A 115,343-nucleotide genomic window follows, 5' to 3' on the forward strand; every position below is an offset into this window, starting at 1 on the left:
GGCGACAACGTCAGCATCACCGTGAAGCTGATCAACCCGATCGCGATGGAAGAAGGCCTGCGCTTCGCCATCCGTGAGGGCGGCCGCACCGTGGGTTCGGGCGTCGTGGCAAAGATCCTCGACATCTAAGCCGAGCGTAAAGAGTACCGGAGGGGTATAGCTCAATTGGCAGAGCGTCGGTCTCCAAAACCGAAGGTTGTAGGTTCGATTCCTACTGCCCCTGCCACCTAGGTGGCACCCCGAAAAAAGCCCATCGCAACCCGATGGGCTTCGGCGTCTCAAGAAGACGCATTGAATTGAAGGCCGGAAGGCCGCAGGAAATCAGCCAAACATGGCCACTTCTCAAATCGAAACCGTGAGCACGGGCGCCGACAAGGCCAAATTGGCTGTGTCGGTGCTGCTGGCAGTGGGCGCCATCGTGGCGTTCTATCTGCTCGCGCGCCAGGGCTCGCTGGTGCAATGGGCTGCGCTGCTGGTCGGCCTGGCCGCGGCTGTGGGCGCGTTCGGCAGTTCGGAGAATGGCCGCCAGTTGTGGGCTTTTGGCCGCGACTCGTGGCGCGAGGTCAAGAAGGTCGTCTGGCCGGCCCGCAAAGAAGCAATGCAAATGACGGCTTACGTGTTTGCCTTCGTGGCAGTCATGTCCGTCTTCCTCTGGCTCACCGACAAGACGCTCGAATGGGTGTTTTTCGACCTCATTCTGGGCTGGAGAAAATAAATGACTGACGACGCTGTTGAAACCACGCCGAGCAGCCCGGAAGAGGAAAACACCTCCGTGCTGGCTCCCGCCGCCAACCCTGATTTGCGTTGGTACGTGGTGCATGCCTATTCGGGCATGGAAAAGGCCGTCGAACGCAACATCACCGAGCGCATCAACCGCGCCGGCATGCAGGACAAGTTCGGCCGTATCCTGGTTCCGACCGAAGAAGTGGTCGAAATCAAGAACGGCCAGAAGCGCACCACCGAGCGCCGCTTCTTCCCGGGCTATGTGCTGGTCGAAATGATCATGGACGACGAGAGCTGGCACCTGGTGAAGCACACCAACAAGGTGACGGGTTTTGTCGGCGGCGCCAAGAACCGCCCGGCCCCGATCTCGCAGAAAGAGGTCGAGGACATCGTCAGCCAGATGCAGCAGGGCACCGAGAAGCCGCGCCACAAGGTCGAGTTCACCGTGGGTGAGTTCGTGCGCGTCAAGGAAGGCCCGTTCACCGACTTCAACGGCACCGTTGAAGACGTGAACTACGAAAAGAGCAAGGTCAGCGTGTCGGTCATGATTTTCGGCCGCGCGACGCCTGTGGAGCTCGAATTCGGCCAGGTCGAAAAGACCTGAGTCCCCGGTCTTCGGACTGGAACCATTTCCGGCTGCGCGTTGTCCGACTCGGCGCGCGGCCTTGATCGAAGAGTCGTTTAACCCCGGGGAGCCGAGGCGAGAGCCAAGGCGATATCACCCGCAAGGAGCAAAACATGGCGAAAAAAATCGTCGGCTTCGTCAAGCTGCAAGTGCCAGCTGGTAAGGCCAACCCATCACCACCCATCGGTCCCGCACTGGGCCAGCGTGGTTTGAACATCATGGAGTTCTGCAAGGCGTTCAATGCGCAAACGCAGAGCTACGAGCCGGGTCTGGCGCTGCCGGTGGTCATCACCGCGTTCGCCGACAAGAGCTTCACCTTCATCATCAAGTCGCCCCCGGCTGGCGTGCTGATCAAGAAGGCGATCAAGCTGGACAAGGGCTCGGCCCGTCCGCACACCGACAAGGTCGGCAAGATCACGCGCGCTCAGCTCGAAGAAATCGCCAAGACCAAGATGAAGGACCTGACGGCCGCCGATATGGACGCCGCGGTTCGCACCATCGCCGGTACTGCCCGCTCGATGGGCGTGAATGTGGAGGGCGTGTAAATGTCCAAGATCACCAAGAAGCAAAAAGCGCTCGCAGGCAAGGTCGACAGCAACAAGCTGTACCCGCTGGCTGACGCCATCGGCCTCGTGAAGGAGGCCGCCACCGCCAAGTTCGACGAATCGATCGACGTGGCCGTGCAGCTCGGCATCGACGCGAAGAAGTCTGACCAGGTCGTGCGTGGCGCCGTCGTGCTGCCCAATGGCACCGGCAAGACCAAGCGCGTGGCTGTGTTCGCCCAAGGCGCCAAGGCTGACGAAGCCAAGGCCGCCGGCGCCGACATCGTCGGCATGGACGACCTCGCTGCAATGGTCAAGGCTGGCGACATGCCTTTCGACGTCGTGATTGCCGCCCCTGACGCGATGCGCGTGGTCGGTACGCTCGGCCAGATCCTCGGCCCGCGCGGCCTGATGCCCAACCCCAAGGTTGGCACCGTGACGCCGGACGTCGCCACGGCCGTGAAGAACGCCAAGGCTGGCCAGGTTCAGTTCCGCGTCGACAAGGCCGGTATCGTGCACGGCACGATCGGCCGCCGTTCGTTCGACACCGACAAGCTGCAGGGCAACCTCACCGCGCTGATCGACGCTCTGGTCAAGGCCAAGCCGGCGACCAGCAAGGGCGTGTACCTGCGCAAGGTGGCTGTTTCGTCGACCATGGGGCTGGGTGTCCGCGTGGACACGCAAACCATCTCGGCGAGCTAAAGAGATTTGCCCGATCCCGCAAGGGGGAGGGCAGATGTGGTGGGTCGCGGCAGCTCCGGTTGCCGCGGGCCATCCAAGACCGCTGGTGTGCAGGGCGCTGCACTTAATCGCCGGATCGATCCTTCCGGTATCCAGCGCAGATGGCGACCCCACTGCAAGGAATTTGATTTTTGTTCCGAAACAGTTGGTCGCTGCATGAAGCGCGATCCGAGGCCCCGGCCGAAGGTCGCATTAAAAGGAGTAGACCTTGAGTCTGAATCGCAGTGAGAAAGAAGCGGTCATCAGTGATGTGACCAGCCTCGCCGCTAAAGCTCAAACGCTCGTGATGGCGGAATACCGTGGCATCACGGTTGCCGATATGACCAAACTGCGCACCGAAGCTCGCAGCAAGGGTGTGACTCTCAGCGTGTTGAAGAACACGCTGGCACGCCGTGCTGTTGCAGGTAGCGCATTCGAAGTCGTCGGTGACCAGATGACCGGTCCGCTGATCTACGGCTTTTCCGAAGACGCAGTGGCCGCCGCCAAGGTGGTGGCCGACTTCGCGAAGACCAACGACAAGTTGGTGATTCGCGGCGGCGCGTTTGGCGGCAAGGTCCTGGACGTCGAGGGCGTGAAGCAACTGGCCAACATCCCTTCCAAGGAAGTGCTGTTGTCGCAATTGCTGGGCTTGATGCAATCCCCGATCTCTCGTACCGCCCGCGTGCTCGCGGCGCTGGCCGAGAAGCGCGGTGGTGGCGAAGCTGCACCCGCCGATGCACCGGCAGAAGCGCAGGCCGCTTGAGCCTTGCGTTTGAAATATTCAACCCAATTGTTAGGAAACAAAAATGGCATTCGATAAAGACGCATTTCTGACCGCGCTCGACAGCATGACGGTCCTGGAACTCAACGACCTGGTGAAAGCCATCGAAGAGAAGTTCGGCGTGAGCGCCGCTGCAATGGCTGCCCCCGCCGGCGCTGGTGGTGGTGCTACCGCCGCTGCTGCCGAAGAGCAGACCGAGTTCAACGTCATGCTGATGGATGCAGGCGCGAACAAGGTTTCGGCCATCAAGGCCGTGCGCGAAATCACCGGCCTGGGCCTCAAGGAAGCCAAGGACCTGGTGGAAGCCGCTCCCAAGGCCGTCAAGGAAGGCCTGTCGAAGGCTGACGCTGAAGCCGCCAAGAAGAAGCTGGAAGAAGCTGGCGCCAAGGTGGAACTGAAGTAATTCAGACCCCCTAGAGGGCTGGAGGTGCCTGAAAAGGCCCTCCAGCCTTTGCCGCTTTCAGAGCGCACCCAAAAGACGCCGTCTCCATGCGTTTTTTGAGTGTCTTCTGACCCCGACTGCAGAAGACCCCTTGGTTCGGGCGATGTGCAACGCATCGCTGTCCGCCAACGGCTGGTAGTGGCCAGCCGCCAAGCAGTAGTGCCTCGGCATTGCTGACAAGTCGCTGAAGATCTCAAGCTCCGGAGCTCTCATGGCCCAATCGTCCGCGTACAGTTACACCGAACGCAAGCGCATCCGAAAAAGTTTCGGTAATCGCGACAGCGTCGTCGAAATCCCCTACCTGCTGCAGATGCAGAAAGACGCGTACACCGCGTTCCTGCAAGCCGGCATTCCGCCCAAACAACGCACCGTCGAAGGCCTGCAGGCCGCGTTCGACGCAGCCTTCCCGATCGTCTCGCACAACGGTTTTGTCGAGATGAAGTTCCTCGAGTACAACCTCGCGAAGCCGGCTTTCGACGTGCGCGAATGCCAGACCCGCGGTCTGACCTTCGCCTCGGCCGTGCGCGCCAAGGTTCAGCTCATCATCTATGACCGCGAGTCGTCGACGTCGCAGTCGAAGGTGGTCAAGGAAGTGAAGGAACAAGAGGTCTACATGGGCGAAGTGCCGCTCATGACCGAAAAGGGCTCGTTCATCATCAACGGCACCGAGCGCGTGATCGTCTCGCAGCTGCACCGTTCGCCCGGCGTGTTCTTCGAACACGACAAGGGCAAGACGCACAGCTCGGGCAAGCTGCTGTTCTCGGCCCGCGTGATTCCCTACCGCGGCTCGTGGCTCGACTTCGAGTTCGACCCGAAGGACATGCTGTACTTCCGCGTCGACCGTCGCCGCAAGATGCCCGTGACGATCCTGCTGAAGGCCATCGGCCTGAACCCGGAATCGATCCTCGCGAACTTCTTCGTGAACGACAACTTCCGCCTGATGGACAGCGGCGCGCAAATGGAATTCGTTCCCGAGCGCCTGCGCGGCGAAGTCGCGCGCTTCGACATCACCGACAAGTCGGGCAAGGTCGTGGTCGCCAAGGACAAGCGCGTGACCGCGCGCCACACGCGTGAACTCGAGCAGTCGGGCACCACGCACATCAGCGTGCCGGAAGACTTCCTGGTCGGCCGCGTCATCGCGCGCAACATCGTCGACGCCGATTCCGGCGAAATCCTGGCCAAGGCCAACGACGAGCTGACCGAAGCGCTGCTGAAGAAGCTGCGCACGGCCGGCGTGCAAGACATCCAGGTGATCTACACCAACGAACTCGACCAGGGCGCGTACATCTCGCAAACCCTGCGCATCGACGAAACGGTGGACGAGTTTGCAGCGCGCGTGGCCATCTACCGCATGATGCGCCCCGGCGAGCCGCCGACGGAAGACGCCGTGCAGGCCCTGTTCCAGCGCCTGTTCTACAACCCGGACACGTACGACCTGTCGCGCGTCGGCCGCATGAAGTTCAACGCCAAGGTCGGCCGCGACGAATCGACCGGCCCGATGGTGCTGACCAACGAAGACATCCTGGCCGTGGTCAAGATCCTCGTTGACCTGCGCAACGGCAACGGCGAAGTCGACGACATCGACCACCTGGGCAACCGCCGCGTGCGTTGCGTCGGCGAGCTGGCCGAAAACCAGTACCGCACCGGCCTCGCCCGTATCGAGAAGGCCGTGAAGGAACGTCTGGGCCAGGCCGAGCAAGAGCCGCTGATGCCGCACGACCTGATCAACAGCAAGCCGATCTCGGCCGCGCTGAAGGAATTCTTCGGTGCCTCGCAGCTGTCGCAGTTCATGGACCAGACGAACCCGCTGTCCGAAATCACCCACAAGCGCCGCGTGTCGGCCCTTGGCCCGGGTGGTCTGACGCGTGAACGTGCAGGCTTCGAAGTGCGCGACGTGCACGTGACCCATTACGGCCGCGTGTGCCCGATCGAAACGCCTGAAGGCCCGAACATCGGCCTGATCAACTCGCTGGCCCTGTACGCCCGCCTGAACGAATACGGCTTCATCGAGACGCCGTATCGCCGCGTGGTGGATGGCAAGGTCACGATGGATATCGACTACCTGTCGGCCATCGAAGAAGGCAAGTACGTCATTGCCCAGGCCAATGCGGTGCTGGACAAGGACGGCAAGCTGATCGGCGACCTGGTCTCCGCGCGTGAAGCCGGCGAATCGATCCTGGTGGGCGCAGAGCGCGTCCAGTACATGGACGTGTCGCCCGCCCAGATCGTGTCGGTGGCCGCCTCGCTCGTGCCGTTCCTCGAGCACGACGACGCGAACCGCGCGCTGATGGGCGCCAACATGCAGCGCCAAGCCGTGCCTGTGCTGCGCCCTGAAAAGCCGATCGTCGGTACCGGTATCGAGCGCGTTTCCGCGGTCGACTCGGGCACCGTGGTCACGGCCACCCGTGGCGGTATCGTCGATTACGTCGATGCGACCCGCATCGTGGTGCGCGTGAACGACGCCGAAGCGGCTGCCGGTGAAGTCGGTGTGGACATCTACAACCTGATCAAGTATCAGCGTTCGAACCAGAACACCAACATCCACCAGCGTCCGATCGTCAAGCGCGGCGACAAGATCGCCAAGGGCGACGTGGTGGCCGACGGCGCATCGACCGACCTCGGCGAACTGGCTCTCGGCCAGAACATGCTGATCGCGTTCATGCCCTGGAACGGCTACAACTTCGAAGACTCGATCCTGATCTCGGAACGCGTCGTCGCGGAAGACCGCTACACCTCGATCCACATCGAGGAACTGGTGGTGATGGCTCGCGACACCAAGCTGGGTGCCGAAGAAATCACGCGCGACATTCCGAACCTGGCCGAGCAGCAACTCAACCGCCTCGACGAATCCGGCATCATCTATGTCGGCGCCGAAGTGCAGCCGGGCGACACGCTGGTGGGCAAGGTCACGCCGAAGGGCGAGACCACGCTCACGCCTGAAGAGAAGCTGCTTCGCGCCATCTTCGGCGAGAAGGCTTCCGACGTGAAGGACACCTCGCTGCGTGTGGACCAGGGCTCGCAAGGCACCGTGATCGACGTGCAGGTGTTCACCCGCGAAGGCATCACGCGCGACAAGCGCGCCCAGCAGATCATCGACGACGAGCTCAAGCGCTTCCGCCTCGACCTGAACGACCAGCTTCGCATCGTCGAAGCCGACGCGTTCGACCGTATCGAGAAGCTGCTGACCGGCAAGGTCGCCAACGGCGGCCCGAACAAGCTGGCCAAGGGCACCAAGCTCGACAAGGCTTACCTGTCCTCGGTCGAGAAGTTCCACTGGTTCGACATCCGCCCGGCGGACGACGAAGTGGCAACGCAGCTCGAGTCGATCAAGAACTCGCTGGAGCAGACGCGCCACAGCTTCGACCTCGCGTTCGAAGAAAAGCGCAAGAAGCTCACGCAGGGCGACGAGCTGCCCGCGGGCGTGCTCAAGATGGTCAAGGTCTACCTGGCCGTCAAGCGCCGCCTGCAGCCCGGCGACAAGATGGCCGGCCGCCACGGCAACAAGGGTGTGGTGTCGAAGATCGTTCCGGTCGAAGACATGCCTCACATGGCCGACGGCACGCCGTGCGACATCTGCCTGAATCCGCTGGGCGTGCCTTCGCGGATGAACGTGGGCCAGGTGCTCGAAGTGCACCTGGGCTGGGCCGGCAAGGGCATCGGCCAGCGCATCGGCGACCTGCTGCAGCAAGAGGCCAAGGTGGCCGAGCTGCGCAAGTTCATGGAGCAGCTGTACAACGGCTCGGGCCGCAAGGAAGACCTCAGCAAGCTGAGCGACACCGACGTGCTCGAAATGGCAGCCAACCTGCAGAGCGGCGCGACCTTCGCCACGCCGGTGTTCGACGGCGCCTCGGAAGAAGAAATCCGCGGCATGCTGAAGCTCGCCTACCCGGACGACATCGCCAAGCTCAAGGGCCTGACCGACACCCGTACCCAGGCGTACCTGTTCGACGGCCGCACCGGCGACCAGTTCGAGCGTCCCGTCACCGTTGGCTACATGCACTTCCTGAAGCTGCATCACCTGGTGGACGACAAGATGCACGCCCGTTCGACCGGCCCGTACTCGCTCGTCACGCAGCAACCGCTGGGCGGCAAGGCGCAATTCGGCGGCCAGCGTTTCGGTGAGATGGAAGTGTGGGCGCTGGAAGCTTATGGCGCCGCCTACGTCCTGCAGGAAATGCTGACCGTGAAGTCCGACGACGTGCAAGGCCGTACCAAGGTGTACGAAAGCATCGTCAAGGGCGAGCACACGATCGAAGCCGGCATGCCGGAATCGTTCAACGTGCTGGTCAAGGAAATCCGTTCGCTGGGTCTCGACATCGAGCTCGAGCGTTCGTAATCAGAAGAGGAAAGAGTCACATGAAATCGCTACTCGACCTGTTCAAGCAGTTCACACCCGATGAGCATTTCGATGCCATCAAGATCGGCATGGCTTCGCCCGAGAAGATCCGTTCGTGGTCTTTCGGCGAGGTGAAGAAGCCTGAGACGATCAACTACCGCACGTTCAAGCCCGAGCGCGACGGTCTCTTCTGCGCAAAGATCTTCGGCCCCATCAAGGACTACGAGTGCCTGTGCGGCAAGTACAAGCGCCTGAAGCACCGCGGCGTGATCTGCGAGAAGTGCGGCGTTGAAGTCACGCAGACCAAGGTGCGCCGCGAGCGCATGGGCCACATCGACCTGGCCGCGCCCTGCGCGCACATCTGGTTCCTGAAGTCGCTGCCGTCGCGTCTGGGCCTCGTGCTCGACATGACCCTGCGCGACATCGAACGCGTGCTGTACTTCGAAGCCTACGTGATCACCGACCCCGGCATGACCCCGCTGAAGAAGTTCGGCATCATGTCCGAGGACGACTATGACGCGAAGCGCAAGGAATACGGCGACGAGTTCGTCGCCAAGATGGGCGCCGAAGGCATCAAGGACCTGCTCGAGGGCATCGAACTCGACAGCGAGATCGAACGCCTGCGCGGCGACCTGACCGGCTCCGAAGTCAAGGTCAAGAAGAACTCCAAGCGCCTGAAGGTGCTCGAGGCCTTCCGCAAATCGGGCATCAAGCCCGAGTGGATGGTGCTCGACGTGCTGCCCGTGCTGCCGCCGGACCTGCGTCCGCTGGTGCCGCTGGACGGCGGCCGTTTTGCGACCTCCGACCTGAACGACCTGTACCGCCGCGTCATCAATCGCAATTCGCGCCTGCGCCGCCTGCTGGAGCTCAAGGCTCCGGAAATCATCGCGCGCAACGAAAAGCGGATGCTGCAAGAAGCGGTCGATTCGCTGCTGGACAACGGCCGCCGCGGCAAGGCCATGACGGGCGCCAACAAGCGCGCGCTCAAGTCGCTGGCCGACATGATCAAGGGCAAGAGCGGCCGCTTCCGCCAGAATCTGCTGGGCAAGCGCGTCGACTACTCGGGCCGTTCGGTCATCGTGGTGGGCCCGACGCTCAAGCTGCACCAGTGCGGCCTGCCCAAGCTGATGGCGCTCGAGCTGTTCAAGCCTTTCATCTTCTCGCGCCTCGAAGCCATGGGCATCGCGACCACGATCAAGGCTGCCAAGAAGGAAGTCGAATCCGGCACTCCGGTGGTCTGGGACATCCTGGAAGAAGTGATCAAGGAACACCCGGTCATGCTGAACCGTGCGCCTACGCTGCACCGTTTGGGCATCCAGGCGTTCGAGCCGATCCTGATCGAAGGCAAGGCCATCCAGCTGCATCCGCTGGTTTGCGCGGCGTTCAACGCCGACTTCGACGGCGACCAGATGGCCGTTCACGTGCCGCTGTCGGTGGAAGCGCAAATGGAAGCCCGCACGCTGATGCTGGCCTCCAACAACGTGCTGTTCCCGGCTTCGGGCGAACCGTCGATCGTTCCTTCGCAAGACGTGGTGCTGGGTCTGTACTACACGACCCGCGACCGCATCAACGGCAAGGGCGAGGGCCTGATCTTCTCCGACATCGGTGAAGTGCAGCGCGCGCTCGACGCCAACGAAGTCGAACTGACCGCCAAGGTTGCCGTGCGCATCACGGAGTACACCAAGGACAAGGAAACGGGTGAATTCACGCCGTCCACGTCGCTGGTGGACACCACCGTGGGCCGCGCGCTGCTGTCCGAGATCCTGCCGAAGGGCCTGCCGTTCTCGAACATCAACAAGGCGCTGAAGAAGAAGGAAATCTCCAAGCTCATCAACGTCTCGTTCCGCAAGTGCGGCCTGAAAGAGACCGTCGTGTTCGCCGACAAGCTGCTGCAAAACGGCTTCCGCCTGGCAACCAAGGCCGGTATCTCGATCGCGATCGACGACATGCTGGTGCCTGCTGAAAAGCACGGCATCATCGAGCGTTCCGCCAAGGAAGTGAAAGAGATCGAGCAGCAGTACGTCTCGGGTCTGGTGACCTCCGGCGAGCGCTACAACAAGGTGGTGGACATCTGGGGCAAGGCCGGCGACGAAGTGTCGAAGGTCATGATGTCCAAGCTGTCCAAGCAGAAGGTCATCGACCGCCACGGCAAGGAAGTGGAGCAGGAGTCCTTCAACTCCATCTACATGATGGCCGACTCCGGCGCCCGCGGTTCCGCAGCGCAGATTCGCCAGGTGGCCGGTATGCGTGGCCTGATGGCCAAGCCGGACGGCTCGATCATCGAGACGCCCATTACCGCGAACTTCCGCGAAGGCCTGAACGTGCTGGAGTACTTCATCTCCACCCACGGTGCCCGTAAGGGTCTGGCCGACACGGCACTGAAGACCGCGAACTCGGGTTACCTGACCCGTCGTCTGGTCGACGTGACGCAAGACCTGGTGGTGACCGAGCAGGACTGCGGCACGCACGGCGGCTACCTGATGCGCGCCATCGTCGAAGGCGGTGAAGTCATCGAATCGCTGCGCGACCGTATCCTCGGCCGCTCGGCTGCGGACGACGTTCTGCACCCCGAAAACCGTTCGGTGCTGCTCAAGGCCGGCGAGATGTTCGACGAAGACAACATCGAACTCCTCGAAGCCGAGGGGGTCGACGAAGTCAAGGTCCGCACCGCGCTGACCTGCGAAACCCGCTTCGGCATCTGCGCGACCTGCTACGGCCGCGACCTGGGCCGCGGCGGCCTGATCAACATCGGCGAAGCCGTCGGTGTGATCGCGGCGCAGTCGATCGGCGAACCCGGCACGCAGCTCACGATGCGTACGTTCCACATCGGTGGCGCGGCGTCGCGTGCGGCAGTGGCCTCGAGCGTCGAAGCCAAGTCCAACGGCACGATCGGCTTCAACGCCACGATGCGCTACGTGACCAACAGCAAGAACGAGCTGGTGGTGATTGCACGTTCGGGCGAGATCGTCATTCATGACGAACACGGCCGCGAGCGCGAGCGCCACAAGGTGCCGTACGGCGCGACCCTGGCCGTCAAGGCCGACCAGCAGATCAAGGCCGGCCACGTGCTTGCCAACTGGGACCCGCTGACGCGCCCGATCATCACCGAGTTCGCCGGCAAGACGCAGTTCGAAAACGTCGAGGAAGGCCTCACGGTTGCGAAGCAGGTGGACGAAGTGACCGGTCTCTCGACCCTGGTCGTGATCGACCCGAAGCGCCGCGGCGCTGCCAAGGTCGTTCGCCCGCAGGTGAAGCTCATCGACGCCTCCGGCGCCGAAGTGAAGATCCCGGGTACCGACCACTCGGTGACGATCGGCTTCCCGATCGGCGCCCTGGTGCAGGTGCGTGACGGCCAGGACGTGGGCCCCGGCGAAGTGCTGGCGCGCATTCCGGTCGAAGGCCAGAAGACGCGCGACATTACCGGCGGTCTGCCGCGTGTTGCCGAGCTCTTCGAAGCCCGTTCGCCGAAGGACAAGGGCATGCTGGCCGAAATGACCGGTACCGTGTCGTTCGGCAAGGAGACCAAGGGCAAGATTCGCCTGCAGATCACCGATCCGGAAGGCACGGTCTGGGAAGACCTCGTGCCGAAGGAAAAGAACATCCTGGTGCACGAAGGCCAGGTGGTGAACAAGGGCGAAAGCGTGGTCGACGGTCCGGCGGACCCGCAGGACATCCTGCGCCTGCTGGGTTCGGAAGAACTCGCGCGCTACATCGTGGACGAAGTGCAGGACGTGTACCGCTTGCAGGGTGTGAAGATCAACGACAAGCACATCGAGGTGATCGTTCGCCAGATGCTGCGCCGCGTCGTGGTCGACAACATCGGCGACACGAGCTACATCTCCGGCGAACAGGTCGAACGCAGCGAAATGCTCAACACCAACGACGCCCTGCGCGCCGAAGGCAAGATCCCCGCGACGTTCACCAACCTGCTGCTGGGTATCACGAAGGCATCGCTCTCGACCGACTCGTTCATCTCTGCCGCTTCGTTCCAGGAAACGACGCGCGTGCTGACCGAAGCCGCGATCATGGGCAAGCGCGACGAACTGCGCGGCTTGAAGGAAAACGTCATCGTCGGCCGCCTGATTCCCGCAGGCACCGGCATGGCTTACCACCAGGCCCGCAAGGTCAAGGACCAGATGGACGAGGCCGAGCGCCGCGCCATCGCCGAATCGGAAGCTGCAGAGCTGGCCGGTTCGACCAGCGATGTCGACAGCACGGCCGACGCCAGCGAAGGCGCCGCGTCCGAATAAACGGCTAGCATCACCGGTCATGACCGGTATCCGACGCCCCCCGACCGCTTCCGGTTGGGGGGCGTTTTTCTTTGAGCTTTCCATGAGACGTTTTTGTCGATGAGCGTATTGCCCGACTCGCTGGCCGGCTGGATCGCCACCGCGGTGCTGTTGTTCTGGTTCGTGGGCGCCTACAACCGGCTGGTGCGCCTGCGCGCGGCCGTGCTCCAGGCCTATGCCACGCTCGACGCGGCGCTGCGAAAGCAGCTCGACTTCGTTCAGGCCAGCATCACGGCCACGGCGCATAAGGACGCGCCGCCGGACAGCCTGTCTTCCTCCGTGGCGCCGCTGCAGGCCGCCACCACCCAGCTTGCGTCCGTGCTCGGCGCAACCCGGCTGCGTCCGCTCGACCCGGGTGCCATGGCCGCGTTGGCCACGGCGCTGCAGGTGCTGATCAACGCATGGCAGCGCCAGCATCCGGACGCGGCGGTCACCGTGTTCGATGCGGACGGCACGCTCTCGCGGCCCGCGCCGCTGCTGTCGGCCGGAATCGGCGCCGGCACAGAGGTCGCACTGCCCAGTGCGGTCGAGCCCATGGCATGGCCCGAGCCTTCGGCCTCGGCGGAAATTGCGCGCAGCCAGTTCAACGTGGCGGTAGGCCAGTACAACGCCGCAATCGTCCAGTTCCCGGCCTTGCTGGTGGCATGGTTGGTGCGTTTGCGTCCTGCCGCGCCTCTGCTCTGAGGCCGGCTGCGCGAAGTCGTATTTTTTTCTTAAAGCCTGTGCGGCGCTGTGCGTCACGCGGGCCCGTTACCATCGCCCCAACTTGCCAGAACTATCTTCCGATCATCCAGGCGGCAGCGCCCCGCTGCTGCAACCGCCGTTGTGGCGCCAACTGCAATTGACTGCGGTAGCGCTCGCGTCGATTCGCGCCGGCAGCTCCGGCACCGTCGCTTTCGAATCCGTGGAGCCCGCCATGCGCCCCGGCGTGCAGGCGCTCGGCTTTCAGGTGCTGCGCTGGCTCGGCCGCGCCGAAGCGCTGCGCCGCCACCTTGCCAAGCGCACGCCGCCGCCGCTGCCCGACGCCTTGCTGTGCACCGCGCTGGCGCTGGCCTGGGACGCGCAGCATGCGCCGTACGAACCGTTCACCCTGGTCGACCAAGCCGTGGAGGCCGCCAAGCGCAACCCGGCCACGCGCGCGCAGGCGAGCTTCATCAACGCCTGCCTGCGCCGCTTCCTGCGGGAGCGCGACGAGCTCGTGGCCGCGACCGACCATGAGCCGGTGGCGCAGTGGAACCATCCGCGCTGGTGGATCGAGCGCCTCAAGCGCGACCATCCGCGCGACTGGCAACGTGTGCTCACCGCTGACAACGCACATGCGCCGATGACCCTGCGCGTGAATGTGCAGAAGACCACTGTTCCGGCCTATCAGCTGGCGCTCGAAGCGATCGGCCTGGAGTCTGTTCGCGTGGGTGCCTCCGGCCTGCAGCTGGCGCGTGCCCGGCCGGTGCAACAGTTGCCCGGGTTTGCCGACGGCGATTGCTCGGTGCAGGATGCCGCTGCGCAAATGGCGGCACCGCTGTTGCTCGAAGGCCTGCTGCCCACCGACGGCACCGCATCGCTGCGAGTGCTCGATGCCTGCGCCGCTCCGGGCGGCAAGACGGCCCACCTGCTCGAGGTGGGTGGCCCCGGCGCCATCGAGGTCACGGCTCTTGAGGTGGACCCTGTTCGCAGCCGCCGCATCGACGAGACCTTGAGTCGGCTTGGACTGACCGCTAAAGTAGTAGTGGCCGATGCCGCGCGCCCTTCCGCGTGGTGGGACGGCACGCCCTTCGACGCCATCCTGCTCGATGCGCCGTGCACGGCCTCGGGCATTGTCCGGCGCCACCCCGACGTGCGCTGGCTGCGCCGCGAGAGCGACACGGGCCAGCTCGCGGTGCAGCAGGCCGCGCTGTTGGCGGCGCTCTGGCCCCTGGTTCGGCCCGGCGGCCGGCTGCTCTATTGCACTTGCTCGGTGTTCCGCGAAGAGGGTTCGCAACAAATCGATGCGTTTCTTGCGCACAACACCAACGCCCGATTGAAGGCATCGCCAGGCCATTTGCTCCCCCAAAGCGGGGCGAATGCCCGCGCCGTCCCGGACAATCCCTCAGGTGATCACGACGGCTTCTTCTACGCCCTGCTTGAAAAACGTCCCGGTTAAAACTTGGGGTCGGCGCGGCTTGGCGCGGATGGCGGCGCTGCTGCTGGCGGTGGTGATGGTCACGCTGCTGGGCTGGCTGCCCCTGACCGCCGCGGCGCAAGGGCGCAGCGGCCCTTCGGTCACCCAGATGCGCCTCGAGCAAGCGGACGACGGCGTCTACCTCACGGCGGCTGTGCAGTTCGAGCTGCCCTCGCTGGTCGAAGAAGTGCTCGACAAGGGCATTGCGATCTACTTCGTCGCCGAGGCCGAGGTCTTCCAGGAGCGCTGGTACTGGACCGACCGCAAGGTCGCCCAGGTCACGCGCCACATGCGGCTTGCCTACCAGCCGCTCACGCGCCGCTGGCGGCTCAATGTGTCGCCGGTGCCGATCACGGGCACCGCCGGGTTCGGCGTTTCGCTGAACCAGAACTTCGACAGCCTTTCCGACGCCATGGACGCCGTCAAGCGCGTCGGCCGGCTGCGGCTGGGCGACCTGTCCGACATCGGCGACGAGGCGCAGCACCAAGTCGTGTTCCGTTTCCGGCTCGACACCTCGCAGCTGCCGCGCCCGTTCCAGATCGGCGTGGTGGGGCAGGCGGACTGGAACATCGTCGCCGAGCGCAGCGCCAAGCTGCCGCTGGAGAAGCAGCGGTGAGCACCAAACCGCGCAGCGGCGCAGCGGCCACACCCGCCGCTCGCCGCTCGCGCGCGGTCCGCTGGGCCGTGGGCGTGGGCGCCGCGCTGGTCACCGCCATTGGCCTGGTGCTGATGTTTCTGCTGGCCCAGGCCACCAACAACCGCGCGCTGTATGAACGCTATTACGTGCGGCTCTTCGGCATCAACGTGGTGGTCGCGGTGCTGCTGGTGCTTGTCATCGGCTGGGTCGCTTTTCGCCTGCTGCGGCGGCTGCGCCAAGGCAAGTTCGGCAGCCGGCTGCTCATCAAGCTGGCCGCCATCTTCGCGCTGGTGGGCGTGGTGCCGGGTGCGCTGGTCTATGTGGTGTCTTACCAGTTCGTCGCGCGCTCGATCGAAAGCTGGTTCGACGTCAAGGTCGAGGGCGCGCTCGACGCCGGCCTCAATCTTGGCCGAGCCACGCTCGATTCGCTCTCCGACGACCTGGCCGCCAAGACCCGTGCGGCCAGTGCCCAGCTTGCGCAAGTGCCCGATGCGAGCGCGGGCCTCGCGCTCGAGCGCATTCGCGATCAGTTGCAGGCCAGCGATGTGGTGCTCTGGACGGGCACCGGGCAACTCATTGCAGGGGCAGGCACCTCGCGCTTTCAGCTGAACCCCGAGCGGCCGACCATCCAGCAATTGCGGCAAGTGCGCGCGGACCGCGCCATCGCCCACATCGAAGGTCTCGACGAAACCGCGGCGCCGGGTGCCAGCCTGCCGCCCGCCACGGTGCGCGCCATTGCCATGGTGCAACGCCCCGGTTTCGACTTCGACACTGCGCCGCGCTTTCTCCAGGTGACGCAGCCGCTGCCGCCGGCAGTGGTGGCCAATGCGCTTGCCGTGCAAGAGGCCAACCGTGAATACCAGGAGCGCGCGCTGGCCCGCGAGGGCTTGCGGCGCATGTACATCGGCACGCTCACGCTGAGCCTGTTCCTGGCCGTGTTCGGCGCCGTGTTGCTGGCGGTGCTGTTCGGCAACCAGCTGGCGCGGCCGCTGCTTGTGCTGGCGGAAGGCGTTCGCCAGGTGGCCGCCGGCGACTTGCGGCCGACCGCCGTGCTGCAAGGCAAGGACGAGCTTGGCGGCCTGACCCGCTCCTTCGCCGTCATGACGCAGCAGCTGGCCGATGCCCGCGGCGCGGTCGAAAAGACCATGGGCCAGCTCGACGCCGCCCGTGCCAACCTGCAGACCATTCTGGACAACCTGACTTCGGGCGTGATCGTGCTCGACGCCAAGGGCACCATCCTTTCGACCAACCCCGGTGCCACCCGCGTGCTGCGCGCGCCCTTGGCCGCCTACGAAGGACAGCCCCTCGCGCAGGTGCCCGGGCTGGTCGACTTTGGCAACAGCGTGCAACAGCAGTTCGACGAATTCCAGGTCGAGCGCCTGCAGCACGGCCTCGACCACTGGCAGCATGCCTTCGAGCTGCACGCCACCGGCACCGACCTGCCGCAGCAGGGCAGTGCCATCAACATCGTCGCCCGCGGCGCCGAGCTGCCCGGCGCCGCGCGGCTGCTGGTGTTCGACGACATCTCCGAAATCGTCTCGGCCCAGCGCGCACAAGCATGGGGCGAGGTCGCGCGCCGCCTGGCCCACGAAATCAAGAACCCGCTCACGCCCATCCAACTCTCCGCCGAACGGCTGGAGATGAAGCTATCGGGCAAGGTCGCGCCGCCCGAGCAGGCCGTGCTCGTCAAGTCGGTCAAGACCATCGTCGACCAGGTCGATGCCATGAAGCGGCTGGTCAATGAATTTCGCGACTACGCCCGCCTGCCCGCGGCCGACCTCAAGCCCGTCGACCTGAACGCGCTGCTGGCCGACGTGCTCCAGCTGTACAGCGCCGAGAACGCGCCCATTGCGCTGCGCTCCGAGCTGGACGAGCGCTGCCCGCCCATTCGCGGCGATGCGCAGCAGATCCGCCAGGTCATTCACAATCTGCTGCAAAACGCGCAAGACGCCGCCGAGGCCGCCGCCAGCACCACCGGCAGGGCAGGCGAGGTCGTCATTCGCACCCGCCTGGGCGATTCGGGCCAGCGTGTGCGCCTGACCGTGCAGGACAGCGGTCCCGGTTTTGCCGAGAACATTCTCAAGCGCGCCTTCGAGCCCTACGTCACCACGAAAACAAAAGGTACTGGTTTGGGGCTGGCCGTGGTCAAGAAGATCGCGGACGAGCACGGCGCCCGCATCGAGCTTTCCAACCGCGTTGTCGATGGGGCTGTAGCGGGGGCGCAAGTCTCGCTATCATTCGCGCTGGCAGGCGAGTCGCAAACAGCGGTCGCTCACACCGAAGATTCGAAGTCTTCCGCCGCCTGAGCGCGAAAGAAATCCATTGCGCTCAGTCGATGGATCGGCTGGCGGACCATACACACCATTGCAGACACCGGCGCATACAACAAGCAGCACTCATGGCAAACATTCTCGTGGTCGATGACGAGCTGGGCATTAGGGACCTGCTCTTCGAAATTCTCAATGACGAAGGCCACAACGTGGAGCTCGCGGAAAACGCCGCCGAAGCACGCGCAGCCCGGCAGCGCGCACGGCCCGACCTTGTGCTGCTCGACATCTGGATGCCCGACACCGACGGCGTCACGCTGCTCAAGGAATGGTCCACGGCCGGCCTGCTGAGCATGCCCGTCATCATGATGAGCGGCCACGCCACCATCGACACCGCCGTGGACGCCACCCGCATCGGCGCCTTCGCGTTCCTCGAAAAGCCCATCACCCTGCAAAAGCTGCTCAAGGCAGTGGAGCAGGGCCTCGCCCGCGAAAGCGCCCGGCGCGCCGCCGCCGGCGTTGTGCCGCCGGCCACGGGCGTCAACCCGGCGGCGGCCATCACCACCACCGGCGACAGCCTGCTGCTCGCCTCGCTGGCTTCAGTGCCCGTGCCCGACGCCGGCCCGCAGTCGACCCAGAGCTTCGACCTGGACCGCCCGTTGCGCGATGCACGCGACGGTTTCGAGAAGGCCTATTTCGAATTCCATCTGGCCATGGAGAACGGCTCCATGACCCGCGTCGCCGAGAAGACCGGCCTGGAACGCACCCATCTTTATCGCAAGCTCAAACAACTTGGCGTCGATCTTTCGAGAGGCCGCAGAAGCGCTGTATAATTTAAGGCTGCACACCAAGGCCCGGTAGCTCAGTTGGTAGAGCAGCGGATTGAAAATCCGCGTGTCGGTGGTTCGATTCCGCCCCAGGCCACCAATATTCAGCGCCCAACTGTTCTCAGTTGGGCGTTTTCGCTTCAGATCCCGCAGGACACGCGGGTTCGCACGCGTTCTGCCTGTACCAAGGGCTAAGTTGGCGCCCCCCCCGGGACTTCACGAGCGCGCTGCGGGCATGCAACGGACTCTCGTACTTCGGCTTCCCTTTGTTCGCGGCCCTCACCTTGAACAGGTTGATCGGCTTGTGTCGCTCTCCTGACCTGCGCACTTCATGATCCGATCGCCATCCGTCTCAGTGCCGTGAACGACCAGAGTGCGCTGAAGAAGGCTGCCTGACCACCCGTGCATTTGATCGGCCCTTGGGGGCAGTCGTCCCTGATCTTGCTGTGTCACAAATGACATAATTCGATCTTCTCGATTTCGTGTCGGAGGATCGATGAATGCAGCCGAGCGTTTTGAATCGCTACCTTGATCACCTGAGCGAAGGAAGCGTACTGCTGCGCCAAGTGAGCAGTTCACTGATGGTTATAGCCCGGCTTGCTCCCGAGGCGACTGCCATATACCTGCGCAGGGTGCAGTAATCGACTCTGCCCAGGTAAAACAAACCGGCGGTCAGGTCGCCAACTTACTGCAACCGGTGGGAATCTACCATTTTGCAGCTATCGGTAATTTTTGGCCGATTTCCCCGAAATTTATTTCGCTATCCATCTAAAGTCGACCTCGGGGGCATGGTCACAGAGTCACCTCTGCCAGCGGGATTAGTTGAAAAAATACTGCTGCAAGGCGCAAATTGCATATTGATGCCAACATGTTTAATTTCAGTTCAATAAAATCGATCGAGTCTTTTGAGTTTGTAGGTCTTGATGTAAGCAAGGCTCGTCGTGCAGATCGGAGGCGTATCAAATGAACATTGATGGCGTCGAGCTCGCCGCATTGTTGCGCGGATCTTCCTCGCGGGGCGAGTTGTGGAAGAGATTCCTCTGCGCCCAGCGGACTCGAGTGATGGCCGAAGTTGGGGTCTGGAAAGGTGATTTTGCGGCAGATGTATTGAGTGCTGCATCGCACGTCGAGACTTACTACATGATCGACCCGTGGGCAAACCTGCCGGATTGGAATAAGCCCTTCAATGTCAGGCCGGAGATTTTCGATGCAATCTACCGAGAGATGGATGCAAAGACGGCCTTTGCGGCTGACAAGCGGCGAATTTTGAGAGGGCGCACCAAGGAAGTCGTTGGTGAGATACCGGATGAGTCTCTCGATTTTGCATATATCGACGGGGACCACACCCTTCGTGGAATTACGATCGACCTGATCAAGATGTGGCCCAAAATAAGGCCTGGAGGTTTTATCGGTGGCGACGATTTTACGACCACGCCCTGGCAGCATGATGTGAGCTTTGAGCCGACGATGGTTTGTCCGTTCAGCGTCTACTTCGCCGAGGCGATGAACATGCCGATCACCGCGTTGGAGCATGGGCAATTTCTCATCCACAAGGATGAAGGTGCCGGCTTCTCTTTTAGTGACTCAACAGGGCTATATGGCGACCTGTCACTGAATAAATTCCCGCCTTCGGCAGCTATCAAAAATCTGTAAGTAGGATAATTCGGTGAATATTGATGATTGGTCTGATCAAGACAAGAGGAATGTTGGCAATTACTTGCAGTGGAACAGCTACCGCTCCGAGCGCCATAAACTTCTATATGTTGCAACGCCCAAGGTGGCGTGTACCACGCTCAAATGGTGGTTTGCCGCCTTGGAGGGTTATGCTGAAGAATTACGAAAGATAACCGATAGCAGCGAGACCGATCGCGATCTCATCGTTCATGATTCCCACAGAGTTGCACCACACGTAACGGGTTTAAGGCTGCAAGATCTTCGTGACGCACTTGAGTCAGACTCGTTTTTCCAGTTTGCCTTAGTACGCAACCCCTACAAACGAATATTCTCGGCCTGGCAGTCCAAGCTCTTGCTGCGTGAGCCATTGCAGGCAAGGCCGTACATCGGCACCGATTTCTTTCATCACCCGATTGCCACTCCGACAGATGTTGCGAAGGCATTTGAAGGATTTTTAGAGCACCTTGCTGAGAACGAGGCGCCGTCCTATTGGGATCATCATTGGATGCCGCAAGCTGATTTGCTGCGCCCCGACTTGATTGAGTATTCGTGTCTAATAAAGATTGAGGAAAGTGAAGGGCTCACTGAGAGGCTTCGTGAATGGATGGGTACCTATATTCCCAGTCCATTTCAGGGGCGTCGCTCTAACGAGAGTTTGATTCCCTATGCGCCAGAGTTGATCACGCCGCGTAGCGCCGAATTAATTTGCTCACTGTACCACCGCGACTTTGATGTATTTGGTTATGAAAAGCAGATTCCCTCAAGCAAAGAAGAATTTTCGGCAGAGCAATTCGATGTCGCTATCAAGGCAGTCAAGATCATTCGTGCGCGGCATCAGCGCCTCGGCGAGCGCAATGAGCAAATCGGAGAACTTAGCCAAGCGTTAGCTGAGCGTAATGGACAAATTGCGGGCCCCAACCACGGGCTGAACGAGCGAGACGGACAGATTGCTGCACTCAACCTTGCGCTAGCTGAGCGTGATGGACAGATTGCTGGACTTAACCAAGCGCTAGCTGAGCGTGATGGAAAAATCGCTGGGCTCAACCATGGGCTGGCTGAGCGAGACGGACAGATTGCTGGATGCAACCATGCACTAGCTGAGCGCGATGGAAAAATTGCCGAGTTCAAACATGCGCTTGCAGAGCGTCACGGACAGATTGCTCGTCTCCACAATACGCTCGCTGAGCGTGATGGACAAATTGCCGGGCTCAAGCATGCACTTGCAGAGCGTGACGCACAGATTTCCGGGCTCAACCATGCACTTGCAGAGCGTAATGCACAGATTTCCGGGCTCAACTACGCGCTAGCTGAGCGTGATGGACAGATCAATTTTCAAAATGACAGGATTCACGGGCTATTGCAGTCTCACTCGTGGAGGTTTACCAAGCCATTGAGACTCATTTCGAGCCAGGTAAGTGCTGGCATCAGGCCGCTGCGCACGGCCTTCAACCGCATTTCTGCGCGGACTCCGCTGATACGACAAACCAAGATACGCCGCATCCGCCTTAGCCCGCTGTTCGACCCGGACTTCTATGCTGAGAGAAATCCCGACGTTGTCGCTGCGGGGGTCGACCTCGCAAAACACTACAGTCTTTCAGGATGGAAAGAACGCAGAGACCCCTCGGCAAAATTTAGCACTGGCCACTATTTAGAAATCCATTCCGATGTCGCCGCAGCTGGCATCAATCCATTGCTGCATTACATCGAACATGGAAAAGCGGAGGGACGTCAGATCCGGGGCGCGGAAATTAATTCTTGGGCGCAGCCTGAGCAGGGTGACACTCTTCCCGCTGCGAATGGTGCCCTAGATGATCTGCCTCAAAGTGGCTTACGCGAAGCCGTTGAGGGAGCGGTGGCGCCGCCGCCTGCCAGTGAGCCAAGTCCCGATCAAGAACGCACCAACGCAGAGATTGAAGCGATTCGAAATTCCGGGCTCTTTGATGCTGCCTATTACCTTGCGATGTACCCGGATATCCAGCCGCCACCAGCGGATCCGATTCGCCATTATTGCGAGCGCGGCTGGTTTGAAGGACGCAACCCCTCGGACGATTTTGATACGCGTGGCTACCTAGACGCCTATAGCGACATCAAGAATGCACGCCTGAATCCATTTTGGCACTATGTGATGCATGGTCGATCTGAATCAAGACAGGCCACCCCCGACTCCAATAGTCGTTATGAAGATGACATTTATTTCGGCAAACTGACCTGCGACATCCGGCTGATCGCGTACTACGCCACTCCAGACTGGAGCGCTGTACAGCACGCCCGAAATGCTGTCAAAGGATCCGGGCAAGCGCTCCTACCCCACGAAGACCTGCGCTCGTATGCGGTGTCCGAGCCCGGCACGCTTGCCAAACAAGCATTGATGGCTCGGCGCCATGGCGTATCTGCTTGGTGTTTCACCTCGGATGCGGCACAAAGCCCAGCGCCCGGAGATCCGCTGCGCGAGTTTCTGTCGAATCATGAAATCGATATCGGATTCATTCTGGATATCGATCTGCGCTCACCGCTGGTTGATGAGCGGATTCACATTCTCTTGGAGAGTGCGCTAGCCGATGAGCGTTACCTGCGAATAGATGGGCGCCCAGTCTTGGTGATGACTCTACCTGACGACGACCATCATTGCGATGAGGTGCTGAATGCGTTCGATGCCCTTCTCCACCATGTACCCACCGCATACCGAATAGCCAGATTCAGTGGGCTGCGGGGGCAAGCGTTCGGTGCTGCTATCCGGTTCAAGCTTGATGCAGTCCTAGATTTTCCGGTTTCTCCAATCCCAGGGGAGACCGGAGGTTTCCCGCCAATGCATAAGAATGGCGTCGATTTCGTTCCATATAGCGTCGTCGTATCCCAAGGCATCGCGCGTATGGGGATAAACGATGACCACGCAGTTCCGTGCTATCGGGCGGTAACACTCGGCCGCGACGACTCTCCGCTTAAACCTAACGCGTCTCTGCGGTACACCCGATACCACCCGAAGGAGTACCGCCGCTGGCTTGACGCCGCTATTGTCGATGCGAGGGTCAAGCATGCAAGCGATAAGCGATTGCTGTTTATCAACGCTTGGAACGATTGGAATCGAGGCGCTGTACTCGAGCCGGATAGGTTTGCCGGCTACAGCAAACTGAATGAGACCAGCAGGGCGCTGCTCGGCCTGCCTTTGGGCTTGGCCATGCCCAAGGTGTCCGTGATTGTCCCGAATTACAACCACGCGACGTATCTACAGCGACGCCTCGAGAGCATCTATCGTCAGACCTACGCAAATATCGAGGTGCTGCTGCTGGATGACTGCTCAACCGATCAAAGCCGTGACGTGCTCTCAGAATACGCGGACCGCTATCCGGACATCACGACACGATTGTTCAATCCAAAAAACTCCGGAGGCGTATTCCGTCAATGGGCGAAAGGCATCAAAGCCGCGACCGGGGATCTGATCTGGATTGCCGAAAGCGATGACTATTGCGACCAAGATTTTCTCGAAAAACTGGTCCGCTGCTTCGATGACGAAGCTGTGATGCTTGCATACTCGAAGAACGAATTCGTCCGCGCCGACGAGACAGTCATGCCTGATGAATTCAGGCGCCACGTCCGGGATCTGGATTGCCGAGACAAGTGGGAGCACTCGTATGTGAATACGGCGCACCAAGAGGTTTCCGAAGCGCTTGGAATCATCAATACCATTCCGAATGCAAGTGGTGCCGTTTTTCGACGCCCGGTAGATATGCCTCTGCTGGAAGACGAGAAATGGCTTTCGATGCGAGTCGTCGGCGACTGGGTCTTCTATTTGCACCAGCTACGCGGCGGGAAGATCGCCTACTCAGCCGAAACAACCAACTACTTTCGAAGATACGAAGGTAGCACGGCGGCAAGTACATACAAGAAAGAGACTTTTTATCGAGAGCTAAGTGTTGCTGCGCAGGCCGTGCAGTCTTTGTATGACACACCCAGCTCTGTAGTGGAGAAGTTCTGCAGCAAAGTTAAAGAATATTACGACTTTCATGGTGGTAATAGTGACGAGGAGTTTAGACGCTGGTGCAGCGAGAAAGAAATTTTGGAGGCGCGCCATTCTCGAACTCCAAATATTGCGGTCTCCACGATGGGGTTTTATCCAGGTGGGGCTGAAATACTTCCCATACGGATGGCTAATGAATTTAAACGACAGGGCTATTCAGTCGTTCTGCTAAGCGCTGACCATGGTCAGCGCGAGGATGGAATACGCAGGCTGCTGCGAAAGGATGTCCCCGTAATCGAAACAGCGGATGTCGAATTCACTAGACATCTTATCCATGATTTCGGAATCGAGGTCCTCAACTCTCATCAGTGGCATGTCCAGAAATACCCAGTACAGGTTCCTGATGTATTCGGGGAACTCAAGGCCCATGTCGCTTCGCTGCACGGAATGATCGAATATGGCGACGCATTCGGCGTGACTATGGAGCAACTCCGAATCGCAAATGAGAACGTAACTACTTGGATATATACGGCCGATAAAAATTTGGGCCCATTCATCGAATATGGGCTTTATCAGAGCAATTTATCCCGGTTCGCTAAGCTCCCGAATGGCATGGAGCCCCCAGTGGTCAAACCGGTAAGTCGAGCGGAAATAGGAATCCCTGAGCATGCTTTTGTATTGTGCTGCGTAAGCAGAGCCATCCCTGACAAGGGATGGGCCGAGGCGATCGAAGCAGTCGCGCAGGCACGGAAAATCACCGGAAAGGACATTCATCTGATCCTCGTCGGCAACGGGCCGGTTTACGATGGTTACATTCAGTCGGGGGTTCCATCGTTTGTTTACCTCGCCGGCTTCAGTGAGAACTCAGTGGGCTTTTACGCGGCGGCTGACATGGGGATCATGTTGACGAAGTTCAGATCTGAAAGTTTTCCTTTGACGATCGTCGACTGCCTGTTCGCAGACAGGCCATACATCGCCACGGCAGTCGGTGAGATCAGAAACATGCTTACCACCGACCGCGGCCTCGCCGGGGACGTGATCGACTTGGACAACTGGGAGATTCCTGTTGACCTTGCGGCTCAGGTCATCGCCACTTACGCGACTGACACCGATGCCCTCAGATCGGCCAAAGAGGTTGTGCCTGAAGCTGCGAACAGATACAGGATTGATGTAGTCGTCAAACAATACGCATCGATATTTGAGCGCAATATTCAGGCTCACGGTAGCGATGCAGCGACGGCTCCTTGAACTCTCGGCGGACGCGCCGCGCTATCCCAGGCGGTTGCTTGCTAGCAGGGCTCGCCGAGCTTCTCCGGCGATGCAACGTAACTGCCGCGTTCGGCGCCGACCTTGTGTTCGCAATTGACAAAAAATCTTACCGGCTTCCCCCACTCGCTCCGGCGTTTAAAAAACCTTAAGACTCAAAACGCTTGAGCCTCGATGTTGATTGCTCCAGTGGAGCGTGATTCTCTGGACGCTCGAAATCTAAACAGGACACTCTTTAGCCATGGACTCGAAATTATCTCCGCCAGCGGGACACCTTACTCATTTTGGCGCAAGCCAAAATTCATCGTTGAAATCGGTTTCTACTGGTGAGTTGTTTTCGGAGCTGATAAGCAGAACATCTTCCGATGTGAAGGCCACAACCGAAGAGGAAGGCTATCTCGCTCATCAGCTTTGCGGCAATCTCCGCAGGTTTTCAGACGTTCATCTGAACCGGCATTCCATCACTAACCTCAAGAATGTCTGCTCTGCATTCCTTCGCCCGAACATCAATCACAGACTTCCGATAAAAGATTCAACATGGGTTGAACTAGGATGCGGTTCGGTTAACCCTTGGTCGTTTTCGTTTCTTTTATTGGCGCTGGGGGCAAAGCGGGCAATCCCGATTGACCTTGACCCAGTCGGCGATCCGGGGCAGGCATGCCGTACCTTGGCTGAGATGGTGAAGACTCTTTTGGTGGATCCAGCTCTAATAATTGGAGCTGATTTGACAGGAGTATCGCAACAGGATATTTTGAATAACCTCCATGGGTTTGGGTTGAAAGAATTGAGCGATGGTTCAATGTCCGGGATAGTGGAATCACGCCTCGACTATCGTATAGAGTCCGTATATGCATTGACGGTGCCGCGCGAATCGGCCGACGTAGTAGTATCAAACGCTTTTTTTGAGCACGTTCCCGACGTGAATAGGGCAGTTGAATCTATTGCCAGAATCACCAAGCCAGGTGGATACGGGGTGCACATCATCGATACTATCGACCACTGGTTTTATGGGGATCCAGATTCAGGCCCGCTCGATTTCTTGAAGGTTGATCCGGCAGAACCGCTTGTTAATGGATGCAATCGAGTGCGCCCGAAGGAGTTTCCCGCGATTTTTGAAAAACACGGATTTGAAGTCCTCCATGCCTCCTATGGCAATGTGGTGCCGCTTACCGAGGACGAGCGAAGGACATTCGCTCCACGTTGGTCATCGATGCCGCTGGAGGACTTGGCCTCTACGCTAATCAATATCGTAGTTCGATTGAAATGACGTGCGAAATCAACTTCACTGGCAAGCATTACGCCTAGTCAACATGTCGCAACGCTTCGTATTAATCTTCAGGATGAGGGCATGCTAGAACTTCAATTCCCTGTCGGGGGAGGCAGGCGTTGTCTGGTCCTAGGCGGGCGCGGTTTTATCGGGTCGCACTTGATTGCAGCCCTGCTAAGTCGCGGCTTTCGCGTCCGTTGCTTTGAAAGACCTCATGTCAAGCCAATAGGGGAAAGCTTCCTCGACAATCCTAATTTCGAGTTATATGAAGGTGACTTCACCAGTGAAACAGATGTGGCGGAGGCGCTGAGCGAATGCGATTTTTGTTACCACCTAGTATCGACCACGCTACCGAAGTCATCTAATTCCGATCCAATTTTTGATGTGGAGAGCAACGTGGTGGGCACGATTCGTCTGCTGAACCATGCGAAGAACCATCTCCAAAAGATAGTTTTCGTCTCTTCTGGTGGAACCGTTTATGGTCCTCCCGTTGAGGTTCCTATCCCCGAAACTCATCCCACGAATCCTGTATGTTCTTACGGAATTACTAAGTTGATGATCGAGAAGTATTTAGGGCTTTTTTACGATTTATATAATTTGGACTATACAGTTCTGCGTCTCGCCAATCCGTTTGGAGAGGGGCAGCGAACATTGGCGAGCCAAGGAGCGGTTGCTGTTTTCCTCGGCAAGGTGCTTCGCGGCGAACCCATCGAGATATGGGGTGATGGATCTGTAGTTCGCGACTACATCCACGTATCAGACGTGGTTGATGCGCTCTTGCTATCAATTGCTCCTTCGAACGGAGGCCATGTTTTCAACATCGGATCCGGTTGTGGACATAGTTTGAATGAGGTGCTTGCTACCATTGAGGAAGTAACCCAATGCAGAGCTGCCAGGCAGTATTCGGAAGCAAGAGTATTCGACGTCCCCGTAAATGTCTTGAATATCAGCGAAGCTCAGTATTCGCTTGGGTGGTCTCCCCAAGTAAGCTTTTTTGCGGGCATCGACCGCTTTGCAAGGTGGTTGGGGGAGAACAATGAGTTTCTTAAATCGTAGTCACTTCGGCGGGCGCCTCGCCGCTCCGATCAGTGATCCAACATGATGCTCAATAATTGTTCAGCATTCGATTGCTCTGGGGTGATCACGAGTGCCGGATGTTCTGGCCGCTCATACGGGCTGCTGATGCCCGTCATGTTGGGTAGTTGCCCGCTGCGTGCTTTCTTGTAAAGGCCCTTGGGGTCGCGTCTCTCGCACTCTTCGAGGGGCGTATCCACAAACACCTCGATGAAGTTGTTCGTGCCGATTAGTTGCCGGGCCATCTCGCGCTCAGCCCGGAACGGGCTGATAAACGCCGTGATCACGATAAGGCCTGCATCCAGCATCAGCTTGGCGACTTCGGCCACACGGCGGATGTTCTCCACACGGTCGGCATCGGTGAACCCCAAGTCTTTATTCAGGCCTTGCCGGACGTTGTCGCCATCGAGGATGTAGGTGCGCCTGCCCTGGGCATGGAGTTCTTTTTCCAGTGCGTTGGCGATGGTTGATTTTCCGGAGCCCGACAGCCCCGTGAACCAGACGACCTTGCCCTTGTGGCCGTTCAGTCGTTCTCGATCTTCGCGGGTGATGCTGAGCGCCTGTCTGTGCACATTCTGAGCTCGGCGCAGGTTGTGACGGATCAGGCCGGCGGCCACCGTGGCCTGGGTGAATTTGTCTACCAGGATGAAGCCGCCTAGCGTGGTGGACTGGGCGTAAGGTTCGAACACCAGCGGCTTGCTCAGCGCCAGGTTGGCCACTGCGATGTCATTCAGGGCCAATTGCTTGCACGACTCATGCGCCTGAGAGTTCACATTTACTCGATATTTCAGGCTGGTGATGCTGGCACTGGCCCACTGATTGGCCAGTTTTAACTCGTAAGACCGGCCCATGTGTCCGGGTTCCTCGTGTATCCACACCAACGTGGCTTCAAACTGGTCGGTCGTCCCCAGGGGTTGAGCGGCGAGTGCAATGACATCGCCGCGCGAGGCATCCACCTCCCGGTCCGGCACCAGCGTCACGGCGTCCCCGGCCTGGGCCATATTCAGGTCCCCATCGGCGGTGACGATTCGCGCCAGGGTGGCGGTCTGGCCGGATGAGGTGATCCGCAGCGTATCGCCGACGACCAGTCGACCCGAGGCGAGAGTGCCGCTGAACCCGCGAAAGCTCGCGTTCGGGCGGTTGACCCACTGCACGGGGAACACCGCTTTGCTGTTGCTTGGACTGTCGACGCTGAGGGTCTCCAGGCACCCGATCAGGGTCGGGCCCTGGTACCACGGCGTGTGCTCGGTGCGGCCGGTGATGTTGTCGCCCTTCAGCGCCGACAGTGGAATGGGCGTGACGCTCTCGAACCCGAGCGGTTTGGCCAGAGTGTCGAAAGCGGCCACGACGGCCTCGAACACCGCTTGGTCATAGCCCACCAAGTCCATCTTGTTGACGGCCAGCACCACCTGCTTGATTCCCAATAGCGACACCAGATAGGCGTGCCGCCGGGTTTGCGTCAGCACACCCTGGCGGGCATCGATCAATAGCACCGCCACATCGGCCGTGGAAGCACCGGTGACCATGTTGCGGGTGTGCTGCTCGTGCCCCGGTGTGTCGGCCACGATGAACTTGCGTCGAGGCGTGGCAAAGAAACGGTACGCCACGTCGATGGTGATGCCTTGCTCCCGCTCGGCAGCGAGGCCGTCGACCAGCAGAGCGAAGTCGATGTCCTGCCCCTGAGTGCCGTGCCGCTTGGAGTCGGCCCGCAATGCAGTGAGTTGGTCGTCAAACACCTGCTGTGATTCCCACAGCAGGCGGCCAATGAGCGTGCTCTTGCCGTCGTCCACGCTGCCACAGGTGATGAAGCGCAGTAAATCCTTCTGGGCTTGCCGGGCCATCCACTCCTGAACGGTTGCGGCTTTGCCAACGGTGTCATCGGGCTTTTGCGGGCGGCTGGTGGCTTTTTTAGGTTGGCGCATGGTTGTGTGGCCGGGGTGTTCATGCCGAGGTTTCGGCGACGGTATGGCCCTGATGGCTGAGGAGATGGCGTGTGAGCCGCTGGGCGTGCAAGCGCAGTTCAGGTACGGCAGTGGCTTCCCACATCAGCCCTTTGAGCAGAGGGCCGACGTACCACAGACCCTCGACGCGTTGTTGGTGGGCATTCTGTAGCTGAAGGTCTGGCATCACCATCAGACCCAGGCCATGGGCATCAGGCCGGATCAGCCCGTCCGCCAGCAACTGGGTCAGAAGCGGGTTGGCGTGGCGCTGGATGTCGGCGTTGGGCCCAACGCAGTTGATGACCGCACTGGCACTCAGGTGCGCGATATGACGATCGCCCCGGGTCCGATAGGCCACTTCGATGCCATCGGATTGTTTGCGTATCGTGGTGATCCGTCCTGCGATGACTTGGGCCCGACCCTCGGCCAACAGACGATCCAGCCGCTGGGCGGCCATGTGGGCCAACCGATGCCGGTGGACATCCCATTGGGCTTGCAGATGACGCAGAAACCGCCGCTGCTCGGCCACCGGCCACGATTGCCAGAGTTGAGGCGTGTGCGGGCGCAATTCGTTCAGGGCATCGCGCCAGTCGCCCCCCTGTTCGGCCAACGCCTTCAGGTTCTGGCGCAAGGCCCGGGTGCAGGCACGAACCGTGGGTGGCACGTTGCGCAGGTACTCCGGGAACGCCTGTGGTGGCTTGGGGGGCATGGTCGATAGCCGGTGTCGGTGCGGCAGCAGGCCGTGGCGAGACAGCAGGTAGATAGGCCGCCCGGGCCGTGACTGGGCCAGGCAGAACAAGGCATCCACTGCCGTGTGCCCTGTGCCCACGATCACCACCGCCTGGTCACTGGGCAAACGGTGCATGGCTGCAAAATCCCAGGGCTCGATCACGCACGCCCGTGCTTCTGGCTCCAGCGGGATCGGGAGCCTGGGCGCCTGGTGGCCGACGGCGAGCACTACCTGGTCAGCGCTCAGCTGTTGACCGCTGGCCAGCGTGATGTCCCATCCTGACCCGTTTGCCGCCCTCTTCAAGTTCACCGCTTTGTCGACCTGCTTTCGAAGCATTCCAGGGTGTGCTGCTTCCGTCTCGGTCCAGAGGTCTTCCAGGTACTGTCCGTACAGACGGCGTGAAACGAAGGAGCCCGAGGAGAGGGATGGGTCGATGCGCTGGCAGTAGGCCACGAAGTGGCCGGGCTCGTCGGCCAACGCGCTCATGTTCCCGGCGGGAACGTTGAGCAGCAGGTTGTCGTCGTCGAACCGATAAGCCAAGCCCCGACCCACGTCCGGGGTGGGGTTGACCAGAGTAATCCGAAGCGCGTGGGGTCTGCTGCCCCGCGCCAGATGAATGGCGGTCACCGCGCCACTGAAGCCACCACCGAGGATGACAACTTGCACAGGTTGGCCCATCAGAAGTAGCCCTCCTGCTTTTTCTTTTCCATGGAGCCGGCGCTGTCGCTGTCGATCCTGCGGCCCTGGCGTTCTGACTTGCGGGCGTGAATGATCTCCAGCAGGATGTCTTCCAGCGTTTCTGCCTCGGACTCCATTGCGCCCGTGAGCGGATAGCAGCCGAGGGTGCGGAAGCGCACCTTTTTGATTTGAACTTCCTCGCCCGGCAGCAGGCGGCAGCGCTCGTCGTCCACCATCATGATCATCTCGGGACGAACCACCACCGGCCGTGGCTTGGAGAAGTACAGCGGCACCATGGGGATGTTCTCCTGGTAGATGTAATGCCAGATGTCGAGTTCGGTCCAGTTCGACAGCGGAAACACGCGAATGCTCTCGCCGGGGCCTTTTCGCGTGTTGTAGAGGTTCCAGAGCTCCGGGCGCTGATTCTTCGGGTCCCAGCGGTGGGTGGCGGTACGGAACGAGAACACCCTCTCCTTGGCGCGGGACTTCTCTTCGTCGCGTCGTGCACCGCCAAAGACGAAGTCGAACTTATAGTGATCCAGCGCCTGTTTCAGGCCCTCGGTCTTGGTGATATCGGTGTGCAGCGCCGATCCGTGGTCGAAGGGGTTGATATTTTTTTCGATTGCCTCGGGGTTGGTATGCACCAGCAGTTCCATGCCACTTTCGCGTGCCATGAAGTCCCGAAACAGGTACATCTCCTGAAACTTCCAGCGCGTGTCGATGTGCAGCAGCGGAAACGGCGGCGGTGAGGGGTAGAAGGCCTTGCGCGCCAGGTGCAGCATGACTCCGCTGTCCTTGCCGATGGAGTACATCATCACCGGGTTCTGCGCTTCGGCCACGGCTTCGCGCAGGATGTGGAGGCTCTCGGCTTCCAGGCGCTTGAGGTGCGGGGAGGGTGCCAGATCGGGTTTGATGTTGCCGCTCAAACTCAACCCCGTGGGCAAGACGGGGCGGTAGGCATGAGAACAAAATTGGATGTCTGCGGTGCTTGGGGTGTGGCGTAAGTACCCCACCAGCGGGCCGTGCGGAAACACGGCGATAGGCTTGCCGACGTGGTGTTGCAGCTCGGCCAGGGCTTGCTGAATGGCTGCATCGTTCAGGTTGGCCATGGGCACCCAGAAACGGGCTCCGCGAGCGTCGTTGGCGTGCAGGCAGGGCTGGCCACCAGGCAGGGGGTGCAACTGTGCAAACAGTACCCGCTCGCGCCCTTTGCGCGCGTGCTCGATGGCCCTGTCAAGCACCAGCCGATTGGGCGAGCGCTCGCGCTCGTCGAGCAGCAACTCGGGTGTCAATTCCTGCGGCAGCATGCCGAGTGCGTTCAGGCGCCGCTCGGCCGTGCGTTTCGTGTCCGCTTCACCCAGTGCTTGCAGGTGGGCGAAGGCGAGTTCGGTGTTCCAGACTTGGGAGCGATCCAGGCCCATGAGATCTTCTGAGGGGTCTGTCGCAGATTGTGGTTTGTTCATTCAATTTCCGCGTTTTACTGGAATGATACGATCCTTCGCGGTATAAAAGAGAAAATAATACGTAATGCGACAAATCAATCGTCAGGCTCTGGTCGAGCAGCTTCTTCCAATGGCCCGAGCCGCTGGAAGCGCCATCATGTCGGTCTACGATGGAAGTGGGGCAAACGTCCAGCACAAGGATGATGCGAGCCCAGTCACAGAGGCGGATCTGGCGGCGCATCGGGTACTGGGAACGCAGTTGACCCCCCTGTTGCCTGATTGCCCAGTGGTTTCGGAAGAGGACTCGGCATCGCAGGTCTACCGCCGAAACACAGGGCGATTCTGGTTGGTCGACCCTCTCGATGGCACCAAGGAGTTCATTGCCGGTAACGGCGAGTTCACCGTCAACATCGCGCTGATTGAGGACGGACACAGCGTGCTCGGCGTGGTGTACGCACCCGCCATCGATGCGCTGTACTACGGTGGCGCTGGGTTGGGTGCATTTCGGTGTATCGGCGGTCAAACGACCGCCATCAAGGTGGCCGCTGCCCAGACAGGTCGCGCATGCCGGGTTGTAGCGAGCAAAAGTCATCTGAACGACGCAACGCGTTCGTTGATCGATTGCCTGGGTGAAGTGAGCCTGGTCCAGGCCGGCAGCTCGCTCAAGTTCTGTCGGGTCGCAGAGGGCGAGGCCGACATATACCCACGGCTGGCACCCACTTGCGAATGGGACACGGCGGCAGCACAGGCGGTACTGGAGGGGGCAGGTGGCGCAGTAGTGAATCTTCACGGGCTGCCCTTGCGGTACGGCAAAGCCGAAGTGCTCAATCCTTCCTTCATCGCCACCCGCAATACAGCACTCATGCCGGCATGATCGAAATGAGCCCCCGGGTTTACGCCTAGACCCCGCACCCTCAAGTTCCGCCGCAGCACTGCCGATATACCGGGCAACCTGGCCTCCGCACCGGCGGCCGTCACGGAAAAGCACATGCGCAATTGGAAGATCGGTGCCCAGCTGGGCATGGCATTCGGGATCGTGTTGCTGTTGATGGCGACGGGGCTTGCCGTTGGCATTGCATGTCTGCACGACATTGCGGCCGGCGGCGGCATCGCCCCGGAGCTCGCACGCCGTATCGAGTCGACTCGGAGCTTCATGCTGGGCTTCGGGTTCGCCGCGGTGGTGGTCGGCGTCTGCGGCAGCATCTGGCTTTCGCGCAGCATCATGCAACCGTTGGGTGAAGCGATCTTCATCGCCGAGACGGTGGCCTCGGGTGACCTCAGCAAAGAGTTCGAAACCGAGCGCGGCGGCGATTTCGGTCGGTTGCTGCGCGGCATGGGCGAAATGGAAGACACGCTGACCGACGTGGTGACGCGCATCAAGGCATCGACCGACTCGATTGTGGTGGCATCGGGGCAAATCACCGCGGGCAACCATGACCTGTCATCGCGCACCGAGCAGCAGGCGAGCTCACTCGAAGAGACGGCCGCATCGATGGAGGAGCTCACCTCTACCGTCAAGCAGAACGCCGACAACGCAAAGCAGGCCAACCAACTCGCGCTCTCGGCGTCGGAGGTTGCGGTCAAGGGCGGTGGCGTGGTCAACCAGGTGGTCGACACCATGGCGTCGATCAATGCCTCGTCGAAGAAGATCGTCGACATCATCGGCGTGATCGACGGCATCGCGTTCCAGACCAACATCCTCGCGCTCAATGCGGCCGTGGAAGCCGCGCGTGCCGGCGAGCAGGGCAGGGGCTTTGCGGTGGTCGCTTCCGAGGTGCGCAACCTTGCGCAGCGTTCGTCAGCGGCGGCCAGGGAGATCAAGGGCCTCATCGAAGACTCGGTGAGCAAGGTCGACGTGGGCAGCGCGCTGGTGGGCGAAGCCGGCAAGACGATGGAAGAGATCGTGGGCAGCGTGAAGCGCGTGACGGACATCGTCGGCGAGATCACGGCGGCGAGCCACGAGCAGGCTCAGGGCATCGAGCAGGTCAATCAGGCCGTTGCGCAGATGGACCAGGTGACTCAGCAGAACGCCGCATTGATCCAAGAGGCCGCGGCTGCCGCGCAATCGCTGCAGGAGCAGGCGGGCAACCTGTCGCAGGTGGTGGCCACCTTCAAGCTCGACGACGAGGACGACAAACCCGCCGTGGCGCCACCTGTGCTGGTGCGGCCTCTTGCCCAGCCGGTGCGGCTGGTCCAGCTGGCCCGGCGCACAGCCGTTTGACGCGCCGCGCGCCACTGTTTTCTTTCAAGATGCAACGCTGCAGTGCGCCTACGCGAATGTGGGCATCACCCTACAGAAGAATTCAGGCAAAAAAATAAGGTGACCGGTTGCAGGGCTGACGACGTCGAGCCCTCGCACAAAGGAAACCGAATGACTGTCGAGATGTTCCGAATGCCTGCGGCTGCCGGCGCGCCTGGAACACGCCCTTCAAAAATCGCTTTCGCAGGGGCGTAGCCTTGGACTCCGCATCCAGCCTCGTGGAGCGGCGCGCGCTCCGTGTTCCGCTGCGTTTTTCTTCTTCCGCCTCCATCACGTTGGAGGCGGACCTGAGCCTGCCCGCCGCATGCAGCGGCATCGTGCTGTTTGCGCACGGCAGCGGCAGCAGCCGCTTCAGCCCGCGCAATCGCCAGGTGGCTGAAAGCCTCAATGCGGCAAAGTTGGCCACGCTGCTCGTCGATCTGCTCACGCCCGACGAAGAAGCCGAGGACGAACGCACGCGCGAGCTGCGTTTCGACATCGCCATGCTGGCGGATCGGCTGGTCGGCCTGACCGATTGGCTGCGCAGCCATGAGCAGACCGCCCGCTTGCGAATTGGCTACTTCGGTGCGAGCACCGGGGCCGGTGCCGCGCTGGTGGCAGCAGCGCAGCGGCCCGATTCGGTCGATGCAGTGGTGTCCCGCGGCGGCCGGCCGGACCTGGCCGGCGCGTCATTGGAGCGCGTGCGCGCACCCACGCTGCTGATCGTCGGCGGCAACGACGGGCCGGTGATCGATATGAACTGGCAGGCCGCTGCGGCGCTGCGCTGCGAGAAGCGGCTGTCCATCGTCCCGGGCGCGACGCATCTGTTCGAGGAGCCCGACGCGCTCGGCGCCGTTTCCACATTGGCTCGCGACTGGTTCAAGAGCCATCTCAACCAACCCAGGAATAACGCGAAGGAGTAACGCGAAATGAGCGGCAAGTCACCAGGGCATCAGAAGTGGCCCGATCACAAGGTACGCGAAGAGCCGGTTGAACAATCGATGGAGGTCGAAGTCGAAGGAGCCATCGTCGCCAGCTCGAAAAACGTCATCAAGGTTGTCGAAGACAAGTCGCCGGTGCGCTACTACTTTCCGCGCGCCGACGTCCGCATGGAGAAGCTGACGCGCTCGCAGACCACCACCGAATGCCCCTTCAAGGGCCATGCGAGCTACTACAGCTTGAACCTAGGCGAGCGGCAACTCGACGATGCCGTGTGGGCGTACGAGGATCCGTACGACGAACACCAGGCGCTGAAAGAGCGCGTGGCGTTCTACGACGACAAGTATCCGGAGATTCATGTCCGCCCGAAGAGCTGAGCCGATGGGACAACGCTCCCGCTGTAGTTCAACGGACAGAATGCGGCCCTCCGAAGGCCGAGATCCAGGTTCGATTCCTGGCGGCGGGGCCACGCGCGTGCGGCAAGATTTGCTGCACGACCCGCAGCCGCGTCGGGCCAGACGCGGCAATGCGCGCGGCTTTGTACTAGCGGTGGTTGTCCAGCACCACCAGCTTCGAAAGGCCGAACAGGTTGACCGGCTCCACGCTCAGCACCTGCCAGTCATGAGAAAGTATCTGCTCGTCGTATTTGAAGTCGGAGCGAAACCCCACGTGCTCGGCCGCGGAGCGAACCGCGCGCTCCAGAAGCCACCACAGCTTGCTGCCGCTGAAGTGATTGAGCACCACGATGGTTCCGCCAGGCTTGCACACGCGGCGAATCTCGCGCACCAGTTCGGCCGGGCGCGGGGTCACGGAGAGCACGTAAGGCACGGTCACGCAGTCGAAAGTGCCATCGGCAAAACGCATGCGCTCGGCATTCATGTGTTCGATGCCGATGTGGTGCTGCGGCAGCCGGGCCGCGCGCTCGCGCGCACGCTCGAGCATGTCGTGCGAAAGGTCGATGCCCACGATGTTGCATTCGGCGGGATACCCTGCCAGCGCCAGTCCCGTGCCCACACCCACTTCGAGCAGCGACCCCGGCTGCAGCATGCGAACGACCTCGGCCATGCGCTTGCGCCCGGGCTCCAGTACCTGGCCGAACAAGGTGTCGTACAGCGGCGCAAGCCGGTCGTAGGTGCGGGCAACGCCGGCCTCCGACACCGGTGCTTGCGGTTGCGAGCGATCGTCGTCACGCGTCGCGCCATGGTCACCGGGTCGTGCTCTGCTTTCCGTCATCTTTTTTCAGTTCCTGGGTCGGGCGGAGGGACCGCCGGGTTGGGCATCCGAGGCACGGGGCAAGCCGGGTGCCTGGCCGAAAGAGAAGGCGTCGCAAGAAGGACCAGGAGAGTCCGATTGCACGACGAGGTTTTCTCGACGACCCAGAATATCAACAAACCCCCGCCGCCTTCCTCATCTCCCCAATCCCGCAAGGGACGCATGGGCAGTGGATGCAAACGCACGCGACCGATATTCGCGAGCACGCTCGAACATGAGCTTTCAAGGAACGACATGACTTCTTCCCCTCTTGCAACCGACATGGCGAAGGCCTTCCGCGGATGAACGAGAAGCTCGACGCTCTTACCGACGCGACCCTGCTGGGGTTGCCCGTGCCCGACCTGGCGCTGGCCGTTGCAGCCGCCCTGGCGGCTTATCTTGCAATGCGGCTGGTGCTGCGCTATGTGATCGGCCGTACGCGGCAACTCGCGCAGCGCACGAGCAATCATGTCGACGACATGGTGGTCGAGGTGCTCGGCAGTACCAACCGCGTGTTCCTGCTGCTTGCGGCGGTGCTCGTCGGCGTGGGCATGCTCGACCTGACCGAGCGCTGGAACCAGCGCGTCGGTCAGCTGTGGTTCATTGCACTGGCGCTGCAAACCGGGCTGTGGTTCACCAAGGCCATCAGCCTGGGGCTGCGCCGCTACGAGGCGCGCCATAGTTCGTCGGGCATGACGCAGGTCAGCGCGTCCGCGGTGCTCCTTTCATGGTCGCTGCGCACGCTGCTGTGGGCCGTGGTGCTGTTGGCGATGCTCTCGAACCTGGGCGTCAACATCACCGCGTTCGTGGCCAGCCTCGGCGTCGGCGGCATTGCGATCGCGCTGGCGGTGCAGAACATTCTTGGCGACCTGTTCGCATCGCTTTCGATTGCGGTCGACAAGCCGTTCGAGGTGGGCGACGCCATCGGCATTGGCGACCTCTCGGGCACGGTGCAGCACATCGGCCTCAAGACTACGCGCCTGCGCAGCCTGACGGGCGAGCAGATCGTCATCAGCAACACCGACCTGCTGAAGCAGATCGTGAAGAACTATCGCCGCATGGAAGAGCGCCGCATTGCGTTCAAGTTCGGCATGAGCTACCGCAGCGACCCGGAAAAGCTGGAGGCCATTCCCGGCATCGTGAAGCGGCTGATCGAATCGCGGCCCAAGCTGCGGTTGGACCGCGTGCACTTCCAGGCCTTCGGTGAAAGCTCGCTCGACTTCGAAGTGGTCTATTTCGTGACCACGCCGGACTACGGGCTCTACATGGACGAACAGCAGCGCCTCAATCTGCAGATGATGCGTGAGTTCGACGCGCTGGGCGTCGAGTTCGCCATTCCGACGCGCGGCGTGTATGTGATGTCGGACGGCGGTAATCCTGCCGAAGCCGCAGAGCGGTCTGCCCGCATCGACGAAGCTCCCCGGGCGCAGCGCTCCGCAAAGCAGCACTAGCCGCCCGGGGCCTCCAGGCTTGGGGCGACGGATGCCAGCAGATCGGCCGGATGCAGCATGGCCGCGCGCGCCTTTCGCGCGGTGTCGTATTGATGCAGCGCGGAACGCAGCCGCGGCTCTGTCGTGAGCGCATTCCATACCGGTTCGAGAAAAGCGGGCGACGGCAGTTCGCCTGCAAGGAGCTGGTGTGCGAACGCGAGGCTCGCGGGCTCTCCAAGCAGAACGGCCTTGCTTGCCGCGCTCAGCACCGGCGGATGCGCTTCGGTCGGTGCCGAGCAGCAATAGATCACGTGCGGCGGCAACGAGTCGCCGTCGGGCTGCAGCCTTCGCAGCGACGCGCCATGGATGCGCGCAATGCCATCGGCAGATGCAAAGGCGTAGGTCGTTTCGGGGCGTGCCTCCGCCAGGCGCCGCAAGCCGCGCAGCAGGCGCGAGAAATCGGCTGTGGCAGAAACAGGAGAGGCCTTGATCTCTGCAAGAAGAACGAGTTCGTCGCCGTCACCCGCGCTGCTGCGCACAATCGCGGCGTCCCATTCTTCCTTGGCCTTGTTCGCCTCGCCCGGAAAAGCAGCAGGGTTCCGAAGGCTTTGCACGACGCGATAGCTCGCAACACCTTTTTCACGCTGATTCAGCGCATCTGCGATCTGGCGGAACGCCTGCACGCCGGTTTCCTCGGCAGCCTCACCGCGACGGGCCGACGCGCGCCCCTTGGCGAGGGCGGCGTGGCTGCCGGCCATCGGCCCCTGGCGTTCGCAAAGCGCCTGGTAGCGCTGCACGGCCTCCAGGTGCAGCAAGCGGCTGCCGCGCACCAGCCGTTCTAGCGCAGGGTTGGAACGAATGGCCTCCAACGCGGGTTGCAAGTTTTGCTGTGCGGAGAGATTCCGGCCGAGCAAATGCTCGATGGCGCGCGCAAGCTCTTCCCACGAGTCTGCCGCCGCCAAACCGTGCAACCGCGCCAGTGCGTCGCGCACTTCATCGGCCGGCATCTGCCGCAACTTGCCCGGATGCGCGATGGCATTCGTGGCGGCCCTGATGGCGCGCTGGTCGGCCTCGCGCTGCCTGGACAGCTGCGCATGTTCACGAACCTCTGCATCCTGCGCCTGCATCACCAGTGCCTGGAAAGCCGGGTCCCCGCCTTCAGGCGCCAGCGCTTTGCGGATCAGCTGTGCCAGCGCCTTGGTAAAAAGCGGCCGGACGGAAGCCGGCGGCGGCACCTCAAGCTCCTCCTGCCCGATGCGAACGGCCTCGATCGCAAAGGCCAAGGCCGCATCCGTGCCGGTTGCCGCGGCTGAGACTGCATCCGCCGGCAAGGGCGGCATGCGGTACCTGCGCGGCGCGGCGCGCAGGGCGGCCAGAAGAAGGGTGTCGGAGTGCTGCAATTCGATTCAGGCTTTTTGCCGCAAGTTCGGGTGGAGCATCGCATGCCTGCAGAAGCCACGCCGCGGGCATGCGGTTTGCCGGTGAATCCGGCATGACGAAGAACACCGAACAGTGGCACCGCAAGCTCGACGAGCGAGCGGCAGAGCTCGAGTCCGAATTGAGGACCGCCAAGGCCGATGAAGCCGAGGCGCCCACCCGAACCCCGCATGTGCAAGTGCCGGACACGGTCGATGCAGCAGAGGAGCGCCTCCGCGGCGCGCTGCGAAGCGCTGAAATGGACCGCGACGTTGCCGAGCTCCGCGACATCGAGGCCGCCAGGGAGCGGCTGCGCAATGGTGAGTTCGGTACCTGCGTGGATTGCGGCGTGCAGATTCCGGCCGAAAGACTCAACGCCATGCCGGCCTCCGCCCGCTGCGTCGAATGCCAGGAGCGCTACGAGCGCACGCACCCGATCGAAATCCGCCTGCCGCCGGCGCTTTGAATCAAGGCGAGCGCGGGGGCAGGGCAAGACAAAGCAAAAGAAGCGGCGCCCCGCAAGGGACGCCGCTTCGCGCTTCAGCTAAAGGCGTGCAACCGGCTCAATAGTCCATGCCGCCCGCCGGCATGGCCGGAGCCTTCTCGGCGGGCTTGGGCAGTTCCGCCACGGTCGCGTCCGTTGTGAGGATCAAGCCCGCGATCGACGCCGCGTTCTGCAGCGCGGTGCGGGTGACCTTGGTCGGGTCGACCACGCCGATCTGCACCAGGTCGCCGTACTCGCCGGTCGCTGCGTCGTAGCCATAGTTGCCCTTGCCCTCGAGCACCTTGGAAACGACCACCGAAGGCTCCACGCCCGCATTGGCGACTATGGCCCGCAGCGGTGCCTCGAGCGCGCGCAGCGCAATGCGAATGCCCGCGTCCTGGTCGGCATTGGCACCTTTCAGCTCGGTGGTGGCCGCACGCGCGCGCAGCAGCGCCACGCCGCCGCCGGGCACGATGCCTTCCTCGACAGCCGCGCGCGTGGCGTGCAGCGCATCGTCGACGCGGTCCTTCTTTTCCTTCATTTCCACTTCGGTGGCGGCACCGACGCGGATCACCGCCACGCCGCCCGCGAGCTTGGCCACGCGCTCCTGCAGCTTCTCGCGGTCGTAGTCGCTGGTGGCCTGCTCGATCTGCGCCTGGATCGACTTCACGCGCGCATCGATGAGCGCCTGGTCGCCCGCGCCGTCGATGATGATGGTGTTCTCCTTTTGCACCTCGACGCGCTTGGCGCGGCCCAGGTCTTCGAGCGTCGCCTTGTCGAGCTGCTTGCCGGTTTCTTCGGAGATCACCGTCGCGCCCGTGAGTACCGCAATGTCCTCGAGCATTGCCTTGCGGCGGTCGCCGAAGCCCGGCGCCTTGACAGCCGCCACCTTCAGCACGCCGCGCATGGAGTTGACCACCAGCGTGGCAAGCGCTTCGCCCTCGACCTCTTCGGCCACGATCAGGAGCGGCTTGCCGGCCTTTGCGGCGGCTTCGAGCACCGGCAGCAGTTCGCGGATGTTCGAGATCTTCTTGTCGTGCAGCAGCACCAGCGGATCGTCGAGGTGCGCCACCTGCTTCTCGGGGTCGTTGATGAAGTAGGGGCTCAGGTAGCCGCGGTCGAACTGCATGCCCTCGACCACGTCGAGCTCGTTATCGAGCGACTTGCCGTCTTCCACCGTGATCACGCCTTCCTTGCCGACCTTCTCCATTGCGTCGGCAATGATCTTGCCGATGGCTTCGTCGGAGTTGGCCGAAAGCGCGGCCACCTGCGCGATCTCCTTTCCGGTAGAGATGGGCTTGGAGAGCTTGCGCAGCTCTTCGAGCACCGCGGCGGTGGCCTTGTCGATGCCGCGCTTCAGGTCCATCGGGTTCATGCCCGAGGCCACGTGCTTCATGCCCTCTTGCACGATGGCCTGCGCGAGCACGGTGGCGGTGGTGGTGCCGTCGCCCGCCACGTCGGCCGTCTTGGAGGCGACCTGCTTCACGATCTGCGCGCCCATGTTCTCGAACTTGTCGGCAAGCTCGATCTCCTTGGCCACCGACACGCCGTCCTTGGTGATGGTGGGTGCGCCGAAGCTGCGTTCGAGCAGCACGTTGCGGCCCTTGGGACCGAGCGTGACCTTCACCGCATCGGCAAGGATGTTGACGCCCGCGACGATGCGCTGGCGGGCGTTGTCATGGAACCTGACGTCCTTGGCAGTCATTTTTTCATCACTCCTTTCACAACGGGTTTCTGGACATCATCAGGCGACGCGCTTCAGGCCGCCGCGTTCGCTGGTGTCGACAACCGCGAGCACGTCGTCCTCGCGCATCACCAGCAGTTCCTCGTCTTCGACCTTGACCGTCTGCCCCGCGTACTTGGCAAAGAGCACCTGGTCGCCCGCCTTCAGGTGCAAGGGGCGCAGGGTGCCGTCCGCAAGCAGCTTCCCTTGGCCCACCGAGAGCACCTCGCCCTGTTCGGGCTTCTCCGCGGCCGAGTCGGGAATCACGATGCCGGAAGCCGTCTTGCGCTGCTGTTCGATTCGCTTGACGATCACCCGGTCGTACAGAGGATGAAGTTTCATGTTCAATCTCCTAAGCGATACAGGTCATCAAAAAAGTTGAACCGGCACCGAGAAATGCCGGCGCGCGAGAGCTATGGGCTGGCCGCCGCCGCTTCAAGAGGGTGCGCCGCAGATTTTTTTGTGACGATTTTTTTCAGCCGCCACCAAGCAGGATGCGGTCCGCACGGCCCAGCCGGTAGACGGTGCGGCGCGCCGCATCGTCGCCATGCAGCGGCTGGGGCATCACGGGGCAGGGCAGCGGGCGCCCGCCGCTCTCGTCGAGCGTGTCGTCGCCATCGTCTTGCACTTCGGCCCAGATGCCGCGCTTGCGCGGGCGGAACAGCCAGCGCAGGTAGCCGCGGTGCGCGGCAAGCCGCATCAGCTCTTCGCGGTCGGGCGCATCGGCCATGACGTGGCCGTTGTCGCTGTCGTCGTCTTCGTAGTAGCCAAAGGCGCGTCGGCCGTCGCTCACTTCGGTTGCAGGCGCGCCAAGCCGCCACCATGCCGGCCGCTCGAGCCGCTCGACGTCCCAGGCGCCGAGCTGCCACGCCGCCTCGAGCAGCGATTGCTCGAGTGCGTCGAACGCATCGAGCACGCCCTGGGGCATGTCGAACTGCGCCATCGACTGCGGCACCGGCCGTGCGGGCAGTTCGAGGCCCGGCAAATGCAGGGGCGTCTGCCGGAAGAAGCCGTGCCAGTGCAGGGACAGCAACGCAGGCGCTTCTTCGCGGGCCACGGCGGTCACGGTCACCGCATACAGCGGCAGCCGCATCGCGTCGGACTGGTCGGCAACGGTTTCGAGAATGTTCATCAAGAGACCTCCAATGCAACGCGAAAAAATCTAGAACAAGCCGGCGCCGGCTGCAAGCGGCGAATGCCGCAGGGGCGCTTTTTGAATGCTCTTGAAATTAAAAACAGCCGCATCAAAATTACAGCTTGGAAGCCTCGCGCCTCCGTTTCTTCGCCCTCATTCCTTGTTCATTCATTTCCTCCCGAGGAGACTGTCTTGACGATGAAGATCGCGCAGATCGCACCCCTCTACGAAGCCGTTCCGCCGCGGCTCTACGGCGGCACCGAACGGGTCGTCGCCCACCTGGCCAACGCGCTGGTCGACCAGGGACACGAAGTCACGCTGTTCGCTTCGGCGGACACCCAGACCCGGGCCCAGCTGGCCCCCATGCGCGCGCAGGCCCTGCGCCTGGACCCGGCGCCGCTGAAGTCCGACCTGGCCAGCCACCTGAGCATGCTTCACGAAGTGCGGCGACGAGCGCACCAGTTCGACGTGCTGCACTTCCACGTCGACCTGATGCACTTTCCGTTCTTCGAGGACATGGCGGGCCGAACGCTCACCACGCTTCATGGCCGGCTCGACATTGCCGATCTGCCCGGCGCCTACATGCGCTGGAGCCGCTATCCGCTGGTCTCCATCTCGCGCCACCAGCGAAAGCCGCTGCCTTTTGCCAACTGGTTCGCGACCATTCCCCACGGGCTGGACGAAACGCCCTATGCCTTCCAGCCCAAGCCTGATGGATACCTGGCTTTCCTGGGGCGCATCTCGCCCGAGAAGCGGCCCGACCGCGCCATCGAGATCGCGAAGAAAGCGGGGCTCCCGCTCAAGATCGCGGCCAAGGTCGATGCAGCCGATGCAAGCTACTTTGCGCAAAAGATCAAGCCGATGCTCGACCACCCACTGGTCGAATTCATCGGCGAGATCGGCGATGCCGACAAGGCGAAATTTCTTGGCGGCGCTCGCGCGCTGCTCTTTCCCATCGACTGGCCGGAGCCCTTTGGCCTGGTGATGATCGAGGCCATGGCTTGCGGCACGCCGGTGATCGGGTGGCGCTGCGGCTCGGTGCCCGAAGTGATCGAGCACGGCGTGAGCGGGCTCATCGTCGAAGACGAAGTGCAGGCGGTGGAGGCGGTGCGCGCCATCGGCAAGCTCGACCGCCGCCGCGTGCGCGAGGCGTTCGAAAGCAGGTTCTCCGCGCATGCGATGGCAAGTGCCTACGTCGAGCAATACCAGCGGCTGATCGGTGGCGGGGTGCTGCCGCCGCAAGACCACGTCTACCACGAGGCGGCCTGAGCGATGAGCGTTGAAGTGCCTGCTGTCGATCAGGCCGAGCCGGCCACCGAACGCGCGGTGCAGCACGCGTTCGTGCTCAAGGAGGGCGACACCTATTTTGTGATGGACGGCCACGGCGACGTGGGCGGCGGTGTGGACGGGCTCTTTCACGACGACACGCGCATGCTGTCGACATTCGTGCTGCGGCTCGACGGCGCGCGTCCGTCGCTGTTGTCCAGCGGGGTGAGCCAGGACAACGTCTTCTTCACCGCCAATCTCACCAACCGCCCGCTGCCGGTGCTCGGATCGACATCGATGCCGCAGGGCGTGATCCATCTGGAGCGCAAGCGCTTTCTGTGGGGCGCGCGGCTGTTCGAGCGCATCCGGCTCGTCAACTACAGCGACCAGCCCGCGCAGGCGCCGCTCACGCTGCAATTCGGCGCCGACTTTCGCGACATGTTCGAAGTGCGCGGCCAGCAGCGCGCACGGCGCGGCGAGATCGGCGCGCCAGAGGTGGGAACGCACGGCGTGGTGCTGCGCTACCAGGGGCTGGACACGGTCACGCGCCTGGCTTGCATCGACTTTTCACAAGTTCCGCAGCGTCTCGATGCAGGCACCGCCGCATTCACCGTGCCGCTCGCGGCGCACGGCGAGTGGACGCTCCACATCGAGGTGGGCACGGAGCCCGGCCAGCCCAGCGCGGCACGGTTCCGCGAGGCCGGCGTGCTCGCGCGGTGGCGCATGCGCGCACGCCAGCGCCGCGGCTCGCGCCTGCAGGCTTCGGGTCGCTTGTTCCAGGCCTGGCTCGATCGCTCGCGCGCCGACCTTGCGCTGCTCACGACCGACCTGCCCACGGGGCCGTATCCCTACGCGGGCATTCCATGGTTCTCGACACCGTTCGGGCGCGACGCCATCGTCACCGCTTTCCAGACGCTGTGGATCGACCCGAGGCTGGCGCAGGGCGTGCTCGAATTTCTTGCGGCGCGGCAGGCGCACCAGACCTCGAGCTTTCGCGATGCCGAGCCCGGAAAAATCATGCACGAGACCCGCAAGGGCGAGATGGCCGCGGTCGACGAACTGCCCTTCGGCCAGTACTACGGTGGGGTCGACACCACGCCGCTTTTCGTGGCCTTGGCAGGTGCCTATGCGCGGCGCACGGCCGACCGCGCCACCATCGCGCACATCTGGCCCGCGCTGTGCGCCGCTTGTGAATGGATGGAGCGCAACATGGCGCGCCACCCCGATGGCCTGCTCGCCTACCAGCGCGGTGAAGCGAGCGGCCTTGCCAACCAGGGGTGGAAGGACAGCCACGACTCGATCTTCCACGCCGACGGCCGCACGCCCGAAGGGCCGATTGCTCTCGTCGAGGTGCAAGGCTATGTCTATGCGGCCTTTCTTGCGATGTCGTCCATGGCCGAGTGGCAGGGCGACTCCGGCGCGGCCCGTTGGCGCCAGCGTGCGGAGGCCATGCGCGAAGCGGTCGAAAGCCGCTTCTGGCTCGACGACCTGAAGTTCTACGCGCTCGCCATCGACGGTGCCAACCAGCCCTGCCGCGTGCGTGCCTCGAATGCGGGGCATCTGCTCTTCACGGGTCTGCCGGGCGAAGAGAGGGCCCTGTCCGTCGGCCACCAACTGCTGTCGTCGGCCTTCGCATCGGGCTGGGGCATTCGCACCTTGCCGACGGAGGCGGTGCGCTTCAACCCGATGTCGTATCACAACGGATCGGTGTGGCCGCACGATGTTGCGCTGTGTGCGGCCGGGCTTGCCCACTACGGCGAGCGAGACGGCGTGGTGCGCATCCTGGACAACCTGTTCGAGACGGCCTCGCACTTCGGCATGCGCTTGCCCGAACTGTTCTGCGGCTTCGACCGCCAGCCCGGCCAGTCCCCCGTTGCCTACCCTGTGGCCTGCCTGCCGCAGGCATGGGCGGCGGGCTCGGTGTTCATGCTGCTGCAAGCCTGCCTGGGCCTGCAGGTGGACGGCGTCCGGCGCGAGGTGAAGATCGTGCAGCCGCAGTTGCCCGCGGACATCGACCAGCTGCACGTGCAAGGGCTGCAGGTGGGGAGTGCGCGGGTCGACCTGCACTTTCAGCGGCTCGAAGAACGCATCGTCGTGGTCGCGCAATCGGCGCCCGGCACGCCCAAGGTCGACGTCAACCTGCAGCTTTAGCGGTGCGGCGCAAAGCGTGACATTTATGAGCGCACCGCGCGGCGCGCGTGACACTGATTGTCATGTGCAGAGGGTTTTGCGGGCCCTGAGGCTTTTTTGCGCAGCGATCCGCAAGCGAGGCGAATAGAAAAGGGCTCATCTGCGAATTGGGCATGCATGTTGCGGTAGCAAGGTTTAACAAAACCTCAATACAACATGCATCAACCGGCCAGCGAAGACAACAACCTCCCCGACAACACCCTCGACAACTCCCTGGACCGCCGCATGTTCTGCATGGGCGCGATGAGTCTCGCCGCCCTTGGAACCGCCGCTTGTGGCGGAGGAGGAGGCGGCAGCGGAGCGGGCAGCATCGGCCTGCTTGGCGGTGCGACGCAGGGCACCGCTGGTGCGGCACCCGGTCCCGCAACGGGTTCCGGCTCCGAAGACGTGCCGGCGCCAGCGCCCTCGCCCGCGCGAACGAAGCCGTTCGTTCACCCCGGCCTGCTGCACACCGAGGCCGACTTCGAGCGCATGCGCCTCAAGGTCGCGGCCAACGCACAGCCCTGGCTCGCCGGATGGAATGCGCTCACATCCAATGGCCGCTCGCAGCTCGGCGCCACGCCGAGGCCGCTGGCCACGGTGATTCGGGGGGACGTCCCGGGCCAGAACTTCGCGCAGTTCTACATCGACGTTGCGCGTGCCTACCAGTTGGCGCTGCGCTGGAAGGTTTCGCAGGACACGCGCTATGCCGACCTGGCGATCAGGTTCCTCAACGAGTGGTCGTCCGCGTTGACGGCGATCGAGGGCAACGCCGACCGCTTTCTTGCGGCTGGCATCTACGGCCAGCAGTTCGCGAACGCGGCCGAGATCATGCGCACCTATCCGGGCTGGGCGGCCAGCGACTTCGCGCGCTTCCAGAACATGATGCTGACGGTGTTCTATCCGCTCAACCACAGCTTTCTCGTCAACCACAACGGCTCCGAGATCACCAACTACTGGGCCAACTGGGACCAGTGCACGATTGGTGCCATCCTGGCCATCGGCGTGCTGTGCGACCGGCGCGACATCTACGACGAGGCCCTGAACTACTACAGGAGCGGCGCGGGCAACGGCGCCGGCTTGCAGGCGGTCTATCACATGCATCCCGGCTATCTGGGCCAGTGGCAGGAGAGCGGCCGCGACCAGGGCCACTGCACCCTGGGCATCGGCCTCGCAGGCGCGTTCTGCGAAATGGCGTGGAACCAGGGCGACGACATCTACGGCTATGAGAACAACCGCTTTCTGGCCGGTGCCGAGTACGTCGCCAAGTCCAATCTTCGCGACGGCGCGGGCGACTTCTACACTGTGCCTTTCGTCACCAACGTGAACCGGCAGGGAACGCAGTCCGTGCTGGCGGCGGGTGGGCAGGGCCATCGGCGCGGAATCTGGGAGAGCGTGCACAACCACTATGCAAACCGCCTCGGCATTGCCACGCCCTACACCGCGCTGCAGGCCGAGCAGATGCGCCCGGAAACGGACGGCAACAACGGCGACCAGCTCGGCTTCGGAACCCTGACCTTCACGCGCGATCCGCTCACGGCGCTCGTGCGGCCGAGCGGGCTCACCGCGCGGGTGCGCGCCTCGCAAGTGGAGTTGTCGTGGTGGGGCAGCACCGGCGCGCTGAGCTACTCGGTCAGGCGCGCCTCCACCGCGGGCGGGCCCTACAGCACCACCGTGGCTTCAGGCATCACCGACACGCTGGCTTTCACCGACACCACCGGCGTCGCGGGAGAGGTGTATTACTACGTCGTGGTTGCCGTGAACGCAGGGGGAGAGAGCGAGCCATCCGCCGAAGCGCGGGCCGCCCTCAAACCCGAGCTGCTGATGCACCTCAGGTTCGACGAAGCGCAAGGGAACTCCGCCGCCGATGCGACAGGCCGGTTAGCCGCCAGCGAACTTGCCGGTGGCGCGGCTTGGACTGCGGGCCGCAACTCAGCAGGGGCTGTCGCCCTGGGCGGCACGGGCGCCTACATCAACCTGCCCACGGGCTTGGTGAAGGACGCGGCCGACTTCACGATCGCATGCTGGGTGTACGTGGACAGCCTCTCGACGTGGTCGCGCGTCTTCGACTTCGGCTCCGGCACGCGCCGCTACATGATGCTCACGCCGCGCAGCAATGCCGGCACCGTGCGCTACGCGATCTCCAGGGTTCACGGCTACAACGAGCAGGTGATCGAAGGCGCGTCGCCGCTGCCGACCGGGCGCTGGGTGCACGTGGCCGTGACCCTGGCCGGCACGCTCGGCACGCTGTATGTCGATGGCGTGGCGGTCGGCAGCAACGCGCAGATGACGCTGGCGCCCTTCGAGCTGGGAGAGACCACGCAGAACTTTCTCGGACGCTCGCAGTATCCGAACGATCCGGCGCTGCGCGCGCAACTGGACGACTTCCGGGTCTACCAGGGCGCGCTGGGGGCTGCGGAAATCGCGGCGCTGCTCTAGCTCTCGGCTTCGAAGCCGGGCGCCTGGCTCATCTCCGAAGGCTTGTAGATCTTGTGCTGCGCGGTGGGCCCGCCGGCATCGGCCACCACCAGCAGGCGCCAGAGCGGCTCGCGCGTGGAGCACGCGTTTTCTTCGGGGGTGAGGCGGAAGTTCGGCGTTGCCGTGGAGGTGCCCTTCACGGTGACCCTGAGAAGCGTTGCGCCTTTCGCGTTCGACACCTCGATGTCGTAGCCCAGCTTCTGGCTGGTCACGTCCTCGGCGTTGTAGCCGTAGCCCTTGAAGTGGCCCATGACATACGCCATGGCGGCAGCCTGGACCTCTTCCGCCGAAGCCGGCTTGGCCGCCTCGGGCTCCGCTTCTACAGCCGCCGGAACGCCGCCTCGCGCCTTGGCGGCCTGCATGTCGGCGTCATCGGGAACCCAGCCGCGCGGGCCGCGCACCAGCACCGCCAGCAGCTGCTCGGGCTCCCAGCTTGCGACGTGCCATTCGGAGTCGTCGCGCACGCGGGTGGACACCTTCGCGCTCTTGTTGCTTTCGAGTTCTGCAATCGCAACCCGGTTGGTCTGCACGACCGCGCGGAAGGCCTGGCCTGCGTCGAAGGTGCGCTTGAGCAATGCAAGGCGGTCCTTGGCGCGCTGGACCTGGTTGGGCGTTCGCGTGCCGCCGCCCGGGCGGTGCTGCGTGTCGAGCGATTCGAGATAGAACCAGCGCCCGTTCGCACCCACGTGCACATACTCCGCCCAGATGGTGGCAATGACGTTGTCGCCCGTGGCCATCCAGGCGTACTCGAAGGGCTTGTCGCGCGCGTCGAACACGCCCATCTTGGCGACGATTTCAACCGGACTGAGCCGCGGTCCTGACAGGCGCATCTCATCGATGACGGCGAGTACGCGGGGGTCGACTTCCTTGTCCATTCAGCGGGCTTCTGGCGAGTTTGGGGGGTGGGAGTATGCCGCATCATCACCGCCGAACAAGTCAGCCGGTGTTACCGCGTGCGGCTGCCGGCGGACAGGCGCTGGGCCAGCTTCTGCTCGCGGAACGCCGCGGTGACGAAATCGACAAAGGCGCGCGTCTTGCCCGGCAGCAGCTTCTGGCTCGCGAAGTACAGCGAGAGCGGGCCGAGGTCGCAGTGCCAGTCGGGCAGCAGCCGCTCCAACGCGCCGCTCTGCAGGTGTGGCGCGGCGTGCGGCACGGCGACGAGGCCGATTCCCAGGCCCAGCAGCGTTGCACGGCAGAGCGCATCGGGGTCGTTGACCACCATCACCGGCTTCTGCGTGGCGGCCATTTCGCGTCCGGCGCCGTTGCGCATGACCGGCGTGCGAACGCGGCTGTGCAGCGGCGAGCGCAGGGCCACGCCTGCAAGGTCGGCAAGGCCGCCCGGGTCCTTCGGCCGGCGCTTGCCGCGCAGGAAGCCGGGCGATGCCACCGCAATCAGGTGGATGCGCCCCAGCTCGCGCGCCACCATGCCGGGCGGCAGATCGAACCCGCCGCCCACGGCTGCGTCGAAGCCGCCGGCAATCAGGTCCAGCGGACGGTTGTCGAAGAACCAGTCCGGAACGACCGCCGGATACTTTTCGAGAAAGCCGGGCATCAGCGGCAACAGGTAGTCCATGCCGAAGCCCGGCGCCGCGCTCAGCCTGAGCACCCCAGCCGGCTGCCCGGCATTCACGGTGATGTCCGCAATGGCGCCCTGGATGCTGTCGAGCCCGCCCTGCACCGATTGCAAGAACCGTTCGCCCGCCTCGCTGAGCGTAAGGCCGCGCGTGCTGCGCTGGAACAGGCGCACGCCCAGGTTGCGCTCCAGCTGGGCGACGTTGCGGCTGACTGCTGCGGGTGTGAGCGCGAGCCGGCGTGCCGCCGACGAAAAGCTGCCCGTCTCCGCGCTGCGCACGAAGGATTCAAGGTTGGCGAGGGTTTCCATTGCAGCGGATTTCAACAAATGCTTGAAAGTAATTCAAGCCAGTCACGACTATTGCTATGGGGGGCGAATACCTAGAGTTGAACCCGGCAAGACGATCTTGCGCACTTCACTTCAAGGAAAACCAAATGAAAATCGCCATCATCGGCGCCGGCGAAATCGGCTCCGCCATCGCTCGCCAACTCGCACGCAACGGCATCGAAGCCGCCATTGCCAACAGCCGCGGCCCGCAAACGCTGCAGCCATTGGTCGACGAACTGGGTCCCCGCATCAAGGCCGTCGAGCTCAAGGAAGCGGCCCAGGCCGACCTGGTGTTTGTCGCGGTCAACTGGAACCGCCTGCACTCCGCGCTGAAAGACCTGGGGCCGTGGAATGGCCGCATCCTCGTCGATGCCAACAATGCCGTCGAAGCGCCGTCGCTGAAGCCGATCGACGTGGGCGGCCGCGCTTCCAACGAAGTGGTGGCCGAACTGGCGCCGGGCGCTCGCGTGGTCAAGGCCTTCAACCACCTGGCGGCTGCCGCGCTGGAAGCCGACCCGAAGGTCGCAGGCGGCCGCCGCGTGCTGTTCCTTTCGGGCAAGGACGCCGATGCCAAGAAGACCGTGAGCGAACTGATCGCCCGCCTGGGCTTCACCCCCATCGACCTGGGCGGCGTGAACGAAGGCCGCCTCGTGCAGTTTCCGGGCGGCCCGATGGCGATCCTGAACCTGGTGAACCTCGACGAGCCGGCGGCCTGAGCAACGCGGTGCCCGCGCGGGCTCCCTTGCGAGCCGCGCGGGGCTACACTCCGCTCACACATGGTCCCCAGCCGCTTTATCCACCGCCAGTTGGCCGCGTTCTTCGTGGTCCTTTCGCTGCTGTTCTCGCAGCTGGCGCTGGCAAGCTATGTCTGCCCCGGCGCGGCAGATGCCGCGGCAATGGCCGAAATGATGGCCGCAACGGGCGAACCCTGCGAAGGCATGGACACCGCTCAGCCCGTGCTGTGCCACCAGCATGCCGCGGACATGTCGCTGTCGTTCGAGCCCGTGAAGGCCGCGACGCCTTCGCTGCCTGCCATCGTGCAGGTACTGGCCCTGCCCGTGGTGCTGGCTTCGCAGGGACATGCGCTTCCGCCGCAGGCCCGGCCCGAGCGGCAGCATCCGCCGCCCGATCCCGTTTTTCTAGCGACCCGCAGACTCCGCGTCTGAAATTCTCCGTCGACTGACCGGTGCCGGCGCGGCTCGTCCGCTTGCCGGCCATTGCCTCGTTCGTCCGCGGAGTTGCCATGGCCCCTCTTTCCTTGCGCGCAGCCTTATTGGTCGTAGCGCTGCTGCCGTACCTTGCTGCGGCCGCCCCCTTGTCCCTTCAGAACGCGCTTCAGCTTGCGGCCCAGCGCTCCGAGACCACGCGCGCCGCACGCGCCGGTTTGTCGAGCGCCAAGGAAGCGGCGCATGCGGCGGCGCAGCTTCCCGATCCCACGCTGCGCGTCGGCATCGACAACCTGCCTGCGACCGGGCCGGACCGCTTTCACACCGCGCGCGAACCGATGACGATGAAGCGCATCGGCATCAGCCAGGAGTGGCTGTCCGCCGACAAGCGCGCGGCGCGCCAGGCGGCCGCGGATGCGTCGGTCGGCCGCGAAACGGTGCAGGCGCAGGCGGCCTTGGCCGAGACCCGTCTGCAGACCGCGCTCGCCTACGTCGAAGCCTTCTATGCCGGCGAGGCGCTGAAGCTGGCCACGCTCATGGAGCGCCACGCCCACGAAGAACTGGAGGCCTCGCGCGCGCGCCTGTCGTCGGCTGCCGGGAGCAGCCAAGACGTGCTCGCGCTGACCGGGGCAAGAGGCGTCTCGGAAGACGACGCGGCGGAAATCCGGCAGCAGCAGAACGCTGCGCGCGTTGCGCTGCAGCGCTGGACCGGCGTGCAGCCCGATGAACTGGTGCCGCCGGCGGGCACCGTTGCGCTCCCTTCGGAAGAGGCCTACGTTGCCGCGCATCCGGCCGTCGCCGCCATGCAGCGCGATGTGGAAGTGGCCGCGCAAGCCGCGGCGGTGACCGCATCCAATCGCAAGCCCAACTGGACCTGGGAGCTCGCCTACGGCCAGCGCACCGGCTACGCTGACATGGTGTCGGTGGGTGTGAGCATTCCGCTGCCGGTGGCGCCTGGCGACCGCCAGGACCGCGACACCGCCGCCAAGCTCGCGCTGGCCGGCAAGGCCGAGGCCGAACTGGCCGAAGCGATGCGCGCCGCCACCGCCGAATACAAATCGCTGATCGGCGATGCGCAGCGCCTGCAGCAACGCATCGACCGCTATCGCGCCGGCGTGGTCGTTACCGCCGGCCAAAGGGCCGCGGCCGCAACGGCGGCCTACCGGTCCAACCAGGGCGATCTGGCTGCCTTGTTCCAGGCGCGGCATGCCGAAGTCGAGGCGCAGCGCAAGCTGCTGGCGCTGCAGCGCGATCTCGCCAAGACCCAAGTTCAACTGGCCTTCCGGCCGATCAACGCCGAGGTGGCGCAATGAACCGAAAACTCACTGCCGGCATGTTGCTGCTGGCCGCCTTGCTGCTCGCTGGCGGTGCCTTCTACCTGGGCCGCAAGACGGGCCAACATGCGGACGCTGCCATGAGCTCGGCCCCCGGGGCCGAGGGCCGCAAGGTGCTCTACTGGCACGATCCGATGGTGCCGGGCCCGCGTTTCGACCAACCCGGCAAGTCGCCGTTCATGGACATGCAACTGGTGCCGATGTATGCCGACAGCGCTACCGGCACAGGAAGCGAAGGGGGCGTGAAGATCAGCCCCGCCGTGCAGCAGAACCTCGGCATCCGGTATGCCGGCGTGCGGCGGGTGGAAACATCTTCGTCGTTCGATGCCATTGGAGCCGTGCAGTTCGACGAGCGGCTCAACGCCGCGGTGCAGACCCGCGTTGCGGGATATGTCGAGGGCCTCTCGGTCCGCGCGCCGATGGAGCGCGTGCGCAAAGGCCAAGCCCTGGCGACTGTCTTCGCGCCCGATTGGCTCGGTCCGCAGAACGAGTGGCTCGCGCTCAGGCGCTCGGGCGCTTCGCCCGATCTCGTCGCGGCAGCCCGCGAGCGCATGCGGGCCATGTCCATTCCCGCCGAACTCATCCGGCGCAGCGAGGAAGCCGGCACCGCGCAAGCGCGCTACGTGCTCACCGCGCCGGTCGACGGCGTGGTCGCCGAGCTGGGCGTGCGCGAAGGCGTTGCGGTCACGCCCGGTATGACGCTCTTTCGCATTGCCGGCCTGCAGAAAGTGTGGGCGGTGGCCGAGATTCCGGAAGCACAGGCGGTGCGCCTGGGGCGCGGCCAGAAGGCTCGGGCCGTGCTCCAGGCCGACGCGTCCGAGTCGTTCGACGGCGCGCTCGACGAAATCCTGCCCGAGATCAACACCGCCACGCGCACCTTGAAGGCTCGCTTCGAGGTCGACAACAGGGCCGGAAAACTCACGCCCGGCATGTTGCTGCGCCTGCAGGTGGCCGGGCCTGCGGCCAGCCGGCTGGTCGTGCCGTCGGAGGCCGTGATTCGCACCGGCAAGCGCGCGGTGGTGATCGTGCGCAGGGCCGACGGCGCTTTCGAGCCGCGCGACGTGTCGCTGGGCGCCGACGCGGGGGACGACACCGAAGTGGTCTCGGGGCTCGCCGAGGGCGAGCAGGTGGTGGCGAGCGGCCAGTTCCTGATCGATTCGGAGGCGCGGCTGCGCTCGGTGCTCGGCAGCATGGCGGCACCTGCATCCGCATCGCAGGCTGCATCGCCGGCCGTCGTGCTGCACAAGGCAGAGGGCAGGGTGGAGAGCGTGGCGGCCGACGGCATCACCATCTCGCACGGTCCGGTCGCCACGCTCCTGTGGCCTTCCATGACGATGGGCTTTTCCAAGGCGTCGCGGAGCGCCTTCGCCGACATCAAGCCGGGCGACAGCGTGCGCTTCGAGTTCAAGGAGGGCGGGCCCATGGGCTATGAGCTGGTCTCCGTGCAGCGCGTGCAACCGGCCCGCAAGCCATGATCGCCGCGCTCATCCGCTGGTCCATCGGCAACCGTTTCCTGGTGCTGATCGCGACGCTGTTCCTGGTGGCTGCGGGCGTGTGGTCGGTCGCGCGCACGCCGCTCGACGCATTGCCCGATCTGTCGGACACGCAGGTCATCATCCGCACGCCCTTTCCGGGCAAGGCGCCCCAGGTGGTCGAGGACCTTGTGACCTACCCGCTGACCACCACCATGCTCAGCGTGCCCGGCGCCAAGACCGTGCGGGGCTATTCGTTCTTCGGCGACTCGTTCGTCTATGTGCTGTTCGACGACAAGACCGATCCGTATTGGGCGCGCTCCCGCGTCGTGGAATATCTCAACCAGGTGCAAAGCCGGTTGCCCGCGGGCGCCAACGCCTCGCTGGGCCCGGACGCCACCGGCGTGGGATGGATCTATGAATACGCGCTGGTCGACCGCACGGGCACGCGCGACATCGGGCAGCTGCGCGCGCTCAACGACTGGTTCCTCAAGTTCGAACTCAAGACGGTGCCCGACGTGGCCGAGGTGGCGAGCATCGGCGGCATGGTGCGCCAGTACCAGGTGGTGCTCGATCCCGACCGAATGCGCGCGCTGGGCATCGCGCAGTCGATGGTCGTGGAGGCCTTGCAGAAGGCCAACCAGGCTTCGGGCGGCTCGGTGGTGGAGTTTGCCGAGGCGGAGTACATGGTGCGATCGCGCGGCTACCTGCGTTCGCTGGACGATTTCCGGAGCATCCCGCTCGCGGTGGCGGGCGCAACGCCGGTGCTGCTGCGCGACGTGGCCACCGTGCAGATCGGTCCCGAGATGCGCCGCGGCATCGCCGAGCTCGACGGCGAAGGCGAAGTGGCCGGCGGCGTGGTCGTCATGCGCTCGGGCAAGAACGCCCGTTCGACCATCGAGGCCGTCAAGGCCAGGCTCGAGGCGCTCAAGCCAAGCCTGCCGCCGGGGGTGGAGATCGTGCCCACCTACGACCGCTGGCTGCTGATCGACCGCGCAGTGGAGAACCTGCGCGGCAAGCTCATCGAGGAGTTCATCGTGGTGGCGCTGGTCTGCGCGGTGTTCCTGTTCCACCTGCGCTCTGCGCTGGTCGCGGTGGTGGCGCTGCCCGTCGGCGTGCTGGCTGCGTTCATCGTCATGCACTGGCAGGGGGTCAACGCCAACATCATGTCGCTCGGCGGCATCGCAATTGCCATCGGTGCCATGGTGGACGGCGCGATCGTCATGGTCGAAAACGTGCATAAGCACATCGAGGCTTTCGAAGCCGCCGAGGGCAGGCAACCCGATGTGGCCGAGCGGTGGCAACTTGTGGCGGATGCATCGGTCGAGGTGGGGCCCGCGCTGTTCTTCTCGCTGCTGGTGATCACGCTGTCCTTCGTGCCCGTGTTCTCGCTCGAGGCGCAAGAGGGGCGGCTGTTCTCTCCGCTCGCCTTTACCAAGACCTACGCCATGGCGGCCGCGGCGGGCCTGTCGGTCACGCTGATTCCGGTGCTCATGGGCTATCTCATCCGTGGGCGCATTCCGCACGAGGGCGCCAATCCGGTAAACCGCCTGCTGATGGCGGCGTACCGGCCCGCACTGGAGCTGGTGCTGCGCTTTCCCAAGGGAACACTGGCCATTGCCGCGGTGCTGCTGGCACTCACGGCGGTGCCGCTGATGCGGCTCGGCGGCGAGTTCATGCCGCCGCTGGACGAGGGCGACCTGCTCTACATGCCTTCCGCGCTGCCCGGGCTTTCGGTGTCGAAGGCCTCCGAACTGCTGCAGCAGACCGACCGGATGATCAAGGCCGTGCCCGAAGTCGAGCGCGTGTTCGGCAAGGCCGGCCGGGCAGACACCGCGACCGATCCGGCACCGCTCGAGATGTTCGAGACCACCATCCAGTTCAAGCCCAGGGCGCAATGGCGCGCGGACATGACGCCCGACAGGCTCATCGAGGAACTGGACCGCGCGGTCAAGGTGCCGGGCCTCACCAACGTGTGGGTGCCGCCCATCCGCAACCGCATCGACATGCTGGCCACGGGCATCAAGAGCCCCGTCGGTATCAAGGTGGCCGGCGCGGACCTGGCCACCATCGATGCGCTCGCCACGCAGATCGAGGCCGCGGTCAAGAATGTGCCCGGTGTCTCATCGGCGCTGGCCGAGCGGCTCACCGGCGGGCGCTACATCGATGTCGACGTCGACCGGCTGGCGGCGGCACGCCACGGGCTTTCGGTGGCCGAGGTGCAGGCCGTGGTGTCCACGGCCATCGGCGGCGACAACGTGGGCGAAGTCATCCAGGGCCGCGAGCGCTATCCCATCAACGTGCGTTATCCGCGCGAGATCCGCGATTCGCTGGAGCGCCTGCGGCAACTGCCTTTCGTCACGGCCAGGGGCGCGCAGCTGCTGCTGGGCGATGTCGCGAAGATCAGCATCGAGGACGGTCCGCCGATGCTGCGCAGCGAGAACGCACGGCTGTCGGGGTGGGTCTATGTCGACGTGCGCGGCCGGGACTTGCGCTCAGCCGTTACCGAGATGCAGGCAGCCGTCGGCCGGGCTGTGCAGATGCCGGCGGGCTATGCGGTGTCGTGGTCGGGCCAGTTCGAATACCTGGAGCGTGCGACCGAGCGCCTGAAGCTGGTCGTTCCAGCGACGCTGGCGGTCATCTTCGTGCTGCTCTACGTGCTGTTCAGGTCGTTCGGCGACGCGGCGTTGGTGATGGCGGCCGTGCCGTTCTCCCTCATCGGCGGCTTCTGGCTCATCTGGGCGATGGGCCATTCGATTTCCGTCGCCACGGCAGTGGGCTTCATCGCGCTCGCCGGCGTTGCGGCCGAGTTCGGCGTGGTGATGCTGGTCTACCTGAAGAACGCGCTCGCGCGGCGCCTCGACGCCGGGGAACCGATGAACGAAGAGACCCTGCTGGCCGCCATCCGCGAAGGCGCTGTGCTGCGGGTGCGGCCCAAGGCGATGACGGTTGCCGTGGTGATGGCCGGGCTGCTGCCCATTTTGTGGGGCAGCGGTACCGGCTCGGAGGTGATGACCCGCATCGCAGCGCCCATGGTGGGCGGCATGGTCACCGCGCCATTGCTGAGCATGCTGGTCGTCCCCGCGGCCTGGTACCTGATGCGGCGGCGCGCGCTTTCCCGCGGAAACTAGACTGCGCCGTGCGCTTCCACGTAGAGCGCGTAGAGCGAATGACTGCTCGTCATGTAGAGGCGGTTGCGCTTCGGTCCGCCGAACTCGAGATTGGCGCACCGCTCCGGAAGGCGAATGAAGCCGATCGGCTTGCCTTCAGGGTTGAAGATCTTCACGCCGTCCATCTCTTCGGACTTGCCGAGCGGCAAGTGTGCCTTCATCCCGCCGCCCACCTCGGTGGGCTCCGGCGAGAAGGCGCCGCTGAAGCCCCAGCCGCACCAGAGGTTGCCGTCCCGGTCGACCCGAAAGCCGTCGAGCGCGCCCGGGCCGTCGGCGTCCACCAGCTTCGTCTTATTCGACACGCTGGTGCCGTCGGCTGAAACGTCGTAGCTCCAGATGCTGCGGTTGGGCGTGCCCTTCCACTCGACCACGTAGAGTTTTTTCTCGTCCGGCGAGAACGCGAGTCCGTTCGGGTTCACCAGGTCGGTAATGACGGCGGTGAGCTTGCCGTCCTTGGCAATGCGGTAGACGTTGGTGGTCGCCTGTTCGGGCGTTGCCCTGGAACCTTCCCACTCGCCGTTGATGCCGAAGAGGGGATCGGTGAACCACACCGTGTCGTCCGACCTGACGACCACGTCGTTGGGCGCGTTGAGCTTCTTGCCTTCGTAGCTGTCGGCCAGCACCGTCATGCGGCCGTCTTTCTCGGTGCGCACCACGCGGCGGGTGACGGAGTGTTCGCAGGTAATCAGTCGGCCCTGGCGGTCGCGCGTGTTGCCGTTGGCAAAGTTGGCGTTCTGCTTGTGCACCGTGAACTTGCCGGTCTTCTCGTCGTACTTCATGAGCCGGTTGTTCGGAATGTCGCTGCACAGCAGGTAGCCGCCTTCAGGAAAGTACACCGGCCCTTCGGCCCACCGCATGCCGGTGCCAAGCTGCTCGACCGTGCTGCTGTAGATGCGGTACCTGGCAAAGCTCGGGTCCAGTATCAGCACGGAGGGATCGGGGTAGCGCTGGTTGGGTTTGAAGTCGAAAGACTGCGCGCCGGCCAGGCCGGCCAAGGCGGCGAGTCCCGACCCCGCGGCGGTCTTGATGAAGCGGCGGCGCGGCTGAAGGGGTTCGTTCTGCATCTGCAAATCTCCTTTTGTCGTTGTGAATCCGGCAAGCCCGCAGGTGCGCCAACGGTGGCGACAGGCTGCATGGGCAGTGGCCGGCGCTCATCTTACGGAGGCGCCTGTTGCGGCGATCTGCTTGTGACGTTAAGGTCGGCCGCATGGACGCCCTCCTGCTCGCCCGAATCCAGTTCGGCTTCACGATTTCGTTCCACATCATCTTTCCGGCGCTCACCATCGGGCTGGCGAGCTACCTGGCCGTGCTCGAAGGCCTGTGGCTGCGCACCGGCCGCAAGGTGTACCTCGACCTGTACCAGTTCTGGATCAAGGTGTTCGCCGTGGCCTTCGGCATGGGCGTGGTGTCGGGCCTGGTCATGGCCTACCAGTTCGGCACCAACTGGAGCAACTTCTCCCGCTTCGCCGGCGGCGTGACCGGGCCGCTGCTGGCCTACGAGGTGCTGACCGCGTTCTTCCTTGAAGCAGGTTTTCTCGGCGTGATGCTGTTCGGGCGCGAACGCGTGGGGCCCGCGCTGCACTTCGTTTCGACGATTGCGGTGGCCGTCGGAACGCTGATCTCCGCCACCTGGATTCTTGCGTCCAACAGCTGGATGCAAACGCCGCAAGGCCACGAGATCATCGACGGGCGCGTGGTGCCGGTCGACTGGCTCATGGTGATCTTCAATCCGTCGTTCCCCTACCGGCTCGCGCACACCGTCACCGCCGCCTACCTGGCCACCGCGCTGATGGTCGGCGGTGCGGGAGCCTGGCATCTGCTGCGCGGCCACGACAACACGCGCGTGCGCACCATGCTGTCGATGGCGCTGTGGATGCTGCTGGCCGCCGCGCCGCTGCAGGCGGTCATCGGCGACCAGCACGGGCTGAACACGCTCGAGCACCAGCCGGCCAAGCTAGCGGCCATCGAAGGCCACTGGGAGCGCACGCCCGAGGGCGAAGGCGTTCCGCTGAAGCTCTTCGGCTGGCCCGACATGAAGGCCGAGGTCACGCGCTACGCGGTGGAGATTCCGCGCGCCGGCAGCCTGCTGCTGGCCCACAGCTGGAGCGGGCAGATTCCCGCGCTGAAGGATTTCGCGCCCGAAGACAGGCCCAACTCGACCATTGTGTTCTGGACCTTCCGTGCCATGGTGGGCCTGGGCGTGCTGATGATTGCGCTGGCCTTCTGGGGCTTGTGGTTGCGGCGGGGAGGGCGCCTCTACGCGAGGAAGAGCTTTCTGCGCTTTGCGGTGGCGATGTCTCCGGCCGGGCTGGTGGCCATCCTGGCTGGCTGGTACACCACCGAGATCGGCCGCCAGCCGTGGATCGTCTACGGTCTCATGCGCACGGCCGATGCCGCGTCGCCGCAGCATTCGACAGGGCAGGTCGGGTTCACGCTGGGCCTGTTCGTCATCGTGTACCTGGTCGTGTTCGGCGCGGGCACGGCCTATGGGCTGCGCCTGATCGCCAAGGGGCCGGCCGGAGACGAGGCCGAACGTCCCGCGTGGGGCGGGCCCGGTGAAACGCGAACGCCGATGCGCCCGCTCTCCGCCGCGCCCGAAGACGACCAGGTCGATGACGCCGGCAGCCGCACCGAAAGAGCCAAGGAGGGCGACCGTGATGGGCATTGATCTTCCCCTCATCTGGGCCGTCATCATCCTGTTCGGTATCATGATGTACGTGGTGATGGACGGCTTCGACCTGGGCATCGGCATCCTGTTTCCGTTCGTGCCGGCCAAGGAAGACCGCGATGTGCTGATGAACACCGTGGCACCCGTGTGGGATGGCAACGAGACCTGGCTCGTACTCGGCGGCGCCGGACTGCTGGCGGCGTTTCCGCTGGCCTATGCGGTCATCCTCAGCGCGTTCTACCTGCCCTTGATCCTGATGCTCGTGGGGCTGGTGTTCCGCGGCGTGGCCTTCGAGTTCCGCTTCAAGGCGCGTGCGGGCAAGCGCCGCTGGTGGGACCATGCGTTCATCGGCGGCTCGGTCACCGCAGCCTTCTTCCAGGGTGTGACGCTCGGCGCCTTTCTCAACGGCATGCCGGTGGCCGATGGCAACTACGCGGGCGGGCCGTTCGACTGGATCTCGCCGTTCTCGCTCTTCACCGGCGTGGCGCTGGTGGCGGCCTATGCGCTGCTGGGCGCCACCTGGCTCGTGATGAAGACCGAAGGCCGCCTGCAGATGCGCATGCGCAGTCTGGCAAGGCCGCTGGCCTGGCTCATGCTGGCCGTGATCATCGCCATCAGCATCTGGACGCCGCTCGCGCACGAGGCCATTGCCAGGCGCTGGTTCAGCTTTCCCAACCTGCTGTGGTTTGCACCGGTGCCCACGCTGGTGACCCTGGTCACATGGCGCCTGCTGCGCGACCTGGGCGGCGACGGACATGCGTCGCCCTTCGTGCTCACGCTGGTGCTGCTGTTCCTGGGCTACACCGGGCTGGGCATCAGCCTGTGGCCCAACGTCATTCCGCCGGACATCAGCATCTGGCAGGCGGCGGGTCCGCCGCAGAGCCTGGGCTTTGCGCTGGTCGGTGCCTTGCTGATCATCCCCGTCATCCTGATGTACACCGCATGGAGCTACTGGGTGTTCCGCGGCAAGGTGCGCCATGGCGATGGGTACCACTGACCCCGGCCCCGGCGGCCGCGGCAAATGGTTGCGCCGTTTCGGATGGCTGCTCGCCATCTGGCTGACCAGCGTCGGCACCCTTTTTGTGGTGGCGCTGGTCTTTCGCTGGCTGATGCGAGCGGTGGGCCTCACTGCGCCGTGAGGCCTGCCGCAGGCTAGTGGTGCTGCGCGTGGGCTGCAGGTGCGGCTCGCCGGCGAATTTCGCTCTGCAGTGCACGCTGCCCCGCCGCCAGCGCGGCTTCGTAGGTGTCCGCCGGATCGAAGGCGTCGCGAAGCACCTTGGGGTTCGCTCCGTCCGTATCCGTTTCAAGCAGGCGCCAGACATAGGAGCCGAGGGCTGGCTCCTCGATGATGAGTTCGATGGGTTGTGTCATTGCTTCAACTTGCACAAACCGGGGGCGAATGTCTGTAGGCCGAATTCGAATGCTGCGGGCCCTGCATCCGATTTGAACTCTTCAAGCGGACTTCCTGCCGTCGCTCGCCGCCCGAAGCCTCAACGCATTGCTAATGACCGACGCCGAGCTCAGGCTCATCGCCAGCGCCGCGATCATCGGCGACAGCAGCCAGCCCGTGAACGGAAACAGCACGCCGGCGGCCAGAGGGACGCCGAGCGCGTTGTAGATGAACGCGAAGCCCAGGTTCTGCTTCATGTTGGCAATGGTCTTCTCGGAGACGATGCGCGCCTCTGCAATCCCCCGCAGGTCGCCTTTCACCAGCGTGACCTGCGCGCTGTTCATTGCAACGTCGGTGCCGGTGCCCATCGCCACGCCCACGTCGGCCTTGGCGAGCGCGGGCGCATCGTTGATGCCGTCTCCCGCCATGGCGACGATGCGGCCTTCGCGCTGCAGCTTTTCGACCAGCGCCAGCTTGTCGGCGGGCTTGACTTCGCCGTGCACCTCGTCGATGCCCAGCCTGGCTGCAACGGCGCGCGCGGTGGTCAGCCCGTCTCCGGTGGCCATGATCACGCGCATGCCCGATGCCTTGAGCGCCGCCAGCGCCTCCATGGTCGTGGCCTTGACGGGATCGGACACGGCGAGCAGGCCCATCGGCTGGCCGTCGGCGGCAAGGAACATGACGCTCGCACCTTCGGCGCGCAGGGCTTCGGCCTGCGGCTTGAGTGCGTCGACCGGCACGCGCAACTGGTCCATCAGCGCGGTGTTGCCCAGCGCCAGCTTGCGGCCGCTGACGATGCCGCTCACGCCGATGCCACTGCTGGACTCGAACTCGTCTGCGGCGGCCAACGCCAGGCCGCGTTCGCGAGCCGCCTCGACGATGGCGTGCGCCAGCGGATGCTCGCTCCCCTGGTCCAGGCTGGCGGCAAGGCGCAGCACGTCGTCTTCCGTGAAGCCGGGCAAGGCCACCGCGCGTTCGAAGCGCGGCTTGCCTTCGGTCAGCGTGCCCGTCTTGTCGACGATGAGCGTGTCGACCTTGCGGAAGTTCTCGATGGCCGCCGCGTCGCGGAACAGCACACCCTGGGTGGCGGCCTTGCCGGTGGCCACCATGATCGACATCGGCGTGGCCAGGCCGAGCGCACAAGGGCAGGCAATGATGAGCACCGCCACCGCGTTGATGAGGCCGTGGGTCCAGCTTGGCGCTGGGCCGAAGAATCCCCACGCAAGAAAGGTCAGCAGCGCAATGCCGATGACGACCATGACGAAGTAGCCCGCCACCTGGTCGGCCATGCGCTGCATCGGCGCCCTGGAGCGCTGGGCCTGCGCCACCATCTGCACGATGCTCGCGAGCACGGTTTGCGAGCCGACTTTTTCCGACTGCATCACCAGCGCGCCGTTGGTGTTGAGCGTGGCGCCGATGAGCTTGTCGCCGACGCGCTTGGTCACCGGCAGCGGCTCGCCCGTGAGCATGGACTCGTCGACCGCGCTTGCGCCCTCGACCACCACGCCGTCTACCGGCACCTTTTCGCCGGGCCGCACGCGCAGCTTGTCGCCGACATGCACATGCGCAATGGGAACATCTTCTTCAGTGCCGTCGGCACCGATGCGCCGTGCCGTCTTGGGCGCAAGGCCCAGCAGCGACTTGATGGCCGCGGAAGTTTGCGACCGCGCCTTCAGCTCGAGAATCTGGCCCAGCAGCGTGAGTGAAATGATCACCGCCGCCGCTTCGAAGTACACCGCCACGCGGCCCATCGACATGAACGAATCGGGAAAAGCGCGGGGCGCCACGGTGGCCACCACGCTGTAGACGAAGGCGGCAGCGGTGCCCAGGCCGATGAGCGTCCACATGTTCGGACTGCGGTTGACCACCGATTGCACCGCGCGCTCGAAGAAGGGCCATCCCGCCCACAGCACGATCGGCACGGAAAGCACCAGCTCGATCCAGCTCTGCGTGGCCATCTCAAACCACTGCAGTCTGTGGCCCGCCATGGCGAGCACGGTGACTGCAATGGTGAGCGGCAGCGTCCAGAAAAACCGCCGCTTGAAGTCGCGGAGTTCGGGATCTTCCTTCTCGTCTGCGTCGAGGCTCGGCATTTCCGGCTCCAGCGTCATGCCGCACTTGGGGCAATTGCCGGGGTGGTCCTGCCGTATTTCCGGGTGCATCGGGCAGGTGTAGATCGTGGGCGATCCGCCCGCCGCGCCGGGCTCGACGGCATTCACCGGCGCAGGGTGGCCGCCGTGATGGTGGTGCTGATGATGGTGGTCGTGTCCTGGGTTGGAACGCATGTCGTTCATTCGAATTCTCCAGCGGGAACCATGGGGCCGCAGCGCCGAGGGGACGGCGCAGGCAGGCGAGGTTTGAGGGTCAGCCTCCGGTCAGGTAGGCGTCCAGACAATCGCGCCGGCCTCCGGCGGCTTCGGCGGATGGCCTGCTTGCGTAGTGGCCGCAGGTCATCGACTGGATCTCGAACTCATGCATGGCAACTCCTTGGTTGTTGAATAAGCGGAGTTCAGTTTCAGGGTTGACATGGTGGCAAGGTCAAGCCGGTTCTGCGTGCCTTTCGCTGGAGGGGCTGCGGCTCCTCTTACAACTTTCTTCCTCTGGAATCCTTGTCCATGTTCCCAGTTTCTCGCTGTCTCCTGAGCCTTGCGCTGCTCGCGGCTTCAACGGTCCACGCCCAGGCGCTGGACTACGACCATCAGGAAAACTGGAAGGCGGTTCACGACAGCGCCCAGTCGCCGATCGATATTCCCACCGGCGAAGCCAAGGCCGGCGATGCGCTCGAGCCGCAAGACATTCGCCTGAGCAACGCTCGCGCGGCGCTCGACGTCGTCGACAACGGCCATGCGGTGGAGGTCGAGGCGAAGGGGCCCGACGCCATGATTCGCGGCCGGCACTTCAAACTGTTGCAGTTCCACTTCCACGCCGAGAGCGAACACACGGTGGACGGCAAGCACTTCCCGCTCGAAGGGCATTTCGTCTTCCGCGCCGCGGACGGGCGGCTGGCTGTGGTGGGTGTCATGTACCGCGAAGGCCCGGCCAATCCGCTGGCAGCCAAGGTGCTGGCGGCACTCGAGAAGGAAGGCCATGGCGAGCTGTCCAAGGCCGATATTTCCGTTCTGCTGCCCAAGGACAAGGCCTACTACCACTACCTGGGTTCGCTGACCACGCCGCCGCTGACCGAAAACGTCGAGTGGTATGTGCTGCAGGCGCCGGTGTCGCTGTCTCCGGCGCAGATTGCGCAGTTCCGCGCGCGCTATGCCCACAACAACCGGAAGCTGCAGGAGCTCAACGGGCGTCCGCTGATCCGCTTTCCGTCGGTGTCGCTGACCGCCAATCGCGCAGCCCCTGCCAGCCGCTGAACGCCAAGCCAAAAACAAGCCCCCGGTTCTTCGCAGAGCCGGGGGCTTTTCAGTTTGCGCGGTCTCCTTAAACGGCGGAAACCGCTGGCCGCGCCGCAGCCGCAGGAGCGCCGCCATGCGGTCCCGGCGGTGCGGTGACGATGGATGTGAGCGCAGGTTCGGCCGTGCGCAAAGCCGAAAGATCGGGGCGCGGGCGGCGCAGTTGCGCATCGGCTGCGAATGCCATTTCCATGGCGTGCGCGGCGCCCAGCACTTGGTGGTCGGCGCGAAAGCCACCCACGATCTGCAGCCCGAACGGCATGCCCGCGTGATCGACGCCGCAGGGCAGCGAAAGTGCGGGATGCGTCGTCAGCGTGACGACATACGTCAACGCCAGCCAGCGGTAGTAGTTGGCCTGCTTCTCGCCGTTGATGGTGTCCGCATACAACTGCGTCCACGGGAACGGCGACACCGGCGTGGTGGGCGAGAGGATCAGGTCGTAGTCGGCAAAGGTCGCCTGAAAGCGCTTGATGAGCCGCGTCTGCTCGGCCTGCGCCCAGGCGCTGTCGAGCAGGCTCATCTGCGCGCCCATCTCGTAGTTGGCGCGGGAGTTGGGGCCCAGGCTGGCCGGGTCGCGCTGGTAGGCCGCGTGCATGCCGGCCACGAAGGCTTCGGCGCGCAGCACGTCGAAGCAGCGGTGCGCCTCGCCCAAGTCGAGCGTTACCTGGTCGCACGACTTGAACAGGTGCCGCATGGCGCCGATCTTCCGCCGCATGGTGGCGCGGATGTTGTCGTCCACCGCGCAAACGCCGAAGTCCTCGGTCCATGCCACGCGCAGCCTGCTCAGGTCGACGTCCATGGGCTTCTGAAAAGACAGCGGATCGAGCGGGTAGCTCAACGGGTCGCCCGCATGCATGCCGGCGGAGGCGGCCATCTGCAGGCAGGCGTCCGCCACCGTGCGGCCCATCGGCCCGACGACGGAAATCGGCGTCCAGCCCAGCAGCTTTCGCACGCTCGGCACGATGCCCGGCGATGGCCTGAAGCCCACCACGCCGCACTTGGCGGCCGGAATCCGCAGCGAGCCGCCGGTGTCGGAGCCGGTGCACACGGGCAGCATGTCGCACGCCAGCGCCGCCGCCGAGCCGCCGGAGGAGCCTCCGGCATTCAGGTTGGGGTTGAATGGGTTGCCGGTGGCACCCCACACCTCGTTGCGCGAATTGGCGCCGGCGCCCATTTCGGGAACGTTTGTCTTGCCCGCAACGATGGCACCCGCCTTTCGAAGGCGGGCCACCAGCTCGATGTCTTCCTCGGGCACGTGGTCGCGGAAGATCGCGGAGCCCCAGGTGGTGAGCAGGCCCTCGGTGGGCTCCAGGTCTTTCACGCCCAGCGGCAGGCCATGCAGCAGGCCGAGCGCATCGCCGCGCATCACGGCGGCTTCAGCGGCCCTGGCCTCGGCCCTCGCGCGGTCGAAGCTGGTGGCGGTCACGGCATTGACGAACGGGTTCACCCGCTCGATCTGCGCAATGCAAGCCTCTAGAAGCTCGACCGGCGAGACTGCCTTGCTGCCGATGAGCCGTCGCAGTTCGACGGCGGATTGTTCGATCAATTGGGTGTCCATCAGTCGGCGGTGATGTTGGCGCGGGCGGCAACGGCGCGCATCAGCGGCAGTTCCTTGTTGATCAGCTCGCTCACGGCGGCGCCGTTGCTGAAGGCCGGCTCCAGGCCCTGCGCGGTCAGCTTGGCGCGGGTGTCGGCGTCGGCAACGGTGGCGGCAAGCGCCTTTTCGAGTTTGGCTTTCACATCGCCGGGCAGGCCCTTGGGGGCCGACACGACCAGCCACGAGTCCATGTTGATGTCGGGGTAGCCGCTCTCGGCCATGGTGGGCACATCGGGCAACAGCGTGGAGCGCTTGGCGGTGGTCACCGCAATCGCCTTGATCTTGCCGTTCTTGAGCTGGGGAATGGCGGCACTCACGGTGTCGACGCTGAACGGAACCTGGCCGCCCATCAGGTCGGTCATGGCCGGCGCGCTGCCCTTGTAAGGCACGTGCGTCATCTTCAGTCCGGCGGCGTTGAGGATGGTTTCTCCCGCGAACTGCGAGGTGGTGCCGGTGCCGTACGAGGCGTACGAATATTTGCCGGGCGATGCCTTCACGTAGTCCACGAACTGCTTCACGGTCTTCACCGGCACCTCGCTGTTCGCAAGCAGGATGAGGCCGACGCGTCCGATCAGGCCAATCTGGTCGAAGCCCTTGACCGGGTCGTAGGGAAGATTCGAGCGGATGGCGGGGTTGACCGTGAACGTGGTGCCCGAGCTGACCAGCAGCGTGTAGCCGTCGGGCGTCGCCTTGGAAACGTAGCTTGCCCCGATCACGGTTCCGGCTCCGGCGCGGTTCTCGATGACCACCGATTGGCCGAGCTCCTTGGCCAGGCGCGCGGCAATCACGCGTGCGTTCACGTCGGTGGCGCCGCCCGGGGGAAAAGGAACCACGAGCGTGACCGGGCGCGACGGAAACCCGGTTTCCGCGGCAGCGGCCCCCAGCGATGCAAGGCCGAGGCAGGACATCAGCAGCAGGCTGGCCAATGCAGGGAGGCGTTTCATGAAGTACTCCTGAGGACGAGGTTGGGGGGACGGCGGATGCAATTCCATCCTAGGAGTCGGAACCCGCTGCCACAAGCGCAATGTTTAGAATTGTGGATTGCCGTTTCGGCAATCGACACCGCTCTCTGCCCATCTCTGAACCGGAGAATTCCATGGCTCTCAACGCGTTGCAGGAGACCGCCGTGCGGTACTTTCTCGAGGTGGTGCGAACCGGCTCGGTGAAGGAGGCGGCGCTCAAGCTCAACGTGGCACCGTCGGCCGTGAGCCGGCAGGTGGCCCGCCTGGAGCGCGAACTCGACACCCTGCTGTTCGACCGCCACGCGCGCGGCATGGTGCCCAATGCCGCCGGCGAGTTGCTGGCGGCGCATGCCAAGCGCATGCAGCAGGACATCGAGCGGGTTGCCAGCGACATCCAGGGCTTGCGCGGCCTGCGCAGCGGCCGCGTGCGCGTGGTGAGCACGGAGGGCTTTGCCTTCGACTTTCTTCCGACGCTGATTGCCCGCTTTCGAAGCAAGCACGAGGGCATCCGCTTTCACCTGGAGGTGTGCCCGCCGCACGACATACCCGGACGCATCCGCGATGGCGAGGCCGACATTGGAATCACCTTGAGCACGGTGCCCGAGCCCGGCATCAAGATCGAGCTGCGCCATCCCAGCCCCATCCTCGCCGTGATGGCCAACGACCATCCGCTGGCGGCGCAGCGGCAGTTGTCCTTGCGCCAGGTGGTGGCCTATCCGCTGGGGCTGCCGCCGCAGGACAGCTCGATCAGGCAACTGCTCGACACCAGCTGCAGCCGGCAGGGGCTCCACTACGTGCAGGCCATGTCGAGCAACCATGCGAATGCGCTGGTGAGTTTTGCGGCCGCGGGGGGCGGCAGCATTGCGTTCTATGGGGAGTTGTCGATCCGCACGCAGCTGAAGTCGAAGGCGCTGGTTGCCATTGCGCTGAAGGACCGCGAAATGAACGAGCGTCACCTCGAAGTAGAGACCCTGGCGGGCCGATCGCTGCCCGACGCGGGCAAGGCATTCGTGCAATTCCTCACCGATGCCATCAAGGCAAGCGCCTGAACGCAAAGAAACCGGTTCCCGTGTGCGCTACACTCCGCGCCGCTTGCAGTGGCCTCAGCCGCTGCGCCGTCATTGGCAACATGACGAGAACAATCCAAAGGAAATTTTCAAGTGAACCGTATCGAACTGGTCGAAAAGATCGCCGCCGCCCACAACGTCAGCAAGGCAGAAGCCGCCCGTATCCTGGAAACCGTCACGGGTTCCATCGTCGCCGCAGTGAAGAAGGGCGACCCCGTCCAGCTCATCGGCTTCGGAACCTTCAAGCAAGTGGCTCGCGCCGCACGCACCGGCTTCAACCCGCAAGCCGGCGCCAAGATCAAGATCGCCGCACAGAAGGTGCCGAAGTTCGTGCCGGGCGCAGCATTCAAGGCCGCCATCGACCCCAAGGCTGCAAAGCGCAAGGCCGACAAGGCAGCCGCCAAGCCCGTCGCCAAGAAGGCAGCACCGGCCAAGAAGGCCGCCGCTCCCGCCAAGAAGGCCGCAAAGAAGTAAGACTTCAGCGAGCCATGGTTTGCGGCCGCAAGGCTGCTTCCATAAAAAAAGACGGCCCTTCGGGGCCGTTTTTTTTGCCCGCGGAGCACACGGGCCTCAGGCCAGCGTGCCGAGCCTCGCAAGAATGAGGTCGTACAGCGTCTGGGCGGCCACCGAGAGGCTTCCTTCGCGGCGCTGCACCAGGTAGATCGTCCGCGTGAGGCCGGGCAGCGGCAGGGGCCGCGTCACCAGCGTGTCGCGCCGGAAGTGGAACAAGGTGAGCTCCGGCACCACGCTGATGCCGATGCCGGCCTCGACCAGGCCCGTGACGGTGGCCAGGTGCTCGACCTCGAACACCGCGTTGAGCCGCAGCGGATGCAGCGCCGCGTCGAGCGACTGGCGCACGCTGCTGTTGCGCGCCATCTGGATGAAGGGCCAGGGCGCGAGCTGCCTGGCCGTGAGCTTGGCGACGCCGGCCAGCGGGTGGTCCTTGCGGCAGACCAGGTGAAAGCGGTCTTCGCAGAGCTTGCGGCCGCGCAGGTCGCTGGCCGCCGCCGCATCGGCGCCGGTGGCCGCCAGCGCGAAGTCGGCCTGATGGCCGCGCAGCTGGGCAATGCAGGCATCGGAAAGCGCATCGTGCAGCTCCACCGTGATGCCGGGCCACGTCTGCATGAACTCGGCGAGGATGGCCGGCAACCAGCCGGCCGCGAGCGAGGGCAGCGCCGCCACGCTCACGCGGCCCTTGCGCCGTTCGGAGTGGTCGGCAAGGTCGCCGATCGCATCCTGCATGTCGTCGAGCAGGCGGCGGGCCGACGGCTCGAACAGCCGCCCCTCCGGCGTGAGTTGCACGCTGCGCGTGTCCCGGTCGAAAAGGCGGGCGCCCAGCGTGTCTTCGAGCGTGCGGATCAGCGCGCTGAACGCGGGCTGCGACAAATGACAGGTCTGGGCGGCGCGCGTAAAGTTGCGCTGCTCGGCCAGTGCCATGAACGCGCGCAACTGGCGGCTGGAAAGGTCGGGCGCGGTCATCGATCTGGAATTTGAATAAGCGACCCGAAATCAGGGGTCTGCGGATGGTATCTCTGTGCCTTGCGCGCAACGAGTCGTCCCAACTTTCCTGTTCGCGGGTGACCGGAAAGCGGCGATTCTGTAAAAAACTTCTTACAGGAAGCACAATCGGCATCATGATCCGGGGCATGAAGACCGGCGAAGCAGCATCCGCTTGGCGACCTGCCCTCTGGGTTCGTGTCGCCGCTCTTGCTTTGGCTTTCGCGGCAATGAACAGCGCAGCGCAGCAATCCGCGCCCACGCGGCTGCGCGTGGTGGGCGGATTGGCCGGCCTGAACCAGTACGCCCTCCACGAAGAGCGCTTCTGGGGCAAGGACCTGGCCCGCCTGAGCGGCGGCAAGTACACCGCGAGCATCGTTCCGTTCAACCAGGCCGGCGTGCCCGGGCAGGAAATGCTCAATCTCATGAGGTTGGGCGTCATCCCGTTCGGCACCGCCTTGCTCAGCCAGATCAGCAACGAGTACCCGGAAATCGGCACGCCAGACATTGCCGGACTGAACCCCGACATGCCTTCCATGCGGCGGGTGATCGGCGCGTTCCGGCCTTATCTCGAAAAGACGCTGCGCGAGCGCCATGGCGTCGAGTTGCTGGCCGTGTATGTGTATCCGGCCCAGGTGATCTTCTGCAAGCAGCCCATGAAGCAGCTGTCCGACCTTTCGGGCCGGCGCGTGCGTGTTTCGGGCACCACCCAGGCCGACTTCGTGCGCGCCCTCGGCGGCGTGCCGGTGTCCACCGAGTTCGCCGAGCTCATGGCCAACATGAGCTCGTCCAATACCGAATGCGCCATCACCGGCGCGATGTCCGGCAACACGCTGGGCCTGCACAAGGTCACCAGTTCGCTCTACACGATGCCCATCAACTGGGGCGTCGCGGTATTCGGCGCCAACACGGACGCATGGAACGCCCTTCCAGCGGATTTGAAGACCTTGCTGAAATCCGAGCTGCCCAAGCTCGAGGCCGCAGTCTGGGAAGAATCGGAGCGCGACACCGGCAACGGCATTGCATGCAATACGGGCGCCGCCACCTGCGTGAAAGGTACCAAGGGCGCCATGGTCGAGGCACGTCCTTCCGCCACTGACGAACGCCGCCGGCGCGAAATATTCGCATCGAGCGTGCTGACTCGCTGGGTGCAGCGATGCGGAACCGTGTGCGCGGAGGTCTGGGACCAGACTGTCGGCCCGGTGGTGGGCATCAAGGCTCCCGTCGGGCAGTGAACAAGCTGCTGCCCCGCCGCATCACCGCCTTTATCTACGGCGTAGCGGCGCTGTTCCTGGCGGCCGTTCTCGCCATTGCCGCGTTCACGATGTGGCAGACCTACCAGAAGGCGATCTCCAACAACGAGAGCCAGGCCACGCGTTTCGTCGTCACCTCGGAAGCCGCGCTGAACCGGAGCCTGCTGGCCGTCGACATGCTGCTGGCGGGCATGGGCCAGTTCCTGCGGAACTCGAGCGAAGACACCGTGGCGGCCGACATCACGGCGCCCGAAACCGCGCAGTTGATCGAGACCATCGTTCGCCAGAGCCTTTTGGTCCGGTACGTGGCGATTCTCAATCCCGAGGGCGCGGTGGTCGCATCTTCCGACCGCCGCGGAGCGAAGCTCGCGCTGCAGCTGCCCCCGGGCTTCCTGAAGGAAATCCTGGGCCGGCCGGGGTCCATGCTCTCGGTCAGCGCGCCCACCGTGAGCCAGGCGACTTCGCAGCAGGTGCTGTATTTCGGGCGCGTGCTGCGGCTTGCGGACGGCGGCAAGATCGTGGCGGTTGCCGAAGTGCAGGTCTCCATGCTCACCACCATTCTTGCGCAGGGAGCGAACATCAGGGGGCTCGAGGTCACGCTGGAGCGCGAGTCGGGGGCCTTGCTGGCCAGCATGCCGCCGCGCGACGACCTCGCCGGCCGCAGCATCAGGCCGGCCATGACGGACCAAACCAGCGATGGCCGCCCACACCGGATGGTCGCGCGGCTCAGCGGCCTGCCGGCCATCGTCGTCGCGCGGCCCACGCTGCACAGAAACCTGCTGATCGTCGCCGGCATTCCGCTCCAGCTCGCACTCGAGGATTGGCGCAGGGAGCGCAATTCCATCCTGATCGTCGCGCTGGCTTTCACGCTGATGATTCTTGCGGTCGCCTATTTCGCCCGCGCGCAGCTGTTGCGGCAGTGGCGTGCCCGCGCCGACCTGGTCCGCTCCAAGGCCACGCTGGACCAGGCGCTCGAATCCATGGCGGACGGCTTCGTGCTGCTCGATCCCGAAGGCCGCGTGATCACCTGGAACCGCCGCTTCGTCGATTACTTTCCCTGGGCGGAAAAGCTGCTTGCGCCGCAGGCGCCGTTCCAGCCCATCGACGAACAGAATTCCCGCGGCCTGCACGCGCACAGCGAGCAGGAGCTCGTCCTGCCGGGCGGGCAGGTGATCGTTGCCGTCAAGAGCCCGACGCCGGACGGCGGCCTGGTGTGCATCTACCGCGACATCACCGAAAAGAAGCGCCACGTTTCGGACATTCTCGAAGGCAAGGCGCAGCTGCAGGCCACGCTCGATGCACTGCCGGACGTGCTGCTGGAGGCGGGCATCGACGGCCGTTGCTACCGTTTTCATTCACCGCGCCGGCCCAAGTCTTCGATCAAGGTGCGCGAGCCGGTCGGCAAGATGATGTCCGACCTGTTGCCGGCGAACGCCGCGGCCGAGGTGATGGTCGCGCTGCGCGATGCCTTCGAGTTCGGGTTTTCTTCGGGAAGGCAGTTCGAGACCCGGGTTCCCAAGGGCGTGGTGTGGTTCGAGATTTCGGTCTCGCGCAAGCTGGTGGGCGAAGGTGCGGACGCGCGGTTCATCGTCATCCTGCGGGACATCACCGAGAGCAAACTCGCCGCCCGCGAGATCGAGCACTTGGCCTTCTACGACAACCTGACCGGCCTTCCCAATCGGCAGCTGTTGCTGCACCGGCTGCAGGCCGCGGTCGACTCGAACGTGCGCCGCTCGCGGCACGGTTCACTGCTGTTCCTTGACCTGGACGATTTCAAGACGCTCAACGACGCGCTCGGCCACGCCACGGGCGACGCGTTGCTCAAGCAGGTTGCACTCCGGCTTCAGGCCAGCCTGAGCGAAGGCGGCACGGTCGCGCGGCTGGGTGGCGACGAATTCGTGGTGCTGATCGAAAACCTCAGCGAAGACCCTTCGGTTGCCGCAATGCAGACCAACGCGACCGGCGAAGCCATTCTGAGCGCGCTGGGCGAATCGTTCCAGCTCGAAGACCACGAGTACCACAGCACGTGCAGCATCGGCGCCGTGGTCTTCAGCACCGCCAACCAGTCGCTGGAAGACTTGCTCAAGCATGCGGGCATTGCCATGTACTACGCCAAGTCGGCGGGCGGCAATGCATTGCGTTTCTTCGAGACCGCAATGCAGACAGCCATCACGGCCCGCGCGACCTTGGAGAGCGAACTGCATGCGGCGCTGGCGGGCAATCAGTTCATCCTGCACTACCAGAGCCAAGTCACGTCCGAAGGCCATATCGCAGGCGCGGAGGTGCTCATTCGCTGGCACCATCCGGAGCGCGGAATGGTGCCGCCCGGAGGCTTCATCGAGTTGGCCGAGGAAACCGGGCTGATCGTGCCCATCGGCTTGTGGGTGCTCGAGACGGCCTGCGTGCAGCTCGAACGCTGGAGCCACGACCCGAGGCGCCGGCACCTGCAGCTGGCGGTCAACGTCAGCGCGCGCCAGTTCCGCACCGCCGATTTCGCGGATCGCGTTCGCGATGTGCTGCGCAGGACCGGCGCAGACCCGACAAGACTGAAGCTCGAGCTCACCGAGAGCCTGCTGCAGGACAAGATGACGGAAACGGTCAGCAAGATGCAGCTGCTCGCGTCGATGGGCGTCCGTTTCTCGATGGACGACTTCGGCACCGGCTACTCGTCGCTGTCGTACATGACGCAGCTGCCGCTGGACCAGATCAAGGTCGACAAGTTCTTTGTGCAGAGCATCGGCACCGATCCGAAGGTCGAACTGATCATCCAGGCCATCATCGGCATGGCGCGCAACCTCGAGCTTGAAATCGTGGCGGAGGGCGTCGAAACGCAACAGCAGTTCGAGTTTCTGCAGATGCACGGAAAGATGCTTTGCCAGGGGTACCTGTTCAGCAAGCCAGTGCCGCTTGAAGAGTTCGAAGCGCAGCTGGACGTTGCCATGGCGGACTGAGCGCACACCGCGCCCCATCGGAGTCCACATACGATGCGTCTTCCGATTCCCGACCTGACGCGTTTCAGCTTGCGTTCCCGTCTCTCGGCGGGCGTGGTGGCCATCGTGTTCCTGACCACCATAGGCATTTCCGCCGCCGCGCTCTATTTCATGAAGCGCAACATGCAGGCGACCATCGCCGAGGAACACTTCGAGCGGATCTCGGCCATTGCCGACGCGGTGGACCAGAAATTCCTGAGCCGCCGCACCTTGCTCAAGACCTTCGGCGACAGCGTCGAGAGCCACAACTTCACCGGTGCCGAAAGGCTGCAGGACCTCGTCATGCAGCACAAGTCGCTCAAGGAGGCCTTCGACAACGTGGCCTTCATCGATGCGCAGGGCGAGATCGTGGCCAACATGAACGGCGCGCAGCAGATCGGCAAGATCAACGTCAAGGACCGCGACTACTTCCAGAAGACGGTCGCGGGCAAGGCGGGCATGATCTCCCAGCCCTTCAAGAACCGCATCAGCGGGCTGGCGCAAGTTGCCATGACCGAACCCGTGCTGGACCGCGAGGGCAAGATCGCCTACCTCATCGTCGCCTTCATCACGCTCAGCGAGCACAACTTCCTGGGCGAGCTTGCCAACGTGAAATTCGGCAAGAGCGGGTACATGTTCATCGTCAACACCAGCGGCATCATCGTCGACCATCCCGACAGGTCCCGGCTGCTCCAGCACATCGACGCGGACGGCATACGCAACGCCGCCGCCGACCGCGCCATTGCCGGATTCGAGGGCGCAGCCGAAGGGGTGAACCGCAGGGGCGTGCATGCCCTTTATGCGTTCAAGCACATCCGCCAGACCAACTGGGTGCTGGGCGCGATGTATCCGCGCCAGGAAGCCTTTGCCAAGGCGGAGCAGATCGAGCGCTTCGCCTGGGCGGGGGCACTCCTGCTGACGCTGCTGGCCGGGGGGCTCACCTTCATGAACGTGCGCTCGCAGCTCGCGCCGTTGTCGCGCCTGCGCGAACACATGCAGGTCTCGCGCGCGAACTCCGCCTACACGCCGCTGGAGGACGAGCCCGCCCGCGACGAAGTGGGCGATCTTTCGCAGACCTTCGACACGCTCATGCGGGAACGCCGGGCGGCCCAGGAGCGCGTCAAGTCGAGTGAAAGATTCCTGCGCGATGTGACCGACAACCTGCCGGCCGTGGTCGCTTATTTCGACAGCAACCAGCGCTGCCTTTTCGCGAACAAGGCGGGGCTGCGGATGCAAGGCAGAACCCAGGCGGACATCGGCCGCATGACCATGCGGGAGTCGCTGCCGGACGCGGTCTACCGGCAACTGGCACCGCAGGTTGCCAAGGCGCTCCAGGGAACGCCCACGCGCACCGAAGGAACCTATGACCGCAAGGGCAAGGAAGGCTTCTTCGAATGCCACCTGCTGCCAGACGTTCGCGACGACGGCGTGGTGGGCTACTACGTGATGACCTTCGACATCACCGAGCGCAAGCACGCCGAGATGCGAAGCGCCGACAGCGAACGGCGCCTGCGCGGGCTCACCGACAACGTGCCGGCGCTGCTGACCGAACTCGATCTCGACGAGCGCGTGGTCTTCTGCAACGGCAGATACCTGGCGTGGCTCGGCATCGAGCCGGCATCGATGATGAACCGGCACATCCGCGAGACCCTGGGCGAGGCCCACTACGAGGTGCGTAAGCCGCTTCTGGCGCGTGCCTTCGCGGGCGAGGTGGTGTCGTTCGAACAGACGGCCCAACTGCTGATCGGCGAGCGGACCCTGCAGACGACCTACTTGCCGCACCGGGACGCCGAGGGTTCAGTCGTCGGGTTGTATGTGCTTTCGCACGACGTCACCGACCTGAAGCAGAAGCAGAGGCAGCTCGATGTCCTTGCGCGGGAGGATGCGCTCACGGGCTTGCCCAACCGCCGTTCGTTCGAAGAACATGCACGCGAGGCCATGGCCAGGTCGCGGCGCTCGGGAAAGCCGGTGTGCCTGCTGTTCCTGGACATCGACTACTTCAAGTCGATCAACGATTCGCTGGGCCACGCGGCCGGCGACGCGGTGCTCAGGGAGTTCGGCCGCCGGCTCAAGGAAAGCGTGCGCGAAACCGACATGCCGGCGCGCTACGCCGGCGACGAGTTCGTGATTCTTCTCGAGGGAGTCAATGGACTTGCAGAGGCTGGGATCGTCGCGGAGAAGGTGCTTGCCGCAATGCGGCCGGCGTTCCACCTCTCCAGCCGCACCCTGCAGGCGACCGCCAGCATCGGCGTCGCAATCGCGGAGGAAGACGAGGATCTGCCGTCCTTGTTCATGCGCGCCGACGCGGCCCTTTACGCGGCCAAGAAAGAGGGAAAGAACCGTTTCATGATGGCGGAGCCGCGGACCAGGGCTTCGGACAGCGCGCCATGGTCCCGCCAGGAACCTTCCAGCGCCTGACGCCGCCGCGGCTGGCCCGGCCGGGCGCAATCTGGTCCTTGTCCTACGCGAAAAGTACCTGTTGCTGCCCTAAATTGGCGGCACCTGCCGCATTGGCAGCCACGAGGTTCGGGCGCTGCAACCCGGGAGTTCGGCATCAGCCGCAAGAAAAGCGGGAGCCCGCATGCCGTTGCACCGATGCACGGCCACTGGAGGAAGAAGAGCAATGGCAGATCACGGCGGTGGGAGTGCACCTCTGAATCAACGCACTCTGGCCGACGCCGATTTCCGGCTGATGGTCGAGTCGGTCTCGGACTATTCCATCATCGTGCTGGACCCCGGGGGCATCGTCATCAGCTGGAACGATGGCGCGCGAAAGCTCAAGGGGTATGACGCCGCGGAAGCGATCGGGCGGCATTTCTCGCTTTTCTATCCGAGCGAACTGCTCGAGCAGAACCAGCCCGACCGCGCGCTGGCAACGGTGCGCGAGGCAGGCCGCATGGAAGAAGAAGGCTGGCGCCTGCGCAAGGACGGCACGCGCTTCTGGGCCAGTGTGGTCATCACGCAAATCATCGGCGCCAATGGGGAAATCCGCGGCTTCTCGATGATCACCAGAGACCTCAGCGAGCGCCGCCGCCAGGACGAGATGCTGCGCATGAGCGAGGAGCGCTTCCGGCTGCTGGTCGAGGGCGTGAAGGACTATGCGATCTTCATGCTCGACCCCGGCGGCCACATCGTGAGCTGGAACCTGGGCGCGCAAAAGAACAAGGGCTACGAGGCGTCGGAGATCATCGGCCAACACTTCTCGGTGTTCTATCCGCCCGAGGTTGCCGCAATCGGCTGGCCCGAGCAGGAGCTGCGAAACGCGCTGCGCGACGGGCGCTTCGAGGACGAAGGCTGGCGCATCCGCAAGGACGGCAGCCGCTTCTGGGCCAGCGTGGTCATTACCGCGCTGCACGACGCCACCGGGCGGCACCGGGGCTTTGCCAAGGTCACGCGCGACCTGACCGAGCGGCGCCGCGTGACCGCGCTCGAAGACGAAGGGCGCCGCGTTACCAACTTCCTGGCGATGCTCGGGCACGAACTGCGCAATCCGCTGGCGCCGATTTCGAATGCGCTCGAGCTGCTCAAGAGAGAGAAAACGGAATCGGCGGTCATCGCCCACACCCGCGACATCATCGGCCGGCAGCTCAGGCAGATGACGCGGCTGGTGGACGACCTGCTCGACGTGGGCCGCATCACGAGCGGCAAGATCCACCTGGAGAGCAAGCCGGTTCGCTTGCGCGACGCCATCGCCGAGGCCGCCGAGGCGGTGCGGCCGCTGATCGAGAGCAAGTCGCAGACGCTGCACCTGCAATACCAGGAGGCCGATCCCTGGATATCGGGAGACCGTGCGCGGCTCATCCAGATCGTCAGCAACCTGATTCACAACGCCGCGAAGTTCACCCACAACAGCGGCAACGTCCATGTCTCTCTCTCGCAGGTTGGCGAGGATGCCGACATCAGCGTGCGCGACGACGGCCCCGGCATACCGCCCAAGGACCTGCAGCGGATCTTCGACCTGTTCGTTCAGGGCGAGCAGAACATGGCAAGGTCGCAGGGCGGCCTGGGCCTGGGGCTCAGCCTCGTGCAGCAGTTGACGACGCTGCACGGCGGCCGGGTGAGTGCGTTCAGCACCGGCCGGCCGGGCGAAGGCAGCGAGTTCGTGGTGCAGTTCCAGACGACCCAGCCGCCGATTGCCACGCTGGAAGCCGAGCCGCGGCCCGTGGGCGAGCAGCGCGTGCTGGTGGTGGACGACAACGTGGACGCGGCCGAAACCATGGCGCTGCTGCTGGAGGCGCTGGGCTACAAGTCCAGCGTTGCGCATGGCGGCCTGCCAGCCATCGAGGCGGTGAAGGCGCAAGACCCCGACGTGGTGCTGCTGGACATCGGCCTGCCCGACCTGAACGGACATGAAGTCGCCAGGCGCCTGCGGGCCGAGATGATCAACCCGCCGCCGCTGATTGCCATTACCGGCTACGGCCAGGCCAGCGACCGGGACACCAGCCTCGAGGCGGGCTTTCGCGCGCACCTGACGAAGCCCGTGGACGTCGACAAGCTGACCGCGCTGCTCGAGCAACTGCTCGAGTCGCCCCGCGCCTAGGCCGGGAGCGGCGGCTCCACGGGCAGCGCCCGCTTGTGGGCGCTCTTGCGGTGCGTTGAAAGAATGATCTCGCGTGCCGCCGCGGACACCGGCTTGCCCTCGAGGAAATCGTCGATCTGCTCGTAGCTCACGCCGAACGCATCTTCGTCGGGCTTTTGCGGCACCAGAGATTCGAGGTCGGCGGTCGGCACCTTGAACACCAGCGCGTCGGGCGCGCCGAGCTGCTGCGCGAGCGCGCGCACGCGCCGCTTGTTTAGGCCGGTGAGCGGCGTCACGTCGGCTGCGCCGTCGCCGAACTTGGTGAAGAAGCCCATCAACGCCTCGGCCGCGTGGTCGGTGCCGATGACGATGCCGTCGTGCGCGCCGGCCACCGCGAACTGCGCAATCATGCGCTGGCGTGCCTTGATGTTGCCGAGCACGAAGTCTTCATGCGCCGCATCGCGGAACGCCAGATCGCCGGCCTTCAGCGCGGCGAGCATGCCGTCCGCCGCGGGTCGGATGTCGACGGTGAGGGTGCGGTCGGGCCTGATCACCTCGAGCGAGCGCTGCGCCTCGGCCTCGTCCTTCTGCACGCCGTAGGGCAGCCGCATGGCAATGAAGGTGGCGTCCCGGCCTTCGGCGCGCAGCCGTTCCACCGCGCGTTGCGCAAGGCATCCGGCCACCAGCGAATCGACGCCGCCGCTGATGCCCAGCACCAGCGCCTTCAAACCCGTGCCGCGCAGGTAGCCGGCCAGGAAGCCGATGCGCCGCTCGACTTCGTGTGCGGCGTCGAATACCGGCGCCACGTGCAGCGCGGCAATGATCTCGCGCTGCAAAGCGTCCACGGGGGCAAGTTCATCTGCATTCATGACACGAACCTTTCTGTGCATTCATCGGGGCGAATTAAAAGTCCACCAGGCTGAGGCCAATGCTCAGCACGGTGCGCTTCCGGTTGTAGTCCACCAGCGTGTCGCCGTAGCCATGGAACAGCTGCGTGTGGAAACGCAGGTTGCTGGTGGTCGGGTCGCCGATGGCCTTCAGCCACTCGAGTCGCACCGAGCCGCGCCCGCTGTCGCGCAGGTTGTTGCGCACGGTGAGGGCCAGCGTGTTGTCGCGGTTGAAGTTCCAGCGGCCCGTGACCTCGGCGCGGCCGATGTAGCTGGAGATGTCGGGGTTGTCGTCCCTTGCCACGCTCTCCGACAGCCGTTGCCAGACGCGCCCGGTGATGCTGAAGCGGTCGTCGAGCTCGGCGCCGCCCATCAGGTAGACGCGGTTCCAGCTGCGCGACAGCGGCAGGCTCTGGCCGTTCGACTGGTGCACCAGGCCCACGCCCGCATAGCGCCAGCGCCAGCCACCGGGCAGCCTGAAGTCGAGCGGGTAGACATACATCATCTCGGGCTCGTGGTCGGTGGTGCGGAAAGGCCGGGAGATCGAGCCGTTGAACAGCTGCCACGTCGACTGCTGCGAATACGCAAACCAGAGGGAGTCTTTCTTGATCGGGTCGTTCTGCGTGAGCAGGCCCTGCGCAATCTTGGTACGCACCGACAGGCCGATGCGCATTTCATTGGCCTGGTAGTCCACCGGCGAGGCGGTGTGGCCTTCGGAGGGCGACGTGGGCGTGTCGGGCTTGCTGGTGGCGGCCGAGGCCGACACGTTCAGCGGCCGGTAGCCGCGGAACACGAAGGTGCCGCAGTCGCTGCCGTTCTCCAGCTCCCAGAAGCGCGACAGCGCCGAATACTGCCTGTCGCGGCAGCCCTCGCTGGTGGCAACCGACACCACGCGGGTGGCCGGCATGGAGCCGTCCACCGGCGGCGCCGGCTGGGTACTCGCCAACACCGGCGGCGCCACGGGCACCGACACCGAAGGCAGCGTCTGCTGCTGCGCCCAGCGGTCGAAGCAGGCCAGCCGGGCTTCGTTGCTGTTGCCCAGTGCAGCGCACTGCTGCCAGGTCAGTTGGGCATCGGCCAGCGGGCTGGAAGGTTTTTCCACCGCTTGTGCGCTGGCCAGAGACGACGCAAAGAGACCGGGCGCCAGAAGGCTCGCGGCAAGGGTGGTGCGTAGATGGAGTGGATTCATTTCTCTGCGGTCCTTTCCGTCTTTTTCAGAGTGAAGGGATGTGTGGTTTCGTCGGCGGCGTTGCGCCAGGTGCCCCTGAACTCGCGCCCGCAGGAGTCCGGCTGCAGCGTGCCCGACCACACGCCGCTGATGCTGCGCCCGTCGAGCGATTCGTCGATGGCGAGCTGCCCCTCGTCGTCGACATCGCCCGCCAGCTGCGCGACCGATGCGTTGCCCGAAGGAGCACCTGCCGCACGTGTGATGGTGCCGCGCACGCCCACGTATTCGGGGTGCTTGCCAAGCACGACCGTGGCCGCGCCCGGAAGGCCGTCGAAGCGCGCCTGCCAGTTGCCGTACAGCGCTTCCACCGGCAGGTCGCGCGCGGTGGCGGGGCATCCGGGCGGTGCCGCGTTCTGAGCCCCGGGGCCGGCGCATGCGGTGCACAGGGCGGCCAGCGACAGCAGCAGGATTCGCGCCTTCATGACGCGGAGGCGGCCGCCGCCGCAGCCGCAGCACTGTCCTGGGCCTTGCGCGCGAACTCGGCACGCAGGGCCTTGAGCTTCTCGCGCGGGTCTTCGCGCGTGGTGGCCTTGTCCAGGCCCATCTCGGCGATGAAGCGGCTCGGCACGCAGGGCACCATCTCTCGGCCCTGCTTGCGCTTCTTGGTCCAGCTCACGGCCAGGCTGCGCTGCGCGCGCGTGATGCCCACGTACATGAGGCGGCGCTCTTCCTGCAGCCGCTGCAGCGTTTCGTCGCTTACCTTCAGCTGGCGGCCGTTGTCGTCCTCGAGCTTGAAGGGCAGCAGCCCCTCGGTCACGCCGATCAGCATCACGTGCGGCCACTCGAGGCCCTTGGAGGCATGCAGCGTAGAGAGCGTGACCACGTTCTGGTCCTGCTCGCGCTCGCTGATGGTCGAGAGCAGCGAGATGGTCTGCGCCACTTCGAGCAGGCTCTTGCGTTCGCTCTCGACGTTGTTGTCGGCGCCCGAGGCATCGTCGATCACGCCGCCGGCGCGCTGCGACATCCAGTCGACGAACTCCAGCACATTGGTCCAGCGCGCGGCCGCGGCCTGTTCACTGTCCTCGCCGTCGTACAGGTGCTTCTCGTAGTCGATCTCCTTCAGCCAGTCGAGCATGAAGGTGCGCGAATCTTCCGCGCCCATGGTGCGGCGCGCGCGGTATTCCAGGTCGTTGATGTAGCGGCCGAACTCGTGGATGCCCTCCAGCGTGCGCTTGGGCATCACGCTCGGCAGCGACGGGCTGAAGAGCGCTTCGAACAGGCTCAGCTTGTACTGGCTGGCAAAGGTGCCGAGGCTCGCGAGCGTGGTGTGGCCGATGCCGCGCTTGGGCGTGGTGATCGCGCGCAGGAACGCGGGGTCGTCGTCGTTGTTGACCCAGAGGCGGAACCAGCCGCACAGGTCCTTGATTTCGGCGCGGTCGAAGAAGCTCTGCCCGCCCGAGACCTTGTACGGAATCTGCGCCTTGCGCAGCGCCTGCTCGAACACGCGCGCCTGGTGGTTGGCGCGGTAAAGAATGGCGAAGTCGCGAAACTCCTTGTACTGCTTGCCCTGCGCCGTGGCGTCGCCCGCGCGCAGGCTGATGATGCGCGCCACCGCGCGCTCGGCCTCGTGCGCCTCGGAGTCGGCATCGACAATGCGCACCGGCTCGCCTTCGCCCAGCTCGGAGAACAGCGTCTTCGGAAACAGCTTCGGGTTGGGGCCGATCACGTTGTTGGCCGCCCGCAGGATTGCGCTGGTGGAGCGGTAGTTCTGCTCCAGCTTGATGACCTTCAGGTCCGGATAGTCGACCGGCAGCTTGCGCAGGTTGTCCAGCGTGGCGCCGCGCCAGCCGTAGATCGACTGGTCGTCGTCGCCCACCGCGGTGAAGCGACCGCGTGCGCCGGCCAGCGCCTTCAGCACCTCATATTGGGTCGCGTTGGTGTCCTGGTATTCGTCCACGAGGATATGGCCCAGCGTGTTTTGCCACTTGGTGCGCACCTCTTCGTAGTCGCGCAGCAGCTTGAGCGGCATGCCGATGAGGTCGTCGAAATCGACGCTCTGGTAGGCCGTGAGCCGCTCTTCGTAGCGCGCCATGATGCGCGCGGTGATGCGCTCGTTGTCGTCCACCGCGGCGGCCTCGGCCTGCGCGGCGTTCAGTCCCATGTTCTTCCACTTGCTGATGGTCCACTGCCAGATGCGCGCGGTGGCGGTGTCGGTGGTGCCGCCGGCGTCCTTCAATATCTTGGTGACGTCGTCGCTGTCCAGAATGCTGAAGGCCGGCTTCAGGCCCAGCACGGCGCCGTCTTCGCGCATCATGCGCACGCCCAGCGCGTGAAAGGTGCAGATCACCACGTGCTTCGCGTCACGGCCGATCAACCCCTTGGCGCGCTCGCGCATTTCGCTCGCGGCCTTGTTGGTGAAGGTGATGGCCGCAATGCGCTTGGGCTCCAGGCCGGCCTGGATCAGCCGGCCGATCTTGTGCGTGATGACGCGCGTCTTGCCCGAGCCCGCGCCTGCGAGCACGAGGCAGGGGCCATGCAGGTAATTGACAGCTTCTTGTTGCGCGAGATTGAGACCGGAAGACATGAGGAGTGGGAACGGAAGGCCGCGAGGGAACGGGCAGGCGCAAAGCGGGCAATGATACGGGGCGCAGCTCTCGCGCAACCCCGCCGAAGTTCACCATGCGGGATGCAACGACAATCAGCCGGTGCTGCCTGTATTTCTCGTTACCTTTCCTTTCTTCGCGTTGATTGCCGCCGGCTATGGCGCGGCACGCGCGCGCGTCCTGCCGTTGGACGCGATTCCCGGCCTCAACACCTTCGTGCTGTATTTCGCGCTGCCTTGCATGCTGTTGCGCTTTGGCGCCGGCACGCCGATCGGGCAACTGCTCGACGGCAGCGTTGCCCTAGTCTGGGGCGTGAGCGCGCTGGCCGTGGTGGCGGGCACGGTCGTCTTCACCCGCAATGCGCGCATCGGCTGGAACGACGGCGCCTTCGGCGCGCTGGTGGCGGCGTTTCCGAACACCGGCTTCATGGGCGTGCCGCTCCTGGTGGCGCTACTGGGTGCGCAGGCGGCGGGGCCGATGATCATCACCATTGCGTTCGATTTGGTCGTGACCTCGTCGCTGTGCATTGCCCTCTCGCGGCTCGATGGCGCCGGCAGCGCGGGCGGTGGTGCGGGGCATCACGGCCCCCGGCAGGCGGCGCGCCAGGCGCTGCGCGGCGTGCTGGTCAATCCGATGCCGTGGTCCATTCTGCTGGGCGTGCTGCTCTCGGCCGCGCGCTGGCGCCTGCCGGGGCCCGTGGAGCGCACTGTGGCCATGCTGGCCGATGCGGCATCGCCAGTGGCGCTCTTCACCATTGGCGCCGTGCTGGCGCGGTCGGCGCTGCTCGCCCGCGAGCACGCGGCCAGCGCGGAAGTGGCCGCGGCCATGGGGGTGAAGTCGGCGCTTGCACGCAAGGCGCCGCTGGCCGACGTGCTGCCGGTGGTGGGCGTCAAGCTGCTCGTGCATCCGCTGCTGGTGTGGGCGCTGGGGCAGGGCGCCATTGCGCTCGGGCTGCCGCTCTCTGCTTCAGCGCTGGTGGTGATCGTGCTGGTGGCGGCGCTGCCGAGCGCCAGCAACGTGGCCATGCTGGCCGAGCGCTTCGGCGCCGACAACGGCCGCATCGCACGCATCATCCTGTGGACGACGGTCGCAACCTTCTTCAGTTTTCCGTTGGCCGTGGGCCTGCTGCGCTGAGCCGGGGCGCTGCAAGGCGCTGCTGTCGAATCAGGGTGTCAGCACGCCGAGCTTGAACGGATCGGCGTCCGAAAGGCGCTCGCACTTGGTGAAGTCGCGGCCCTGGGTGCCGTCGCAATAGAACGCGTTGTAGATGTAGCCGAACAGCGTGGGGCTGGCCGTGAAGAGCACGCCGTGATCGGGCTGCCAGTTGTCCTTGACCGGCTCGGAGCCGAGTTCCGCAGCGCTGCCAGAGCCGGCGGCAACGGCGGAGGCGGGCGAGAACTCGGCCAGTGTCTTGTGCACTTCGCCGCCGCGCCACCGCATGGCCAGTTCGGAGGCAGTGGGCCTGGCGGCCACCGGCAGCAGCACGCCGTTCACTTGGAAGCCGTCACCGAAGCGATGCGTCTTGCCGGCAAGAAAGGCGTAGGCGCAGGCGGCCAGGCACTGGCCGCGGATTTCGGTTTCCACCCCGCTCGAGCGAATGGCCTCGGCATAGGCGCCGGCTGCTTCGGCGGTGCCGCCGAACGAGTCCTCGAACACCACGGTGCGCACCGTGCCTTTGCCCAGGTGCTCGGTAAAGGCCTTGATAGCCGTGCCGTCGAGCATGCCCGACACCACCAGCCGGCTGCCCTGCAGTTCGAGTTCGGCCGCGGAGCATGCGAAGCATGCAAAAAGAAGAGCCCAACCGAGAGATGAAGGCAGTTTCACGGCAACCCCTGGCGACCAGCATTCTTGCTTGACGCGCGAGGCCGGAACGGGCCCGCGCTGTAACAGCTTGAATAGCGGGTGGGCATGCAGTCAACCGCTTTTTCAGATTATTTCCGATTCGCGTGTAGGCCATAAGCCATAGCTATCGTTACCACTACAGATGAGTGCTTGTGTTTTCAAAACACTGCTAAAGTGTTTGCAAATCAAAGTATGTATGGGGGCACTATGGCAATACTTGTTCGTATTCTGCTGTGGCTGGCCTGGGTCGCCAGCGTGGGCTGGTTGTGGCATGCCGACACCCTCGGCACCGCCACCTCGCTCGCGTTGGGCGCCTTGAGCCTGGTGGTGTTCGCATGGCCCGGAAGCATCGCTCGGCGGCGCAGCAGCGAGCTGCGCTACGTCGACATGGGCAAGGAGCCCGCGGGCCTGCACCACTGACAAAGGCCGGCCTCGGTAAAAGGCCGCTGCCTCAAATGCTGTGCGGGTCGACGTCGACCAGCCAGCGGATCACGCCCTTGCCCTCGGGCGTGCGCCGCAACGCGTGCAGCAGCGGCTGCCAGGCTGCCAGCAGGCGCTGCAGCGCGGCGCGCGACGGGCTTTCGATCAGCATCTGCGCCCGTTCCACATTGGCCACGCGCTGAATGGCCAGCGGCACTGCGGGGTAGCGCAGCACGCGGTCGGCGCCTTCGAGTGCATCGGCCGCGGTGCTCGCCGCATTCAAGAAGGCCTGCGCGGCTTCCTGCGAGCGCGCATCGGCGCGCAGCAATGCCTGGAATGCAAACGGCGGCATGCCGGCCGCGGCGCGCTCTTCGAGCTGCTGCCGCGCGAAAGCGGCGTAGTCGTGCCTTCGCAGCGCGGCAAAGAGCGGATGCTGCGCATGGTGCGTCTGGATCCACATCTCGGCCGTGGCGCCTTGCGCTGCCAGGTACGCGGCATCGCGCCCCGCGCGTCCGGCCGATTGCATCAGCAGGCTGAACAGCCGCTCGGGCGCGCGAAAGTCGCTGGAGAACAGCGCGCCGTCGGGGTTCACGGCGGCCACCAGCGTGATGCGCCGGAAGTCGTGCCCCTTGGCAATCATCTGCGTGCCGACCAGCACGTCGACCTCGCCCGAGTGCACCGACGCGAGCTGCGATTCGAGTGCGCCCTGCTTCTTGGTGCTGTCGGCATCGATGCGCGCAATGCGCACCGCGTTGCCGTCGGGCCGCTTCACGCTGGCGAACAGCTCGGCCAGGTGCTCTTCGAGCCGCTCGGTGCCGCGGCCCACCGGCGCGATGTCGGGGTTGCCGCACGCCGGGCAGGCGCGCGGCACGCGCTCGGTAAAGCCGCAGTGGTGGCAGCGCAGCGTGCGATCGATCTTGTGGAACACGCGGTAGGCGCTGCAGTGCGGGCATTCGCTCTTCCAGCCGCAATCGGCGCAGGCCAGCACCGGCGCATAACCGCGGCGGTTCAGGAACACCATGCTCTGTTCGCCGCGCGCAATGCGCTGGCCGATGGCGTCGAGCAGCGCGGCCGAGAGCACGGTCTTGGGCGGCTGCAGGTTCATGTCGACCAGCCGCACGCCAGGCAGTTCGCCGGCGCCGATGCGCGAGGGCATGGCCAGCCGCACATAGCGCCCGCCCGGGTCTTCGCCCTCGGCGGGGCGGCTCTGGTGCCAGCTCTCGAGCGACGGCGTGGCCGAGCCGAGGATGACCTTCGCACGTTCGCGCTGGCCGCGCCACACGGCGAGGTCGCGCGCCGAATACCGTGCGCCTTCCTGCTGCTTGTAGCTGGGGTCGTGCTCTTCATCGACCACGATGAGCTTGAGCCCCGGCATCGACGCGAACACCGCCATGCGCGTGCCCAGCACGATGCGCGCGGCCCCGCTGTGCGCCGCAAGCCAGCTTGCGAGCCGCTGCGGGTTGGTCATGCCGCTGTGCAGCGACACCACCGCGTCGTCCCCGAAGCGTGCCTTGAAGCGCGCTTCGAGCTGCGGCGTGAGGTTGATCTCGGGCACCATCACCAGCGCCTGCGCGCCGGCGTCGCGCGCGAGCAGGTCGGCCACGCAGCGCAGGTACACCTCGGTCTTGCCGCTGCCGGTGCTGCCAACCAGCAGGAAGGTGCCTGTCTCGGCCTCGATGCGCGCGAGGGCTGCGGTTTGCTCCGGGCTGAGCGCGATCAGGTTGGCGGCTTCGGCAGTCTCGGCCACCGGCCCGGTGGTGGTCTTGCGCTTGAGGCGGCGTGCCAGTTGCGTGCCGGTCAGGTCGCGCAACTGCGGCGGCAGGGCCGCGAGCGCGATCTCGCCGATCGAGCGCTGGTAGTACCGCGCGGCAAAGGCGACGAGATCGCGCCAGGCTTCGCCGAGCGGCGCGAGCGCATCGAGCGCCGCACCCACGGGCTTGAGCGCCATGTCGGGCTCGGCGCCCTCCAGCGAGCTGGGGTCGTTCCAGACCACGCCCAGCACTTCGCGCCGGCCCAGCGGCACCCGTACCAGCGTGCCGGGGGCGAGCGGCGCCGCGCTGGCGTAGCTCAGCAGGTCGCCAAGCGCGGCATGCGCTGGCGTTTGAACGGCGATGTCGAGCCGCCAAGCCATCGCGGCGGGCGTGTTCGCCGGCGCTGCCGGGGTTTCCGGGGCAGGGCTGCTGGCGGTGGAAATGGGCGTCTCTGTTGGCAAGGTTTGTTAATGCGACTTTGAGCAAAATCACTTAAGTCGTTGATTTTCCTGTGCTTTGAAGCTCATCCAGAGATTCTGTGGATAACTTTGTTGACAACAGGGCTCGACACGCCGCGGAGCCTTGAAAATCAAGCGTCTGACTGGATTGCCCTCAAAAAAAGCAAAGTTCAAATCCTATATAAATCAACCACTTACGCACGCTACTTGTTTAGGAGCAAAGAGGGGCCCGCCTCAGATAATCTTGCGCAGTGCAGCACGTGTTTTGTGCATAAGTCGGGCCTCCTACACCGTTTTTACGCTTGACAAACGGCTGCGAACTGCTTTTCAGGGAAAACCAGTTCGCCGACGCGCGCAGGCCCGCCGGGTAACAGTTTCAACCGCGCAGCGCGCGGGATTGTGCGTGCACCGCCTGCACCAGCGCCGCCACGTGGTCGGGCGGCGTAAATTGGCTGATGCCGTGGCCCAGGTTGAAGATGTGGGTCGGCCCCTTGGCCGAGCCGGCGTGCGGCTTGCCGAAAGCCTGCAGCACCTTGGCCACCTCGGCCTCGATCTGCGCCGGGGGCGCGAACAGCACGTTGGGGTCGATGTTGCCCTGCAGGGCCTTGGCCTTGTCGTCATTGCCTTCGCCGACCAGGCGGCGCGCGGACGCGAGGTTCACGGTCCAGTCGACGCCGAGCACTTCGCAGTCGAGTTCGCGCATGGCTTCGAGCCACAGGCCGCCGCCCTTGGTGAACACGATGCGCGGCACGGGCTGGCCGTCGGCACCGTTGCGCTTCAGGCCGGCCAGCACGCGTGCGGTGTAGGCAAGGCTGAATTCCTGAAATGCGCCGTCGGCGAGCACGCCGCCCCAGCTGTCGAACACCATCACGGCCTGCGCGCCGGCGTCGATCTGCGCATTGAGGTAGGTGGCCACGGAGTCGGCGTTGACCGCGAGCAGGCGGTGCATGAGGTCGGGGCGGCTGTAGAGCATGCTCTTCACGAGCCGGTAGTCGCTCGAGCCGGCGCCTTCCACCATGTAGCAGGCGAGCGTCCAGGGGCTGCCCGAAAAGCCGATGAGGGGTACGCGGCCGTCGAGCGCTTTGCGGATCGACGCCACGGCGTCGAACACGTAGCGCAGCTTGGCCATGTCGGGCACTTCAAGCGCGGCAACGGCGGCCTCGTCGCGCACAGGCCGTGCAAAGCGCGGGCCTTCGCCGGCCTCGAACGAAAGGCCAAGGCCCATGGCGTCGGGCACGGTGAGGATGTCGGAGAAAAGAATGGCGGCATCGAGCGGATAGCGCTCGAGCGGCTGCAGGGTGACTTCGGTCGCGTAGTCTGTGTTGGTCGCGAGCCCCATGAAGCTGCCGGCTTTGGCACGGGTGGCCACGTACTCGGGCAGGTAGCGACCGGCCTGGCGCATGAGCCAGACGGGGGTGTGGTCCGTGGCCTGGCGCCAGCAGGCCCGCAGGAAAGTGTCGTTTTGCAATGGGGCGAAAGGCATGTCCTGATTGTCGCAGGGGGCTGTGCTTTCTTTTCGAGTGCTGCTGTTCTGGGGGTTGTTGTTCTGGGCGCTGTTGTTCAGGGCGCCGCTGTTCAGGGCGCGTGCACAGGCCACCGGGTACTCCCCTCCGCGAATGTCCCCCGCCTTCGGCTCCTCCTTTATTTCGCTGCGGGGAGCACCCGATGCCCTGTGCACACCGGGCGCTGCGATTGTTCCGCTCGATCAACCACCGCTCTGTGCAACGCTCACGTCGATGGGGTGCCTTGCGCAGCGAAATAAAGGAGGAGGCCGCAGGCCGGGGGACATTCGCGGAGCAAGGTACCCCGTCGGCGGGTGCGCGCCCCGAATGAACCCAAGAGCACCGAACACGAACACAAAGCATCCTCAACCCCCCGCCTTTTCCGCAGCCTTAAGCGCCCGCTTCAGGTCGTCGATCAGGTCCGCCGGATCTTCAAGACCGATCGAAAGCCGGATCGTCCCTTGCGAAATGCCCGCACCCGCCAGCGCCTCGTCGGTCATGCGGAAGTGCGTGGTGCTGGCCGGGTGGATCACCAGGCTGCGGCAATCGCCCACATTCGCAAGGTGGCTGAAGAGTTTGAGCGCTTCGATGAATGCCTTGCCCTGCGCGCGGCTGCCCTTTATGTCGAAGCTGAACACCGCGCCCGCACCGCGTGCGCCGTGGCGCAACAGCTTTTGCGCCAGCGCGTGGCTCGGGTGCGATTCGATCAGCGGATGGCCCACGCGCGACACGAAGGGGTGGCTGGCGAGAAATTCGACCACCTTTTGCGTGTTGTCGATGTGGCGCTCCATGCGCAGCGGCAGGGTTTCGATGCCCTGCAAGATCAGCCAGGCGGTGTGCGGGCTCATCGAGGCGCCGAAATCGCGCAGGCCTTCGCGCCGCGCGCGCAGCAGGAATGCACCGACCGTGCTCTCCTCGCTGAAGACCATGTTGTGAAAGCCGTCGTAGGCCTGGGTCAGCTCCGCGAATTTGCCGGATTTTTCCCAGTCGAAACTGCCGCCGTCGACCACCACGCCGCCAATCACGGTGCCGTGGCCCGAGAGAAACTTGGTCGCCGAGTGGTAGACGAGGTCGGCGCCCCAGTCGAAGGGCTTGATCAGGTAGGGCGAGGTGAGCGTCGAATCGACCAGCAGCGGCACACCGGCTTCGTGGGCAATGTCGCTCACCGCCGGAATGTCGAGCACGTCGAGCCCGGGGTTGCCTACGGTTTCGCCGAAGAAGAGCTTGGTTTCGGGGCGCACCGCGGCGCGCCAGCCGTCCAGGTCCCCGGGCTTCACGAAGGTGGTTTCGATGCCGAAGCGCCGAATCGTGTAGTGCAGCAGGTTCTGCGAGCCGCCGTAGAGCGCGGTGCTGGCCACGATGTGGGAGCCCGTGCCCATGAGCGTGGCGATCGAGAGGTGCAGCGCCGCTTGGCCGCTGGCGGTGGCAATGGCGCCGATGCCGCCTTCGAGCGCCGAAACGCGCTGCTCGAGCACCGCATTGGTGGGGTTGCTGATGCGCGAGTAGACATGGCCCGCGCGCTCCAGGTTGAAGAGCGCGGCCGCATGGTCGCTCGATTCGAAGACGAAAGAAGTGGTGAGATGGATCGGCACCGCCCGCGCGCCGGTGGCGGGGTCGGGTGCGGCGCCGGCGTGCAGCGCCAAAGTATCGAATCCGGGGTCGGAATAGCCGGGCATGAGCACCTTTCTGGGTTCGTTCGCAATGCCCCGTTACGTCTGCTAATCATGCGCGCGCATCATGGGCGTGGGAGTCGGCGCCGATTGTGGGCTATATTCAATTCGGCACCGCCGCCGAGAACGATTTCCGAGAGGAGCACACGATGAAAGTCAGCGACATCCTTCGCGTCAAGGGCAACACGCTCTTCACCATCACGCCTGACGACCTGCTGGCCGAAGCGGTCAAGACCATGGCGGAAAAGGACATCGGCTCCCTGGTGGTCATGGAACACGGCGACCTGGTCGGCATGCTCACCTTCAGGGAAGTGATCGTGGCCCTGGTCGACAACGGCGGCCAGGTGGGCGGCACGCTCGTGCGCAAGGCCATGGACGACGCGCCCGTCACGTGCACGCTCGAAACCGAACTCGACGAAATCCGTCGCATCATGCTGGAGCGCCACGCGCGCTACATGCCCGTGATGGACAAGCGCATGCTGATGGGCGTGATCAGCTTCTACGACGTGGCCAAGGCCGTGGTGGACAGCCAGAATTTCGAAAACAAGATGTTGAAGGCCTACATCCGCGACTGGCCCGAAGAGCAGTAACCAGCCGCACTCCGGCTCTGGCCGGCGAGCTTATTCCTTGATATTGGCCGTCTGCACGATCTTCTGATTGCGGGCGTACTCGGCCTGCACAAACTGCCCGAACTGCTCCGGCGTGCCGCTGCCGGGCAGGGCGCCTTGCTCGTTGAACTTGGCACGCACCTGCTCCTCGGCCAGCACCGCGTTCAACTCCTGGTTGAGGCGCACCACCACGGCGGGCGGGGTCTTGGCGGGCGCGAAGATGCCGGTCCAGCTCACCATGTCGTAGCCCTTGAGACCGGGCATCTCGTTGAAGGTGGGCACGTTGGGCAGTGCCGCCAGGCGCTGGCTGCCGGTAATGCCCAGCGCCTTCAGGCGGTTGCCGTTCACATGCGGGATGGCGCTGGTGCTGACCAGCATCGCCAGGTCGACCTGGTTGCCGATCACGTCGGTGGCAATCTGCGCGCCGCCGCGGTAGGGCACGTGGGTCACGAAGATGCCGCTGCGCTGCTTCAAAAGCTCCATGGCCAGCTGCAGCACCGTGCCGACGCCCGAAGTGGCGTAGTTGTAGGCACCGGGCTTGGCTTTGGCGAGCTTCACGAAGTCGGCATAGGTCTGGGCCTCGAGGCCGGGGCGAGCCACCAGCACCATCGGCGCGGTGTTGAGCATGCCGACCGGGGCCAGATCCTTGAGCGGATCGAACTTGAACGCCGAAGGGTTGACCAGCCGCCCAATGGCAATGGCGCTATCGGGCCCGACCACCAGCGTATAGCCGTCGGGCGCCGCATTCACAGCCTTGGCCACGCCGATGGCGCCGCCTGCGCCGCTCACGTTTTCGATGACGACCGACTGCTTCAGCCGCTCGGCCAGCCGCGTGGCAACGAGGCGGGCGTTGACGTCCACGCTGCCGCCGGCCGTGTAGGGAACGATCAGCGTGATCGGCTTGGCGGCGGGCCAGGCGGCCTGTGCGAGTGCGGCGGCGGGCAGCATCGCGCAGAGAGTGGCGGCAAGAAGAGTGCGGCGGGGCAGGCTGGGAGGGTTGGTCATGGCTTGGCTCATTGCGGGTGGGCGGATTGCGGTTCTTGTGCAAGGCGGGCGCGCAGCGCGTCGAACTCCTGGCTCCATTGCGTGCGCCATGCGCGGCGCTGGGTGTCGTCGATCCATGCGCCGTCGAGCCCGTTGTGCATGAAGCCGCGCAGGTCGTCCAGGCCAAAGCCGAAGTCGCGCACCATCATCAGCCAGGCCTGCGTGGGCGTGACCTTATGCAGCGTCGGGTCGTCGGTGTTGGGATGGATGCGCAAGCCCAGGCCGGGCATGCGCCGAATGGGGTGGTCAAGTGCCCAGCGCTCCGGCGGCAGGGTGCGCAAGTAATAGGAGTTGGTGGGCACCACGGTAAAGATCACGCCGCGCTCGGCGCACTGGCGCGCGAAGTCGGGCTGATCGACCACCGTGTAGCCGTGGTCGATGCGGTCGACCTGCAGCATGTCGAGCGCGGTGCGCACATTCGTCCAGGGCATGCCGAACTCGCCCGCGTGCGCGGTGGCCTTGAGCCCAGCGCGCCGGGCTTCGGCGTACGCCTGGGCAAAAAGCTCTGGCGGCCTGTCGACCTCTCTGTAGTCGATGCCGATGCCGATCACCTCATCGCAGCGGTGCGCCTTGACCCACCCGACCATTTCGACGGCAGCCTCCGGGCTGGCCTCCCGGTCGATCGCTGCGATGAGGCGGCCGGTAATACCGAACTCCTGCTGCGCGTCCTGGATGGCGCGCACGATCGCGCACTGCGCCATCGGATACGGAATGCCGGAGCCGTGCACGGTGCCTGTCGGGTTCCAGAAGAACTCGGCGTAGCGCACGTTGTGGGCCGCGGCGTCCTCCAGGTATTCGAGTGTCAGCTGGTACAAGTCGCCGGGGCTGCGTACCAGCTGCGCGTCGAGTGCGCGCAGCACGCGCAGCACGCCGACGGGCTTTTCGCCGCGCGTGTAGAAGCCTTCGATTTCGTCGGCCGCCAGGGGCGAACCGGCGCGATGGTTGAGTTGCTTGAAGGTTTCGTGGCGCACCGTGCCGAACAGGTGGCAATGCAGCTCCACCTTGGGCATCGCATGCAGCATGGATTCCAGCGTGGGGGGCGGCAGATCGGGGCGGTTCATGCCGGGCAGTCTAGGGAGCGGCGCCCCATAAGCAAAATTTTGAATTTCTATAATTTGATTCACTGAATCAATCGCCGACCCAACTCCATGGCCTCTTCGCCGCTTCGGGCGCTCACGCTGCGCCAGCTTCAGTTCTTCTCGGTGCTGGTGGAAGAAGGGCACTTCGGCCGCGCCGCGCGCCGGTTGGCTATTACCCAGCCGGCGCTGAGCAATGCCATCAAGCAGATGGAAAAGCTGCTGGGCGCGGAGTTGCTGACCCGTTCCACCCACCGGCTGGAGCTCACGTCGGTGGGCGCCGAGGTGCTGGCGCGCACCGACTTTTTGGTCAATGCGTTCGACGTGGCGCTGCGCGATATCGAGAGCACGGTGCAGCGCGGGCGGGCTTTCGTGCGCGTGGGGGTAATTCCTTCGGCGAGCGGGCGCGTCACGGCCGCGGCGAGTGAATTTCTCGAAACCGGACGGCGCGAGGTCGAAATTGCCTGGCGAGACGCACCGTCGACGGTCTTGCTGGCCGAACTCCGCAGCGGCCAGCTCGACATGGCGGTTGCCGCCATCACGGAGCCACCAGGCGGCCTGACCTGCGTCGACCTGTTCCGCGACCCGCTGGTGCTGGTGGTGCGGCGCGACCACGCATTGGCCGCGGCCGATGACGCGAGCTGGGAGGCCATCGGCAAGGAACGGGTGGTGCTGTTCGAGAGCGGCAGCATGCCGGCGCTCGGCAACCCTGCCCGCGCGCAATTCGAGCAGGGGCCCGAGCCCTACCGCGTCAGCTATTCCGAAACGCTGTATGCGCTGGTGCGAAGCGGCCAGGCGCTGGGGCTGATGCCGCGGCTCTATACCTCGTCGCTGCGCGACCCGGAGCTGGTGGTGATTCCGCTGTCGAAGCCGCGCATCGAGCGGCGCGTGGTGCTGGCCTACCTGCCGGGGCCGATGCGCAACGTGGCGGCGCAAGAGCTGATTGCGTTTTTGCGCGATCGGCTTCCGCAGGCCGGCGAAGCCGCGGTGCGGCGCGTGGCGGCGAAGGGCGCGCGGAGTCGGCGCTGAACGCTGATTGATCTAGTGCAGCTCAGCCGCGGCGTGAATGGTTTCGCGCACGCGCGGATAAATCTGCGCATTCCACTTGCTGCCGCTGAAAACGCCGTAGTGGCCCACGCCGGCCTGTAGGTGGTGCACCTTCAGGTAGGGCCGGATGCCGGTGCACAGGTCTTGCGCCGCCACCGTCTGACCGACCGCGCAGATGTCGTCGCGCTCGCCTTCGACCGTGAGCAGCGCGGTGCGGCGGATGGCGGCCGGGTTCACCGTGCGGTCGCCCACGGTGAGCACGCCGCGCGGCAGGTCGTAGGTCTGGAACACGCGTTCCACCGTCTCCAGGTAGAACTCGGCCGGCAGGTCGTTTACCGCCAGGTATTCCTCGTAGAAGGCGGCAATGGTGTGCGCCTTCTCGATCTCGCCCTCGACCAGGTGCTTGGCCATGTCTTCGAACTGCTTCTTGTGCCGCTCCGGGTTCATGCTCATGAAGGCCGAAAGCTGCAGAAAGCCAGGGTACACGCGCCGCATCACGCCGGCATGCGGCCACGGCACGTGGCTGATGAGGTTGCGGCGGAACCACTCGATGGGCTTGCTGGTGGCGAGCTTGTTCACCCCAGTCGGGTTGATGCGGCAATCGACCGGCCCCGCCATGAGCGTGAGGCTGCGCGGCGTGGCGGGGTTGTCGTCTTCGGCCATGAGCGCTGTGGCGGCCAGTGCGGCCACGCAGGGCTGGCACACGGCCACCATGTGCACGCCCGGGCCGACCGCTTCCAGAAACTGGATGAGCTGCAGCGTGTAGTCGTCCAGGCTGAAGCCGCCGTGCCATAGCGGCACGTCGCGCGCGTTGTGCCAGTCGGTCAGGTACACGTCGTGGTCGCGCAGCAGGGTGCGCACGGTTTCGCGCAGCAGCGTGGCAAAGTGGCCCGACAGTGGTGCAACCAGCAGCACGGGCGGGTGCACGGCCTTTGTGTCCTTGCGGAAGTGCAGCAGCGTGCCGAAGGGCGAAACCAGTGTTTTCTCTTCGTGCACGGCGGTTTCCACGCCGTCCACCACAACGCTGTGAATGGCGTAGTCGGGCCGCGAATGGGTGAGCCGCATGCGCGAAAACACCTCGAACTGGGCGGCCATGCGCCGCACCATGGTGCGCTCGGTGCCGTCCTTCCAGAGTGCCTGGCCGAGGTACTGGGCTGCGAGCCGGGAGGGCGAGAGCAGGTCGGCTTGGTTCTGGTAGGCCCGGTACAACATATAAGTAATACAGGCAAGTTGCGGGCCAAGCGGTGGCACAGGCCTTGCACGGCCATGGGAGCCAACCCGGCAGCTAGGCAGACCCGCCAAGGAGACCCACGATGGCCAAACCCGTTCTCACCATCAGCAGCAAGAACTACGGCGCCTGGGCGCTGCGGGGCTGGCTGATGTGCAGGCTGGCCGGGCTGGACTTCAGCGAAAAGATCATCCCGCCTGACGATCCGGCCATGAAGGCCGAGATGCTGCTGCTCTCGTCGTCGATGCTGGTGCCCTCGCTGCAGCACGGCAGCGTGAAGGTGTGGGACACGCTGGCCATTGGCGAGTACCTGAGCGAGATCAAACCCAAGGCCGGGCTGCTGCCCGCCGACATCCAGGCCCGCGCGCATTGCCGCGCGATCTGCGGCGAAATGCATTCGGGCTTTGCCTCGATGCGCGGCGCCTTGCCGATGAACATCAAGGCCCGGTTTCCGGGTTTCAAGATCTGGTCGCGCGCGCAGGCCGACATCGACCGCATCGTCGCCATTTGGCGCGAATGCCTGAAGACCTACGGCGGCCCCTTCCTCTTCGGCAAGCAGCCCGGCATGGCCGACGCCATGTACGCCCCGGTGGTCACGCGCTTTCTGAGCTACGACGTGCCGCTCGACACCGTCTGCGCTTCTTATTGCAAACGCGTGATGGACTTGCCCGCCATGCAGGAGTGGGTGACGGCCGCGAAGCAGGAACCCGAAGAGATCGACGAACTGGACGCGGAGTTCTGAGAGCGGCCGGCCACTAGTGCCGGAACATCCGCAAGTCGAGCGCGCTTTCTTCGCCGAGCCACATGGCATGCGCCGTGTGGTCGGCCAGGTCGTCGCCCGTGACGCCGTGCACAAAAATGTCGAGGCCGTTGCGGTTGGCTTCCAACCATTCGATCACCTGGTCGAACTCGGCCGCGTCGAATGCGAGTTGGCAGCTCCAGTGCGGATGCGGCCCGACCAGGCGCTCATGCACCCGGCCGACCACCACCATCAGCTCGCGGCCCGCGCGCTCGCACAGCTGCCTTGCCTGTGCGACCGTGTCGGGGCCGAAGTAGACGTGGGCGTGGTATTGCGGATAGAGGTTTTCAGGGCGGCGCGGCATAGCGGCTCATTGTGGCCCTAACCTGAAGCGCCCGCTGTAGCGGAATACGTCGCCGAACCAGCGGTGGCGCAGCACCATCTTCATGGTGAAGCCGTCGGCATCGGCCGGATCGGGCCGCTCCTCGACGTAGGCCGTGCCCAGCAGCAGGCCCAGCGGCAGCGGCAAGCGCAACTTGCCAAGGCGCCAGATGTAGCCTTTGTCGCGAAACACCAGCGCGCCTTCTTCCGCGCTCACGGCCAGGCGCATGCCGATGCCGAAGCGCACGTATTCGATGACCTCGCTGCTGCGCTCTGCCACATGGGCCATGTGCGAACGAAAGTGGAACGGCGCGCGGCCTTCGAAGCGGAAGACACGGTCCCAATACAAGAGGGCGTCGTCCGGCCGGCAGCGGTAGTGCACTTCGATCGGCACGCCGGTGCCGGTGTAGGGAACGAGTGCCCCGAACAGGCGGCCGAAGGGCATGAGCAACCGTGCCCAGGGTGCGTGGTGCACTTCGTCCATGGTGCCGCGCACGCACACGTGGGCATTCGAAAACGGCGCCATGGTGTAGTGGCGGCGGATCACGTCGCCCAGCCGCTCCCAGGCGGGGCCGAGCACTTGCTGGAAGACGGGCCGGCTGTCGTTCATGCGGCCGCCGCGACTGCTTCGCTGCGCACCTTGTAGAAGCGCAGGATGTGCTCGGAAAAATCGCCGAGGAGAAAGTGTGCCACGCGGTCGGCATACCAGTTGAAGCGCGTGCTCACGCGCCATGAAACGTCGATGCGAAGCTCCGTACCGCCGTCGCGCGGCGTGAGCGTGTAGGCCGAGTCGCGCAGGTCGAAATAGTGGCCGCCGATGAGTACGTGGTCGTCCAGCGCACCAGCCGGAAAAGAGTCGGGCGAGAAGCGATAGCGCCATTCCACGCGCTTCAGCGGCTGCCAGTCGGTAACGACCTCGTCGAAGTGCACGTTCTTCTGCCATTGCACTTTGCGCACGCGGCCTTCGGGCGTTTGCTCGGTGACAGCCGCCACGGGCATGGGCACGCCGATGCGGTACGCCCACGCATCGCCCACTTCGGTGGGGCGAATGTCGCGCACATCGTTGAGCTCATGCCACACGCGTTCGGCGGGCGCGGCGATGAAGACCGTGCGCGACGTTTTCGAGATCAGCTCCGGGTTGGGCAACTGCGGCTCGATGGCGCCGAGCAGCAGCGGCAGCACCGCAAAGCTATAGAGCGCGGGCTTGGGCCAGTTGGTAACGCGGCACACCAGCCCCATGGCCAGCCCGCCAAGGCTGCCCATGAAGGCGAACATCGGCACGATCACGATGGCGCAGATCATTCCCTCGATGTAGACCAGCAGCGTGCCGACCACGAACAGCGCGGTGGCAACCCAGGGCGCCCAGATGTAGTAGCCCCAGCCGCGCCGCTCGATTCGCTCGGCCATGTAGACCGTGACGGCACCGCACACCGCGGGCGCAAGGTAAATGAAGGAGCCCAGCATGGCCGAGAAGCGCTGGCCCGGCAATCCGCTGAAGGCGATGCGCAGCACGAAGGCGGCCGCGGCGCCCACCAGCAGTGGCCAGAACCATGCGAAGGGCATGCGGCGTATTGGCGGCTCCTGCATTTCTGCGGCGCTGGTCGTGGTGGGCGGCAACTCGCGCGGTGTGGCTTCTTCGGGTTCGGTGCTCATGAAGGTTTCTTCTCCTCGTTGTGTTTGCTGGCTTGTTGTTTCGGTGGCGCTTGTTGTCAGCCGCTGCGCCTGGCGGTCACCATGCAGTAGTCGAAGTCGCGCCAGAAAACGCCCAGCACCAGGGCGCAGTAGCTCGCGACGATGTGCTTGCGGCGCCAGGGGCTGAGCTTGCCGCGCGCCTTCCAGAGCTCGGCCAGCGCAAAGCGCGTGGCCAGCGCCGGAATGTGCAGCGCGCTGGGCGCGACGCGCCAGCGCAGCGACTGCACCTCGATGTCTTCGAACCCGTTGTCGCGCAGTGCGGCCACAAAGTCTTCCTGCACGGCCAGCGTGGGCACGGCCCAGCTGTCAGCCCACAGGCGGTGCAGCCAGCCGGCTATTCGGCCGGGCTGGCGCCGCAGCAGAAAGCCATCGACCACCGTCAGCCGAGCGCCGGGCTTCAGCAGGCGGGCCGCCTCGCGCACGAAATCGGCCTTGGCCGTGCCGCTGGCGTAACAGGCGCTCTCCACCGCCCATGCGCCGTCGGCTTGCGCCGCCGGCAGGCCGGTGCGCGTGTAGTCGGCCTCGATGTGCGCCATGCGATCGGCCACGCCGGCCCGGGCGTCGAGCCGGGCGGCGATGCTGTTCTGCACCGCCACGTTCGTGACGGTGACGGCATACAGCGACGGGTCTTCGCTCACCAGCGTGCGCGCGGTGGCACCGGCGCCGCAGCCCAGGTCGATCACGCAGCGGCGGGGTTGTGCGGCTTCCTGCTTCGAATCGGGAGCATCGGGCTCGTCGAGCTTCAGTGCACGGCCGACAGCCCGGTTCATCTCCACGAGCATGCCTTCGCGCCGCAGCGGATTGAGCCCGAGCCGCCAGAAGCCGAAGTGCATGTTGTAGCTGGGGCTCCATGCGCGGTAGTCGTCGGCCACCTCGGTGAAGTAGTCCTGCGTGTCCGCGCGTGTGATGGCCGGGTTGGACAGCGGAGCTTCAGGCGTCTGCGCCGCGCGGAAATCGGGCTGGAAAACATTGGGCACAAAAAGCTCCTTTTTTCTTTTCAGATTCGGCAGTTGCCGCCGGCACATGTGGCCGACGAGCGGGCGGCCTTCCCGGCCAGCAGGGTGACCAGCCAGCGCGGCAACCGGTAGCGGTTGCGCGCAAGCACCGCATAGGCGCGGTCGGCCAGCGGCGCGACGAGCGGCAGGTCGAGCAGGAAGCTGCCGCTCGGCAGCCCGACGGCATCGCGGCAGGCCCGAATGGCGGGGACGCCCGCGAACACCTGTCCGGCGGCGTCTACCGCGTGAATCGCCGTCATCAGCGCCTTGCGCGGCGCGGGACCTTCGCTGAAGCCCGGCGGCGAGCAATCGACCAGCTGCAGGCGCTCCGCGGCATCGCGCGCCTTCATGCCGTCCATCTCGGCCGTGCAGAGGGCGCAGGTGGCGTCGCAGTAGACGGTGAGGGGGTAGGTGACAGCACGGTGCATGGTTTTGTTTCGTTATTTCTGTCAAAACAGAAATGATTGGGCAAAAAAAGAGAAGCTCAGATCATCGGCAGGCTGGCGTGATGGGCATCCGGGTCATCGTCGTTTTTCTTCGGTGCCGTGGGCGCCGCCGGAGCTGCATCGCCGCGAACGAACTTCTGCACGCTGGCGCCCAGCGTCAGCACCTTGTCGAGCGTGCCGGGCGAGAGCCGCAGCATTTCGTCGGCCCACGTGGCGAGCTTGCTCATCAGGTCCATGGTGGAGCGGATGCGGTCTTGCGCATCGGCAGGCTCCTTCTGGAAGTCGGGGCTCGAGACGATCTCGCGCAGCACGCGGATGGTGGGATCGAACTCGCGTTCCTTGCGCTCGCGCACCACGGTGCGAAACAGCTCCCACACGTCGACGCTGGTTTCGAAGTAGTCGCGGCGGTCGCCGAGGATGTGCGTTACCCGCACCAGGTTCCAGGCCTGGAGTTCCTTCAGGCTGTTGCTCACGTTGGAGCGGGCCACGCCCAAGGTGTCGGAGAGCTCTTCGGCATGCATCGGCTTGCCGTGCGCAAACAGCAGCGCATGAATTTGCGAAACCGTGCGGTTGACACCCCACATGGAGCCCATTTCGCCCCAGTGGAGGACGAACTTGCGTTGGATGTCGGTGAGTTCCATGCCTAGAAGTCTATGATTTTAGAAATTTCTGTCAATAGAGAAATGAAAATTAATTTGCGCGTGCTGCTGGTTTGGAATACTGTATTAATAAACAGTATCTTCAGTTGAAGGAAGGAACCGCCATGCCCGCTGCCCGCATCCCCATTCACGCCATCAAGGGCCGCGGCGCGGCCACGCACCTGGCGCACCGCTTTTCGCGCGATGAGCGCAACGCGTTCGACGACGGCTGGGGCACGCTCGAAGAAGGCGCAGCCGAAGCGGAAGACCTGCCTCCGCTGGCGACCGAGGTGCGCTTCGAAGACGTGAAGTCGGTGCTCAACGAAAACGAATCGCCCGACGTGTCGTTCGATCGTTCGCTCAACCCGTATCGCGGCTGCGAGCACGGCTGCATCTATTGCTTTGCACGGCCCACCCACAGTTACCTCAACCTCTCGCCGGGGCTCGACTTCGAAACCAAGCTCATTGCCAAGCGAAACATCGTCGAGGTGCTGCGTGCTGAACTCGGCCGAAAAAGCTACAAGCCGAGCCATGTCGCCATCGGCACCGCCACCGATTGCTATCAGCCCATCGAGCGCGAACTGCGGCTCACCCGTTCGATCATCGAACTGCTGCAAGAAACACGGCACCCCTTTGCGCTGGTCACCAAGTCGAGCGCGGTGGAGCGCGACCTCGATCTGATCGCGCCCATGGCCGCCCAGCACCTGGCCGCGGTATACGTGACCGTCACCACGCTCGACGGCGAGCTGGCCCGCAAGCTCGAGCCGCGTGCCGCCGCGCCGCATCGGCGGCTGCGCACCATTCGCACCCTGGCCGAGGCGGGCGTGCCGGTGGGGGTGAGCGTGGCGCCGCAGATTCCGTTCGTCAACGAAGACATGGAGCAGGTGCTCGAGGCAGCCTGGGAGGCCGGTGCGCGCAGCGCCTTCTACACGGTGATACGGCTGCCGTGGGAGGTGGCGCCGCTCTTCAAGGAATGGCTGGCGCTGCACTACCCGCAGCGGGCGGACCGCATCATGGCGCGCATCCACGAAATGCGCGGCGGCAAGGACTACGACGCCGACTTTGCCACGCGCATGAAGGGCACCGGCCTCTGGGCCGACCTGATCCGCCAGCGCTTCGAGAAGGCGGCAAACCGCATCGGCTTCAACCGCGAACGCATTCCGCTCGACCTGGGCGCCTTTCGGCCGCCGGGTGCGGCGGGGCAGGGCCGTCTTTTCTGAGGGCTGGTCCCGTGCGGCCTGCAGCCGGGCATCGCATCAAATCCGCTTCAAAATAAGCGGTAGATTCAACCCACCGGCGGCATCGGCCGTCCGGCCTTGGCTGCAAAGGTACGCATGAACGGGACATGGATAGTGGTGATGGGAGTTTCAGGCTGCGGCAAATCGAGCCTGGGGGCGGCGCTTGCGACCGCCTTTGCGCTGCCGCTGATCGAAGGGGACGACCACCACCCTGCGTCGAACGTCGAAAAAATGCGCCATGGCATCCCCTTGACCGATGCCGACCGCGCCGGCTGGCTTGCCACGCTGGGCCGTGCGCTTGCCGACAAGCCGCAGGGCGCGGTGCTGACTTGCTCTGCGCTCAAACGCGCCTACCGCGAGCAGTTGCGTGCGGCCGTGCCGGACCTGCGATTCGTGTTCATGGCCATCGAACGCGACGAGGCCGAGCGGCGCGTGGCCGCGCGTGCGGGCGCGGGCGAGCACATGTTCCCGGCCAGCCTGGTGGCCAACCAGTTCGCGACGCTCGAATCGCCGGTGGGCGAGGCGGGCGTGGTGGCAGTCGATGCCACCGCGCCGCTGCCGGAGCTGGTTGCGCAGGTCAAACGCGAAATCCCGGAAGCTGCGCGCCGCTAGAGCGCGAGCACCCGGTGGTCTGCGCCGGCCGTCAGATCACTTCAGGCCAGTTGGTATGGAAGAACTCGCCCGCGGGCTTGTCGACCCGCTCATACGTGTGCGCGCCGAAGAAGTCGCGCTGTGCCTGCAGCAGGTTTGCCGATAGGCGCTCGGTGCGATAGCTGTCGTAATAGGCCAGCGACGCGCTGAACGCCGGCACCGGAATGCCGTTGCTCACCGCCAGCGCCACCACGTCGCGCCAGTTCTGCTGCGTGCGGTTGAGCAGGTCCTTGAAGAAAGGGTCGAGCATCAGGTTGCCCAAACCAGGATCAGTGCGGTAGGCGTCGGTGATGCGATTCAGGAAGCGCGCGCGAATGATGCAGCCGCCGCGCCAGATTGCCGCGATGCGGCCGAGGTCGAGCTTCCACTCCTTCTTCTCGCCCATCGTCTTGATGAGGTCGAAGCCTTGGGTGTAGCTGATGACCTTCGAGGCATAGAGCGCGTCGTGCACCTTGGCAACGAGCGCCTTCTTCTCGAGCGAGAGCGCGGCCTTCGGCCCCTGCAGCAGCTTGCTTGCGGCCACGCGCTGCTTCTTTTGCGAAGACAGCACGCGCGCTTCAACGGCCGCGTTGATGGTGCTGATGACCACCGCGTTCTCGGCCGCGTTGATGAGCGTCCATTGGCCCGTGCCCTTCTGGCCCGCCTTGTCGAGAATCACGTCGACGATCGGCTTGCCCGTTTCCGGATCTTTCTGCTCGAGCGCCTTGGCGGTGATCTGGATCAGGTAGCTCTGCAGCTCGCCGTCGTTCCATTCGTTGAACACCGCGGCCATCTCGTCGGTGGTGAAGCCGGCGGCCTTGAACAGGCTGTAGGCCTCGCAGATCAGCTGCATGTCGCCGTACTCGATGCCGTTGTGCACCATCTTCACGTAGTGGCCCGCGCCGCCCGGGCCGATGTGAATCACGCAAGGCTCGCCGTCGACCTTGGCTGCAATGCTCTCGAAGATCGGCTTCATCACCTCCCACGTGGAAAGCGGCCCGCCCGGCATGATCGAGGGGCCCTTGCGCGCGCCTTCCTCGCCGCCCGACACGCCCGCACCGATGAAGCGCAGGCCCTTGGCCGAGAGGTACGCATCGCGGCGTTCGGTATCGGTGTAGAGGCTGTTGCCGCCGTCGATGACGATGTCGTCCTTGTCGAGCAGCGGAATCAGCTGCTCGATGACCTGGTCGACCGGCGCGCCCGCCTTCACCATGATCTGGATCTTGCGCGGCTTGGCAAGGCTCTGAACGAACTCCTCCAGCGTCTTCGCGCCGACCAGCTTCTTGCCCGGATTTGCGGCCACGAAGGCCTCGGTGGTGGCTTCGGTGCGGTTGTACACGCTGACCTGGAAGCCGCGGCTTTCCACGTTCAGCACCAGGTTCTGGCCCATCACGGCCAGGCCGATCAAACCGAAATCGCTTTTGTTGCTCATGGCCCTTCTTTCCTGTGCGATAGATGTGATCGGCATTGTGCCGGGGGTGCCGCGGGGCTGCTGCTGGAGCGCGCCTATGGCCGAGCGGGCCGCAGGGGCGGCAGCTCAGCCGCCGAAGAGCGCATCGAACACGCGGATCGAGGCATACGCATCGTTGGCCGCATAGCGGATCTGCGCTTCGGTCAGCTGCTTGTTGGCCCAGTTCGACGTGGTCGCCTTGCGCGACTTGACGAAGCGCCGGTTGAACACGAGTGCAACGGCCGTCTTCACGCCCACCGACTTGCGATAGCCGCGGCGGCGAAACTCGGTGTCGATGTCGAACACCGCCTTCGGTTCGATATTGAGGCGGTTGCGTATGAGCGTGAGGTCGCTCGAAAGGCCAAAGCCGACCTTCTTGAGCTCCGTCGAGGCGAGCAGCGCCGCGACGACCGGGTTGCATTCGGTGCGGTGCAGCTGGAACAGCCAAGCCTTCTCGCGCGTGGAAAACTGCACCACGTGCGGGCCGCCCGACACTTCGTTCTTGGCGAAGGTGGGTTTCGATTCGGTGTCGAAGCCTGCAACGCCGGCGGCCAGCAGCTCGGCGGCGGCGTGCTCGGCGTCTTCCAGCGTTGTGACGACGACGATGTCCTGGAGGCCGAGGCCTTCGAAGGCTTCCAGCAGAGCGATCTGCTCGCGTTCGGGAAGGGGCGGCAACGCGATGGTGTCGCCGCTCACGAGGAGGCTGCTTTCTTTTTCTTCACTGGGGCTTTCTTTGCTGGTGTTTTCTTGGCGGCCGACTTGCCGGCGGTGATTTTTTTCTGCTTTGGCGGCTGGCCCGACCGCAAGGCCGCTTCGTAGGCCCGGCGGCCCAGAGCGCGGCTTCGAGCCGGTCCTCGAAGAGATCGGCAGGGGCTTGCCGGTACGACATCGGCATGGTCTTGCCGTTGCGCTCGTAGGTGAACGGCGGCAGATTCAGTTTGTCGAAATGCTCGGCGCTGTCGGCATCGGACTTCAGGTAGAGCGTGTCCTTGGCAATTAGCGCGATCATCCGCCCTTCGTGCCACACGCCGTGCCCGCCGAACATGCGGCGCGTCTGGATGCGGCCGAGGCGCTCGAAGATCTCGTGCAGGCTTTCTACAAACTCACTCATGGCGCTGGCGCCGTGGCACTCGCGCTTGGGGCGGCTCCGCAGCTCATGCGGTGATCTCGATGCGGTTGCCGTCCGGGTCGAGCACCACGCTTTCGTAGTAGCCGTCGCCGGTGCGGCGCGGGCCATCGAGCAGCGGGTAGCCGTCAGCCTTCAGGCGCTGCGTGAGCTCGTCGACCGCCGCGTCGGACCCCACGCTGATGGCCAGGTGCGTCCAGCCCATGCGCTGCGCGCCGGGTTCGGCGGGTAGGGGCGAGAGGGTACTTGTGGACATGGCCTCGATGCGGGCGCCGTCGCCCAGGCTCAGGAAGCACGATGCAAAACCCTTGGCCGGGTTGACATAGCCTGCGCCGGCCGTGGCGCCGAAGTAGTCGACGTAGAAGCGCTTGCAGCGTTCGAGATCGGTGGTCCAGAGAGCGATGTGATCGATGCGCATGGAAAGACAAGACGGAGGAAGAGGGCACTCAGCCGGTACGTCGCGGCTGCCGTGTCGTGCCCTGCGGAAACCAATGGTAGGCGACCCGTTCGCGTCCGCTGGTGGGGTGCCGGTCGACCGCGCCGCGCACGAGGCCGTAGCGCTCATAGAAGCGCTGCGCCGCGGTGTTGTTGATGGCGACATGAAGCTTCCAGCCGTGCGGCATGCGCACGCTGGCTTCATCGAGCAGCGCCTGCCCGAGGCCCTGGTTGCGCAGATGCGGTTCGACGAACAGCTGCGCCACGTATTCGCGCCGGGCAAGCAGCACCATGAAGGCGAGCACCTGGCCTTCGCGCTCGGCCAGCACCACGTCGGCCGGGGGTACGAATTCTGTTTGCACGCGCCGCAGCCAGTGCGTGATCGGCTCGATCACGGTCGCCCTGCGGTTGGCCGCTATCCAGGCCCGGCGCCAGATGCCGGCCAGCACCAGGCTCTCCTCAGGGGCGCCGTCGCGAGAGCGCAATTGGAACGCGGGAATCTGTGCTGCAGACATGCGACTCATGATACGGCGCCCGTGTGCCGCGGTCGATACGAGTGGCCGATCAGCCACGCAAGGTTTGGGCGTGGTGGGCGAGGTGATCCGCCATGAAGGTCTGGATGAAGTAGTAGCCGTGGTCGTAGCCCTCGTGGCGGCGCAGCGTGAGCGGCTGTCCCGCGGCAAAGCAGGCGGCCTCGAAGGTTTCCGGGTACAACTGCTCGGCAAGGAATTTGTCGGCCAGGCCCTGGTCGATCAATATGCCTTGCGGATACGGCGCGGCGGTCTGCGATTTCATGAGCGCGCTGGCGTCATGCGCAAGCCATTGCGCGCGGTCGCCGCCGGGCTCTCCCAGGTAGCCGCTGAACGCCTTTTCGCCCCACGGGCATTGCGTGGGCGCACAAATGGGCGCAAATGCCGAGAGCGACTTGAACCGCCCCGGGTGACGCATTGCCAGCGTGAGCGCGCCGTGGCCGCCCATCGAATGGCCGAAGATGCCAAGGCGCTGGTCGTCGACCGCGAAGTGCTTTGCCACGAAGGGCAGCAGCTCATGCACGATCCAGCTTTCCATGCGCCAGTGGGCCGACCACGGGGCCTCGGTCGCGTCGAGGTAGAAGCCCGCGCCAATGCCGAAGTCCCAGTTGGCGGTGGCGCCCGGCAGGCCTTCCACGGTGCTTCCGCGCGGGCTGGTGTCGGGAGCGATCAGCGCCAGGCCCAGGCTGGCCGCCATGCGCTGCGCGCCAGCCTTCACTGCAAAGGTTTCTTCATTGCAAGTGAGCCCTGCAAGGTAGAGCAGGGCGGGCACGCGTTCGTGGGCGGCTTGCGGCGGCAGGTAGACCGAGAAGCGCATCGGCAAGCCGATTTCGTGCGAGGCATGCTCGTGAAAACTTTGCACGCCGCCGAAGACGTGGTGCTCGGAAAGGGTCTTGAAGATGTCGGTCATCGGAAGTTGTTGTTGGGCTGCAGTGCGGGCACCAGTTCGAGCACGGCGTCTGCAAAGATGCGAGGCGCCTCTTGCGGCATGTTGTGGCCCACGCCGGGCACCAGCCTGTGCGAGCGTGGTCCGCTGAAGCGGTGCGCGTGGGCAGAGGCTTCGGCGGGCGGACGCACACCATCGTCCAGGCCGTCGAAGGTGATGGTGGGCACCGATATCGCAGGCTGCGCGGCCAGGCGGCGCTCGATGTCGGCGTAGGCCGGGTCGCCCGCCACCAGCCCGAAGCGGTGGCGGTATGAATGAATCACCACGTCGACGAAATCCGGATGGTCAAAGGCCGCCGCGCTGCGCTCGAAGGTGGCGTCGTCGAACTCCCACGTCGGCGACCAGAGTTGCCACAGCAGGCGGGTGAGCGCCTTGCGGTCCTTCGCCAGCCCCGCCCGGCCGCGCTCGCTGTGAAAGTAGTACTGGTACCAGAGGCTGTGTTCGTTCGCGGGCGTGTCGGGCTCCATCGCCTTGGCGATGTCCTGGATGTTGTAGCTGTTGAATGAGACCAACCCCGCGCAGCGCTCGGGCCAGAGTGCCGCCACCACGCACGCTGCGCGGCCGCCCCAGTCGTAGCCGGCAAGCACCGCGCGCTGGATGCGGAGTGCGTCGAGCAGCGCGAGCAGGTCGGCGCCGAGCGCGGCCTGCTCGCCGGAGCGCGGCGTGGCATCGCTCAGGAAGCGCGTGGCGCCGTAGCCGCGCAGGTAAGGCACGATGACGCGGCAGCCCTTGTCGGCGAGCATCGGCGCCACTTCGGCGTAGGTGTGAATGTCGTACGGAAAGCCGTGCATCAGCAGCACGGGCGGGCCGTCGGCGGGCCCGGCTTCGTAATAGGCGATTTCGAGAACGCCCGCTTCGATCTTGCGCAAGGGCTCCATGCGGTTCATGGCGGGCGTTCTCCTCCAGAGGCTAGTAAAGCACCACGCCGCGGATCGATTCGCCGCGCTTCATCAGGTCGAAGCCCTTGTTGATGTCCTCGAGCGGCATGGTGTGGGTGATCAGGTCGTCGATGTTGATCTTGCCTTCCATGTACCAGTCGACGATCTTCGGCACATCGGTGCGGCCGCGCGCGCCGCCGAAGGCCGAGCCTTCCCACTTGCGGCCGGTGACCAGCTGGAACGGGCGCGTGCTGATTTCGGCACCCGCTTCGGCCACGCCGATGATGATGCTGCGGCCCCAGCCCTTGTGCGTGCATTCGAGCGCCTGGCGCATCACCTTGGTGTTGCCGATGCACTCGAAGCTGTAGTCCGCGCCGCCGTCGGTCAGCTGCACGATGGCATCGACCACGTTCTCGGTGTCCTTCGGGTTGATGAAATGCGTCATGCCGAACTTGCGCGCCATGGCTTCGCGCTCGGGGTTCAGGTCGACGCCGATGATCTTGTCGGCGCCCACCATCTTGGCGCCCTGGATCACGTTGAGGCCGATGCCGCCGAGCCCGAACACCACCACATTGGCGCCGGCTTCCACCTTGGCCGTGAAGATCACCGCGCCGATGCCGGTCGTCACGCCGCAACCGATGTAGCAGACCTTGTCGAACGGCGCGTCTTCGCGGATCTTGGCCAGCGAGATTTCGGGCGCCACCGTGTAGTTGCTGAAGGTCGACGTGCCCATGTAGTGGAAGATCGGCTTGCCGTCCAGGCTGAAGCGCGAAGTGGCATCGGGCATCAGGCCCTTGCCTTGCGTGCCGCGGATCAGCTGGCAGAGGTTGGTCTTGCGCGACAGGCAGAACTTGCACTGGCGGCATTCGGGCGTGTAGAGCGGAATGACGTGGTCGCCCTTTTTCAGCGTGGTGACGCCGGGGCCCACGTCGACCACGATGCCCGCGCCTTCATGGCCGAGAATGGCCGGGAAGATGCCTTCGGGGTCGGCGCCGGAGAGCGTGTAGTAGTCGGTGTGGCAGATGCCGGTGGCCTTGATCTCGACCAGCACCTCGCCGAATTTCGGACCCTCAAGGTCGACGGTTTCGATGGTGAGGGGGTCTCCGGATTTCCAGGCGACGGCAGCTTTTGTTTTCATGGCTTGAGGGCAAAAAGGAGAAGAGGGACAAGGATACCCAGACCGGCGCTCAGGCCGGGCCGGCAGCAAAGATACCCGACATTCCGATGAAGCCGGGCAGATGGCGAAAGTCCCACACCCAGCTTCGCAGCGCGGGGTATTCGTCCAGGGGAATGCCGCCTTCGCCGGCCAGCGCCACATAAGGAAAGCAGGCCAGGTCGGCCACGGTGGCCTGTTGCCCGACCAGCCATTGCAGGCCGTCGCAGGCACGCTCGGCCAGGTGGTCGTCCAGTAAACGAAAGGCCGCATGCGCGCCGCGCCGGCAGGCTTCGATGTCGAGATTTTCGTAGCCGAACGCGTCGTGCAGCCGGGCCGCCGATGCGGTGCGGGTGATTTCATCGGCGGTGGCGAACCACATCGCGATCTGGCCGCGCAACTGCGGGTCGTCCGGGTACCAGCGGCGCCGTGCGTCGTACTTGCTGGCGAGATAGACGAGGATGGCTTGCGCGTCGCGCAGCACAAAACCGTTGTCGTCGATCACCGGAATCTGCCCCAGCGGATTGACCTGCGCCAGAAACGCAGCCGACTTGTGCTCGCGGCCTGGATGAAAGTCGACCGGCACGCTCTGGTAGTCCACGCCGAGCCAGGCGAGCATCTGCCGCACCTTGAAGCAGTTGCCCGAAAGGGCGTAGTCGTAGAGCCGGATCATGCGGCTTCCCTTACGCCAAAGCGCATGCCGCGCTCGCGCAGCCAGCGCCGGTAGGTGACGGAGGTCGTGTCGCCGCGCGTCGGCGTTTCGGCGCGGCCTTCGAGCGGCATGCGCTTGAAGGCGTGGTTCTCGAGAATCGGCTTGTCCTGCCCGAAGATCGTCTGCTGGAAAGCGATGAGTTCGGCGTCTGTCGAGGTGTCATCGTAGCAGGCGAGCAGCGTGTGGGCGATCACGTGCTCGTCATCGAGCGGCTGCAAGAACAGCGCGATGGCATCGAGCTCACCGGCGCGGTGGCTCGACTTGTAGAGCATGGCCGTGAGCGGTTGCATGACGCGGTATTTGTAGGTCACCTCGGCGCCGCTGTCGTGGGCGGCCGAGGCGCGGGGTTGCCAGAAGCGGCAATCGGTGGCCCAGATTTCCTGGGTGGCCGGGTCGACTTGCACCTGGTACTTTGCCACCTCGGTGTGCGGCACCTTGCCCAGGAAGCCGGCGTGCACGAAGGGAAAGTGCGCCATGTCCAGAAAGTTCTCGATCACGCGCAGCCCCGATACGGCCACGCCGATGCTGCCGCAGTCGACCATGCGGCGCCCGGGTCCGCCATATTCGGGAACGTCGAACAGGGGCCGCGTCGGCTTGCCGCTTGGGCAGACCCAGAGGTAGCCGTAGCGCGACTGGATGGCCAGCGTTTGCGTGCCGAGCCGGCACTGCGGTGCACCAGCTGCGTCGCTCCACACGTGCAGCGTTTCGCCGAGCAGGCGAGTCGTGCGGGGCTGCGCATCGGAGCTGCCGGCGAGCGTCGTCGAAGGGCCGACGACCAGCCAGTCGTCGAGCATGTTGGGATCGTCTGTGATGAAGGGCATGGTTCTCTTCAGGCTGCCGATTGCGGTCGTCGACTTTCTTCTTCTTCGATCTCGCTGCGCAGGCTGCGTGCGGCGATGTGCAGTGTCTTCATTGCGGCGGTGCCGGGCGCGGCATCTGTCCAGAGGTGAATGAAGGCCAGCCGCGGCTGCGCATCGAGCACCAGGGCCACTGTGCCGTACTGGCCGAGCGGCCCGTGCCACGCCGCCGTTGCGGTGTCGCTCGCAAAGCCGCGCCGGGCGAGTGCGTCGCGCACGCTCGGCGCATCGGCGTGCACAGCGAGCGTGCGGCAGAACGACCAGCCGACGGGCACGACGTCGTCTTGCGGCGGGGCTTGCGCCGCCTCGCCAGCGAGGTTCACCCATAGCATGCCCGCTGCATCCACGGCTCTGAACACCTTCGCGCACAGGTTGCTTGGCGGCGGCATATCGGGATGCGCGGGGATGCGCGTGCACTGGCCGCTTCCGGCGGCGTATTGCCAGCCGTGGTACGCGCAGGAGAGGCGGTTTTCCACCACCTGGCCAAGCGTGAAGCGCACGCTGCGGTGGGGGCAGCGGTTCTCCCACGCCTGCGGTGCACCGTCGGCCGAACGCCAGAGCGCCAGCTCCTGCCCGAGCGCAAAGCCCGCGACGATGTTGGCGCCGGGGCGCACATCGGCCGAACGGGCCATCGGATGCCAGGCTGAAATGCTGTCTGCGCTCATCATGATGCGCGCTACCTTAGCGCAAGTCCCAGGCGGGGCGCACACTCATAATGGAGGCATCGCCAGACGCCACTCATCATGAAGAAAATACTCGTCCTCAACGGCCCCAACCTCAACCTGCTTGGCACGCGCGAGCCCGAGCAATACGGACGCGACACGCTGGCCGACGTCGAATGCCTGTGCAAGGACACGGGCGCCGCGCACGGCGTGGAAATCGAGTGCCGCCAGTCCAACCACGAGGGCGTGCTGATCGACTGGATCCATGAGGCCGGCCGCGAAGTGGCCGCGGGCAACATGCTGGGCGTGGTAATGAACCCGGGTGCCTACACGCACACATCGATTGCGCTGCACGACGCCATCAAGGGTGCGAGCGTGCCGCTGATCGAACTGCACATCTCGAATGTGCATGCGCGCGAGGAGTTTCGCCACCGCTCGTACATTTCGCCGGCGGCGCGCGGCATCATCGTCGGCCTGGGCGTAAAGGGCTACGCACTGGCCATCGCGGCCCTGGTGCCCTGAGCCGCTCGGGCAGTTCCGATCAGTCGGTCTGCCTTGGAGCCGCGGCCTTCCAGCTGCGGCTGATGTGGCCCTGGGAGTCCACGCTTTCCAGGTGAACGTCGAAGCCCCACAGCCGGGCGACGTGCTTCAGCACTTCTTCGGCATCGTCGTGCAGCGGCAGGTTGTTGCGCTGCGTGTGGCGCAGCGTCAGGGCGCGGTCGCCGCGCATGTTGACGTTCCATACTTGGATGTCAGGCTCCCTGCTGCTGATGTCGTACTGGCGTGACAGCGATTCGCGCAACGCGTGATAGCCGCTGTCGTCGTGAATGGCGGACACCTCGAGCTCGGGCTCGCTCTGGTGATCGCGGATCGCGAACAGCCTGAAATCACGCATCGTCTTCGGGCTAAGGAACTGGCCGATGAAGCTCTCGTCCTTGAAGTTGCGCATTGCATAGTCGAGCGTCTTGACCCAGTCGGTACCCGCAAAGTCGGGGAACCAGCGCTTGTCTTCCTCGTTGGGCTTTTCGCAGATGCGCCGCAGTTCGGTGAACATGGCAAAACCCAACGCGTAGGGGTTGATGCCGCTGTAGGCGCGGTGCCCCACCGGCGGCTGAAAGATCACGCCCGTGTGCGAACTGAGCCACTCCATCATGAAGCCGTCGGCGAGCTGGCCGCGGTCGTACATGGTGTTGAGCAGGGTGTAGTGCCAGAAGGTCGCCCAGCCTTCGTTCATGACCTGCGTCTGGCGCTGCGGATAGAAATACTGCGCGATCTTGCGCACGATGCGCACCACCTCGCGCTGCCAAGGCTCTAGCAGCGCGGCGTTCTTCTCTATGAAGTAGAGCAGGTTCTCCTGCGGCTCCGAAGGAAAGCGGCGGGACGAGTCGGATTCGGTGGCGTGTTCGCTCTTGCGCGGCAGGGTGCGCCACAGGTCGTTCACCTGCTGCTGCATGTAGCGCTCGCGTTCTGCGCGCTGCGTGCCCTCTTGCGCCAGCGACCGCTTCTGCGGTCGGCGATAGCGATCGACGCCGTAGTTCATCAGCGCGTGGCAGGAGTCGAGCAGCTGCTCCACCGCATCGAGGCCATGGCGCTCTTCGCATTCGGCGATGTAGTGCCGTGCGTACACGAGGTAGTCGATGATCGACGACGCGTCGGTCCACATCCGGAACAGGTAGTTGCCCTTGAAGAAGCTGTTGTGGCCGTAGGCCGCATGCGCAATCACCAGGGCCTGCATGGCCATGGTGTTTTCTTCCATCAGGTAGGCAATGCAGGGGTCGGAGTTGATGACGATCTCGTAGGCCAGCCCCATGTGGCCGCGGCGGTAGTTCTTCTCGGTGGCGATGAACTGTTTGCCGTAAGACCAGTGGCGGTAAATCATGGGCATGCCGACGCTGGCGTAGGCATCCATCATCTGCTCGGCGGTGATCACTTCGAGCTGGTTGGGGTACACGTCCAGCCCGAAGCCCTTGGCCGTCTTCGCTATCTCCGTGTGATAGGTCTCGATGAGGTCGAAGGTCCAGTCCGACGGACTGGGCAGGCGCTCCAGGCGGCCGGTGGAGTTCGTGCGCTCGAGGGAAGGGTGGTCGGAAGTCATGCGGGCACCCCTTCCTTCTTGAAGAGGTCACGGAACACGGGGTAGATGTCGCTTGCATCCGATACCTTGCGCATCGCAAAGTTGGGCTGCAGCCCCTCCAGCTGCGCGTATTCCTGCCACAGGTTCTGCTCGGTTTCGGCCACCTGCACGTAGGCGTAGTAGCGCACCACCGGAAGGATGTTTTCGACCAGCAGCTCGCGGCAGCGCCCGCTGTCCTGGTGCCAGTTGTCGCCGTCGCTTGCCTGCGCGCCGTACACGTTCCATTCGCCGCTCGGGTAGCGGGCCTTGATGATCTCGTCCATCAATACCAGCGCGCTCGACACCACGGTGCCGCCGGTTTCGGTGGCATGGAAGAATTCTTCTTCGTTCACCTCCTGCGCCTGCGTGTGGTGGCGCAGGAACACGAGGTCGATGCGTTCATAGTGCCGCGTGAGAAACAGATAGAGCAGCATGAAGAAGCGCTTGGCCATGTCCTTGCGCGCTTCGTCCATGGAGCCCGAAACGTCCATCAGGCAGAACATCACCGCCTTGGCGCTGGGCACAGGAGTCTTCACGCGGTTGCGGTAGCGCAGGTCGATCGGGTCGATGTAGGGCACATGCCGCGCGGTTCTGCGCAGCTCTTCAATGTGCTCTTCAGTCTCGCGGATTTCTTTCTGGATGAAAGGCTGCTCCGCCTGCGGATGCTGCTTCAGGTGCAGCAGGTGCGCCTCCAGGCGCCGCAGTTCCTTGCGCGGCTCGCCGCCGAGCGCAATGCGCCGCGCGAGGGCGCCGCGCATCGAGCGCACCACGTGCAGGTTGTTGGGTGTGCCATCGTTCGTGAAGCCGGCGCGGTGGCTCTTCCATTCGGGTACTTCGGCAATCTGCGTGCGAATGAGGTGCGGCAACGCCAGGTCGTCGAAGAACACGCGCATGAACTCTTCGCGCGTGAGGCGGAACACGAAGTCGTCCTCGCCTTCGCCGCCGTCCCCGGCCTCGCCGCTTCCCGAACCGCCGCCGGCTTGCCCTTCGGGCCGCGCAATGCGGTCGCCCTTCAGGTATTCCTGGTTGCCCGGGTGCACGTACTCGCGGTCGCCGCCGCGCGCATGGCCGAACACCGGTTCGGACACATCGTGGCGCGGCAGGGTGACATCTTCGCCTTGCTCCAGTTCGCGGATGTTGCGCCCGCTGA

Annotated in this window: 95 protein-coding genes, 3 tRNA genes and 1 pseudogene (1 of these 99 running past the window's edge); 53 read left to right on the forward strand and 46 right to left on the reverse strand. The window is 64.6% G+C overall.

The features are described 5' to 3' along the window. The 20 genes and pseudogenes from tuf to V9K97_RS16665 form a co-directional block, all read left to right on the forward strand. A pseudogene (gene tuf / locus V9K97_RS16570) lies at positions 1 to 129 on the forward strand (elongation factor Tu); the annotation flags it as partial. 21 nt (positions 130 to 150) lie between these two features. Beyond that, positions 151 to 226: transfer RNA gene (locus tag V9K97_RS16575), tRNA-Trp, on the forward strand. 105 nt (positions 227 to 331) lie between these two features. Beyond that, positions 332 to 715 (forward strand): preprotein translocase subunit SecE, encoded by a 384-nt coding sequence (secE, locus tag V9K97_RS16580; protein WP_126749933.1) that lies wholly within the window; start codon positions 332 to 334, stop codon positions 713 to 715. Beyond that, on the forward strand, positions 716 to 1,327 hold the full coding sequence (gene nusG / locus V9K97_RS16585; protein ID WP_126749934.1) for a transcription termination/antitermination protein NusG: 612 nt from the start codon (positions 716 to 718) through the stop codon (positions 1,325 to 1,327). A gap of 134 nt (positions 1,328 to 1,461) precedes the next feature. Next, a complete protein-coding gene (gene rplK / locus V9K97_RS16590) occupies positions 1,462 to 1,893 on the forward strand; it encodes a 50S ribosomal protein L11 (RefSeq protein WP_028258525.1) in 432 nt (143 codons plus the stop codon). Then, on the forward strand, positions 1,894 to 2,592 hold the full coding sequence (gene rplA, locus V9K97_RS16595) for a 50S ribosomal protein L1 (RefSeq protein WP_337319384.1): 699 nt from the start codon (positions 1,894 to 1,896) through the stop codon (positions 2,590 to 2,592). A gap of 247 nt (positions 2,593 to 2,839) precedes the next feature. Beyond that, positions 2,840 to 3,373, forward strand: a complete 534-nt coding sequence (gene rplJ / locus V9K97_RS16600; protein ID WP_126749936.1) for a 50S ribosomal protein L10 — start codon at positions 2,840 to 2,842, stop codon at positions 3,371 to 3,373. Positions 3,374 to 3,416: 43 nt separating this feature from the next. Further along, positions 3,417 to 3,794, forward strand: a complete 378-nt coding sequence (gene rplL / locus V9K97_RS16605; RefSeq protein ID WP_258503826.1) for a 50S ribosomal protein L7/L12 — start codon at positions 3,417 to 3,419, stop codon at positions 3,792 to 3,794. 250 nt (positions 3,795 to 4,044) lie between these two features. Further along, a complete protein-coding gene (gene rpoB / locus V9K97_RS16610; RefSeq protein WP_126749938.1) occupies positions 4,045 to 8,169 on the forward strand; it encodes a DNA-directed RNA polymerase subunit beta in 4,125 nt (1,374 codons plus the stop codon). A gap of 20 nt (positions 8,170 to 8,189) precedes the next feature. Beyond that, entirely contained in the window at positions 8,190 to 12,419 is a 4,230-nt protein-coding gene (gene rpoC, locus V9K97_RS16615; RefSeq protein ID WP_258503827.1) for a DNA-directed RNA polymerase subunit beta', read from the forward strand. A 99-nt stretch (positions 12,420 to 12,518) separates the two neighbouring features. Next, the gene (locus tag V9K97_RS16620; RefSeq protein ID WP_337319386.1) at positions 12,519 to 13,142 is read left to right on the forward strand and encodes a lema family protein; all 624 of its coding nucleotides are present in this window, start codon (positions 12,519 to 12,521) and stop codon (positions 13,140 to 13,142) included. A gap of 127 nt (positions 13,143 to 13,269) precedes the next feature. After that, positions 13,270 to 14,598, forward strand: coding sequence for a 16S rRNA (cytosine(967)-C(5))-methyltransferase RsmB (gene rsmB / locus V9K97_RS16625; RefSeq protein WP_337319529.1), 1,329 nt, complete (start codon positions 13,270 to 13,272; stop codon positions 14,596 to 14,598). A gap of 28 nt (positions 14,599 to 14,626) precedes the next feature. Further along, on the forward strand, positions 14,627 to 15,232 hold the full coding sequence (locus V9K97_RS16630; protein ID WP_337298036.1) for a DUF4390 domain-containing protein: 606 nt from the start codon (positions 14,627 to 14,629) through the stop codon (positions 15,230 to 15,232). After that, positions 15,229 to 17,559, forward strand: coding sequence for a sensor histidine kinase (locus tag V9K97_RS16635; protein WP_337319388.1), 2,331 nt, complete (start codon positions 15,229 to 15,231; stop codon positions 17,557 to 17,559). The genes V9K97_RS16630 and V9K97_RS16635 overlap by 4 nt, the downstream gene beginning before the upstream one ends. Before the next feature lie 92 nt (positions 17,560 to 17,651). Continuing rightward, a complete protein-coding gene (locus V9K97_RS16640) occupies positions 17,652 to 18,353 on the forward strand; it encodes a response regulator (RefSeq protein WP_157611832.1) in 702 nt (233 codons plus the stop codon). 18 nt (positions 18,354 to 18,371) lie between these two features. Next, a tRNA-Phe gene (locus tag V9K97_RS16645) sits at positions 18,372 to 18,447 on the forward strand. Positions 18,448 to 19,310: 863 nt separating this feature from the next. Further along, the gene (locus V9K97_RS16650; protein WP_337319391.1) at positions 19,311 to 20,000 is read left to right on the forward strand and encodes a class I SAM-dependent methyltransferase; all 690 of its coding nucleotides are present in this window, start codon (positions 19,311 to 19,313) and stop codon (positions 19,998 to 20,000) included. Positions 20,001 to 20,013: 13 nt separating this feature from the next. Then, a complete protein-coding gene (locus V9K97_RS16655; protein ID WP_337319393.1) occupies positions 20,014 to 25,224 on the forward strand; it encodes a glycosyltransferase in 5,211 nt (1,736 codons plus the stop codon). Between the two features lie 259 nt (positions 25,225 to 25,483). Further along, positions 25,484 to 26,509, forward strand: coding sequence for a methyltransferase domain-containing protein (locus V9K97_RS16660; RefSeq protein WP_337319395.1), 1,026 nt, complete (start codon positions 25,484 to 25,486; stop codon positions 26,507 to 26,509). 81 nt (positions 26,510 to 26,590) lie between these two features. Continuing rightward, the gene (locus V9K97_RS16665) at positions 26,591 to 27,565 is read left to right on the forward strand and encodes an NAD-dependent epimerase/dehydratase family protein (protein WP_337319397.1); all 975 of its coding nucleotides are present in this window, start codon (positions 26,591 to 26,593) and stop codon (positions 27,563 to 27,565) included. A 29-nt stretch (positions 27,566 to 27,594) separates the two neighbouring features. On the opposite strand, the gene cysN is transcribed toward V9K97_RS16665, so the two are convergent. From cysN to cysD, 3 genes are read right to left on the reverse strand one after another with little or no spacing between them, the layout of a single operon-like run. Beyond that, on the reverse strand, positions 27,595 to 29,505 hold the full coding sequence (cysN, locus tag V9K97_RS16670; RefSeq protein WP_337319399.1) for a sulfate adenylyltransferase subunit CysN: 1,911 nt from the start codon (positions 29,503 to 29,505) through the stop codon (positions 27,595 to 27,597). 19 nt (positions 29,506 to 29,524) lie between these two features. Beyond that, positions 29,525 to 30,931: an FAD/NAD(P)-binding protein gene (locus V9K97_RS16675; protein WP_337319401.1), complete on the reverse strand. Its 1,407-nt coding sequence runs from the start codon at positions 30,929 to 30,931 to the stop codon at positions 29,525 to 29,527. Continuing rightward, positions 30,931 to 31,845, reverse strand: a complete 915-nt coding sequence (cysD, locus tag V9K97_RS16680) for a sulfate adenylyltransferase subunit CysD (RefSeq protein ID WP_337319531.1) — start codon at positions 31,843 to 31,845, stop codon at positions 30,931 to 30,933. Before cysD ends, V9K97_RS16675 begins: the two co-directional genes overlap by 1 nt. A 613-nt stretch (positions 31,846 to 32,458) precedes the next feature. On the opposite strand from cysD, the gene cysQ reads away from it, so the two are divergent. From cysQ to V9K97_RS16705, 5 genes are all read left to right on the forward strand, one after another. Then, the gene (gene cysQ, locus V9K97_RS16685) at positions 32,459 to 33,247 is read left to right on the forward strand and encodes a 3'(2'),5'-bisphosphate nucleotidase CysQ (protein WP_337319403.1); all 789 of its coding nucleotides are present in this window, start codon (positions 32,459 to 32,461) and stop codon (positions 33,245 to 33,247) included. A gap of 114 nt (positions 33,248 to 33,361) precedes the next feature. Next, positions 33,362 to 34,594, forward strand: a complete 1,233-nt coding sequence (locus tag V9K97_RS16690; RefSeq protein ID WP_337319405.1) for a methyl-accepting chemotaxis protein — start codon at positions 33,362 to 33,364, stop codon at positions 34,592 to 34,594. 257 nt (positions 34,595 to 34,851) lie between these two features. After that, on the forward strand, positions 34,852 to 35,535 hold the full coding sequence (locus tag V9K97_RS16695; RefSeq protein WP_443098613.1) for a dienelactone hydrolase family protein: 684 nt from the start codon (positions 34,852 to 34,854) through the stop codon (positions 35,533 to 35,535). Positions 35,536 to 35,541: 6 nt separating this feature from the next. Beyond that, positions 35,542 to 35,928: a DUF427 domain-containing protein gene (locus tag V9K97_RS16700; RefSeq protein ID WP_337298026.1), complete on the forward strand. Its 387-nt coding sequence runs from the start codon at positions 35,542 to 35,544 to the stop codon at positions 35,926 to 35,928. Between the two features lie 17 nt (positions 35,929 to 35,945). Then, positions 35,946 to 36,020: transfer RNA gene (locus V9K97_RS16705), tRNA-Arg, on the forward strand. Between the two features lie 74 nt (positions 36,021 to 36,094). Here the strand turns inward: V9K97_RS16705 and V9K97_RS16710 are convergent. After that, the gene (locus tag V9K97_RS16710) at positions 36,095 to 36,784 is read right to left on the reverse strand and encodes a class I SAM-dependent methyltransferase (RefSeq protein ID WP_258503843.1); all 690 of its coding nucleotides are present in this window, start codon (positions 36,782 to 36,784) and stop codon (positions 36,095 to 36,097) included. 320 nt (positions 36,785 to 37,104) lie between these two features. On the opposite strand from V9K97_RS16710, the gene V9K97_RS16715 reads away from it, so the two are divergent. After that, positions 37,105 to 38,253, forward strand: a complete 1,149-nt coding sequence (locus V9K97_RS16715) for a mechanosensitive ion channel family protein (protein WP_258503844.1) — start codon at positions 37,105 to 37,107, stop codon at positions 38,251 to 38,253. Here V9K97_RS16715 and V9K97_RS16720 read toward each other — a convergent pair. Beyond that, entirely contained in the window at positions 38,250 to 39,632 is a 1,383-nt protein-coding gene (locus V9K97_RS16720; RefSeq protein ID WP_337319408.1) for a hypothetical protein, read from the reverse strand. The two genes, V9K97_RS16715 and V9K97_RS16720, sit on opposite strands and share 4 nt — an antisense overlap. Before the next feature lie 92 nt (positions 39,633 to 39,724). On the opposite strand from V9K97_RS16720, the gene V9K97_RS16725 reads away from it, so the two are divergent. Then, positions 39,725 to 40,114 (forward strand): TraR/DksA family transcriptional regulator, encoded by a 390-nt coding sequence (locus V9K97_RS16725; protein ID WP_337319410.1) that lies wholly within the window; start codon positions 39,725 to 39,727, stop codon positions 40,112 to 40,114. 97 nt (positions 40,115 to 40,211) lie between these two features. Here the strand turns inward: V9K97_RS16725 and groL are convergent, their stop codons facing one another. From groL to V9K97_RS16740, 3 genes are all read right to left on the reverse strand, one after another. Beyond that, positions 40,212 to 41,837, reverse strand: coding sequence for a chaperonin GroEL (groL, locus tag V9K97_RS16730; protein WP_337319412.1), 1,626 nt, complete (start codon positions 41,835 to 41,837; stop codon positions 40,212 to 40,214). A 39-nt stretch (positions 41,838 to 41,876) separates the two neighbouring features. Further along, the gene (locus tag V9K97_RS16735; RefSeq protein ID WP_258503849.1) at positions 41,877 to 42,197 is read right to left on the reverse strand and encodes a co-chaperone GroES; all 321 of its coding nucleotides are present in this window, start codon (positions 42,195 to 42,197) and stop codon (positions 41,877 to 41,879) included. 133 nt (positions 42,198 to 42,330) lie between these two features. Next, positions 42,331 to 42,987, reverse strand: a complete 657-nt coding sequence (locus tag V9K97_RS16740; protein WP_258503850.1) for a diguanylate cyclase — start codon at positions 42,985 to 42,987, stop codon at positions 42,331 to 42,333. A gap of 201 nt (positions 42,988 to 43,188) precedes the next feature. On the opposite strand from V9K97_RS16740, the gene V9K97_RS16745 reads away from it, so the two are divergent. The 3 genes from V9K97_RS16745 to V9K97_RS16755 all read left to right on the forward strand — a co-directional run bounded on the left by V9K97_RS16745 (position 43,189) and on the right by V9K97_RS16755 (position 48,864). After that, positions 43,189 to 44,259, forward strand: a complete 1,071-nt coding sequence (locus V9K97_RS16745) for a glycosyltransferase family 4 protein (protein ID WP_337319533.1) — start codon at positions 43,189 to 43,191, stop codon at positions 44,257 to 44,259. Between the two features lie 3 nt (positions 44,260 to 44,262). Further along, positions 44,263 to 46,407, forward strand: a complete 2,145-nt coding sequence (locus V9K97_RS16750; RefSeq protein WP_337319414.1) for an amylo-alpha-1,6-glucosidase — start codon at positions 44,263 to 44,265, stop codon at positions 46,405 to 46,407. Positions 46,408 to 46,602: 195 nt separating this feature from the next. Continuing rightward, positions 46,603 to 48,864, forward strand: coding sequence for a LamG-like jellyroll fold domain-containing protein (locus tag V9K97_RS16755; RefSeq protein WP_337319416.1), 2,262 nt, complete (start codon positions 46,603 to 46,605; stop codon positions 48,862 to 48,864). Here V9K97_RS16755 and V9K97_RS16760 read toward each other — a convergent pair. Together V9K97_RS16760 and V9K97_RS16765 are read right to left on the reverse strand one after the other, a co-directional pair. Next, positions 48,861 to 49,778: a protein NO VEIN domain-containing protein gene (locus V9K97_RS16760; protein ID WP_337319417.1), complete on the reverse strand. Its 918-nt coding sequence runs from the start codon at positions 49,776 to 49,778 to the stop codon at positions 48,861 to 48,863. The genes V9K97_RS16755 and V9K97_RS16760 overlap by 4 nt on opposite strands. A gap of 71 nt (positions 49,779 to 49,849) precedes the next feature. Next, positions 49,850 to 50,785: a LysR family transcriptional regulator gene (locus tag V9K97_RS16765; protein ID WP_258503855.1), complete on the reverse strand. Its 936-nt coding sequence runs from the start codon at positions 50,783 to 50,785 to the stop codon at positions 49,850 to 49,852. A gap of 125 nt (positions 50,786 to 50,910) precedes the next feature. On the opposite strand from V9K97_RS16765, the gene V9K97_RS16770 reads away from it, so the two are divergent. From V9K97_RS16770 to V9K97_RS16790, 5 genes are all read left to right on the forward strand, one after another. Continuing rightward, positions 50,911 to 51,519, forward strand: coding sequence for an NADPH-dependent F420 reductase (locus tag V9K97_RS16770; protein WP_337319418.1), 609 nt, complete (start codon positions 50,911 to 50,913; stop codon positions 51,517 to 51,519). Positions 51,520 to 51,579: 60 nt separating this feature from the next. Then, complete coding sequence (locus tag V9K97_RS16775; protein ID WP_337319420.1) at positions 51,580 to 51,969, forward strand: hypothetical protein; 390 nt, start codon at positions 51,580 to 51,582, stop codon at positions 51,967 to 51,969. Between the two features lie 77 nt (positions 51,970 to 52,046). Then, entirely contained in the window at positions 52,047 to 53,282 is a 1,236-nt protein-coding gene (locus V9K97_RS16780) for a TolC family protein (protein WP_337319422.1), read from the forward strand. Continuing rightward, positions 53,279 to 54,778 carry an efflux RND transporter periplasmic adaptor subunit gene (locus tag V9K97_RS16785; protein WP_337319424.1) on the forward strand — a complete coding sequence of 500 codons (1,500 nt, stop codon included), beginning with the start codon at positions 53,279 to 53,281 and terminating at the stop codon, positions 54,776 to 54,778. Before V9K97_RS16780 ends, V9K97_RS16785 begins: the two co-directional genes overlap by 4 nt. Then, positions 54,775 to 57,906, forward strand: coding sequence for an efflux RND transporter permease subunit (locus V9K97_RS16790; protein ID WP_337319426.1), 3,132 nt, complete (start codon positions 54,775 to 54,777; stop codon positions 57,904 to 57,906). The genes V9K97_RS16785 and V9K97_RS16790 overlap by 4 nt, the downstream gene beginning before the upstream one ends. On the opposite strand, the gene V9K97_RS16795 is transcribed toward V9K97_RS16790, so the two are convergent. After that, the gene (locus V9K97_RS16795; RefSeq protein ID WP_337319428.1) at positions 57,903 to 59,009 is read right to left on the reverse strand and encodes an SMP-30/gluconolactonase/LRE family protein; all 1,107 of its coding nucleotides are present in this window, start codon (positions 59,007 to 59,009) and stop codon (positions 57,903 to 57,905) included. The two genes, V9K97_RS16790 and V9K97_RS16795, sit on opposite strands and share 4 nt — an antisense overlap. A 143-nt stretch (positions 59,010 to 59,152) precedes the next feature. Here V9K97_RS16795 and V9K97_RS16800 point away from each other — a divergent pair, with 143 nt between their 5' ends. Genes V9K97_RS16800 through V9K97_RS16810 form a run of 3 tightly spaced genes read left to right on the forward strand, consistent with a single transcriptional unit; the run spans position 59,153 to position 61,752 of the window. Further along, entirely contained in the window at positions 59,153 to 60,613 is a 1,461-nt protein-coding gene (locus tag V9K97_RS16800) for a cytochrome ubiquinol oxidase subunit I (RefSeq protein WP_337319431.1), read from the forward strand. Further along, on the forward strand, positions 60,603 to 61,610 hold the full coding sequence (gene cydB / locus V9K97_RS16805) for a cytochrome d ubiquinol oxidase subunit II (protein ID WP_337319432.1): 1,008 nt from the start codon (positions 60,603 to 60,605) through the stop codon (positions 61,608 to 61,610). Before V9K97_RS16800 ends, cydB begins: the two co-directional genes overlap by 11 nt. Beyond that, the gene (locus V9K97_RS16810; protein WP_337319434.1) at positions 61,597 to 61,752 is read left to right on the forward strand and encodes a DUF2474 domain-containing protein; all 156 of its coding nucleotides are present in this window, start codon (positions 61,597 to 61,599) and stop codon (positions 61,750 to 61,752) included. The genes cydB and V9K97_RS16810 overlap by 14 nt, the downstream gene beginning before the upstream one ends. 13 nt (positions 61,753 to 61,765) lie before the next feature. On the opposite strand, the gene V9K97_RS16815 is transcribed toward V9K97_RS16810, so the two are convergent. Then, complete coding sequence (locus tag V9K97_RS16815; protein ID WP_258503860.1) at positions 61,766 to 61,984, reverse strand: hypothetical protein; 219 nt, start codon at positions 61,982 to 61,984, stop codon at positions 61,766 to 61,768. Between the two features lie 81 nt (positions 61,985 to 62,065). Next, positions 62,066 to 64,297 (reverse strand): copper-transporting P-type ATPase, encoded by a 2,232-nt coding sequence (locus tag V9K97_RS16820; protein WP_337319436.1) that lies wholly within the window; start codon positions 64,295 to 64,297, stop codon positions 62,066 to 62,068. A gap of 321 nt (positions 64,298 to 64,618) precedes the next feature. Between V9K97_RS16820 and V9K97_RS16825 the strand changes: the two genes are divergently transcribed. Beyond that, positions 64,619 to 65,365, forward strand: coding sequence for a carbonic anhydrase (locus V9K97_RS16825; protein WP_337319438.1), 747 nt, complete (start codon positions 64,619 to 64,621; stop codon positions 65,363 to 65,365). A 67-nt stretch (positions 65,366 to 65,432) separates the two neighbouring features. Here the strand turns inward: V9K97_RS16825 and V9K97_RS16830 are convergent, their stop codons facing one another. Next, on the reverse strand, positions 65,433 to 66,962 hold the full coding sequence (locus V9K97_RS16830) for an amidase (protein WP_337319440.1): 1,530 nt from the start codon (positions 66,960 to 66,962) through the stop codon (positions 65,433 to 65,435). Continuing rightward, positions 66,962 to 67,945: a Bug family tripartite tricarboxylate transporter substrate binding protein gene (locus V9K97_RS16835; protein WP_337319442.1), complete on the reverse strand. Its 984-nt coding sequence runs from the start codon at positions 67,943 to 67,945 to the stop codon at positions 66,962 to 66,964. The genes V9K97_RS16830 and V9K97_RS16835 overlap by 1 nt, the downstream gene beginning before the upstream one ends. Before the next feature lie 152 nt (positions 67,946 to 68,097). On the opposite strand from V9K97_RS16835, the gene V9K97_RS16840 reads away from it, so the two are divergent. Then, positions 68,098 to 69,012: a LysR family transcriptional regulator gene (locus tag V9K97_RS16840; RefSeq protein ID WP_258503864.1), complete on the forward strand. Its 915-nt coding sequence runs from the start codon at positions 68,098 to 68,100 to the stop codon at positions 69,010 to 69,012. A gap of 111 nt (positions 69,013 to 69,123) precedes the next feature. After that, entirely contained in the window at positions 69,124 to 69,504 is a 381-nt protein-coding gene (locus tag V9K97_RS16845) for an HU family DNA-binding protein (RefSeq protein ID WP_126747720.1), read from the forward strand. Between the two features lie 96 nt (positions 69,505 to 69,600). Here the strand turns inward: V9K97_RS16845 and V9K97_RS16850 are convergent, their stop codons facing one another. Next, on the reverse strand, positions 69,601 to 70,509 hold the full coding sequence (locus V9K97_RS16850) for a LysR family transcriptional regulator (RefSeq protein ID WP_337298008.1): 909 nt from the start codon (positions 70,507 to 70,509) through the stop codon (positions 69,601 to 69,603). A gap of 155 nt (positions 70,510 to 70,664) precedes the next feature. On the opposite strand from V9K97_RS16850, the gene V9K97_RS16855 reads away from it, so the two are divergent. The 4 genes from V9K97_RS16855 (at position 70,665) to V9K97_RS16870 (ending at position 79,289) form a co-directional block, all read left to right on the forward strand. Further along, entirely contained in the window at positions 70,665 to 71,762 is a 1,098-nt protein-coding gene (locus V9K97_RS16855) for a TRAP transporter substrate-binding protein (RefSeq protein ID WP_443303533.1), read from the forward strand. Next, the gene (locus V9K97_RS16860) at positions 71,759 to 74,731 is read left to right on the forward strand and encodes a bifunctional diguanylate cyclase/phosphodiesterase (RefSeq protein WP_337298006.1); all 2,973 of its coding nucleotides are present in this window, start codon (positions 71,759 to 71,761) and stop codon (positions 74,729 to 74,731) included. Before V9K97_RS16855 ends, V9K97_RS16860 begins: the two co-directional genes overlap by 4 nt. Positions 74,732 to 74,764: 33 nt before the next feature. After that, complete coding sequence (locus tag V9K97_RS16865; RefSeq protein ID WP_337319445.1) at positions 74,765 to 77,167, forward strand: sensor domain-containing diguanylate cyclase; 2,403 nt, start codon at positions 74,765 to 74,767, stop codon at positions 77,165 to 77,167. A gap of 205 nt (positions 77,168 to 77,372) precedes the next feature. After that, positions 77,373 to 79,289, forward strand: a complete 1,917-nt coding sequence (locus V9K97_RS16870) for a PAS domain-containing hybrid sensor histidine kinase/response regulator (RefSeq protein WP_337319446.1) — start codon at positions 77,373 to 77,375, stop codon at positions 79,287 to 79,289. Here V9K97_RS16870 and nadE read toward each other — a convergent pair. Genes nadE through V9K97_RS16890 form a run of 4 tightly spaced genes read right to left on the reverse strand, consistent with a single transcriptional unit; the run spans position 79,286 to position 83,907 of the window. Next, positions 79,286 to 80,137, reverse strand: coding sequence for an ammonia-dependent NAD(+) synthetase (gene nadE / locus V9K97_RS16875; protein WP_337319447.1), 852 nt, complete (start codon positions 80,135 to 80,137; stop codon positions 79,286 to 79,288). The genes V9K97_RS16870 and nadE overlap by 4 nt on opposite strands. Positions 80,138 to 80,171: 34 nt before the next feature. Then, positions 80,172 to 81,344: a phospholipase A gene (locus tag V9K97_RS16880; protein ID WP_337319449.1), complete on the reverse strand. Its 1,173-nt coding sequence runs from the start codon at positions 81,342 to 81,344 to the stop codon at positions 80,172 to 80,174. After that, on the reverse strand, positions 81,341 to 81,805 hold the full coding sequence (locus V9K97_RS16885) for a hypothetical protein (RefSeq protein ID WP_337319450.1): 465 nt from the start codon (positions 81,803 to 81,805) through the stop codon (positions 81,341 to 81,343). The genes V9K97_RS16880 and V9K97_RS16885 overlap by 4 nt, the downstream gene beginning before the upstream one ends. Continuing rightward, positions 81,802 to 83,907, reverse strand: a complete 2,106-nt coding sequence (locus V9K97_RS16890) for an ATP-dependent helicase (RefSeq protein WP_337319452.1) — start codon at positions 83,905 to 83,907, stop codon at positions 81,802 to 81,804. Before V9K97_RS16890 ends, V9K97_RS16885 begins: the two co-directional genes overlap by 4 nt. 121 nt (positions 83,908 to 84,028) lie before the next feature. On the opposite strand from V9K97_RS16890, the gene V9K97_RS16895 reads away from it, so the two are divergent. Continuing rightward, the gene (locus tag V9K97_RS16895; RefSeq protein ID WP_337319453.1) at positions 84,029 to 85,060 is read left to right on the forward strand and encodes an AEC family transporter; all 1,032 of its coding nucleotides are present in this window, start codon (positions 84,029 to 84,031) and stop codon (positions 85,058 to 85,060) included. A 30-nt stretch (positions 85,061 to 85,090) separates the two neighbouring features. Here V9K97_RS16895 and V9K97_RS16900 read toward each other — a convergent pair whose 3' ends face one another. Beyond that, complete coding sequence (locus tag V9K97_RS16900; protein WP_337297998.1) at positions 85,091 to 85,750, reverse strand: hypothetical protein; 660 nt, start codon at positions 85,748 to 85,750, stop codon at positions 85,091 to 85,093. A gap of 225 nt (positions 85,751 to 85,975) precedes the next feature. Between V9K97_RS16900 and V9K97_RS16905 the strand changes: the two genes are divergently transcribed. After that, positions 85,976 to 86,188, forward strand: coding sequence for a hypothetical protein (locus V9K97_RS16905; protein WP_157611880.1), 213 nt, complete (start codon positions 85,976 to 85,978; stop codon positions 86,186 to 86,188). A 31-nt stretch (positions 86,189 to 86,219) separates the two neighbouring features. Here V9K97_RS16905 and V9K97_RS16910 read toward each other — a convergent pair whose 3' ends face one another. The 3 genes from V9K97_RS16910 to V9K97_RS16920 all read right to left on the reverse strand — a co-directional run bounded on the left by V9K97_RS16910 (position 86,220) and on the right by V9K97_RS16920 (position 91,575). Further along, positions 86,220 to 88,319, reverse strand: a complete 2,100-nt coding sequence (locus V9K97_RS16910; RefSeq protein ID WP_337319454.1) for a primosomal protein N' — start codon at positions 88,317 to 88,319, stop codon at positions 86,220 to 86,222. A 454-nt stretch (positions 88,320 to 88,773) separates the two neighbouring features. Then, entirely contained in the window at positions 88,774 to 89,880 is a 1,107-nt protein-coding gene (gene hemE / locus V9K97_RS16915) for a uroporphyrinogen decarboxylase (protein WP_337319456.1), read from the reverse strand. A 384-nt stretch (positions 89,881 to 90,264) separates the two neighbouring features. After that, entirely contained in the window at positions 90,265 to 91,575 is a 1,311-nt protein-coding gene (locus V9K97_RS16920) for an O-acetylhomoserine aminocarboxypropyltransferase (RefSeq protein ID WP_337319458.1), read from the reverse strand. A 143-nt stretch (positions 91,576 to 91,718) separates the two neighbouring features. Between V9K97_RS16920 and V9K97_RS16925 the strand changes: the two genes are divergently transcribed. Continuing rightward, the gene (locus V9K97_RS16925; RefSeq protein ID WP_126747450.1) at positions 91,719 to 92,159 is read left to right on the forward strand and encodes a CBS domain-containing protein; all 441 of its coding nucleotides are present in this window, start codon (positions 91,719 to 91,721) and stop codon (positions 92,157 to 92,159) included. 30 nt (positions 92,160 to 92,189) lie between these two features. On the opposite strand, the gene V9K97_RS16930 is transcribed toward V9K97_RS16925, so the two are convergent. Both V9K97_RS16930 and V9K97_RS16935 read right to left on the reverse strand, forming a co-directional pair. Further along, the gene (locus V9K97_RS16930; protein ID WP_337319459.1) at positions 92,190 to 93,182 is read right to left on the reverse strand and encodes a Bug family tripartite tricarboxylate transporter substrate binding protein; all 993 of its coding nucleotides are present in this window, start codon (positions 93,180 to 93,182) and stop codon (positions 92,190 to 92,192) included. Positions 93,183 to 93,190: 8 nt separating this feature from the next. Beyond that, on the reverse strand, positions 93,191 to 94,282 hold the full coding sequence (locus tag V9K97_RS16935) for an adenosine deaminase family protein (protein WP_337319461.1): 1,092 nt from the start codon (positions 94,280 to 94,282) through the stop codon (positions 93,191 to 93,193). Between the two features lie 87 nt (positions 94,283 to 94,369). On the opposite strand from V9K97_RS16935, the gene V9K97_RS16940 reads away from it, so the two are divergent. After that, entirely contained in the window at positions 94,370 to 95,326 is a 957-nt protein-coding gene (locus V9K97_RS16940) for a LysR family transcriptional regulator (RefSeq protein WP_337319462.1), read from the forward strand. 12 nt (positions 95,327 to 95,338) lie between these two features. Here V9K97_RS16940 and V9K97_RS16945 read toward each other — a convergent pair whose 3' ends face one another. After that, positions 95,339 to 96,556: a polyhydroxyalkanoate depolymerase gene (locus V9K97_RS16945; RefSeq protein WP_337319463.1), complete on the reverse strand. Its 1,218-nt coding sequence runs from the start codon at positions 96,554 to 96,556 to the stop codon at positions 95,339 to 95,341. A gap of 101 nt (positions 96,557 to 96,657) precedes the next feature. On the opposite strand from V9K97_RS16945, the gene V9K97_RS16950 reads away from it, so the two are divergent. After that, positions 96,658 to 97,314 (forward strand): glutathione S-transferase, encoded by a 657-nt coding sequence (locus tag V9K97_RS16950; RefSeq protein WP_337319464.1) that lies wholly within the window; start codon positions 96,658 to 96,660, stop codon positions 97,312 to 97,314. 13 nt (positions 97,315 to 97,327) lie between these two features. On the opposite strand, the gene V9K97_RS16955 is transcribed toward V9K97_RS16950, so the two are convergent. The 6 genes from V9K97_RS16955 to V9K97_RS16980 are packed head-to-tail and all read right to left on the reverse strand — an operon-like array spanning position 97,328 to position 101,466. Next, complete coding sequence (locus tag V9K97_RS16955; RefSeq protein ID WP_126747444.1) at positions 97,328 to 97,675, reverse strand: DOPA 4,5-dioxygenase family protein; 348 nt, start codon at positions 97,673 to 97,675, stop codon at positions 97,328 to 97,330. A gap of 6 nt (positions 97,676 to 97,681) precedes the next feature. Beyond that, complete coding sequence (locus tag V9K97_RS16960; protein WP_337319466.1) at positions 97,682 to 98,302, reverse strand: DUF4166 domain-containing protein; 621 nt, start codon at positions 98,300 to 98,302, stop codon at positions 97,682 to 97,684. Continuing rightward, positions 98,299 to 99,345: an SRPBCC domain-containing protein gene (locus V9K97_RS16965; protein WP_337319468.1), complete on the reverse strand. Its 1,047-nt coding sequence runs from the start codon at positions 99,343 to 99,345 to the stop codon at positions 98,299 to 98,301. The genes V9K97_RS16960 and V9K97_RS16965 overlap by 4 nt, the downstream gene beginning before the upstream one ends. 56 nt (positions 99,346 to 99,401) lie before the next feature. Next, the gene (locus V9K97_RS16970) at positions 99,402 to 100,361 is read right to left on the reverse strand and encodes an SAM-dependent methyltransferase (protein ID WP_337319470.1); all 960 of its coding nucleotides are present in this window, start codon (positions 100,359 to 100,361) and stop codon (positions 99,402 to 99,404) included. Positions 100,362 to 100,381: 20 nt separating this feature from the next. After that, entirely contained in the window at positions 100,382 to 100,807 is a 426-nt protein-coding gene (locus V9K97_RS16975) for a thiol-disulfide oxidoreductase DCC family protein (protein ID WP_337319472.1), read from the reverse strand. A 56-nt stretch (positions 100,808 to 100,863) separates the two neighbouring features. Continuing rightward, positions 100,864 to 101,466: a GbsR/MarR family transcriptional regulator gene (locus tag V9K97_RS16980; RefSeq protein ID WP_258505135.1), complete on the reverse strand. Its 603-nt coding sequence runs from the start codon at positions 101,464 to 101,466 to the stop codon at positions 100,864 to 100,866. Positions 101,467 to 101,588: 122 nt separating this feature from the next. Between V9K97_RS16980 and V9K97_RS16985 the strand changes: the two genes are divergently transcribed. Together V9K97_RS16985 and V9K97_RS16990 are read left to right on the forward strand one after the other, a co-directional pair. Further along, positions 101,589 to 102,683, forward strand: a complete 1,095-nt coding sequence (locus tag V9K97_RS16985; RefSeq protein ID WP_337319474.1) for a PA0069 family radical SAM protein — start codon at positions 101,589 to 101,591, stop codon at positions 102,681 to 102,683. A gap of 138 nt (positions 102,684 to 102,821) precedes the next feature. Further along, the gene (locus V9K97_RS16990) at positions 102,822 to 103,313 is read left to right on the forward strand and encodes a gluconokinase (RefSeq protein WP_337319475.1); all 492 of its coding nucleotides are present in this window, start codon (positions 102,822 to 102,824) and stop codon (positions 103,311 to 103,313) included. Positions 103,314 to 103,344: 31 nt separating this feature from the next. On the opposite strand, the gene gnd is transcribed toward V9K97_RS16990, so the two are convergent. The 11 genes from gnd to V9K97_RS17045 form a co-directional block, all read right to left on the reverse strand. Beyond that, positions 103,345 to 104,763, reverse strand: coding sequence for a decarboxylating NADP(+)-dependent phosphogluconate dehydrogenase (gene gnd, locus V9K97_RS16995; protein ID WP_258505141.1), 1,419 nt, complete (start codon positions 104,761 to 104,763; stop codon positions 103,345 to 103,347). 105 nt (positions 104,764 to 104,868) lie between these two features. Continuing rightward, a complete protein-coding gene (locus tag V9K97_RS17000) occupies positions 104,869 to 105,477 on the reverse strand; it encodes a 3'-5' exonuclease (protein WP_337319477.1) in 609 nt (202 codons plus the stop codon). Between the two features lie 22 nt (positions 105,478 to 105,499). Beyond that, on the reverse strand, positions 105,500 to 105,892 hold the full coding sequence (locus V9K97_RS17005) for a TfoX/Sxy family protein (protein ID WP_337319480.1): 393 nt from the start codon (positions 105,890 to 105,892) through the stop codon (positions 105,500 to 105,502). Positions 105,893 to 105,935: 43 nt separating this feature from the next. Next, the gene (locus tag V9K97_RS17010) at positions 105,936 to 106,325 is read right to left on the reverse strand and encodes a VOC family protein (RefSeq protein ID WP_337295302.1); all 390 of its coding nucleotides are present in this window, start codon (positions 106,323 to 106,325) and stop codon (positions 105,936 to 105,938) included. Positions 106,326 to 106,353: 28 nt separating this feature from the next. Then, positions 106,354 to 106,857: a GNAT family N-acetyltransferase gene (locus tag V9K97_RS17015; protein WP_258505149.1), complete on the reverse strand. Its 504-nt coding sequence runs from the start codon at positions 106,855 to 106,857 to the stop codon at positions 106,354 to 106,356. Between the two features lie 49 nt (positions 106,858 to 106,906). Then, entirely contained in the window at positions 106,907 to 107,782 is an 876-nt protein-coding gene (gene fghA / locus V9K97_RS17020) for an S-formylglutathione hydrolase (RefSeq protein WP_337295301.1), read from the reverse strand. Further along, complete coding sequence (locus V9K97_RS17025) at positions 107,779 to 108,705, reverse strand: alpha/beta fold hydrolase (protein WP_337319482.1); 927 nt, start codon at positions 108,703 to 108,705, stop codon at positions 107,779 to 107,781. The genes fghA and V9K97_RS17025 overlap by 4 nt, the downstream gene beginning before the upstream one ends. 22 nt (positions 108,706 to 108,727) lie before the next feature. After that, positions 108,728 to 109,834 (reverse strand): S-(hydroxymethyl)glutathione dehydrogenase/class III alcohol dehydrogenase, encoded by a 1,107-nt coding sequence (locus V9K97_RS17030; RefSeq protein WP_055799863.1) that lies wholly within the window; start codon positions 109,832 to 109,834, stop codon positions 108,728 to 108,730. Between the two features lie 49 nt (positions 109,835 to 109,883). Further along, complete coding sequence (locus V9K97_RS17035; protein WP_337319484.1) at positions 109,884 to 110,522, reverse strand: glutathione S-transferase family protein; 639 nt, start codon at positions 110,520 to 110,522, stop codon at positions 109,884 to 109,886. Next, on the reverse strand, positions 110,519 to 111,382 hold the full coding sequence (locus tag V9K97_RS17040) for an aromatic ring-hydroxylating dioxygenase subunit alpha (protein WP_337319486.1): 864 nt from the start codon (positions 111,380 to 111,382) through the stop codon (positions 110,519 to 110,521). The genes V9K97_RS17035 and V9K97_RS17040 overlap by 4 nt, the downstream gene beginning before the upstream one ends. Before the next feature lie 8 nt (positions 111,383 to 111,390). After that, the gene (locus V9K97_RS17045) at positions 111,391 to 112,086 is read right to left on the reverse strand and encodes a Rieske (2Fe-2S) protein (RefSeq protein ID WP_337319488.1); all 696 of its coding nucleotides are present in this window, start codon (positions 112,084 to 112,086) and stop codon (positions 111,391 to 111,393) included. Positions 112,087 to 112,161: 75 nt separating this feature from the next. Here V9K97_RS17045 and aroQ point away from each other — a divergent pair, with 75 nt between their 5' ends. Beyond that, positions 112,162 to 112,602 (forward strand): type II 3-dehydroquinate dehydratase, encoded by a 441-nt coding sequence (gene aroQ, locus V9K97_RS17050; protein WP_337319489.1) that lies wholly within the window; start codon positions 112,162 to 112,164, stop codon positions 112,600 to 112,602. A 19-nt stretch (positions 112,603 to 112,621) separates the two neighbouring features. Here aroQ and V9K97_RS17055 read toward each other — a convergent pair whose 3' ends face one another. Together V9K97_RS17055 and V9K97_RS17060 are read right to left on the reverse strand one after the other, a co-directional pair. Next, positions 112,622 to 114,175 (reverse strand): SpoVR family protein, encoded by a 1,554-nt coding sequence (locus V9K97_RS17055; RefSeq protein WP_337295295.1) that lies wholly within the window; start codon positions 114,173 to 114,175, stop codon positions 112,622 to 112,624. Next, a protein-coding gene (locus tag V9K97_RS17060; RefSeq protein WP_258505161.1) for a YeaH/YhbH family protein crosses the window boundary here: on the reverse strand, positions 114,172 to 115,343 show its 3' portion. Its footprint extends 121 nt past the window's final position; 1,172 of the gene's 1,293 nt are visible here — the last part of the coding sequence; the start codon falls outside the window, past its right edge — the gene reads right to left on this strand; the stop codon is at positions 114,172 to 114,174. Before V9K97_RS17060 ends, V9K97_RS17055 begins: the two co-directional genes overlap by 4 nt.

Source organism: Variovorax sp. CCNWLW186 (assembly GCF_037203865.1).
Classification (GTDB): Bacteria; Pseudomonadota; Gammaproteobacteria; order Burkholderiales; family Burkholderiaceae_C; genus Variovorax.

Coding starts and splice junctions, on each gene's coding strand:
- secE (WP_126749933.1), top strand. CDS start 332: ATGGCCACTTCTCAAATCGAAACCGTGAGCACGGGCGCCGACAAGGCC.
- nusG (WP_126749934.1), top strand. CDS start 716: ATGACTGACGACGCTGTTGAAACCACGCCGAGCAGCCCGGAAGAGGAA.
- rplK (WP_028258525.1), top strand. CDS start 1,462: ATGGCGAAAAAAATCGTCGGCTTCGTCAAGCTGCAAGTGCCAGCTGGT.
- rplA (WP_337319384.1), top strand. CDS start 1,894: ATGTCCAAGATCACCAAGAAGCAAAAAGCGCTCGCAGGCAAGGTCGAC.
- rplL (WP_258503826.1), top strand. CDS start 3,417: ATGGCATTCGATAAAGACGCATTTCTGACCGCGCTCGACAGCATGACG.
- rpoB (WP_126749938.1), top strand. CDS start 4,045: ATGGCCCAATCGTCCGCGTACAGTTACACCGAACGCAAGCGCATCCGA.
- rpoC (WP_258503827.1), top strand. CDS start 8,190: ATGAAATCGCTACTCGACCTGTTCAAGCAGTTCACACCCGATGAGCAT.
- V9K97_RS16620 (WP_337319386.1), top strand. CDS start 12,519: ATGAGCGTATTGCCCGACTCGCTGGCCGGCTGGATCGCCACCGCGGTG.
- V9K97_RS16630 (WP_337298036.1), top strand. CDS start 14,627: ATGGCGGCGCTGCTGCTGGCGGTGGTGATGGTCACGCTGCTGGGCTGG.
- V9K97_RS16640 (WP_157611832.1), top strand. CDS start 17,652: ATGGCAAACATTCTCGTGGTCGATGACGAGCTGGGCATTAGGGACCTG.
- V9K97_RS16650 (WP_337319391.1), top strand. CDS start 19,311: ATGAACATTGATGGCGTCGAGCTCGCCGCATTGTTGCGCGGATCTTCC.
- V9K97_RS16660 (WP_337319395.1), top strand. CDS start 25,484: ATGGACTCGAAATTATCTCCGCCAGCGGGACACCTTACTCATTTTGGC.
- V9K97_RS16665 (WP_337319397.1), top strand. CDS start 26,591: ATGCTAGAACTTCAATTCCCTGTCGGGGGAGGCAGGCGTTGTCTGGTC.
- cysN (WP_337319399.1), bottom strand. CDS start 29,505: ATGCGCCAACCTAAAAAAGCCACCAGCCGCCCGCAAAAGCCCGATGAC.
- V9K97_RS16675 (WP_337319401.1), bottom strand. CDS start 30,931: ATGGGCCAACCTGTGCAAGTTGTCATCCTCGGTGGTGGCTTCAGTGGC.
- cysQ (WP_337319403.1), top strand. CDS start 32,459: ATGCGACAAATCAATCGTCAGGCTCTGGTCGAGCAGCTTCTTCCAATG.
- V9K97_RS16690 (WP_337319405.1), top strand. CDS start 33,362: ATGCGCAATTGGAAGATCGGTGCCCAGCTGGGCATGGCATTCGGGATC.
- V9K97_RS16700 (WP_337298026.1), top strand. CDS start 35,542: ATGAGCGGCAAGTCACCAGGGCATCAGAAGTGGCCCGATCACAAGGTA.
- V9K97_RS16710 (WP_258503843.1), bottom strand. CDS start 36,784: ATGACGGAAAGCAGAGCACGACCCGGTGACCATGGCGCGACGCGTGAC.
- V9K97_RS16715 (WP_258503844.1), top strand. CDS start 37,105: ATGAACGAGAAGCTCGACGCTCTTACCGACGCGACCCTGCTGGGGTTG.
- V9K97_RS16725 (WP_337319410.1), top strand. CDS start 39,725: ATGACGAAGAACACCGAACAGTGGCACCGCAAGCTCGACGAGCGAGCG.
- groL (WP_337319412.1), bottom strand. CDS start 41,837: ATGACTGCCAAGGACGTCAGGTTCCATGACAACGCCCGCCAGCGCATC.
- V9K97_RS16735 (WP_258503849.1), bottom strand. CDS start 42,197: ATGAAACTTCATCCTCTGTACGACCGGGTGATCGTCAAGCGAATCGAA.
- V9K97_RS16740 (WP_258503850.1), bottom strand. CDS start 42,987: ATGAACATTCTCGAAACCGTTGCCGACCAGTCCGACGCGATGCGGCTG.
- V9K97_RS16745 (WP_337319533.1), top strand. CDS start 43,189: ATGAAGATCGCGCAGATCGCACCCCTCTACGAAGCCGTTCCGCCGCGG.
- V9K97_RS16750 (WP_337319414.1), top strand. CDS start 44,263: ATGAGCGTTGAAGTGCCTGCTGTCGATCAGGCCGAGCCGGCCACCGAA.
- V9K97_RS16755 (WP_337319416.1), top strand. CDS start 46,603: ATGCATCAACCGGCCAGCGAAGACAACAACCTCCCCGACAACACCCTC.
- V9K97_RS16760 (WP_337319417.1), bottom strand. CDS start 49,778: ATGGACAAGGAAGTCGACCCCCGCGTACTCGCCGTCATCGATGAGATG.
- V9K97_RS16765 (WP_258503855.1), bottom strand. CDS start 50,785: ATGGAAACCCTCGCCAACCTTGAATCCTTCGTGCGCAGCGCGGAGACG.
- V9K97_RS16770 (WP_337319418.1), top strand. CDS start 50,911: ATGAAAATCGCCATCATCGGCGCCGGCGAAATCGGCTCCGCCATCGCT.
- V9K97_RS16775 (WP_337319420.1), top strand. CDS start 51,580: ATGGTCCCCAGCCGCTTTATCCACCGCCAGTTGGCCGCGTTCTTCGTG.
- V9K97_RS16780 (WP_337319422.1), top strand. CDS start 52,047: ATGGCCCCTCTTTCCTTGCGCGCAGCCTTATTGGTCGTAGCGCTGCTG.
- V9K97_RS16785 (WP_337319424.1), top strand. CDS start 53,279: ATGAACCGAAAACTCACTGCCGGCATGTTGCTGCTGGCCGCCTTGCTG.
- V9K97_RS16790 (WP_337319426.1), top strand. CDS start 54,775: ATGATCGCCGCGCTCATCCGCTGGTCCATCGGCAACCGTTTCCTGGTG.
- V9K97_RS16795 (WP_337319428.1), bottom strand. CDS start 59,009: ATGCAGAACGAACCCCTTCAGCCGCGCCGCCGCTTCATCAAGACCGCC.
- V9K97_RS16800 (WP_337319431.1), top strand. CDS start 59,153: ATGGACGCCCTCCTGCTCGCCCGAATCCAGTTCGGCTTCACGATTTCG.
- cydB (WP_337319432.1), top strand. CDS start 60,603: ATGGGCATTGATCTTCCCCTCATCTGGGCCGTCATCATCCTGTTCGGT.
- V9K97_RS16810 (WP_337319434.1), top strand. CDS start 61,597: ATGGGTACCACTGACCCCGGCCCCGGCGGCCGCGGCAAATGGTTGCGC.
- V9K97_RS16815 (WP_258503860.1), bottom strand. CDS start 61,984: ATGACACAACCCATCGAACTCATCATCGAGGAGCCAGCCCTCGGCTCC.
- V9K97_RS16820 (WP_337319436.1), bottom strand. CDS start 64,297: ATGAACGACATGCGTTCCAACCCAGGACACGACCACCATCATCAGCAC.
- V9K97_RS16825 (WP_337319438.1), top strand. CDS start 64,619: ATGTTCCCAGTTTCTCGCTGTCTCCTGAGCCTTGCGCTGCTCGCGGCT.
- V9K97_RS16830 (WP_337319440.1), bottom strand. CDS start 66,962: ATGGACACCCAATTGATCGAACAATCCGCCGTCGAACTGCGACGGCTC.
- V9K97_RS16835 (WP_337319442.1), bottom strand. CDS start 67,945: ATGAAACGCCTCCCTGCATTGGCCAGCCTGCTGCTGATGTCCTGCCTC.
- V9K97_RS16840 (WP_258503864.1), top strand. CDS start 68,098: ATGGCTCTCAACGCGTTGCAGGAGACCGCCGTGCGGTACTTTCTCGAG.
- V9K97_RS16850 (WP_337298008.1), bottom strand. CDS start 70,509: ATGACCGCGCCCGACCTTTCCAGCCGCCAGTTGCGCGCGTTCATGGCA.
- V9K97_RS16855 (WP_443303533.1), top strand. CDS start 70,665: ATGATCCGGGGCATGAAGACCGGCGAAGCAGCATCCGCTTGGCGACCT.
- V9K97_RS16865 (WP_337319445.1), top strand. CDS start 74,765: ATGCGTCTTCCGATTCCCGACCTGACGCGTTTCAGCTTGCGTTCCCGT.
- V9K97_RS16870 (WP_337319446.1), top strand. CDS start 77,373: ATGGCAGATCACGGCGGTGGGAGTGCACCTCTGAATCAACGCACTCTG.
- nadE (WP_337319447.1), bottom strand. CDS start 80,137: ATGAATGCAGATGAACTTGCCCCCGTGGACGCTTTGCAGCGCGAGATC.
- V9K97_RS16880 (WP_337319449.1), bottom strand. CDS start 81,344: ATGAATCCACTCCATCTACGCACCACCCTTGCCGCGAGCCTTCTGGCG.
- V9K97_RS16885 (WP_337319450.1), bottom strand. CDS start 81,805: ATGAAGGCGCGAATCCTGCTGCTGTCGCTGGCCGCCCTGTGCACCGCA.
- V9K97_RS16890 (WP_337319452.1), bottom strand. CDS start 83,907: ATGTCTTCCGGTCTCAATCTCGCGCAACAAGAAGCTGTCAATTACCTG.
- V9K97_RS16905 (WP_157611880.1), top strand. CDS start 85,976: ATGGCAATACTTGTTCGTATTCTGCTGTGGCTGGCCTGGGTCGCCAGC.
- V9K97_RS16910 (WP_337319454.1), bottom strand. CDS start 88,319: ATGGCTTGGCGGCTCGACATCGCCGTTCAAACGCCAGCGCATGCCGCG.
- hemE (WP_337319456.1), bottom strand. CDS start 89,880: ATGCCTTTCGCCCCATTGCAAAACGACACTTTCCTGCGGGCCTGCTGG.
- V9K97_RS16920 (WP_337319458.1), bottom strand. CDS start 91,575: ATGCCCGGCTATTCCGACCCCGGATTCGATACTTTGGCGCTGCACGCC.
- V9K97_RS16925 (WP_126747450.1), top strand. CDS start 91,719: ATGAAAGTCAGCGACATCCTTCGCGTCAAGGGCAACACGCTCTTCACC.
- V9K97_RS16930 (WP_337319459.1), bottom strand. CDS start 93,182: ATGACCAACCCTCCCAGCCTGCCCCGCCGCACTCTTCTTGCCGCCACT.
- V9K97_RS16935 (WP_337319461.1), bottom strand. CDS start 94,282: ATGAACCGCCCCGATCTGCCGCCCCCCACGCTGGAATCCATGCTGCAT.
- V9K97_RS16940 (WP_337319462.1), top strand. CDS start 94,370: ATGGCCTCTTCGCCGCTTCGGGCGCTCACGCTGCGCCAGCTTCAGTTC.
- V9K97_RS16945 (WP_337319463.1), bottom strand. CDS start 96,556: ATGTTGTACCGGGCCTACCAGAACCAAGCCGACCTGCTCTCGCCCTCC.
- V9K97_RS16950 (WP_337319464.1), top strand. CDS start 96,658: ATGGCCAAACCCGTTCTCACCATCAGCAGCAAGAACTACGGCGCCTGG.
- V9K97_RS16955 (WP_126747444.1), bottom strand. CDS start 97,675: ATGCCGCGCCGCCCTGAAAACCTCTATCCGCAATACCACGCCCACGTC.
- V9K97_RS16960 (WP_337319466.1), bottom strand. CDS start 98,302: ATGAACGACAGCCGGCCCGTCTTCCAGCAAGTGCTCGGCCCCGCCTGG.
- V9K97_RS16965 (WP_337319468.1), bottom strand. CDS start 99,345: ATGAGCACCGAACCCGAAGAAGCCACACCGCGCGAGTTGCCGCCCACC.
- V9K97_RS16975 (WP_337319472.1), bottom strand. CDS start 100,807: ATGCACCGTGCTGTCACCTACCCCCTCACCGTCTACTGCGACGCCACC.
- V9K97_RS16980 (WP_258505135.1), bottom strand. CDS start 101,466: ATGGAACTCACCGACATCCAACGCAAGTTCGTCCTCCACTGGGGCGAA.
- V9K97_RS16985 (WP_337319474.1), top strand. CDS start 101,589: ATGCCCGCTGCCCGCATCCCCATTCACGCCATCAAGGGCCGCGGCGCG.
- V9K97_RS16990 (WP_337319475.1), top strand. CDS start 102,822: ATGGGAGTTTCAGGCTGCGGCAAATCGAGCCTGGGGGCGGCGCTTGCG.
- gnd (WP_258505141.1), bottom strand. CDS start 104,763: ATGAGCAACAAAAGCGATTTCGGTTTGATCGGCCTGGCCGTGATGGGC.
- V9K97_RS17005 (WP_337319480.1), bottom strand. CDS start 105,892: ATGAGTGAGTTTGTAGAAAGCCTGCACGAGATCTTCGAGCGCCTCGGC.
- V9K97_RS17010 (WP_337295302.1), bottom strand. CDS start 106,325: ATGCGCATCGATCACATCGCTCTCTGGACCACCGATCTCGAACGCTGC.
- V9K97_RS17015 (WP_258505149.1), bottom strand. CDS start 106,857: ATGTCTGCAGCACAGATTCCCGCGTTCCAATTGCGCTCTCGCGACGGC.
- fghA (WP_337295301.1), bottom strand. CDS start 107,782: ATGACCGACATCTTCAAGACCCTTTCCGAGCACCACGTCTTCGGCGGC.
- V9K97_RS17025 (WP_337319482.1), bottom strand. CDS start 108,705: ATGAACCGCATGGAGCCCTTGCGCAAGATCGAAGCGGGCGTTCTCGAA.
- V9K97_RS17030 (WP_055799863.1), bottom strand. CDS start 109,834: ATGAAAACAAAAGCTGCCGTCGCCTGGAAATCCGGAGACCCCCTCACC.
- V9K97_RS17035 (WP_337319484.1), bottom strand. CDS start 110,522: ATGATCCGGCTCTACGACTACGCCCTTTCGGGCAACTGCTTCAAGGTG.
- V9K97_RS17040 (WP_337319486.1), bottom strand. CDS start 111,382: ATGCCCTTCATCACAGACGATCCCAACATGCTCGACGACTGGCTGGTC.
- V9K97_RS17045 (WP_337319488.1), bottom strand. CDS start 112,086: ATGATGAGCGCAGACAGCATTTCAGCCTGGCATCCGATGGCCCGTTCG.
- aroQ (WP_337319489.1), top strand. CDS start 112,162: ATGAAGAAAATACTCGTCCTCAACGGCCCCAACCTCAACCTGCTTGGC.
- V9K97_RS17055 (WP_337295295.1), bottom strand. CDS start 114,175: ATGACTTCCGACCACCCTTCCCTCGAGCGCACGAACTCCACCGGCCGC.